Origin of the sequence: Candidatus Chloroploca asiatica (assembly GCF_002532075.1) — a bacterium.
GTDB lineage: Bacteria > Chloroflexota > Chloroflexia > Chloroflexales > Chloroflexaceae > Chloroploca > Chloroploca asiatica.
Window position 1 is genome coordinate 1 of the sequence record NZ_LYXE01000170.1, and the last position, 115343, is coordinate 115343.

A 115343-nucleotide genomic window follows, 5' to 3' on the forward strand; every position below is an offset into this window, starting at 1 on the left:
CCTGGCCGCGTTGCAGCGGTCGTTGGCAGCCGCCATCGACCGCCTCTTGTTCCGGGCCTGACTTTGCATCAGCCCTGCGATGGTGCGGAACACGATGGTGCTGCGCCGGGCCGGGATATGACGCCATGTGTCGCACATGATCGCCTGCTTTCCGCTAGTGTCCAGGCCCACCCCGCCGCATCACCCAACCGCCCACCCCGCTGCGTGGCTCCATCCTCGCGTACCAGGCGTATATGCGCACACATGCGTCAAAAAGCCGTCGTTATGTTCAGTGCCGCCATCGCGGAAGCGGCGTCGCTGCGTTATGTTCAGCCCAACCCTCGGCCAAGTCAGCGTTTCAATGCTCGCCCGGCACGATGGCCGGGCGCGACTCGTTGATCGCATCGACCAGGAACGCCACTTCGGGTTTCAATGCTCGCCCGGCACGATGGCCGGGCGCGACGCCAACACCGAGCGCCAGATCGCTCAATTCTCAATGTTTCAATGCTCGCCCGGCACGATGGCCGGGCGCGACACGGCAACCACCGACGGGCGCGACGATGCCATGTTGTTTCAATGCTCGCCCGGCACGATGGCCGGGCGCGACTGACGGATCAACGCAGTGCCGGGAGTGCCAGGATGGTTTCAATGCTCGCCCGGCACGATGGCCGGGCGCGACGCCAGCGCATCTACGGATCGAGCGCTGATGGCGAGATGTTTCAATGCTCGCCCGGCACGATGGCCGGGCGCGACCCGCAAGCGGTTCACGCGCCAGCCCTCGCTGTACCCGTTTCAATGCTCGCCCGGCACGATGGCCGGGCGCGACTGACAATAGCATACTGACAGAAATTATGCAATAGGGGTTTCAATGCTCGCCCGGCACGATGGCCGGGCGCGACGTCAAGCCACTTCATTTCACCTTCGTAAGTGTGGTTTCAATGCTCGCCCGGCACGATGGCCGGGCGCGACAGTTGCTCCTCAACCTGGCACAGCGCCGCGTGCGCTGTTTCAATGCTCGCCCGGCACGATGGCCGGGCGCGACGTTGATCCGTATCGGATCACAACGAGCGGCAAGCGTTTCAATGCTCGCCCGGCACGATGGCCGGGCGCGACCCCATCGGCCTGCTGCGGGCGGCTGAAGTCTGGGTGTTTCAATGCTCGCCCGGCACGATGGCCGGGCGCGACCGCAAAAGGCACGGTGCTCGCCTCGTGGAAGAGGGTTTCAATGCTCGCCCGGCACGATGGCCGGGCGCGACCCGGGCTGCATTGCCAGCGGGCGGCCACGTCGTCATACGTGTTTCAATGCTCGCCCGGCACGATGGCCGGGCGCGACCCGGCGGCTGTTGCGCAGTCCCGGCGTTTTTACGATGTTTCAATGCTCGCCCGGCACGATGGCCGGGCGCGACAAGGCTATGGCCCTCGCCAGCAGGCAGTACGAACGTTTCAATGCTCGCCCGGCACGATGGCCGGGCGCGACCGTCAACAGATCGCCGAAGCCGCGTGCGACATCCGCGTTTCAATGCTCGCCCGGCACGATGGCCGGGCGCGACTGACTGATCACCTTGACGACCAGGCCGCCGAGTTGTTTCAATGCTCGCCCGGCACGATGGCCGGGCGCGACATCCGCCTCTGGAGCCGAGCGGCAGCGGGACAAGTTTCAATGCTCGCCCGGCACGATGGCCGGGCGCGACGTTCCACGCTGGACGCTGATTGATCGTCGTGAGCACTGTTTCAATGCTCGCCCGGCACGATGGCCGGGCGCGACACGAGAAACGTATAGAAGCTTTACGGAATGAAATGTTTCAATGCTCGCCCGGCACGATGGCCGGGCGCGACGCGGCTGTTGCGCAGCCCCGGCGTTTTTACGATGTTTCAATGCTCGCCCGGCACGATGGCCGGGCGCGACGCTGCGTCGGGCGCTTGTGCATAGAGGCAAGGATGAGGTTTCAATGCTCGCCCGGCACGATGGCCGGGCGCGACAGAACCAACAACTCTTCGGCAAGTCGCTCGAAGAGTTTCAATGCTCGCCCGGCACGATGGCCGGGCGCGACCGGTCGAGGCGCTGAACCCGGGCGAGAGTGCGACGGGTTTCAATGCTCGCCCGGCACGATGGCCGGGCGCGACCATAGCCACTGACAATCTCCGACGCCCCCACTTCGAACACGTTTCAATGCTCGCCCGGCACGATGGCCGGGCGCGACAAGTGCAATCTTGGCACCGCCACCATTGCTCGCCTGTTTCAATGCTCGCCCGGCACGATGGCCGGGCGCGACTTTCGGGATCGCCTGGTGTCGCCCATTGTTGATCTGTTTCAATGCTCGCCCGGCACGATGGCCGGGCGCGACAATCCACGGTGTACCGAAAGAAACGATTGAAAGGATGTTTCAATGCTCGCCCGGCACGATGGCCGGGCGCGACGGCGGTGGTTCGCCCAATCGCCACGAGTGCATAAGGAGTTTCAATGCTCGCCCGGCACGATGGCCGGGCGCGACAATATACCGCCATTCTCGCCTCGGTGTCAGGCGACGTTTCAATGCTCGCCCGGCACGATGGCCGGGCGCGACGCGGGTACTGCCGCGCTCAGAGCCCCACCGGAAAGGTTTCAATGCTCGCCCGGCACGATGGCCGGGCGCGACGCTCGTTGATCGCATCGACCAGGAAGGCCACTTCGGGTTTCAATGCTCGCCCGGCACGATGGCCGGGCGCGACCACCGAGTGGCGGCAAGGACGGCGCGTGGTGTGGAGTGTGTTTCAATGCTCGCCCGGCACGATGGCCGGGCGCGACTCAGCGCCCGCAACGAGTTGATTGAGTGCAACCTGTTTCAATGCTCGCCCGGCACGATGGCCGGGCGCGACTGTTTGATACGGCCCATAGGAGGCCGCATCAAACAGTTTCAATGCTCGCCCGGCACGATGGCCGGGCGCGACGCGGGTACTGCCGCGCTCAGAGCCCCACCGGAAAGGTTTCAATGCTCGCCCGGCACGATGGCCGGGCGCGACGCCGATAGCCGCCTGCGTTCATCGTGTCATTGATGTTTCAATGCTCGCCCGGCACGATGGCCGGGCGCGACCTGGCGTCACGAAGCATATCGGGGCTTGTTGGTCGTTTCAATGCTCGCCCGGCACGATGGCCGGGCGCGACGAACGGCATCACGCAGGCTAACGTCGAAACCGCCGTGTTTCAATGCTCGCCCGGCACGATGGCCGGGCGCGACAACAGACGTTTGGCGCGGCGAACGTGTTGCCGGTGTTTCAATGCTCGCCCGGCACGATGGCCGGGCGCGACGTGTTAGCGGCGCGCCTCATCGAGGGCATCACGTGGTTTCAATGCTCGCCCGGCACGATGGCCGGGCGCGACAGGCGAATGCCGTGCTTGCGGTTGACCCGTTGCTGCGTTTCAATGCTCGCCCGGCACGATGGCCGGGCGCGACCGACTCATATCCGCGTGGTACGCACCCGCTAAGGAGTTTCAATGCTCGCCCGGCACGATGGCCGGGCGCGACGAATGAGGGCCACCTTGCCCGCGTGCGGTATCAGCGTTTCAATGCTCGCCCGGCACGATGGCCGGGCGCGACCGCATGATCGCCGGGGCCATTGATGACTACATTGACGTTTCAATGCTCGCCCGGCACGATGGCCGGGCGCGACGCGCACAACCCGCGCCTGCCCTGCTCTCAACACGAAAGTTTCAATGCTCGCCCGGCACGATGGCCGGGCGCGACGGCAGCGTCTTGCATCAACATACTCTGCGGCACATCGTTTCAATGCTCGCCCGGCACGATGGCCGGGCGCGACCGCCCATCGTCGATCTGAACGTGCGTGCGTTGGTGTTTCAATGCTCGCCCGGCACGATGGCCGGGCGCGACCACTTGCAACAGCACGCTCTTGATCGCGCCGCGCTGGTTTCAATGCTCGCCCGGCACGATGGCCGGGCGCGACGACCGAGATGGCCCCGGCAACAAGCCGCCCCGTGCTGTTTCAATGCTCGCCCGGCACGATGGCCGGGCGCGACCGGTGATGTAGTTTGTTGTGTGAGCCTCTGTCACGGGTTTCAATGCTCGCCCGGCACGATGGCCGGGCGCGACCTTGGCTTTACCTCGCCGCTGGTGTCGCCATCCTTTGTTTCAATGCTCGCCCGGCACGATGGCCGGGCGCGACCACGGGGATGGGCGTCGGATGCAAAGCCTTCTGGGTTTCAATGCTCGCCCGGCACGATGGCCGGGCGCGACGTCGAACTGCGCCGCTACTGTGAGGAACTTGAGAGGTTTCAATGCTCGCCCGGCACGATGGCCGGGCGCGACATCCACCCGGCGTTGATGCCTCGATGATAACCGTTTCAATGCTCGCCCGGCACGATGGCCGGGCGCGACCGTTTCACCGCTTGCATCAAACAGCACCGGCGACGGGTTTCAATGCTCGCCCGGCACGATGGCCGGGCGCGACGGCTTCTTTTCGGTCGCTGGCCTTTTCCGCTTCCGGTTTCAATGCTCGCCCGGCACGATGGCCGGGCGCGACATTGCCGGGGCACCCACGGGCGGCGACTTCTACTACGTTTCAATGCTCGCCCGGCACGATGGCCGGGCGCGACTTGATGAAATCGTAATGGGTGTGCGTCGCGGCGTTGTTTCAATGCTCGCCCGGCACGATGGCCGGGCGCGACAGTTCCCGTGGGCGAACCAGGCCACAGCCGACGTTGTTTCAATGCTCGCCCGGCACGATGGCCGGGCGCGACGCTTGGAAGGCCACGATTGGCACTCCGAGGACTGTGTTTCAATGCTCGCCCGGCACGATGGCCGGGCGCGACCGCTATAACCTGATGTCAAAGATAGCATACCAGTGTAAGTTTCAATGCTCGCCCGGCACGATGGCCGGGCGCGACGTCGAAAAAACAAGGCATTGGCATTGACAGGATACCAGTTTCAATGCTCGCCCGGCACGATGGCCGGGCGCGACATCAATAAACGCATGAATAAGCGCGGCAAACAATAAGTTTCAATGCTCGCCCGGCACGATGGCCGGGCGCGACGCGCTGGCGGGGTTGATGGCGGCAGGGCACGCGACGTTTCAATGCTCGCCCGGCACGATGGCCGGGCGCGACAAGCGGCGCGGGCGCTGTGGAAGGCCCACAACGATCTGTTTCAATGCTCGCCCGGCACGATACTGGCGAAATCACGAAGATCGCCACTGCCCCGACCCCACAACGATCTGTTTCAATGCTCGCCCGGCACGATGGCCGGGCGCGACTGACAATCTCTGCCGCTTTTAACGCGGCGCTCGGTGTTTCAATGCTCGCCCGGCACGATGGCCGGGCGCGACAATAGGCCGGCGCGCTATTTTCTCAACATATCACTAGTTTCAATGCTCGCCCGGCACGATGGCCGGGCGCGACAAGCAAGTTCAAGTGATTGAGCCGCAAGAGCAAGTTTCAATGCTCGCCCGGCACGATGGCCGGGCGCGACGGGGATGTACGCCGTCGCTGCGCTGTGCCTCGAAGTTTCAATGCTCGCCCGGCACGATGGCCGGGCGCGACTCGCCGCCCGTTGGCGCCCCGGCAATCGTCGCCCCGAGTTTCAATGCTCGCCCGGCACGATGGCCGGGCGCGACGCGGCAGTGGCACCACCATCGGCACGCTGAACAACAGTTTCAATGCTCGCCCGGCACGATGGCCGGGCGCGACGGCCTTGGGGCCAGTGGGGTGAGCGTGCCATTGGTGTTTCAATGCTCGCCCGGCACGATGGCCGGGCGCGACCTGGCAGCGCAATGACGGCTATGGCCCTGCCACGGTTTCAATGCTCGCCCGGCACGATGGCCGGGCGCGACCCGAGGTGTGCCTCGACACTCGACACGCTGCCGTCGTGTTTCAATGCTCGCCCGGCACGATGGCCGGGCGCGACGTATCTGTTCAGTCACGGCACGCAGCAGGCAGACGGTTTCAATGCTCGCCCGGCACGATGGCCGGGCGCGACCTTGGCTTTACCTCGCCGCTGGTGTCGCCATCCTTTGTTTCAATGCTCGCCCGGCACGATGGCCGGGCGCGACGCCACTAAATAGCCGTTTTACCTTCGTTTTGGGTTGTTAAGGTGCAAGACGAAGGTTGATTATTGCTTTGCAGAACCTTCATACAACGCTCAGATACCTCTGGTAGCTGTCTTGAAGCTGTGTTATTGTCATGTTGATGCGCGAACCTCCCAGGATTTTGTGAGCATTCTGGGTTCGCGTTGTCACCCCCTATATCTAGTAGGCTTCTGAAGTTAAAAAATAAGCGGCTCGCGCTGGTCATGTTCAAGTGGTTTGCCCAGAACAGTGACATATTTTTTCCGTGGCTCTTGCAGCCGGTAGAGGCGGAGATTGTCTTGTTCTACGTCAATCTCTTGTTCAAGTGCGTCAATGAGTAGAGCCAAATTCACCTGATCAATGACACACTCGAAGACAGAGAGTTGCACTCGTTGACCAAACCGCTCACAAACTTTTGCCACACGTCGAAGTCTCCTCCGGCCTGCTGCTGTCTCTGTGTTGACATCGTATGTTATCAGAAGCTCCAACTGTTGACCTATCGCCCAAGAAAAGGGCTGTATTCTTCCAGGTCGCCACGCAGATGACGTGCAAGTAGACGTGCCTGGATGTAGGGGAGCAGTCCGATAGGCACTTTCTGGTTCAAGATCCGGTGGGTCACCTCCTCTTCTTTGCGTTTTTGATATGCTTCAAGCACCGTGCGACGCCCCTGGTCACTTAAATGCACTGCGCCACCGGGGAGTTCGACAAAATCATCTGCCTGAACCTGTTTTCGGTTGATCAGGGTAAGAGCGAGACGATCAGCAATAATTGGACGAAACTCTTCCATCAGATCAAGCGCCAGGGCAGGTCGCCCAGGGCGTAGGGCATGCAAAAAACCGACCTGTGGGTCAAGACCTACGCTTTCTAATGATGCTGAACACTCAGCTCTGAGAAGAGCGTATAAAAATGAGATGAGAGCATTGGCTCGATCACGTGGTGGCCGTCGGGTTCTTCCATCCATGGTGAAATGTGCTTTGTCACTTCGTATATGATACCCAAAGACGCTAAAATAGGTACGCGCTGCATCACCTTCAGATCCACGTAATTCGTCCATCGTGCGACAATCAGGCAATCGCGTAATTGTTTCAGCAAGGCGTTGGGATGCCTCAGAGAGTGCGGTTTTGGCCTCTGCAAGGCTTGCCTCTCGTGCACTACGAAGCAAAATCTGACGGCTGTTCTGTACTTTGGCTGCCACAATCTGTCGCGCAATGCGTAGGGTACGTTTCTTATCAGAGAGGGCGAGATGCTGGGCACGTCGCAGAAGTACATTGCCTCGAGCTTTGCCTTCAACGCGTGCTTTGAAGCGCCCATTTCGATCGAGCCAGACGAGATTGCGCCCATCTTCTGCACACCGCTGAATGAGAAACGGTGTGACCGTAACACGCCCAAAGACTACAATCCCTGTTAAGCGAAGAAGTGGCAAGCGAAGCTTGGTCTCTTGCTCAACCGTGATACGAATTGCATCGTGATCGAGATGAAGAACTGCGCCCTGAGTTTGTACGTAGAGTGTATTGAGAAGTTCACGCATAGCTTAACTACTCCACTTCACTTATAGCCTGAGGTTTGTAAAGCTCGGCTTGCATGATCCGTAGGCGTCGTTCTTGCCCAACGATCTCAGGGAGACAGGCATTGATCAACGAACAGTTTGGGCAACGAGCATCATGTGCCGCAGGAGGGAGCATATCCTGGTTCATTAGCATCTCCCTGATCGCTGCGACAAACTGCAGTGTCTGCGCCCGTAGTTCTGAATCAAAGATGATTTCGTGGCGTTTGCGGGTAGCTCCATAATAGATTGCCCCACGAGGGACTGAGACGTGAAACATCTCTTCAAGACATATGGCCTGAGCGCATAGTTGAACATCAGCATGTCTGCCATGGCGACGTCCGACTTTGTATTCAACAGGATAAGGCACATCATTGTGCCATTCGACTACGTCGGCTTTACCTTGTAAGCCATACTCTTCCGACCAGAGTGGTAAGCCGCGCTGCGTGATGGTGCCACGATTAGGTGTCTTGTCACCACTATCTACCCGCTCATGAGCCAGGCTGCCACGAATAGTGTACACATTTTCATCATAAGTCTGCTCGATGTGAATCAGGGCGCATTGGCGTGGGCAGTAGCTATAATGCTCAATCGCCGAGAGCAATACGTCGGGATGCATGTCGTCTTCAGTGTATGGCGGCACACCCGAGGGTTTTTGTTGATATGAATTCATATCCCTTATCCATGTACAAGTTTGGTCAGGCTTACCTTCTCAGGCATGTCTTCTTCATTGATCTTGATCTGATAATCATTGAAAGACCGAGGAACTGCCACTTCTGTACGACGTTCAACCGTGATACGTTCCAGCAAGCGATGAGCAGGGGCATCGCCCAGAGCAGAGGTGTGACTAAAGATGTAGAGGCCACGACTGGCCATAAAACCGCGTGAGGCAGAGCGATCAACATCCCACATCAGTTCAAGTGCTTGCCAGAACAGAGTCATGTCCTCTGCTGTCACACCGGTTTGCCGAGCAAAGTGCGGATTAAAGAACCCATGCGCTCGGTAGAGGCCATAAGGAACAAAGGATTTGCGGCCCATAGTGCCGAATTTATCACTTTCGTCACCTTCTGCACGCTTGGACTGGGATGCATTTTGTGCCGGGCCAACAATTGTAATATCCATTGGTGCAATTGGATCGATCGAGCGCGCAAATGTCAACTGAATGGGACCGCGTACCTGCCCTGCATTTGCCTCTTTCATACTCATGACTGCACCAAACATCCGGACATCAAAAAATTCTTCACACATCCAGGTGCGTCCCTCGTTGATGGATCCGCTTTTTCCACCCTCGGAGTGCGATCCAAAGATGCGGTTACGTGTATCCGTCAAATATGCGCCATGTTGAACATAGATCTTCAATCGCTCTTGCTTTCCATAACCCATATCAATCCAGTCACGAACTTTGCGCTTCAAAGCAACATCCGTGACCAGTCCTTGATTCGTTTCCGGATCAGTACGAGGCAAATTTCCGGCATCGGGGTCGCCATTAGGATTACCGTCGGTGACATCAAAAAGCAGGACGAAATCGTGTCGACGTGCAACATCGGTGATGAGTTCCTCGTTAATCATGATGAGCTCCTTCATAGAAGTGATAGGCTTATGATATACGTCACAATCGCCCGAGCCTACCCGATAGGGGCAGGCGAAGTATGTTGTAAGGATTATGCGTCAGAAAACATGCTTTCCTGCGCAGGGTTTTCGGCTTGCTTGCGTTCACGGGCAGCCCGGGCCTGCGCTCGATTGAAGGCACGCTGGTGATAAAAACCAAGCATGAAGAGCCCTTGCTGCTCAAGGGTCAGCACTGTTGGAAAGCCTTGCAGTTGACTGAGAATCTCTTCTAGTCGCCGATCAAGTGCGTAATATGCTCGTTCATTGTCTCGCGCCAGTTTGGTCAAGTGTGGCTGTGCGCCACGGACGAGACGATGAAAAACGAGCTGTGGTGCTGAAGAAGCCGTACCAAAAAAGCGCTCAACAACGGTTGTGGTGCCAATCGCTTCGTCCTGGATGTCAGCCAGAACTGCAAGCAAACGACCACACTGATACCCGGGATCGGGATGCGCGGGATCAAGGGCAACCATAAAAGTGTTCTCCTTCTGCTGGTAATGGGTGACAAGAATCAGTTTGATCAGTGCAGCACGAGACAAGGTGACACGCTGTTCTGCGCGTGCTCTCCCTATCACCTGCGCCAACAATGCAACAGGAACTGGCGTGCCAAGCAGAGCCGACGATAACAATGCTGGTGGTATGGACGCAATTAACCCCTCACGATCTGCTTTGCCATCGCCTTGGATCCGTAAGGTTGCATCAGCTAATCGAGCAATGCCAAGCGGTGCAGCGATCTGTCCGCTTTCATTAACAATCTGTTGACGTGCGAACCATTCGTGTAAATTCTGCTTCACGACACCAACGGTTGCATCAATCCAATCACGGATCACCGCACGTCCACCCCCGGCCGAAAGCACTATCGCATAAAAAGCGGTAGCATCAACCTCTGGTTCTGCCCTACCCAGATAGGCTGAATCACGTAACGCCTTTACGTCATGCGCCTGTGGTTCTGAGAGCATAGAATGCAAGTTCAGGCCAGTGATTGGCCGTTTAGTCCAGTACACAAAGATCGTATTGCCCAGCACAAAGCGGCTTTCCTGATCACCTAAGAGATGATTCAAAGCCTTTGTAAAGCGTTCACCACAATCTGCACAAGTTGGGGCTACGAGTGATGCCTCTAGCCCATAAGACTCAAATGCTTTTTCATTGGCTGAAATCACGGATGTTCCAGCTGTTTGACCTCCTGGAATGCCTTTGATCTTGCCTTGCAGACGGGTAAGTACGGGTCGCTCGCGTCCACAAATCAGGCATTGCATTATGGTCGCGTTGCGACTGGCAGGATTGTGTTCCTGTGCCCAAAATTCTTGCACCCCAGGTAGTTCGGTTGGAAACTCACCATCTACCCGAAAGGTGATCAAGGCACTGGGGTCGAAATCGTCGGGTAACTGAAGTTTGCCTGTCGGATCATTCGTCACAAACGCGAGAATAGCCTGGACAGCAACTTCTTGAGTGTCCGCAGCACACCGGGCAACCAAGTCGCAATACGCCTGGTGGCATGCTCGTACACGTTCTGGTTTCGCCTGCTCGCCTCCAAGTCCCAACGTATAGTCAGCTTTGTCAGCGAAGAGGAGTGGACGAATGACGTTGGCACGTTGCACTTGTGGCACATATCGTTGTGTCCCTCGTTTTGTACGTGCATTAGCAGGATCAGCTGTATCCGTTGGATAAGGACTGAGGAGTTTACCCGTGAAATCAAGCTCAATAATGTAACGTACTGGCATTTCACTGTACAACGTCGGTGGTAGCGCCATACGCTCATCTGCATATTCCTTCAGCCGCTGTAGTAACATATACACCTCCTGGTTTATGGGTGGCTGGGAATAGAGAGAATCCCTCGCTCAAGGCGTGCATTGAAGAAACGAGGTGTACCACGCCCTGAACGATCAGGTGCGTAGTTCAGATCAAAAAGCATTGGCCCAAGTTCGCCTGATAGTTCAATTGGTGTTTCACTGCCGTCAGGTTCCGCAAAACTGGCGGTAAATTCGCGGCATCCCAGATACGGCATCGTAAAGCAACGTCCTTCACGGACTCGCCGTCGTAACTGATCGCGATACTTCACGACATCAGCATCTGCATGCGGACGGAGCATAACCTGCGCCTCGATCACATAATCAACCTGGCGCAACGCAAGCGTATGGCGCTGAGCGCGATCACTCGTCGCGTCATACCCTCCTCCACTCTGTTGCCAGGCTTTGGCGGTACGCTCACTCTGGCGGTTTTTGATTTCATTGCGCAGGATAGAGAAATATCGAATAGGCTTCAGAACGTGAATTGCCACAATCCGCCAGTCAAATTCTGGCTTCCAGAAGATGGCTTCGAGGAACCCTCGTGCCGCCGAGGGGGTCATCACAGGATAACTGACCCGTTCAACCTTCATCTCAGGTCGGGTAAAGCAGGCAAAATCACCCCAGACCCGTACCGCTACTGGTGGATACGCTTCCATATAAGATCTACCTCCTGTTAAAAGATCATCAACGATCGTTCGTCATCGGGAACCAGACCCCGTATATGATCATATTGCCCATGCCAGATACCAATGCCTTCCAGGGGAAGTTCTTCAATGAGACCGGACTTGCGATGCTGCTGTGCCTCACGCAGAGGAATCGAGACAAGATAGGGCTGAAGTCGACGGATGGCAGTACGAGCCTGAGCCGGCTCTTCCCGCAAGAGTGTCAGTGCATCTTGCACATACTGGTGTATGACATCGTTATCTGGTGGATAGGTTGTAACGACAACATGCTCGATTGCCTCATCAATAAGGTGGAACCGTTTGGCAACCTCAGGATAATTCAGTTGCTCACGCAGCACCTGGATTTGCTTGCTATCCAGGTCAATACTTGCAAACAACTCCCGGAAGTAGCGGCGCAGATCATCAGGAGCATCAAGATCCACACCAACTCCGCCAACAAGGGTTCGCGTGACATCGGTGGCAGTTCGATATGCTCCTGAAGGGATGCCACCATCAACTGGCTCAAAAACAACAACACGTCCACGTTCCAGAAGCCCTTCACGATTGCAACGCCCAGCTGCCTGGATCACCCGATCGAGCGGCCCGAACGCACGGAACACGAGGGGAAAATCGAGGTCAACACCGGCCTCAATCACCTGGGTTGAAATCAGGCGGCACGGTAGCCCGTTCTGAAGACGTGCTTTGACTTGTGCAATCACATCACGACGATGAGCACCACAGAGCAGGGTAGAAAGATGGATTGCGGTCGGGTCTTCCATAGCCTCAAGCAGTGCCAACGCATCTTTTTTCGTATTGACGACAACCAGGGCTTGCGGATGTGCGTGGAGCATCTTCGCAATATCTGCCCACGCCAGCGGCTGTTCAATGTGCCACTCATACTCGACTCGTTTGAGCGCCCGAAACCATTGGACTGCATCAGGAATAATCTCGTGTGCTCGTAGGTCGGCAAACGCCTTGATATGCTCAAAGGCTGGTTGCGTAGCTGTCGAGAGGACAACAGTAGAGCCGTAATTGGTACAAAGCTCTTTCAGACCATCGAGGATTGGTGCCAACATTCCTGCTGGTAACGCCTGAGCCTCATCGAGAATAATCACACTTCGGGCAAGACGGTGCAGCTTGCGGCAACGACCAGTTTGATGAGCAAACATGCTCTCAAAGAGTTGCACTGTTGTTGTGACTACGACTGGTGCATCCCAGTTTTCCGCAGCAAGCCGTTGCCAGCGCGCTTCTGGGCTATATTCATGATCGTCACGCCCTGTAACACCACTGTGATGTTCGAGTACAAGTGGCTCGGAGTCATCCTCATGCTCAAAGATCGCACGGTATTCCTCTGCTGTCTGTTCAGTGATGCTGATAAAAGGCACTGCTACAATGATACGACGAAGACCATGATGTACCGCATGTTGCAATCCAAAGACCATGCCTGAGCGTGTCTTGCCGCCACCAGTTGGTATTGCGAGACGAAAGAGCCCGGGCGGTAGTTCGGCTGCAGCAACACATGCCTGGTACATGGCATCGCGTGCTGTGTTGACAAACGTGGTTTGGCGGTTAGCCTCAAGATGTTTCTGATTAACCATAAAGCGTGCCAGCAAGTCTGCCATTGTTACTGAACTACCACGAAGTTTAGCGCGTTGCTGGTTCATGTGAGCTTCAGTATCGAGATAATCTGCATCGACCAATGCTGAAAAGAGCATGCGTAGGAAAAATTCGCTCCCTCGAGAATCCTTCACAAAAGAAGGCCCCTCAAGTGGCTTGGTTGGTTCGATCTCTGGTAGCAATACTTGCACGCGACGAATAGCCTCCTCCACCGAAGAGGTTTTGCCATCGGGTTCAAGGTCTTTTGTCTGACGTTCCTTCAGCCATGTGCGGCACTCAACCAGCGTATTGAGGCCACCATGATGACCTTGGATCAGCAATGCAAGCGCATCCATATGACGTGTGGCAAAGGTTGCTCCTGCCGCTTTATGATCCGGACCACGCTGCTTTCTTGTGGGATTGGCATAACATTGTCGGAGGTATGCCTGAAAAGCCGGGCGACTTTTACCAATATCGTGCCAGAGCCCAAGATAATAACCAAGTGTGCCCGCACCAAAAGGCTCTGCAAATTCACGGGTTAGCTCTGCAACCCTTTTGAGGTGCCCACTCAAGGTGTGCCATGCAGTAGAACCGTGGGCAGGGGTATGTGCAACCAATTCGTCATCAGGGCTAGTCGTGTGCTCTATCCCATACATCCGCATCTGCCGCCGTACTTCGCCAATGATCTGTTCACGCAGGGGCGTTGGCTCGATCACTTCACACGCTGGTCCCCAGCCCCTGATCCAGCCCATCATCTCCTGGGGTTCATCAATCTCGGCTGTCCAGTTCAACTTTGCTTCGTTATCCACTTCGGTATGTTGCGAAGGATGCCAGACGGCCTCAAGTACCCGTCGGATCGTTTGATTGCCACTGAAACGCAGCCGTACGGTTGTTGGCTGATCGTCCAGGTCAAACCAGATGCCCCATGCTCCGGCGAGCAGGGCGTTGGGATCAAAGTCTGGAGGTATGGTGAAGGGTTCGTCGGTGAGTTCGATGCGTTCGATGCGTTCGACTTTGCGGGTGCGCAGTTTGCCCGGTGGCTCGGCGAGGCCAATGGCGTAGGTGCTGTAGCCGATCGCTGATGGTTCGAGCATATATGGCGCAAAGGTGTGTTGAAAGGCGCGTTGCGCCTGCAATGGGCGGTACCACATACGGAGTTTGACGCCCGTGGCCCAGGCTTCGGTGAGCTTTTCCAGGGTACGCTGATAGTCGCCAGGTTGTTTTGGCAAGCGGTTGCGCAAGATGGTCGTCGTGCCGCTGATGTGCTGGCCGAGCACCGGCATCAAGCTCTGCAATGATGTGCCGAGTTTTTCAAGCGTCGCAACCGTGTGTTCGTTCGGTTTGTCGCTATAGCGTGCGAGCAGACGACACGCCAGAAAGACGGCGAGGGCTTCGTGCAGACGGAGATGGATCTGGCTGAGGTAGGCGGTGCGTTCGATGTAGATCAGGCCGTCGTCAGTTAGGCGGACGGGAATGCCGTTGTCGATCATCCCTTGCACCAGGCGTCCAATCGTTGAACGATGCACTTCGCAGCGACGGGCTATTTCCGCCTGCGAAAGCGGCACGCGACTCGTCAATAAAAGCCGCTCTACCTGTCCAATGCGATCTGATTTGGCAAATGCTCGTGTCATGGTTCTCTCCTGCAATTGAGCATATCATATGCCTGCGACCAAAATTGCAACAAGACTGTGGTATGAGGATAAGAAAGAGCAGATGATCTTGTTGCAGTATGAATCACCACCACTGCCGAAAAAGCCGCAGCCGACCAGTCTCGTCTTCTTCCAACTGAATACCCTGATCTTCCAGGTCGGCCAGATCGCGCATGACAGTCGAACGCGGGATACCCAGCCGTGTTGCAAGTTCCGCCTGGGATAAGGGCTCGGTAGCGAGCATCTCCTGGTACCGTGCGAGGCGTTCGCGTTTGCGTTGCTTGCTGCCAAACATTGCAACACCTCCTGTGTGAGCATTACGTCTGCTGTGCTCACCGTACCAGGGTGCTGTTGCAGGTAGTGCAACGCCGCATAGATTGTCTGGACGTAAAATGGCCCTGCGAGAAGCCTGGTTCAACAACCAGGCTTCTCGCAGGGCTGTGTTTCATTCTCCTCCCACCCTACTGCTGGCGCACCGGTGCATTCCAGCTCCCCACCACGGCGGGGCACGGCGCCGCCGTGCCCGTACGGGGGCGGCGGCATCGCCGTGCCCGTACGGGGGCGGCACGGCGGTGGGGCACGGCAGCGCCGTGCCCGTCCGGTGTAGGGGCGCAGCAGCCCACGGGCCACCGTGGGTGGCATCTGCCCCCGTATGCTGCTGCGCCCCCTGGCGTGTTGGTGGTGCCCCTCCGCCCCGGATTGAATCAAGGAGGCGTTTCATGTCCACGGCAGCAGGGCGCAGCAGCGACGAGGGGGGCGGGGTGATGAACGGGGCGGGCGACTGGGCTGCTGCGCCCCTACGGGGTGGTGGTGCTGGTGCCGCGCGCGGCGGGGGCACGGCGGCGCCGTGCCCGCACGGGGGGATGGCGATGGGGCACGGCGCCGCCGTGCCCGTACGGGGGGGGCGATGGGTCGGCGTCGAGGCACGGCGGCGCCGTGCCCGCACGGGGGATGGGCAAAGGGGCGGCGTGTGGGGCGCGTGCTTCGGCCTGACGGCCATGGGATGGCACTCCTTGCCATTGCTGCTGCGCCCACCGGCATTCTCTACAAAAGAAACCTGCACAACATCATCAAAGCTGAGCTATAATCAAGAAGGTACGTCTTATGCAGACAGAATAGTCCAACAGATGCCACGAGGAGTCCATGAAACTCAAAGGACGTGTTGCGATCATTACAGGTGCCTCTAGCGGGGTTGGCTACGCCACGGCTCGTGTCTTCGCCCGCGAAGGGGCCACCGTCATTGTTGCTGCTCGCCGCCGGGATCGTCTCGAGCACCTCGTTGCTGAAATTGCTGGTGAAGGGCAACAGGGTTTTAGTATTCCCACCGATGTGACCGACTCGACCCAGGTACAACGCTTGATTGAGCAGACGGTTGCGCTGCTCGGCCGGATTGATATCCTGGTCAACTGTGCTGGTGGCATGATGAAGATTTCACCCATCGAACAGTTTACCGATAGCGAATGGCGTTCGATCATTGATACCAATCTGACTGGTGTCTTTTATACGTCCAGGGCTGTTATTCCCTATATGAAACGGCAGCGCAGCGGTACGATCATCAACCTCGGCTCACGTGTCGGCAAGATCGGTATCGCCAATATCAGCCCCTTCAGCGCCGCCAAATTTGCGCTCGCTGGGCTCTCGCAATCGCTCGCCCAGGAAGTACGCCCGTACAATATCTTTGTGACCAATATCATCTCAGGGATGATCAACGCCGATCTCGCTCCACTCAATCCCGATGAGACCTTCCGCCGTCGTTTGCTTACGACCGATGATGTTGCCCAGGCGATTCTCTGGACATGTACGTTGCCAGCGAGTCTCCGCGTTGATGAGTTGCCGATTATGCCGCGGCAAGTCGATTTGTGATATGTGGATGGTAGGCGATCAGGAACGGCTTCGCTCGTCCTGATCGCCTACCCAGGGAGCAACTCCCGAGAACAACAATGGTTACGCAAATTATTGGTGACTACGAGATTACCTACGAGCCCAACGCAGAACCAGCCTTGCTGATCTACCATGTTGTCCGTGGCTACGATGCGCTGATGATGAACCAGCCGGCAACGGATCTTTTGCGTGAGTTGCTGGCCGTTCAGCAAAAACGCATTCGTGAGATCGGTGGCTACCGTGCCATTTTTGGCTCGGGCGGCGATGTTGTCTTTTATACCCCCGCCGGTCAACGGGCATGCTACTTTAACGAAGCCCACAGTGTACTGCTAGCACGGATGCTTGGGGTAACAACTCCCTAGCTCGCTGCTGTCTGCCCGCCTTCAATGAACAGCGAAGGAGCCCCCGCTGTGCCAGGCCAGTTTCCTCTTGATGTCGCCCAACTCCAGGCGCTTGTAGCCCGTTACCCAACCCCATTCTATCTCTACGATGCAGCAGGGATGCAACGCTCGGCCCGGGCCTTGCAACAGGCGTTTGCCTGGGCACCCACCTTCCGTGAGTTTTTTGCCGTCAAAGCCACGCCCAATCCCCATATCCTGGCCCTGCTGGCCGCAGCGGGTTGCGGGGCCGATTGCAGTTCATTGGCCGAACTCGTGCTGGCTGAACGGGTGGGTTTAAGCGGTGAATTGATCATGTTCACCTCGAACACGACCCCCGCTGAAGAGTTTATCCAGGCGCGACGGCTCGGGGCGTTGATCAACCTCGATGACCTCAACCACCTCGCGTTTCTGGCCCACCACGCTGGCCTGCCTGCGATCCTCTCGTTTCGCTATAACCCGGGTGCGCAACGCACCGGCAATGTGATCATTGGCCGCCCCGAAGAGGCGAAATTCGGTGTCACCCGCGACCAACTCTTTGCCGGCTATGCCGCCGCCAGGGATCAGGGCATCCGGCGCTTTGGTCTCCATACCATGCTTGCCTCGAACGAACGCGAGCCGAGTTATTTTGTCGAGACCGCCCGCATGCTCTTTGAGCTTGTCGCTGAACTGAGTGCAAGCCTGGCGATTTCATTCGAGTTTGTCAATCTTGGGGGCGGCATCGGCATTCCGTACCGCCCCGAAGAAGCGCCCGTTGATCTGCATGCCCTTGGCGCAGGCATCCGTGCCGTCTACGAGGCCACCTTTGACGGCACAGGGCTGCCACGACCGGCCATCTTCACCGAATGCGGCAGGTTGATCACCGGGCCACACGGCTACCTGATCGCCTCGGTACGCCACATCAAACAGACCTACCGCACCTACGCGGGCCTCGACGCCTCGATGGCCAACCTGATGCGCCCAGGGATGTACGGAGCATACCATCACATCACGGTACCGGCGAAAGCCCACCTGCCCAATGCTACGCTCTACGATATCACCGGATCGCTCTGTGAAAACAACGACAAATTCGCCATCCAGCGCCCCCTACCAACGCTCGCCCCAGGCGACCTGCTCGTCATTCACGATGCCGGTGCGCACGGGCACGCCATGGGTTTCAGCTACAACGGCAAACTCCGCTCCGCCGAGCTCCTGCTCGAAGCAGACGGACAGATCCGCATGATCAGGCGCGCTGAAACGATTGAGGATTATCTACAAACGATCGTTTAGGGCTAACGTAAAGGGTTGCTACGAACGAAGGAGGACTTCTGGAAAAAACTGGCAGTGGTGGGCGATACTGGACTCGAACCAGTGACCTCATCCGTGTGAAGGATGCGCTCTAGCCAACTGAGCTAATCGCCCGCAGTGACGCGAAGTATACCATACGCGCCGGGGACGCGCAAGTAAGGCCGAAGCACGCGCTAGGGCGATTGCATCATACGAAACCGGATACAACGGGGCACCCGCAAGGGGCGCCCGTACCGGGGCGGGGGCCGAATCCGGTGTAGGGGCACCCGCAAGGGGTGCCCCTACAGGCTGGGGGCCGGGCCCGGTGTACGGGCACCCCTTGCGGGTGCCCTGGCGTACAGGCCGGGGGCCGGGCCCGGTGTACGGGCACCCCTTGCGGGTGCCCTGGCGTACAGGCCGGGGGCCGGGCCCGGTGTACGGGCACCCCTTGCGGGTGCCCTGGCGTACAGGCTGGGGGCCGGGCCCGGTGTACGGGCACCCCTTGCGGGTGCCCTGGCGTACAGGCTGGGGGCCGGGCCCGGTGTACGGGCACCCCTTGCGGGTGCCCTGGCGTACAGGCTGGGGGCCGGGCCCGGTGTACGGGCACCCCTTGCGGGTGCCCTGGCGTACAGGCTGGGGGCCGGGCCCGGTGTACGGGCACCCCTTGCGGGTGCCCTGGCGGGGCGCGTCCTTCGGCCCATCTTTCCATGACCATCGTCACCCCGCTGTGATGACGATCGACACTCATCACGCCCCCCTGGCACGCTGTATCATACCAATGACGATAAACGCGTTAGACTCAACCGGAATTGGCATCATATCCATGCCGAGAAGGCTAAAGCTCATTGACAGGAGGTTCACTGATGACGCAGGCACCGGCAATGCCCGACGTTTCGCCAATGCCCCAGGCTTCCGCTCGCCCTGTGGCCGAGACTGAACGCATTGCGACGATTGATATCCTTCGTGGATTCGCGCTCTTTGGCATTCTGACGGTCAATATGTATCTGTTTAGTAATCCGTTTCAGAATTATTTGCTCCCGCTCGACCCGAATATGCCCTGGTATGATCGGGTTGGCCTCTGGTTGGTGCATTTTCTGACCGAAGGCAAGTTTTATACGCTCTTTTCGCTCTTGTTTGGCCTGGGTTTTGCGCTTCAGCTTCAGCGCGCTCGCGCACGCGGCGGCAAGTTCTGGACGGTCTATATGCGTCGGTTGCTGGTGCTGCTGGGGTTTGGCCTTGTTCACGCCTTTTTTATCTGGATCGGCGATATTTTGGTCCTCTATGCGCTGCTCGGGTTTGTGCTTTTGCTCTTTAGCAAGGTCAAACGCCCACGTACCTTGCTAATCTGGGCTGGCATCTTTCTGGCGATCCCGCAAGTGCTTAGTCTGGCGCTCGCTGCCCTGATCGAGTTTGGCCGCACTGTGCCCGAGGCTGCTGTCCAGATCGAGGCGGCGTTTGTCGAGCAAGAAGCGATGTTTGCCCAAGAGGCTGAGCGTGCGCGCGAAGTCTATCAAACGGGCTCGTTTCTGGAAATCACGGCCCAGCGCGCCCGCGATCTTCAGACGATGTGGCTTGGTACCCTCACGATGGCCCCGACGGTCCTGGGGATGTTTCTGATTGGGGCCTATTTTGGCAAACGCGAGATCTTTGCTGATCTCGCGGCCCACGCGACGCTCTTCCGTCGCCTGGTGATCTGGGGCTTTCTGATCGGTATTCCTGCTAATCTCTACTATGCTTTTGCGATCATGCAGGTCTCGCGGACGATCTTTGGCTGGGATCTGGCCTTTGCGAATCTCGCCCTGGCGATCGGTGGCGTGGCTCAGTCGCTCGCGTATCTCGGTAGCATCACGCTGCTCTCGCGCCGTGATCCGTGGCAGCGCCCCCTAAGTGCGCTCGCCCCCGTTGGGCAGATGGGCCTGAGCAACTATCTGTTGCAGTCGATCATTGCGACCCTGATCTTCTACAGCTATGGCCTCGGTTTCTTTGGGCAGGTTGGGGCGGCAGCAGGCTGGCTGATCGCCATTGCCATTTATGCCACCCAGATCCCGCTGAGCCACTGGTGGATGCGGCGCTTCCGCTACGGCCCCGCCGAATGGCTCTGGCGTACGCTGACCTATCTGCGGTTGCAACCAATGCGTCGCTAGGCTACCTCACAACTGTCCCACGTCCCCCCACTGCGCCAGGCGCGCCATATACGCCGGATCATCATAGCGGCGCAGGTCAAAGGCAGGGGCATACGCGGGCAGGCTGGCCCCGACGACGTGAGCCGCGACCAACTCGCTCGCGCCACACGCGGCCATCAGCCCAAATCCACCAAGTGCGCCGATGAGGTAGGCCCCCTCAACCGGTAGGGGGCCTACCAACGGGCGGTTTTCGCGGGTGCGGGTGTAGTACCCACCATCAATATAGCTCTGCGGCAGACGTTCGAGGTAAGCTGCTAGCCCCGGAATGAGCGTCGCCATGCCTCGCAGCACCACTTCGCTCACAACGGGATCGACCGGTAGAGGAAAGATTGGCTCGACCGGGGTTGTGTGGTAATCCCAGAGCAAGAGCAGCGTTGTCGCGCCGGGGCCGCCTTCGGGCCTCCCGTGGGCCCCGGCAGGCAACGGGTCAAGCAGCCAGCGCAACGCGGGATCCTCCGCCAGTGCTTCGCGCTCTTCGGTCGCCCACGGCAACACGACCGGATCGTTCAGGATCAGCAGCGGTGCGTCACGGGGTACAATGCCAAGCTGGTCGTTGAACGAGAGCTTGAGGTGCAATTCGTTGTAGATCGGCAGCTTCAGTCCAAGCATGGCGCCGATCGTCTGCTGGAGCGGGCCGGCCGCGCTGACCAGGGCACGCGTAGCGATCTTCGTCGTGCCGCCATTAGCCAGATCCACCTGCACCCCGCGTACTGCCCCGCCCACCACGTCAACACCAGACAAGTGCCCACGGAGCAATTGCACCCCGGCGGCACGGGCTTGCTCAAGCATCAACATGCCAAGCTGACGTGCGCTAAACCAGCCGGCCCGTCGCACATGCAACGCGGCAACAGCCTGCTCAGTCACATACGGAAAGTTCCTCTGCAACAACGCACGGTCAAGGATCATATCGGCACCATCAGGCTGATCGGCAAACCCATGCGCCGACGCAGGCACATACGGCACGCCCGTTCCACCAGCACCATGCACGCGCAACGGTCCAGCCCCAGCCGCACTGACCTGCTGCGCACTCGCGTGCAACTGCTCGGCCCCCACCGGATCCAGCGTGACATAAAGATAGCCACGCCGGTTGAGCAAAAGCGCATGATCCGACGCCAGCGCCTCCAACCGATCAAGACTCCGGTTCATCAACGCCACCATCGCCTCATCGGGCCACCAGTTCCGATACGCCTCACTCGACTTATCACTCGTCAGCGCCAACGGATCGCCCTGTTCCACCAGCACAACCCCACGCACCCCGTGGGTCACCGCCAACTCATAGGCCGTCGCAATCCCCGCAATCCCCGCCCCACAAATCACCACCTCAGCCGACGCATCATGCATCACCCACCACCTCTGCGCCTCCGCGCCTCTGCGTTCAACCCACCCCGCTATTGTAACGCAGCAACGCCAAGACGCAGGGCGATGGCAATCTTCCGTGTATGCACCCCACCAGGGCACCCGCAAGGGGTGCCCCTACACCGGGCCCGCCCCCACCCCGGTACGGGCACCCCTTGCGGGTGCCCCACCCCGGTACGGGCACCCCTTGCGGGTGCCCCCACCCCGGTACGGGCACCCCTTGCGGTGCGGGCGCCCCACCCCGGTACGGGCACCCCTTGCGGGTGCCCCCACCCCGGTACGGGCACCCCTTGCGGGTGCCCTTGCGGGTGCTTGACAGCCCCCGCACTCTCACGCATAATTAAAAACACAGCCAAACATCACCTACACCAGCGTTCGCAGACGAGTAAGCACGTGATCGTGCATTGCTGTGTGTTGACATGGAAAAAACTACAAAAAGGAGCCAATGATGGATCCGAAAACGACTGCGGTGGTCTTGATCGAGTTTCAGAACGACTTTACGTCGGAGGGTGGAACGCTTCACGATGCGGTGAAAGGGGTCATGGCCCAGAACAACATGCTCGCCAACGCGGTTGAACTGGCAACCCAGGCCCGCGAGCTTGGCGCAATCGTCATTCACGCGCCCATCAGTTTCGCCGAAGGCTATCCCGAGCTGCCCACCGAGCCCTATGGCATTCTCAAGGGCGTCGTTGATAGCAATTCGTTTCGCAAGGGCACCTGGGGGGCGCAGATCATTGACATTATGACACCCCACGCCGGCGATCTCGTCGTCGAGGGCAAGCGCGGGCTCTGCGGCTTCGCCAGTACCAACCTCGATTTCATCCTGCGTCAGCGCGGCATCAAGACCGTCGCCTTGGCTGGTTTTTTGACCAACTGCTGCGTCGAGTCAACGATGCGCACCGCCTACGAGCTTGGGTATAACGTGATTACGCTGACCAACTGCACTGCAACCCTCAGCCCCGAAGAACAAGCAATGGCAACAACCAAAGACTTCCCCATGTTCTCGCGGCCAATGACGCACGACGAATTCCTTGCGGTCCTTGGTGGCGGCGAGGTAGTCGCTGCCGCAGGGCGCGGCTACGAGGCGTAAGATCATGCCAAGAGGAAGCGGCCAGCTACAGCTGGCCGCTTCCTCTTGGCATGATCAAGGCGAGAACCCTCACAAAATGCCGAGCAACCAGGTCGCCAGCGAGAAGTAGATCAAGACCCCGGCAATATCCGAGAGCGACGTGATCAAGGGCCCACTGGCCGTCGCGGGATCCATGCCAAAACGACTCAAAATAAAGGGTAGCACCGTTCCGATCAGGCTGCCGACAATAACAATGATGATCATCGTCAGCGAGACCACCAGCGCTACCTCGGATCCAGTGCGGAAGAAAGCGACCAGCCACACAGCCACAGCCATCGAGATGCCAAGCAGCGCAGAAACCAGTACCTCCTTGCGCAACGAACGCGCCCAGTCACTCATCTTGATATCGCCCATCGCCATCGCTCGCACCATCAGGGTCGCCGATTGCGATCCGGCATTGCCGCTACTCGCGATCAGCAATGGCAGAAAGAAGACCAGTGCTACCACTGCCGCAATCGTCTCCTCAAATGCTGCAATAATCGCCCCCGAAAAAATATTCACAAAAACCAACACAATCAGCCACGGCGCACGCTTCATCACCAGTTCGCCAATGCCCGTTTCAGAATAGCTTGCCCGCAGCGGGGCCACCGCCGCGCTCTTGTGGAAGTCCTCGGTTGTCTCTTCGTCAGCGACGTCGATCAGGTCATCGAAGGTGACAATGCCCACCAGCACCCCATCCGAGTCAACGACGGGTAACGAGGCCAGGTCATAGCGACGCAACGCTCGCACCGCCTGCTCACGGTCGTCAAAGGCCGAAAGCACAATATAGGCCCGATCCATAATCTGTTCGACCGTCTGCTCTGGCTCGGCCATAATGAAACGCCGCAGATCAATCGCATCAAGAAAGCGCCAGCGCGTATCAGTGACATAGATCGTATTGATCGTTTCACTGTCGCGCCCCCGCGTCCGAATATGATGCAGCGCCTGCGCAATCGTCCAAGTAGGGCGAACCGCGACATAGTCGGGGGTCATCAAGCGCCCGACACTCTCTTCGGGGTAGCCGAGCAACTGACGCGCTTCACGCAGATCCTCAGGGCCAAGCAGATTGAGTAATTTCTGCGTCGCCTGACCCGGCAACTCCTCAAAGAGTTGCGTCCGGTCATCAGGGCTCAGATTCGCCAGCAAATGCCGGGTCTCTTCGCTGTTCAACTGGGTCAAAAGCTCGTTCTGCTGGTCGGTATCAAGGTGGGTAAAGACTTCACTTGAGATCTGGCGTGGCAGCAAGCGAAAGACGACCATCTGCTCGGTGGGGTTCAATTCCATCAGCAGATCGGCCACTTCAGGCTCGGGCCAGAATGCAAGCATGGCACGCAATTCGGCCAGTTGGCGGTCAGCAACGAGCGTGCGGACATCCTCAACATTGGTGCTCGGAAACGTGGTCATGGTTCCCCCCCGCTATATGCATGCAACATGCACTGTTGTGTGCCGTGTGCAACGTGACAGAAGCATGGCGCGGGGTCGGCACAAAGGCCAGCCAGAAGCAGATCGCCGGTACAACCGACTCCAGAGGGAATAAAAAACCCGGTGGAGCAACGCTCACCAGGTCTGAGGCAACATCAGGGGCATGCAGTCATCAGCACACGCCCACCGTGGAGGCACAGGCAGGGAGAGCGATTCTCAAGGCGGTTGTATGCGCGACACCGCGCCGCCGTGAATGACTACTAACGTCCATATTCCTTCCCGATAAACGAAATGCCCCTCACAAACACATGTGGGGGGCATCAGCACAAGAAAAGCTGATGAACTCCCCCCTGGTTGAGCTTAAGCGTTCCCACAACGTAGCAGTCGTGCTGCAGTCATCTTAACACATCCCTTAAGCCGAGAAGTGCCGTGTACCCCTGAGCGTCTCTCGACGGGCCGGGGCAATGACCTTTGTTTGTGGGAGCGCCGCGCCTAACGAAGGAGCATCGCTGCATATTTCACTCTCTATGGCCAAATTGTATGCCTGCGAGGGTGTTTTGTCAAGCACCTGTGCTGGCGACAACCTCTGTCTATCTCGCCCGCGTGTGGTGCATAATGCCAGCAAAGCTGGCATTATGCACCACACGCCAAAGCATACTCCTGGACGGCGAGGTAGACGGCTCGCGGGGTGCCGTCAGGGGCCACAAAGTTCCAGGCATCCGGGTACGAGCGCGTCGCAAACGGTGTGCTGTGTTGCCACAATGCAACTGCTTCCAGCCACGGGTAGTTGCGCGCCTGCTCGTACATGGCAATCGTCCAGCGTACGCGGTCAGCCGGGCGTACCGCGGCACTCCAGCGCGGATGGTCGTTGTAGCCCCCTTCGGTGATGATGAGGCGTTTGTCTTCGTCACCAAAATGGTCAAGCATCGCTCGTACCAGTTCGATGCGCCGAAAGTTGACCCGCTCAGGCCCCGGCGCTGCATCCGGCGGCTCTTGGCCACCATACGCATGCACGGCCCACATATCAAAGTATGGCCCCGCTTCGGCATCGTACAGTGAGGCTAGGTATTGCATGTCATCCATCCGACTTGCGCCATCTTCCAGCGAGGTTCCCGGCGAGAGTGCCCCGGCAATAATGATTGCCTCTGGGGCAACTGCTTTGACCGCCGGATAGACGACTTTGAGCAAGGCGGCATAGGCGCCAGGATCCGGTGGACGCTCGCCCCATTCAAAGCGGAGGTTCGGTTCGTTCCAGATGATCAGGTGCCGTACGCCCAGCGGTGCGTAGCGCTCGGCAAAGGCGGCGACGTAGGCCGCATAGTCGTCGTAAAACGCGGGATCGAGGTAGCGGTCGGTCGTGTTTGCTGGCCTCGCCCAGCTTGGCACTAGGTCGAGCCGGGCAACTACGGTTAGCCCCTGACGCCGCGCATGCTCGATGACCAGATCCGCGCCGACCCAGTCGTAGCCGTATCGTGAGCGCGGTTGCACATATGCCCACGGAAAAAGCTCGACAATCCACGGCGCTCCCATCTCGCGTACCTGCTCCAACGCACCGCGAATATAGGCCTCGTCACCAATGCCCGTAAGCCGCGTGTGCAGGCCAATGCGATCATTGCACGTAACGACGGTCTGCTGTGGGGGAAGATCGAGCACCCGTGGACCACGGAGATGCAGAAATTGAATGAGTAGCAGTGCTACGAGCAAGACTACCGCAATGCCGCGAACAATGAGCATAAGCATACCTTGCGCCAGATTCTTAACCGTGATATAACGGTAATAGGCGACCGTTTTAGATAAGAGATTAGTATTGAAAGAGCACCTACGATGCGTGTGATTATAGCCGGTGCCGGGCCAGCCGGAATGGTTGCGGCCCGCAATTTGATTGACCGTGGTCACGAAGTTATTGTACTGGAAAAGCGTGATGTCCCGGGTGGCAAAGTTTCTGCCTGGCAGGATGCCGACGGCGACTGGATCGAGTCGGGTCTCCATGTCTTTTTTGGAGCCTATCATCATCTCCTTGGTTTTCTTGATCGTTATGGCCTCGGTGATACCTTTAATTGGAAGCCCGCCGAGATGATCTTTGCCTCTGAACGCCACGGCCTCGCGGGGATTAGTTTTGTGCCCTGGCTGCCGACGCCGCTCAATGGGTTGGCCGGCGTCGCCAAATTCAAGCCACTGACGCTCGGCGACAAGGTGCGCATGGGCCTTGGTTTGATCCGCCCGATCTTCGGCGACCAGTCCTATGTCGATCAGCAAGATAATGAGAGTTATGCCTCGTGGCACCTGCGTCACGGGATGGGCCAGCGCTCGCTCGATGAGGTGATGCATACGATGGCCCTGGCGCTCAACTTTCAACGCGCCGATAAGGTCTCCGCCAAGCTTGCCTTGACGGCGATGCTCCACTTTGCCCACGAGAAGAATGCACCCAAAATGGCCCTCGTCAAAGGCTCGCCCGATATCAATATCTGGCGCCCCTTGATTGCGCAAATCGAGCAGTTGGGCGGTCGCGTTGAGCTTGGGCGCAAGGTGACTAGCATTGACTATGACGCCGAGACGAATCGGGTCATGGGTTTTGTCCTTGATGATGGCAGTACCATCACCGGCGATGTCTATATCTCGGCGATGCCCGTCCATAATCTGCGCAAGATCATTCCTGATCGGTTGCGCGAGTACGATTACTTCGCCAACCTCAAGCACCTCAAGGGTTCACCAGTCATTACGCTGCAACTCTTCTTTGACCGCCGGATCGCTGGGGTCGATAACCTGCTCTTTAGCGCCGGGACGCACCTGAGTGTCTATGCCGATATGGCGATGGTTGCGCCCGAATACCATAATGGCGGCAAGAGCATTATGCAGTTTGTGGTCGCACCAGCCGAAGACTTGATCAAATTGCCCGATGATGAACTGGTGCAGTTTGTGATGGAGGAGTTCCGTCGTTTGCACCCGATTGCCCGTGAGGCCAAGTTGCTCAAGCATACAATCGTCCGTATTCCCAATTCGGTCTACCAGGCGCTACCCGGTGTCGATAAGTATCGCCCCGACCAGGCTACCCCGGTCAGCAATTTCTTCCTGGCAGGCGATTATACCCGCCAGCACTTCCTCGCTTCGATCGAGGGCGCAACAATCAGTGCCGAACAGTGTGTCGAGCGCATCATGACGGCGATAAATAATGGTACACTGAACCCGGAACACGAAGCCATCGCTGCCGATTAGGGCGTCGGTCAACGATATGTTCTCTCATGCTCACGACCTGTGAGGACTGACGGGCGCTCACGCTCTTTCTCTTGGCGCTACTGGCCCGTGGGCCATGTGCTCTTTAGGGTGACAAAACACCCGCCCTGGTGGGAGGTCGGGCTTCTAGCCCGACCTCCCACCAGGGCAAGCATACTTCATTGGCGCTGAGGTAACTGATGCTGGCACCCGAGACGACTCTCCATGACCACTATCGCATCCTGGCGGTGGTGGCTGAGTATGATGATGAGGTCATCTATCGTGCGCTCGATACTCGTCATGCGCTGCGTGTGATGATCGCGCAATTGCCCCAGCCAGATGCCCATGCGTTGACTGATGTGCAAGCGCTGACAACCCAGATCGCCAGTGTCGAGGCTCCGATGTTGTTGCGCCTGCATGACCATTTTGTGCAGGGGGTTAGTTATTTTGTTGTGACCGATGACCCCGTTGGTCAGTCCCTCGATCAGGTTGCCCTCCAGCAAGATGGGCCGTTGCCTGAAGCTACGGTCCTTGCGTATGTTGAGCAACTATTAAACGGGCTCGATCATTTGCACAAGCACAGTCCGCCCCTGCTGGCAGGCGATCTGCGCCCAACTGATCTCTGGTCAGCCCTCGATGGCGGCCTCTTTCTGGCTCCGTTTGCGCTGGTGCGCCACGTCGGTCGCGACCGCTCGCCCTATCGTGCCCCCGAGTTGTACGATCTTCACGCTGAACCAACGATAACGAGCGATGTCTATGCCATCGGTGCCGTGCTCTATCAGTTGCTTACCGGATTGGCACCGCTTCCAGCCCCTGAGCGTCAGGCTGGTACAATGCTCGATGCACCACGGGTGATCCATCCCCGCGTTTCGGTGCTCGCCGAGCAACTGGTGCTGCGCTCGCTTGAACTCAAGCCCGTAAATCGCTATCAATCCGCCCGCGAGATGCGCAGTGCCCTCCATGCCGTACGCTTGATGGCCGGACAAACGCTCGGAGCCGTTGCGTCGGTCGAGTCAGTTCAGCCTCTAGGAGCAGTGCCGGCAAGCGCCCCCGTTCAGATGCTCGCCCCGGCGGTGCCTCCTGAAATCACCGGGCCGTTACCTCCTGCTCCCCCACCTGTGCTGTCCCCGCCGTCGTCTGGCACAACTCCATCCAGGCTCGCCTCTACTCAGTCGGCTGCCGATAGGTCGCATACGCTGCTACTTGCCCTCACAACGGCGCTCGTGATCATCGCTCTCTTTATCTGTGTGCTGGGTCTCTGGCTCGGTTTTCTGGTGTTGCGCGAGCGTACGGCGTTTTCAGGCTCAGACTCCGCAGCTCTTGGCACATCGGGCAGGGCAACCGGGGTGGTGGGTACCCCCGATCCTACCACAATTGCTCTCATACAAGCCGGGGCGAGCTTTACTCAGACCCGCCAGTTACGTGATGAGCGGGTCGGCGTGGTACTCTATTCGCCTGATGGTGCGCTGATCGCAACCGGGCTTGGCCGCACCGTTGAGTTGCGCACTGGTACGAATTTTGCGCCACTAGCTCGCCTCGAAGGGCACGTCGGTGATGTGAGCGCTCTCGCCTTCGCGCCCGATGGCCGTATCCTCGCCTCGGGTGCTCAGGATGATCCTCGAGTCTATCTCTGGGATGTGATGAGCCGTCGCCAGATCAGGCAATTCGAGGGGCATACTGGTTGGATTAGGAGCCTCGCCTTTTCACCTGATGGCAGCTTGCTCGCCTCCGGAAGCACCGATGCAACCGTGATGCTCTGGGAGGTTGCGTCAGGTCGGCTACTCGCAACGTTCAGCGGGCATCGCGACTATCTTGGCAATCTTGCCTTTAGTCCGGATGGCACCACACTCGCCTCGGCCTCGCGTGATGGAACGGTGCGAATGTGGGACGTAGCGGGTGGGCGCGAGCGCACTACCTTCGCTTATACGGGGCCAATCAATCCAACCAGCGGTGAACCCTACTGGCTCACCGGGCTTGCTTTTAGCCCCGATGGACGCCAACTTGCGGTTGGTTCAGTCAATGGCTCAGTCTATGTGCTCGAAGCCGCCACCGGCCAGCTTGTCTACGAATTGCAAGGCCATCAGAGTTGGGTGGGCATGCGTGGCGTAAGTTTCAGCCCCGATGGCACTACACTCGCCAGCGCAAGCCTCGACGGTAGCGTGCGTCTATGGGATGCCCGCAATGGGGCGAGTCGCGGCACCCTCAGCGAGCAGGGGTTGCAACTCTTTAGCCTGAGTTGGCATCCCGATAGCACTAGGCTGATCGCGAGTAGTGATACTGCCGGTGGGCTAACTGTGTGGGATATCCAGCAGGGCTTGGCTCAACAACACATTCTGTTGAGCCAAGGTGCCGTCATTGCACTCGCCTATGCCCCTGACGGCAGCCTCCTCGGTACCGGCGGCATCAACGGTATCGTGAACCTGCACCAGCTTGCCACTGGCCGCCAACAGACCCTCAGCGGAGGATCACCAACCGGCCAGTATCTGGCGCTGCTCAGTCCAACCCGCATGGTTGCGATCAATGAGGATGGCGCCCTCGTTGTCCTCAGCCTCGATGGTGCCAGTCATAACCGTCAACTCGCCGGTCTCGCTGGGCGCGCTGTGACCCTCGATGTGAGCGCCGATCGGCAGCGTATCGCCGTAGGCAATAATCGCGGCGAAGTCGTGATCTGGCACACCGACACCTTGGATGTCCAACAGACTCTCCGCGGCCTCAGTGGCACGGTGCTCGCCGTGGCCTTCAGTGATGACGGGCGCACGCTCGCAGCAGCCTCAAATACTCCCTCTGAACGCCCCGAGATCATGGTGTGGAATGTGGCGAGTGGGGTTCAACAAGGCCTCTTTCGTGGACACAGCGCCCCAATTACCGCCCTACGGATGATCGCCGGTCAGGATCTCGTGGCGAGTACGAGTCGCGACGGTACCCTCAAGCTCTGGCGCGCTTCAGACGGTGCTGAAGTGCGGTCAATCGAGGCCCCACCAGACGATGGCTGGTTCACCAGTGTAACCGTCTCTGCCGATGGCTCCCTGATAGCCACCGGTAGTCTTGCAGGCCGCGTCACCTTCTGGGAGACCGCCACGGGCACACCGTTGAACCAGATCGATCTGGCGAGCAGCGGGCCAATCCTCAATCTGCTCTTGCGTACCGATAGCCGTCAACTTGCCATTGCTACCCGTGATGCGGGCGTGCTCCTCTTTGAACCAGAGTTCTGATCCCACAGCGTTCGTTATTCCGCGTAGCGCTCCTCTTTCCACGGATCAGCATGATTGTTGTACCCGTAGCGCTCCCAGAAACCAAGCTTGTCATGGCTCAGAAACTCAAGCCCACGGAGCCATTTGGCACTCTTCCAGAAATATTTGCCCGGCGTGAGCAAGCGCAAAGGATAGCCATGCTCGGGGGTCAACTCTTCACCCTCGTACGTATAGGCCAGCAGCGCATCAGGGTGCAGCAGAACCTCCAGCGGCACATTGGCGGTAAAGCCGTATTCGCAGTGTGCAATGACATGTGTTGCCGTCGGCAACAGGGCCGGGATCGCCTGCAGAAAATCACTGAACCGAATCCCTCCCCACCGTGTATCAAGCTTGCTCCAACGGGTTACGCAGTGAATGTCGGTCACAATCTCGACCGTCGGCAAAGCCCGGAATTCAGCAAAGCTCAGCCGTGTGGTTGTTTCAAGCTCCCCCCACACACGCAGATCCCAATTCTGCTCCACATCAGGATATGAGGGAACATTGCCATAGTGCAGTACCGGGAATTTGTCAGTCACATACTGTCCCGGAGGCACCCTCCCGGCTTCGGCAGCACTATTCTGGTCATCCTGCTTTTTGTACGCTTTGAACATCGTCCCTCCTTATCATGCAAGCTCACGTGCCGCAGCCGCATCAAGCATCCACGTCACCCGCCCAGCGGGCGGACGCACCAGTTGCGCTGGCAAGCGTTGTGGATCATAAGCACCTTGTAACACCTGACGTACCATCGGGGCTTTGTCGGCCCCGGCCACAAGAAAGATGACCCGACGCGCCCGGTTGAGCGCATGGGCCGTCAAGGTCACACGCGTTGGCGGAGGCTTCGGTGCATCGGTGACGGGCGCAACGAGCGTCTCAGGGCTAGCCTCAAGTTGGGGAAAACCGGGGAAGAGCGACGCCGTGTGTCCATCAGGCCCCATCCCGAGCAACGCAAGATCGATCTGCCCCCCATGGCGCTCAAGCAGCGCTTCGACCTGGTTTTGGTAGACCCGGGCGGCTTCTTCCACCGGATAATAGGTCGCCACCGGAAAGACCTGCTCGGAAGGGATCGGTACATGATCAAGCAGGGTTTGCCGGGTCTGAAAATAGTTGTTTTCGCGATCATGAAAAGGTACGAGCCGCTCGTCGGCCCAGAGGATGCTCAAGGCGTGCCACGGTACTAGGTTGCGCAGGGGAGCCTGACACAACTGGTGGAAGACCCCTGGCGGGGCCGACCCCCCCGACAGCACTACCAGGGCACGGGAACGTTGGGCCAACAGGGCTGCGATCTGACTCGCTGTGGCCGCCTGCGCTTCTTCGACCGTCGGATAGACCAGGATCTCCGGGTTGGTACTCATCATGCCCCCTGTCGGTTCGGCATACCTGCCACGGTTTCAAGCAAACTCCGCGCTTCGTCACGGGCGGCTTCGTGCGGCAAGGCGCGACTGTAGCGATATGAGGCAAGCCAGTAGTTCGCCAGTAACCGTAACCGAGGCAAGCGTATCTGTTCTGCTTCACTTAACGGCATCGTCGCGCAGTAACCGTCGAGCAGACCCTCGCGCCAGGCCGCAGGATAGCTGGCACAGAGGCCCGTCGCTAGGTCAAAAAGACCGTCACCACCAACACACGCCCCCGGTTCGACCAGGGCCTCAAGATGCACATGTGGCCCTGATGTACAGCGGACAGCCCCTGGCCCAAAGTTGCCGTGCATCAAGACGGGATGCTCGCACGTCAGCCGTGGATCATCAAGCAGGCGCGCCACGGCCTCCTGTTCAGCCTCGCTGAAAACTAGGCTATCAGTCGGCGGTGGGGCAAACGTGTGGCCGAGCCGTGCAAGCGTCGCCTGCCAGCGCATCGTTGGCCAGCGCCCATGCTTGTTGGGACGCCACATCCCCGGTGTCGTCACCCGCTGCATCCGCCGCAAGGCGCGCCCCGCCTGACGCCCAACCCCCCGCAAGAGGTGCGGTTCCGTCAGTTCAGCCGCGCTGATCCCGGGGACGTAGGTTTCAAGCGTATACGCAAAGGGCAACAGACTGCGCGAAAGATCCCGCTGGATAATCTGTGGCCCAGGGAGTTGTTGCCCATTCAGGCAGCGCATGAAAAAAATATAGGCGGTCAGATCATCCTCCGGGGCAATCCGCAGGATCAGGTGTTCACTCAAGGTCGAGATCCGTACCAGCAGGTGCGCTTCGGTCTGCCCATAAAAGATAACTTCGCGTGGACGAAGATTCGTCGTGCGGACAACCAGCGTCGTATAGTCACCCAGGTGCGCCAGTGCTTGCCGCCAGGGTTGACTGACCCCTTCGGTCACCGGTGGGACATAATGGTTGAGATAGCTGTAATCGACGCTCCGTGAAATCATGGCATCTGGATTGCTGGTAATACAAAATAGAGCACCCGTCCCGACAGGCGATCAGTCACCCACACTCCTCCGTCGGCATCAACGGCCATCCCACTCGGTCCATTCAGCGAGGCAAGATCAGCCCCTGGCCCACCCCAGCGCAGCAGCGGATCACCCCGCAGGTTGAACGCAAGCACCTGATTCCTAGCCGGTACACTGACAAAAACGGTACTTTCAGCAGTTACGGCAATCGATGGGTCATCATAGGTGTTTTCATTCCACCCGCTGATCCGCCAGGTCACCAGCGGGATGCTGCTCACCCGCCCTGACCCATCCGGCGTAAAGACCTGCACTCGCCCATTCCAGATGTCGGCGACAAAGACATTGCCCCGTGCATCGACGGCCACCCCGGTCGGCTCATTGAACTGGCCGAGCTCACTCCCCGCCCCTCCAAACTGGTAGAGGAAGGTGCCCGTATCATCGGTGACGACAATGCGCCGGTTGCCGGTATCGGCAATATAGACCCTGCCTTCGTTATCAACCGCTATGCCGCGTGGCCCAAAGAAGCCCAGCGGATTGGCCTCGTTGCGTGCCGGGTCGCCATCGGTGATCGTCGCCCGTCGCCCGTCGGCGAGATCGCTCTCACCCGAACCCCAGGTTGTCATAACCTGTCCCTCGGGATTGTATTTGACAACCCGTGCGTTCCAGGTGTCGGCCACGTAGAGGTTGCCCGCGCTGTCTACGGCCACACCACGCGGCTCGTACAACTGGCCCGGTTCGTTGCCAAAACCACCGATGGAGCGGAGCAATTCACCCGTCGCGCTAAAGACGTGGATCTGGTGCCGCCCGGTGTCGGCTACATAGAGGTTGCCATTGGCGTCAACCGCCGCCCCGGTTGGATTGCCACCTTCTAATGGCCCGGCTGCAACCTGCTGTGCAACCAGACGCAACGACGGTGCTGCGCCGGTCGTGCCGCTTCCTATGCCGCTCGCCTCACCAACTCCACCCGCTAGATCCTGCCGCAACCAGAATTCCATCTCGCGTGCGCCTGGCACAAGCGGGTAGGGCAGTTCGCGATAGAGCACATATTTACCCAATGTACCCCAGTTTTCACGCCGGAACGGCCACATCAGCACTTCAAATGGCCCATAGACCTCCGCCGAAATGTCGCGCCCACATCCGCCCCCTTCCGACGTGCCCTCCAGTTCATCCCGTGGTGTCCAGGTACTGTAATAAAAGCGTTTGTACCCCGGACTCTGCGGTGAACACTTGTCCCCTTCGGGGAACCACCAGTTGAAGATGCTCGCCGGACCGTAGGGCTGCACATATGCTTCACTCAATACGTTGCGCACTTCAGTGGTCACATGGGGCTTGTAGAGCATGACCACGGGGGCGAGCACCGTGGTGCCGTCGGGCATCTGCGCCTCGAAGGTGCTCTGCGTCGGATTCGTCTGAAAGTCCTCGCGTTTCGTCCAGGCAACTCGCTGGAAGTCGCGGAAGTACCATTGCAACGGCCACGCCAGCGAACCGTCACCCGACGGCCCGCCACTGTCAACAATGATCGGCATGCTCAAGCCGCCCGTCACATCCTCCGACGTGCGTGAGCCACGGGTCAGATTGATGGCTAGTTCGCGCACATCGGCGACATGCCGCGGCACATCCGGGGCGGTCTGGGTGTAGATCATCGGCTCGATCGGCGTATCTGGATGGGTATAGACCACCAACCAGGTGGCTCGGATTGTATACGCCCCAACCAGTACCACCAGCGTCAACCCCGCGACTGCGGCTACCTGGCGGGCACCAAGGTGATGCGCCAGCGTCAGCAGCCAGTAGATCAGGCCGCCAGCAATCAGTAGGGGCACCAATCCTTGCAAAAAGTTCCGCTGCGCCTCTTGCCCTGCCCCGGTCTCGCCAAGTCGCCACAGCGCAACGCTCACGGCAACCCCGATCAGACTGGTCAGTACCGGGACGAGCCAGATCGTCGCCCACGCGAACGGCCTGCCTTCTCCAGCACCATCCTCGGCAGATGGGGTTGGCCTGGCCGCTTCGATCATCTTCGCAATCACCCATGCCATCAAGAGGTTGCCCGGCAGCGCCATATGCACGACCAGCCACGGCATCTTCTCGCCTGCCCACGAAAAGATGATCAGCGCCGTCCAGAACCAGAAGACGGTCAGCAATGGATAGAGCGGCCACGGTTTGGCCGGTACGACAATGGTCTCCTCAGACGCCGGAACCTGCTCGTCTTCGGCTGAAGCCTCCGGTACCCGCGCTTTGCGGGCGGCAACCAGGCGCTGCGCCACCGCCACAATCATTGCGACCACGGTACCAATGCCAGCCGCGAACGCCAGCGGATCATACAGCGGCAAAAGGATCAGGTAGTAATACCACGGCTGATCACCTCGCGCATACTCTTGCTGGCTGCCCAACCAGTACGCTAAACCCGCATATAACCCATCAAGCGCCCCTCGCATGTAAATAAAGAATGAAGAGTAGAGCACAAGGTAGATCGAAAAAAGGATGCCTAGCGCAATCCAGATCGTCTCACGCCGCTCACGCCACAACTCCTGCAGCCGCGGAATCAAGATGGGCTGTGGCTCCCATAGGCTCTGACAGAGCCAGGCAAGCAGAAAGGCCGTCGCGACCAGAAAGGCTTTTTCACCAAAATAGAGCCCCTGACCAACCGGGATGCGCGGGTTAAAGACCATCAAGACCAGTGCCAGCGCCATGACGCCAAGCAAGAAGAAGTTCAAATAGCGGGCAAAGCGACTCTCGGCTAGCAAGCGCATTAATACAAAGATGCCAAAAATAAAGAAGAGAATGTAGTAGAGTTCATGAGTTGCGACCGCCAGGGCGATTGCCACCGCTGTCAAATAGAGCCACCGGGCCTTGCCGGTGTCAAGCCACCGCAGTGCCCCAATGAACATCCACAGTTCCCAGAGCACCATCAGACCATCGTGGCGTGCAAACCGCGTATAGTAGAGTAAGGCCGGGGTAAACCCGAGCAACAGCGCCGCCACCAGGGCACCCCCACGCCCAACATAGGGCCGGAGCCACCAGGCCGAGGCGACTAGGAAGATGCCAGCTACCGCCATCGGTAGGCGCGCCTGCGCGTCACCATCCCCAAAGAGAAAATAGGCCAGTGCCGTGAAATAGTAGAGTGACGGCCCATGATAGACCGGATCATAACAGTAGGTCGGCGAAATGCGATCAATGCGGGGGCGACCCTCTATCTCCACTCCACTCCAACAATTAAAGCCACCAGCACCCGTATAAAGTCGCCAACTCGACCAGGCATGAATGCTCTCATCGTGGTGCAGCGCCATCCGGTCAAGGCCCCAGAGATGGGCCATCACACTGGCAACGATAATTAGCGTATACGCAACCACTTCCCATCTCACCCGCGCCAAATCAAAAGCACGGGTCAGGGCAAACGGGCGTGGGTTTGGATCAATGGTCTCAACTGCCATGTTCTATCTTGTTCCACCATCAAGCTGTCCACTAAGACCAATTCCGATCTGGTTCGCCAGTTCCGGGCGCACCGCGATGACAAAGTCGCTTGAACCAAGCGCGGCCCCAGGGTCACGGAAGATCAAAAAGCGCCACCAGCGCTCGCCAACCTGGCGATCAAAAGGATTGCGCAACAACTGCCCCACCAGTGAAGCCTGTTCGAGCGGTACGTCCCGCCATCCCGGACCAAGCCGGTAGACCTGATCTTCAGGAAACCACCAGCGCAATGGGTAGCGCTGCACAACAAAACCCTCAAGGAGTGTACGATTCTCTGGGAACCGGTCAAGATTTTCTTGCAATAAGAAGACCGCCATGACCTCGTTGCCCGGTGCCGTGCCCAGTGTTCCCGACACACGTCGCGCATTGCTGAAATTGCGTAGGTACCACGTCCAGACGGTCTCATTATCATAGATCACCGGCATCGCCAGGCCGCGGCCACGGCGTATCGACGCCTCTTCGACCCGCCGAACGACCCGCATGACATCAGGCGATGTTTGGGTATAAACCATCGGCTCGCGGGGCACATCCCCATTGACATAGACCAGACGCACGGTGCTACGCACAGTATACACGCTAAGCGCGAGCACGACGCATGTCACTAGCATCCCGGTTGCCGCCCGACTGCCCCACCGCAAACCGATGCCAACCGTGAGCAACGCAATCAAGACAAGCGTCGCCGCCACGACCATCCACGGATAGAGGCGCGCCTCTTCGCCGTAGGTTACGACCATGGTCATCAGGGTAAAGCCAAGTCCACTAATCGCCGTAAAGAGTGCTCCGTAGATCACCCAGGCCGGGCGCGGGGCCACCGTCGGCAGTGGCGCGTCGGTCGTTGGGCGCGCGTGGCGCCCCCAGACCAGTTGTTGCACCGTCCAGCCCGCCAGCAGGGTAAAGGGCAGCGTGATATGGATCGTCAGCCACGGCATCTTCTCGCCAGCCCAGGTATACATGCCCAGGGACGCCAGTGACCACCAGGCCACCAGCAGTACCGCAAAATTGACCGGCGTTACCGCCTGTGTCTCATCCACCCCGCGCACATGTTGGACCAGCCAGATCCCCACCAGTATCAGCCCAATACCCCCAAAGATCAGCAGCAACGGCTCGTACACACCAAGCAAAAAGAGGTAATAGTGCCCCGGTTGACCCCCGCGCTCAACATTATGCTGGGCCAACCAGTAGAGCAATGAACCAGCCACCCCGCTGATCGCCCCGAGGATATTCGTGAAGAAAGCGGTGAAGCCAACCAGATAAATCGCGACAAAAAGCAGCAATGGAGGCAACCAGCGTCGCTCGCCCCCGAGACTCGCAAAGACCTGCGCCGCCGGAGCCTCCTGCGCATAGGCAAGCTCCCAGGGTGTTTGTCCATCAACCCCAGGCCGCCGCCAGATCAGATAGATCAGCGTACTCAACGTCGCTAAGCCCAACCCCGTTGCCAGCACTACCGCCGGATGGGCAAAAAAGCGTAGCAACTCACCGACATAGATCACCAGATTAGCAAAGAGGCCTCGCCCACCGCTCGCATCATCACGGTTGCGCACCAGCAACGCATATCCATTATCGTCGGTTGGCAGCGGGGGCCACCCAAAAAGACCAGGGCGCTCAATCTGCATCGCCCCGGTCTCTGGATCGCGAATGGCATGATGGCCCCCATCAACCAGTGCCCGCCCCGGCACAACAAAAATCAGGGCCGCCACCACCACCCCAAGCAACGCAACCAGGGCAATTCCGGGCCGATAGACCTGCCACAGAAACACGACGGTAAGCGGGGCTAGCATGATCAGCAAAAAGAGATAACTCGACTCGTGATTGATGAACATTAACCCGAACGCAGCCGCGCCAACCATCAACCAGCGGAACTGTCGCGTACTCACATAACGCACAATCCCTACAAAGACCAGGATCTCGCACAGCACCGAATAAATGTCGTGGCGAAAGAAACGCCCCACATAGAGCGACACTGGCGATACGAGCAGATAGACTGCCGCCAGCAATGCGGCTGGACGCCCAAGTTCACGGCGCAAGAGATATGGCGTCAGTGTCAGTGCTGTCCCAGCCAGAGCCGGCATCAAACGTGCGGTGAAATCATTATCTCCAAAGAGAAAATAGCCGATGGCCCCTAGATAATAGAGCAACGGCCCGTGCAGCAATGGATCGTGAATATACCCCCGTCCAACCAGCAGAAACCACGAATATGACGCATGCAACGTCTCATCGTGATGCAGCGCTCGATCCCCGAGTGCCCACACATGTGCGAACAGAGCGACTACCCCAAGCAGGAGATAGGCCAGATGCTCTCCCGTCAACAACCAGGGGCCAGCACGCTCGGCAGACGCAGCTAGTGACGGGGTGGCAGTTGCGTGTCGTGGCAGATCAACACTGGTCATCGCACCTCAAATCAAGCTCAAATGCAAGACAATAATCTGTGGGCATTGTACACGAGTCAACCTGCCTGGGCAACCAGAATCGCTTCAACCATAGATCATGGTACAATAAGATGTTGAGCTCCCAGGGGGATGGGGCCTGCGCCCCTAAATATAGCTCCCAAAAACTCACGTTGTGCTGGCACGCAGCCAGCGCGGCTGGCTGCGTGCCAGCACAAACATAAACTCAGGAGCCTTATGCGCCGTACCGATATCCGTAACATTGCGATCATTGCCCACGTTGATCATGGCAAAACAACTCTAGTTGATGCTATGCTCAAGCAGAGCCACATTTTCCGTGAGAATCAGACCGTCGAAGCCCGGGTCATGGACTCGAATGCTATTGAGCGTGAACGTGGCATCACGATTCTTTCGAAAACAACCGCCGTCAGCTACCGTGGTACCAAGATTAATATTGTTGACACCCCCGGCCATGCCGATTTCGGCGGCGAGGTCGAGCGGGTGATGAATATGGTTGATGGCGTGCTCTTGCTGGTTGATGCCGTTGATGGCCCGATGCCCCAGACAAAATTTGTCTTGCGTAAGGCGCTGCAGGCTGGTCACCGCGCGATTGTGGTGGTCAATAAGATTGATCGCCCTCAGTCACGCCCCAACTGGGTCGTCAATGCTACCTTTGATCTCTTTGTTGATCTCGGTGCCAGCGATGAGCAGGCCGAGTTTGCGACGATCTTTACCAATGCCCTCCTCGGCCACGCGGCTCGCTCGCCTCTCAAACTCCACGATTCGCTTGAGCCGCTCTTCGAGGCCATCATTGATCGTATCCCTGCCCCCGATGTGGATGCCCACGGCCCTGCCCAGTTCCTCGTGACGACAAGTTCGTATGATGAGTATAAGGGCAAAATCGTTACCGGGCGCCTCTATCGCGGTACGCTGAATCGCGGCCAGCCGTTGGTGCGCATTGACCGCACCGGGGCGCAGTTCCCCGCCAAGATTAGCCAACTCTTTGTCTACAATGGCCTGCAACGCCACGATGCCGAGAGTGTCCAGGCCGGCGATATTATCGCCCTCGCTGGTGTCGGTGATGCCAATATCGGCGATACGATCGCTGATGCCCTCCAACCCGAGCCCCTGCCAACCATCAATGTTGAAGAGCCGACGGTGCGTATGACCTTTGGCGTCAATACCAGTCCCTTCGCTGGGCGCGAAGGTACCTTTGTGACGTCCCGCAAGCTCCGCGAACGCCTCTATCAAGAGACCGAGCGCGATGTGGCCCTCAAGGTCGCCGATACGGGAAGTGCCGATGTCTTTCTCGTCAGTGGCCGCGGCGAGTTGCACCTCGGTATTCTCATCGAAAACATGCGCCGCGAAGGCTATGAGTTCCAGGTCTCGAAGCCCGAAGTTATTTTTCAAGAAGATGAGCACGGGGTCTCCCTTGAACCAATGGAATTGGTCGAGATTGAGGTCGGGAGTGATTATCAGGGGGTTGTCGTCGAGTTGCTCGGGAAACGCCAGGGCGAGATGCGTGATATGCACGTCCGTGACGATGGGAGCGTCCATTATGTCTATGTTGTGCCCACCCGTGGCTTGCTCGGGTTTCGCCAACTCTTCCTCACCGCAACCCGGGGCACCGGCATCCTCAATAGTCTCTTTTATGCCTATGAACCTGTCAGCGGTGAGATCAATGCCCGCGAAAATGGCTCCCTGATTGCCTCAGAGACCGGCAAAGTCTCGACCTATGGCCTTAATCAGGTGCAGGATCGCGGTACCTTTTTCGTCACCCCCGGCCAGGATGTCTACGAAGGTATGGTGGTCGGCCAACATATTCGCGATGTTGACCTCGAAGTCAATGTCTGCAAAGAAAAACATCTTACCAATATCCGCAATAATAAAGGGGCCGAAAATGTTCGCCTCGATGCGGCGCGTACCCTGTCTCTCGATGATGCCGTTGAATACATCGGCGACGATGAACTCGTTGAAGTGACCCCGCAAGGCTGGCGCATCCGTAAAAAATTGCTCAGCTCCGATGACCGCCGCCGCGAAAAGAAAAAACGCGACCTCGCCCTCGCCTAGATGATGTTGCCGATAACCCAGCTACCCGGCTTGGCCGGTTGGCTGGGTTATCTAAAAATACTCATCAATTTCTCATCTTTCCCTAAGCCCTTTCTTACCCCCGTATCCCATAATGGATTCTTGACGTTCCCTCCCAGGGAGGTATGTGCCCTGTCTTGCGCATCCCTCCAGCCGGTTCCTTCGTCTTATTCTATCGGAACCACCGTGTCTTTCTGGTGTCAACCACCGACTCGCAGCGTCGGTGTTTCGACAAAAGAGAGGGGAGACCAATGACAAATTCTGCTTACAACAGCCCTTTGGCGGCTGATTCGATTATTCTGTATCTGAACGAGATTGGCGATGAGCCATTGTTGACCTTTGGGCAAGAGCAAGATCTTGCCCGTTTGATGCAAGAAGGCCACGAGGCACGCCACCGGCTTGACCATCTTGACCATGAGACCCAACCGTTGACCCTGACCGAACGGCAGCAACTCGAGGCGCGGGTGCTTGCCGGTGAACGCGCCCGTGCTCAGTTGATCCATTCGAATTTGCGCCTCGTTGTGAGCATTGCCCGTCGTTATCAGGGCCATGGGCTGAGTCTCCTCGATCTTATTCAAGAGGGTAGCCTTGGCCTCATGCGGGCTGTGGATAAGTTTGATCCGACCCGCGGACTCAAGTTTTCGACCTACGCAACCTACTGGATCCGCCAGAGCGTCGGGCGAGCAATTGCCGATCAGGGGCGAACCGTTCGCCTGCCGGTGCATCTCGGTGAACGGCTGTCGCGCCTCGCCCGCATGCGCCAACAGTTGACCCAGATGCTCGATCGCGATCCGACTTGTGAAGAATTGGCCGAGGCTCTCGGTCTGACGCCTGAACAGGTCACGAAAGCTGAACAGGCCGCGCTTGTTCCCGCTTCGCTTGATGAACCACATACCGATGACGGCACTGGCTCGCTGGCCGAGGTTATCTCTGATCCGCTGCAACCATCTCCGCTCGATCAGATTAGCCATGGGTTGCTTCGCCAGGATCTCAGCGAGGCTCTGGCGCTGCTCACGCCACGCGAACGCAATATTCTGCAGCTGCGCTATGGGCTCAGTGGCGAGCTCGCTATGACGCTGGAGCAGATTGGACGCCGCCTCGGCCTTACCCGCGAACGGGTTCGCCAGCTCGAAAGCGAGGCTCTCCGCAAGCTCCGCGATCCAATGCTGGGCCGCCGCCTCCACGGCTATTTCGAGGAACGCGAGTAATTTGCGTATGTTGCCTAGCTCATGCCCCCAACCGACTTTGCCGGTTGGGGGCATGAGCTAGGCATGGCTTTTCAGTTCATTACTTCTTTATTACGCTTTTGCAGCCTCCCCTGGCGTACAATGCATTTGTACGGACACGGCGATGCCGTGTCCCTAATACGCCACAGGGGAGGTTGCGATGACGTCACTGATCTCAGCCCTCGTTTGTCTTGTCGCGCCGTTCGCTGTCTTGATGCTGAGCCTGGTCTGGTGGAGCAAGCAACGCCGCCAGGCCCGGGCCGAGCAGCCGTTTGATCTTGCGACCTTCAGCCAGTTTGACCGTCTGGTCGCGCGCTGGCAAACACAAGGCCAGATTACCGAGCAAGAGGCTGAGCGTGTGCGTGCGTTGCTTGCTGCTGAAGTCGCCCTCCTTACCCGTCAACCAGAGGTTGCCCCGGCCCAGGGGCAGCAAGGTATGGGGGAGCATGCCGCCCCAGTGGCACCAGATCTCGTTCCGCCCGCCGCCACGGACGATCCATCTGCACTTGCACCAGCGCCGCTGCCCGCAGCGCCACTCCTCGCCGAGGCCTTGCTACAGCCTCCACTCGCCAATGCAGATGTTCCTCCCCCTCCCCTTGCTGCTGTCGCGAACGAGTCGGCGGCTGAAGTCAGCCTTGTCCCTGCGCCAACGCCACCCCTCAGTAGTGCGCCAACGCCGGTCGCTCCACCGGTGCCCCGTACGACACGCCGCTCGGTCCGCGCAGCCCTCCTTGCCCTCGGCACGAGGCGCATGCTGCTCTTCCTCGGCACCTTCTTGCTCTTGATGTCGAGCCTCACCCTCATCATTTTTAACTGGGCCGTCTTGCCGCCGCTGGCCCAGTTGACGATTATCGCAGGTACAACCGGGCTGATCTGGGCCGGTGGGGCCTGGATGACGAGCAAACCCGATCTCGCCACCGCCGGGCAGAATCTACAGCTTGTCGCTGCCCTGCTCCTTCCTGTCGTCGGGTTTGCCCTGAGCCGCCCCGGCCTCCTTGAACTCGCTCCCCGTCAGGCATGGTTGTTCACCGCTGTCATCAGTCTCATCGGCTATCTGGTGGCCGCCCAAAGGACAGGCCGAGCCTTTTATAGCGGGGCTGCCGTTGTTGCTGCAGCCAATCTCTTGCCCGCCTCGCTCGGTCAGTTGGCTCTCGGGTGGCAACTCTTTCCGATCTTGGTGCTGCTGACCGCCGTCTTGCCGCTCGCACACCGCCTCGCTCAATCCAGTGTACCTCGGTTAGGTTTCGGTGCGCGCATCGTCGCCCTTTTCGGCGCACCCCTCTGCCTCGCGCTGATCGCCCTAGTCGATCTTGGCATCTCCGGTGAGCCCTTTGCGCTCGCGGCGTCACTCGCGGCAGGCGCGTTGTTCGCCGGGGTTGCGCATCGCACCGAGCAGCGTGAGCCCTGGCTCTGGGCTGCGGTGTTGCTGCCCATTGCGGCACTGCGCGTCACTTTGATGGCGCTGAACGCTGACCTTGCGATCAATGCATTGAGCTTTGGTCTGGCATCCCTCGTCTATCTCGGGCTCAGTGTGGCTGGGGCGCAACGTTTGCCCCCACTCGCACGGCCAGGGTTCGCTGGTGCTATTGTGCTGGTGCTCCTGACCTTGCCGTTGGCCTTGATCAGCCTTGACGCAACGCGCCTCGCTTTGCCTCCCCTGATTATCTTTGGCCTCGCCTTTGTGATCCTGGTCGAGCGTGGTTCGTTTGCGTGGCTTGGCACGCAGGTATCATTGTTCAGCACCGCGAGCCTGGCAAGTGCCGGGGTGCTGCTCTTTGTCTGGCTTGGGGTGCTGATCAATGATCGCTTGAATGACCTCAACGCTACGTCGCTCTACCTGTTGCCCCTGGCGGCCCTCTTTTTTGCTAGTGCCCGCTGGTGGCCCGGGCGGCTTCGTCAAGCTTACGATTACACCATGCAAGGGTTGGCGCTGCTTGTTACCTTGATAGCCGGTCAACCGACGCTGATGAGCGACGAACATCGCCTGGCTGCCGCCCTGCTGCTCGCCGTGATCTTTATGGGCCAGGCTCTGCTCCGTCCGCACGCTGTTTGGGCGGGCGTCGGGTTGGGCATGGTCAGCCTGGCCGTCGCCACCGCGATCGAACGCCTGGTTCCCGTCGTTGATCAGGGTCCCGTCGTTGCGCTCGTTGCCCTTGCGCTGGCCGCACTCTTGAGTCTGGGTGGCGAACGGTTGCGCCTCACCGCCTTCCGCCCTTGGACATGGCCAGGCCTCGGGTGGGCCACTGGCTGGGCGCTGGTTGCCGCCAGTGCTGCCTGGCTCCAATTCTCGCGCTACCCTGGCCTCACTGTTGGCGTCTGGCTCGCCCTGGCTGCGTTGCTCGGTTTGCACACCTATCTCTGGCGGCAACCACGCATTGGCTACCCGGCGGCGCTGTTGCTCGCGAGTGCCGTACTGCTCGCCGCCAGCGAAGGCTTTTTCCTCGCGTGGCAACCTGCGTTTGAGGATCTCGCCTATAGCATCATTGCGCTCACGGTCGCCCTGGCGCTGCTCGGTCAGTTCCTCCGCCGCTTCCGCCCCGCCTATGCGTGGCCCTACGAACGGGTGGCCTTTGTGATGCTGCTCGGTGCGCCCTTGATGGCATGGTTTGATCCCGCCCATCTGAGCCTCACCTGGATTATGCTGACGATGCTCTATTTTGTCGCCCGCTGGCGCTACCGGCTCCAGTGGATGCTCGCGCTGGCTTTTCTCAGCCTCGATCTGGCCGCGCTCACCACGGCGGCCTGGCAATTCCCCGGAGGCGAGCCTGCCGGCGCGGGACTGATGCTGGCCGTGATCGTCGTTGCTCAGGCTCTCTTCAGTGCTTTCATTCATCACCGCCTGCCCACCTGGGGCGACGCCTGGCGCTGGGGCTATCTCGCTGCTATCCCAGGAGCCGCCGGGGCGCTTCAACTCGCTTCGCCAAGCTCTGCGTATCTCGCCGCTGTCGCGGGCCTCTTCGCCCTGCTCGCCGGGGTGCTGGTCTGGCTCGAACGCCAGCACCTGTTGGCCTGGGCCTCGTTGATGCTGCTCGGGGTTAGCCTTGAGGCGCTGCATCGTTTCGCCGGGCTCAGCACCGACATGAGTCTGCTGCTTGGTAGCCTCGAAGCGCTCGCCATTTTTGGGCTTGGCTGGACCTTGCACCTGCGTGCCGCGCAACGCCCGGTGGCTCGCCTCTGGGATGATGCCCTGACGCTTGGTGCTGGCGGGGCGATGCTCTTGCTGCCAATGACCCTGGCAGGACAGACCTGGAGTACCGATGGCAGGTTCATCGGTGCCGCCATCTTCCTGACCGGGCTTGGGATCGGTCTCTTTGGTGGGCGGCTGCGCCAGACCGTGCTGGCCGGGCCAGCGCTCGCGGTCTGGGTCGTCGCTGTACTCGCCGAAGGCACCGTGCGTGTGCCGCTCTTCTGGGCCGATGCAGGCTCACAGCTGTTGCTTGGCCTGGCCTGGCTGATTGCGGCAGCCGCGCTGGCCCGGCGTCTCGGCAGTGCCCTGCGCACCCGGCAACCGCTCGCCGAGGCGAACCTTTTCCATGGCACGATCTACGGGGCCGCCCTCCTCTCCAGCGTACTGGCGCTGGTGGGCACTATCGGGAACGCCGGAACAACCGCGCTCATTAGCCTGGGGCTCGCGCTGCTCACCGCGTTCATTGCGAGTCTTGAACGGCGCGAAGCCGTCGCCTGGGCAAGCCTTGGCCTGGGTGTGCTCGGCGCATGGCTCTGGTTTGCTGCCTACACCAGCTTTGACGAAATCTGGATCGCCGCGTGGCTGATCCTCGGCATGGTGGGCGTGAGTCTGGCAAGCTGGGGGGTGAGCCGCCTGGGGCTGACGGTGTGGCAACGCCCTGGTACCTTTGGCACGCTCGGGATCGGAACTTTGCTTGCCCTGCTGGTCGGCTTTGTCACGAATGCGACCGGTATCCTGCCCCCGCTCACGCTGGCTCTGGTCAACCTGGGACTCTTGCTCGTCACCCTCGCCGTACGCCAGCGCGAACTTGGCTATGCCTATATCGCCGGGGCAAGTTTTGTCGGGGCGATGCTCTGCCAACTTGCCGAATGGGGGTTCCGCGAAGCGCAGTGGTACGTCATTCCGTCAGGGCTCTACCTGCTCGCCCTCGCCGCCGGCCTCCGGCGTTTTCAGGGCCAGCGACGGGTCTCCCAACTCATCGAAACCGTGGCGACGATCCTGCTGCTTGGCGTCACCTTCATCGAAATGATCCGCAACGACGGCAGCCTCTTCACCAGCATCCTGCTCTTTGGTGAATCACTGGCGCTGGCGGGATACGGCGCGCTCACGCGGCTACGGGTACCCTTTGTCGGGGGCATCGGCTTCTTTGTCATCGGCGTCACCTGGATGACGCTCGAAAACGTCCGCTTTGCCAACCAGTGGGTCTTGCTCGGGATCATCGGCCTCTTGATGGTCGTTGCCTATGTCATCCTCGAACGCCACCAGGAACGCCTCGTGCGAACAGGACGCGCGTGGGTTGCCCAGTTACGGAGTTGGAGTTGAACTACGCACGTTCTTGAATCTGCTTTTTCAACAGATCATCAAGTGTTTTTACCTGAGCCTGGGGCACCGCTGCCTCACTAAAGACAAGCCGCAAGCCATTTTGCAGCGTCAACTCATAGACCCCAAGCGCCTTGCGCCACGCTGTGAAATCCGACCAAGTGAAACTACTATTGCCCTTGGGCGTATTCAAACGCACGCCACTTGTCGTCAACTCATACCGCATCGGCAAAAAGACCGGCAGATCGGGATCATTGCTCCGACGAATAATCGCCGCCCAACCCCCGATGCTATAAGCGAGCAACGGCACAGGTGCAACCACATAGATGGCGATTGGCGCAGTCGGATTGGTGAGGGCATAGACGGTAAGCACCGCAAAAATAAAGGCATAAAAATAGAACAGCGAGCGCCGAAAATGGCGATTCAGTTCATACCGACGAAACTCTTCGGGGGTCAATGTGCTTTGAATAACCATAAGGATGGAGGGTTGACTGGGAAAACGCCAGCTACGCTGGCGTTTTCCCAGTCAACCAAATTGGCTTCAGGTTGATCCAGCGATCCTAATCGTGGGCGCTCGCAGCGCCGGCACCACGGGGGATACGCACCGACTCGACCAATTCCTGGATCTCAGCAGGAGGTGGCGCGGTCATCCGCGAAACGATCAGCGTGACCACAAAGTTGAGGATCATTCCAATAGTGCCGATGCCCTGGGCACTGATGCCCAGAAAGTTGCCCATCAGCGGCTCGGCGGTACCAAAGATCCGCACCGACTGCATCATCAAAATCATCACGGCAGTAAAGATCAGACCCACCAGCATCCCGGCAATGGCACCCTGGCTATTGGCACGCTTGTCGAAAATGCCCAGCAGAATGATCGGGAAGAAACTCGCGGCGGCCAGACCGAAGGCAAACGCCACCACTTCGGCCACAAACCCCGGAGGATTGATCCCGAAATAGCCGGCCACAACTACGGCCCCAAAGATCACGATACGTCCAACGAGGAGGCGTCGCTCTTCAGTTGCTCTCGGGTTGATCAGGCGGTAATAGAGGTCGTGCGCCAGCGAACTCGAAACGACCAAGAGCAGACCAGAGGCCGTCGAGAGGGCCGCAGCCAGACCACCGGCCGCCATCAGCGCAATGATGAACGGAGCAAGCTGAGCAACCTCAGGGGTCGAAAGCACAATGATGTCGTTGTCAAGCTTGGTCAATTCGTTGGCAATGCCATCAGTTGCCTTGGGGCCACGGATCTGCAGAATGCCATCGCCATTCTTGTCCTCGAAGGCAAGCAGACCAGTGCGGCTCCAACTCTGCACCCAACTCAACTCCTGGATTTCGGCAATCGGCTTGTTGTTGAGGCTCTCAAGCAGATTGGTGCGGGCAAAGATCGCGAGGATCGGTGCCGACAGGTAGAGCAGCGAGATAAAGAGCAGGGCCCAACCAGCCGAGTAGCGGGCGGCACGCACGTTTGGCACCGTATAGAAACGGACAATCACGTGGGGCAGACCAGCGGTACCGGCCATAAGCGCAATCGTGATCGCAATCACATCAATCATGCTGCGGTTCGCAAAAGGCTGTGTATACTCATTGAAGCCAAGCTCAACCTGGATCTGGTTCAAGCGGGGAACTAGGTCACTCGTAATCAGTGCCAACTGAGGAATAGGATTGCCCGTCAGCTGGGCCGAAATCGCGATCACAGGAATGAGGAAGGCGATAATCAGCACCGAATACTGGGCGACCTGCGTCCAGGTAATGCCCTTCATACCACCGATCACCGCAAAGAACGCCACAATGATCATGCCGACAACCACACCCACTTCAATCGACATCCCAAGGAAGCGACTGAAGACGACGCCGACACCACGCATCTGACCTGCAACATAGGTGATGGAGATAAAGACCGCCGCCACCGCCGCGATGGTACGGGCAGTTGACGAGTAGTAGCGGTCACCTACAAAGTCAGGCACCGTGTACTTGGCAAACTTGCGCAGATACGGCGCAAGCAAAAGGGCCAGCAGCACATAGCCACCCGTCCAACCAAGCAGGTAAATCGCGCCATCAAAGCCCAGCACCGAAATCAGACCTGCCATCGAAATAAACGAGGCGGCACTCATCCAGTCGGCAGCGGTTGCAGCACCATTCGCCAGCGCAGGCACACCCTGACCAGCAACATAAAAACCCTTCGTATCGCCCACCCGACTGGCGTATCCGATGTAGATGTAAATCCCAAAGGTCAGAAGGACCAGAGACCAGGTCCAGATTTCTACTGCCGACATCCTTGTCTCCTCAATTATTCGTGAACGTTAAAGCGCTGGTCGTAGCGGTCCATCACTACGGCATAGACGAAAATCAATACAACAAAGGTCATGATCGCACCCTGCTGCACAATCCAGAAACTGAGCGGCACCTGACCGAGGGAGATGTTGTTAAAGATCCCGGCCATTAGATAGCCAGCAATAAATGAAACAAAGAACCAGATACCCAGCAGAATACCGATCAGACGAATGTTTGCCTTCCAGTAGGCAACTGCCATCTCTTCGCCGCCTTCGACCACGGCAACTTTGCGCGTTGAGGCCATGTGTGTTCTCCTCTTTGTGCTAACGACAACTCCCGTTATGATCGAACCGTTTCTGATACCCCTGGCTCAGCGAGTGGTAAGCGCCATAAAACCAGTTGCGGCATGCACTCGCTTCGCTTTACCAACCTCCTTTGTGGCTGAAACTTCTCCATTGTGTCCCTGACTCACATCACCGGAATGCATATAACCTGTCCCTCTGCCCTGGCATTGCTCCAAACGCAAAAACCCCGCGCTGCCTGAGAACAAGCTCGATGGAAGCACTCTCGAACGTGGAGAGACGCTGGTCAGCAAGGGTAATGACGCGGTGAAACCGTGACACAAAGGCCAACCAGGGTGGTCTGTTACGCACTATGGATATGAGTTCAGTAACTAGGTGTTCTTAATCTATCAGAGGTTTTTCAGGTTTCGTTAAGGTTTCTGTAAAGTTTCTGTAAAGAAGTCACCAAAAACAGCCAGAGTCGCCGTCTCTCACGCTTGAGCGCAGCAAAAAAGCCAGCGTTGCTGGCTTTTTTGCTGCGCTCAAGCGTGAGGCTTCGTATCCTAGATCAGGATGTTCAACGGGGCTTCGAGCAGGGCTTTGAGTTGCTGCAAAAACTGCGCCGCCACCGCGCCATCCACGACTCGATGATCGGCACTGAGCGTGATGGTCATGACTTGGCCCACGACGATGGCATCGTCACGCACGACTGGGATTTTGCGGACGGCCCCGACCGCCAGCGATGCCGCTTGCGGCGTGGTGATGATCGAGCCAAACTCACTCACTCCAAACATGCCCAGGTTGGTCACCTGAAAGGTTGCCCCTTCAATCTCGCTCTGCTTGATCTTGCCCTCACGCGCATTGTTCGCCAGGGTGCGTATCTCAGCGCTAATTGTGCCGACACTCTTTGTGTCTGCATCTTTGATCACCGGCGCAATCAGGCCGTCATCAAGCGCAACGGCTACACTGACATTGATCGCTGCGTGATGCGCGATCGCCGGTTGTCCATCTTCGCCGACCACAAAGCTTGTATTCACGGCTGGAATCGCTTTGAGGGTCTTGGCGACCGCTTTGACGACCAGATCATTGACCGACAACTTGACGGGCGCGGCACCTGCATCATTCAGTTGCGCCCGCAAGGCCATCACCGCATCCATGTCGATCTCCATCGAGACATAGATGTGCGGGATGCCTGGCTTTGCCTCGGTCATAGCGCGCGCAATCGCTTTGCGCATCCGCGACATCGGGGTCACCGTCGCCGAAGCCGGGGCCTTCGGGGCCGCTACAGGGGCAACCGGGGCCGGTGTCGGCGGTGTGGCTGGCACCGCTGCCGGGGCTACAGGCGCAGGCTTCGTGCCTGACATCGTGGCCGCGTAGGCTTCGACATTCTCTTTCACAATCCGCCCGCCCGGCCCTGTCCCTTCCACAAGGTGCAGGTCAATGCCGAGTTCGCTGGCAATGCGTCGGGCGACCGGCGACGCAAGTACCCGTCCATTCTCGTCGCTGCTACCAGAATTCGCCGCCACCGGGGCGACTGCCGGAGCCGTCTTCGCCGGGGCCGGCGGTGGAGCCGCACTCGCCGGTGGGGCCTTGGCGACCGGGGCGTCTTCCACCGGGCCATCCCCAATGTAGGCGATCACTTCGCCAATCGGTACCGTCTGACCCTCAGGCACCACTATTTTCTGGAACGTTCCCTTCTCAAACGCTTCCAGTTCCATCGTCGCCTTATCGGTCTCGATTTCGGCGATAATCTCACCAACCTCAACCTGATCACCTGGCTTCTTGAGCCAGCGCCCAACCGCACCCTCCGACATCGTATCAGACAGGCGCGGCATTGTTATCTCACCCATAGCTCACTCCATCACCTTGCGAATCGCGTAGATCAAACTGTGCGCACTCGGCTTTGAGGCCGCCGAAAGATCTTTGGCATAGGGCAACGGGGTTTCGATGCCTGCGACACGCTGAACCGGTGCGTCAAGATAGTCAAAAGCCTCTTCCTGGATCGTGGCCGCAATCTCGGCTGTGACGCCATACGAGTACCAGTCTTCGGCGATCACGACGGCACGGTTGGTCTTTTTGACCGACGCGATGATCGTCGGACGATCAAGCGGGCGCAGCGAACGCAGATCAACCACTTCAACACTGATGCCCTCGTTCGCCATGCGCTGCGCAACTTGCATCGCTACGGCCGTCATCCGTGAATACGAAATCACTGTTACATCGGTGCCGGTGCGTTTGACTTCGGCCACCCCGATAGGCACCACAAAATCGTTATCCTCGGGCACATCGCCTTTGGTATCATACAATGCCAGACTCTCGATGAACATCACCGGATCATCGTCGCGGATCGCAGCTCGCAACAGCCCTTTGGCATCATACGGGGTTGCAGGGGCTACGACCTTCAGGCCGGGACAGTAGGCAAACCAGTTCTCGAAACTCTGCGAGTGGGTCGCGCCGAGTTGGCCGGTGCCGCCCGAAGGGGTGCGGATCACCAGGGGTACCCGCACTTGCCCCCCAAACATGTAGTGGATTTTCGAGGCATGATTTACAACCTGATCAATCGCTACCAGGATAAAGTTGATCGTCATGATTTCGACGACCGGGCGCAACCCAAGCATCGCCGCCCCAATCGCTACCCCGACAAAACCCTCTTCGGCAATCGGGGTGTCAACCACCCGTTTGGGGCCATACTCTTGCAGTAAACCCTCGGTGATTCGGTACGAGCCTTGAAAGACACCGATCTCTTCACCCATTAAAAGTACATTGGGATCACGTTTTAATTCTTCGCCAAGTGTATCGTTCAACGCCTGACGATAGGTAATAATCGGCATCTTACACCTCTCCCCGATTGATCTTCACCGCCGCGATTGCATCTTCGGGGCCAGGTGTATTGGCAACTTCAGTGGCATACATAAACTGATAGAGATCCTCGATGTTTGGGTCGGAACTCGCATTGGCAAAATCGATTGCTTCCTGGATCTCGTGTTCAACCTGATCGGCTGTGGCTTTGAGCCAGGCATCATCAATGATTGCGTGTTCATGCAGCAAGGTCGCAAAATTGCGCACCGGATCGTGATCCTGACGGCCTTTGCGCACAAACTCAGGGTTGCGATAACGATCCGAGTCGATCACCGAGTGCCCGCGAAATCTGAAGCTGACTACATCAAGAATCACCGGATCAGCCTCGCGCTCGGCATAATCACGTAGACGGCGGCACGCATCACGCACAGCCAGCACATCAGTCCCATCGATCTGCTCACCATGAATGCGGAACGAAGCCCCCTTCTTCCAGAGATCCGGCTCCGAAGACCCCATCGCCACCGAGGTTCCCATGCCATAGCCATTATTGACGATAAAGAAGAGCACCGGACACTTCCAGAGTTTCGCCAGGTTGAGCGATTCGTAAAAAGCACCGATATTCGTTGTGGCATCGCCCATCTGGGCCACCACGACCCCGGGTTTCTCTTGGTAGCGCAGGGCATAGGCGGCCCCGACCGCGAGGGGCACCTGCCCGCCAACAATCGCATACCCGCCCATGAAATGGCGCTCGGCATCAAATAGGTGCATCGAGCCACCCCGCCCACCACTCACCCCGGTCTCTTTGCCAAATAACTCGGCCATAATTGGCCCGGGCGGGGTTCCGCGTCCCAGCACATAGCCATGATCGCGGTAGTTCGTGAAAATATAATCTTCAGGTTTCAACGCGGCCATCAGGCCAACAATTGTCGCCTCCTCGCCAAGATTTAGGTGGCAATAACCACCAATTTTTGCCTTCACATACATCTCGCCCGTACGCTCCTCGAAGCGTCGCAGCAAGAGCATTTGATAGTAATAGTGACGCAATTCGTCGGCATCTTCGTCGGCCAACGACGTGCGTACCACATCTGCTTCTTTGACCATCTGGTCACTCCTCACCTACATACCAGGCGGCACCACATCATGAATAAACGCCGTAGCGCCCGCGCCGCAACTGGGGCAGTAGTCAGGTGGTTCCAGGCCACGCACACTCTCACCGCAGACGCCGCAGACCCAACGCATCGCAATCTGGCGCACAAGATCCGACCGACTCACAATTCCGATCACTTTGCCGTCTTCGACCACCGGCACGCGCCGAATTCGCTGATTGGTCAAGAGGTGCTGGATCTGTTCAACTTCGGTCTCTGGCCCAATCGTGATGACCCCTCGACTCATAATCTCACTCACGAGACGCCCCTGCCGGGCGATCAGGTCAAGCTCAGTCACCAGACCAATCAGAATGCCCGCCTCATTGACGACCGGCAAGCCACTGATCCGATTGCGCGCCAATAAGCGTGCCGCGTCTTCAACGGTGGCATCATCCAGGATTCTGATCACCTCGGTGGTCATGATCTCGCGAGCCTTCATTGCCCACTTCCTTCTGTGCTGTCGCTTTTTTCACATAATTGTGATAAAAAGCACAAATATCATTCTCAAAAAAAGAGCGTACCCGTTAGTTCAGTATACCAGACATTGCCGAGGAGTTGCGCCCTTAAACGGGATTGGTTATGCTGGAAAGCCGCCAGCGTAGCTGGCGGCTTTCCAGCATAAGCAAGACTCCTGAGGGTCACAGGCCCCCTTTAACGCCCCGTCCCACGGACATAAATATTTGGCCAGGGGCGAAACTCTGTCGCAAAGGTCTGCCGCGATGACTCGCCTCCCCTGGTGATCGTACGATACAACTCGATCTTGATCCCACCGCGCGCCACGTCGCTCTGGCGTACATAGCCCACCGGTTTCGTCGGATCATTCACATAGACCGGCGCCGTAGGCGCAGACGTCTGCGCAACCACACGGTGATCATAGGTTACCGTGCGCCCCGTTGGCGTCCCATAGAGCGCCACCGACAGGCGCTGCCGGCTCAGATCTACATAGCTCTCCATTAAGAGCCAGTGACCAGTATCATTCGTAAAACGAAGATCGTTATACGGGGTAAAAATGGCTGCATCAAACCCTGGGGGTTCCCCAAGTTCTTCATACCAACTGATGCGAAAGGCGTGGGCATGGCGCTCGTTGATCGGCAAGCCACCAAAGAAGGCTGCCCGAAAGACGGTCGTCGAAACCTGACACAGCCCACCTCCCCACTCCTGCTGCGTCCGATTATTGACAATCGCCAAACCCTCGACAAAGCCATTCGCGGCATCAACCGACCCAAGCTGATCATTGAAGGAGAAGCGTGCCCCTGGCGGGATCAGCACCCCATGCATCCGCCGCGCTCCCGCACGAATATTGGTAATCCGATACTGCTCAGAATTCGCAAACGAACTGATGCCCGAGGCCACCTGGTGTGTGATGCCCAGGCTCGCCAGATTACTCGCCGTCACCGGTGGCGGGATCGCCACCATTGGCAGTTCGATCGTTCGCTCTTCGTGCGCCAGCAGCGAACGTATGTCAGCGACTGCCTGATCAACGTCCAAGCCCTGACCATTGGCTCCAGGGGCCGTAATTACGAGGTTGCCGCCATTCCAGGCTACCCTCGGCAAGGTGCCCTCTTCACGTACCGCCGTGGCAAGTGGGCGTAACAGGTTACGGATCTCTGTGGGATCAAGGCTAATCGCATAGGTCGGTTCGCCATCCTCGCCAATGATGCGTCGTACACTCAGCCACGAGGCAAGTTCGTCAATTGACCATTGCCATTGGCAACCCTGCACACATGCCCCCGTTGAGCCGTTGAGCACAATGGGCTCACTGAGTATCAAGCGCAGTTCATCGGCAAAAGGTGCGACCTCTGCATCACGCAAGCGTGGCTCAACCTCTCGTGTGCGCACGATCACCGGGCGACGCACCAATTCCTGGACGGTCGCCGTCATATCGGCAACCGTCTCATCAATCAGCACCTGTTGGCCCCAGTGTTCTGGCTGCTGCACAACCGTGGCCCCCTGGAGCCACAGCGCTGCATCACGCGGCGGATCTTCGATCGTCGCAGCCAGGCCAAGCAGATACTGCTGCATCACCTGCTGATCAATTTCAAGGTGAAGCGGCAGATCAATGCCCTCTTGCCAGACGGTCGCTGCCATGCGCACATTCTCGAGCCGGGTAGCGCCACGCCCATAGGTCAGCGCCTCATCCAGCGCGTCGTCCAGCACTAGGCGCAACCCAAGTTCATCAGCCGCTGGATGCCAAACGTGCTCACGAAACTTTAGTTCGACCGGATTGTAGAGAAAAGCCCCGTATGCGCGTTCGACCTCGGCCCGGGCCTCTTCAAGCGTCATTCCGCTCACATCCACCCCTCGAATATGGATATTCGGGTAGATGCGCTGCTCGTATTGACGCTCAGTAAAGAGCAAGGTCAGCGTAAGGGCTGCTGTCATGCTCGCGACAATCACCAGCACCAGGATCAACCACTCGATCAGATGCCGAAAGAGTGATGCGCGCTGACGCGGTTGTGGCACGTCATCAGCCAGCCGATCGTCGCTTATATGGTCAGGAAACGATGTTGACACAGCAATCTCACGGGGAATGCACCCAACTGCTACGCTACGCTACGCTACGCAACGAGAACTAATATGAGTGTACAACCCTAGCCATGGCTCTGTCAAGAAGCAGAGTGTTGCGAGCGGGGCGATTGCATCTGTGAGGTCTAGACCCAATCCCTTATCAAATAAGCTCACGCGAAGACGCGAAGGCGCGAAGGGTTTGGTTACCTACGCTAAAAACGTTGCGCCTTTGCGCCTTTGCGTCAAAACAAACGCGTTATTTGAAAAGTGAGGAAACCACGAAACATTGCACAAATCCTGGCACAGATCTGCAACGCAAAAGTGTTGTATCATGGCCGCGAACAGGCTGTTCCTCTGGCGATGAGGCCAGAGTCTGATCATAGAGGAGGTTACGTGATGGTTGGACAGTTCACTGGCAAGGTAGCACTGGTAACAGGGGCCGGCTCGGGGATTGGACGGGCAAGTGCGCTCGCTTTTGCCCGCCACGGTGCCAAGGTGGTGGTGGCTGATATTGCCGAGGCCGCAGGCGAAGAGACGGCCGCAATGGCTCGCGCCGAGCAGACTGATGCGCTCTTTGTGCGTACCAATGTTTCGCGCCGCGCCGATATTGAAGCTCTGGTGAATCTGACGGTTGCGACCTATGGCCGCCTCGATTTTGCCCATAATAATGCTGGCATCGAGGGTGCACGCTCGATGATGGACGCTTACCCCGAAGAGGTCTGGGACGAGGTGATTGGCATCAACCTCAAAGGGGTCTGGCTCTCGATGAAGTACGAGTTGCAGCAGATGCTCAAACAGGGCGGTGGCGTCATTGTCAATACCTCGTCCGTCGCTGGTTTGACTGGTTCGCGTGGGGTGTCAGCCTATGTGGCGAGCAAGCATGGCATTATTGGTTTGACCCGCGCCGCTGCCCTCGAATATGCCCGTAGTAACATTCGGATCAATGCGATTTGCCCCGGTACGATCCATACTGCGATGATCGACCGTTTTACTGGCGGCGATGAAGCGATCCTGCAGGAATTTGCCGAAGGTGAACCGGTCGGACGGCTCGGCCAGCCCGATGAAGTTGCCAGTGCGGTCATCTGGCTCTGTTCCGACGGGGCTTCATTTGTCACCGGCGCAACCCTCCCGGTTGATGGCGGCAGATTGGCCTGACATCGGTGAAGAGTTACGAGGCGATTTATGCGGTGGTGCGCCAGATCCCGCCTGGACGAGTCAGCAGCTATGGGCGCATTGCCGTACTGGCTGGTTTTGGTGGTCAGGCGCGGCTGGTGGGCTATGCCCTCCATGCCCTGCGCCTGACCAGTGAAGACGAGGTGCCGTGGTGGCGGGTTGTCAATCACCGCGGCCTTATTACCAATGCCTACGAACCTGCGTTGCAACGCGCCCTGCTCGAAGCTGAAGGGGTTATGGTTGATGCGGGCGACCGGATCGATCTCCGGCACTATCTCTGGGAGGCGAACCTTTAGCCCCAAGATCTTGCCAAGAAGCTTGACCCGAATGGACGCAACGGCACCAAGGCTTGCTCCGCACCTCTAGATGAATCTTTGCGCCTCTGCGCCTTTGCGTCAAACAACCCGTCTTGTTTGCAAGGGCTTGCCTCTAGCTCACGCTTGCGAGATGCCGCAGCAACGCCACCGCCGGAGCCATATCTACGCCCACCGCAAGGCGATACACACCTGCTTCAACCAGGGCTGCGCAGGCTTGTTTTGTGGTCTTTTGCTGCAACTCGTGCTGAGCCAGCGCAGCTTCCAGCCGTTCAAGCTGGCTCGCCTGTCCGGTTCTCTGTTCGACCAGGCATGTGACCACCCGTTCAGCATGGGTTGCCCGGTTGCCTGGCCCCCCACTGGCATGCCCCCAGACGCGTAACCCGTGTGCCAGGCTAAGATAGACCGTCTGCTCGGCTAGCAGCGCCATCGCAGCTTCAATGGATGCCCTGGTAAGCGCACTGACAAGTCCCGCCTCACCACTGAGCAGAACTGCTGTTCCATCAAGCACGAGACCAGCCGCCGCAACAGGCAACCGGTCGTGACGACTTGCGAGCAACAGGCCAAGATACTCAATCACCTGAGGCACAACCACGGCCTCGTTGGCGCTCAACGCTGGGGTCAGAAACGCCACCGCCACACCCTGTGTCAGATCCGCACTGAACAGATTGCTGCCCCGCGCAGCGACGACCGTATCCCCATATCTTCGTACCACAAAACGCGACAGCGCGGTGACATCAGGTTCATCAGCCTCAGGGTCTTGCACGATCAGGTGGAGGCTTGCTGGGGGCGTAGAGGCACGCAGCGCGGCAGGCAACATCAGCCACTGGCGAAAACAACCCATCAGCATCGGCTCAAAGCCTACCGCAGCCTTCACCACCAGCGGCACACCGAGCAGCGGCACCTCAAGCGCCACAACATCAGCAGAGCCCCCGCTATGCGGAGGCTCTGCCCATAATGAACGATCTTCAGGCAACGCAGGGCGCCTTATTGACTAGGTTGCGGGAACTGCGGATAGGCAATCCCGGCCTCGATGCCCCACTGGAACCAGTTATTGACAAAATCGGGCATCGAGAGGAAGACCCCGATGGCACCAGTCACCCCACAGAGCCAGGCAAACCAGAAGGCCCAGAGGTGGATCGAGTAGGCATTCGCATTGAAGCCCATGCACCAGCGCCAGAAGAGCTGCGCCCGCTCGGTACCGGTACCAGGGGCCTGCAACTCGTCCCACTCTTCGTGAGCGGCATACTTCTCAAGCGCCCAGATCGTACCAGCGTGCATAGCCAGCAGCACTGTCGAACCAAGCAGGAAGAAGATCGAGAGCATATGGAACGGGTTGTAGTAGAAGTTCCCGTAGCGCACGCTTACGTTATTCGTCCAGTCAAGCAACGCCTTGAGACCGTGGGAAGGTGCCTCGGACCAATCGGCCATCCACATCGGACGAATGAGATAGATCACCAGGTAGAGAACAATCGCACCGGTGAACCCGTAGGCCAAGTAGGGCTTGATACCAAGCGTCCTTGCACGGGTATAGAGGTGCATATACCAGCAAAAGATCGAAATCGTCAGGAAGAAAGTCGAAATGAGCCACCAGCCACCCTGATTGAGGGGTGGAAAGCTGAGACCATAGAAACTGGCAGGTGGATCGATTTGCAAGACAAAGAAATACTTCGCAAACGCAACGGGGTTCCAGTTGACCTGGATCGCCATCACGGCCAGCCAGATAAAGGTAAAGATACCACCGGTCACATACGCTGCAACATTCCAGAGGCCGAGAAACGTCGGGCCAATCTGGCTATCCAAGCCGAAGTTCTCAAGCACAGGAATTTCAATGGCCTTGCCGATCCGTCCCTGTGGATTGGGCCCCAGATCGAGATCGCCGGGGGTTCTATTCATTGTCGCCATAAGACTGCTCCTCAACTGTGTAGGCAAGCACTGGTCTAAGCAAGGGCAACCCGCCCTGTTCGATCAGTGGCTTACACCCCACTCCACCAGGGAAGGACATTCCAGAAGTTCCAGAAACTCACCCAATCCTGCACGGGCCAACCCGAGAAGAGAATGCAGAGATTCGCTGAGAGCACACCACCACAAGCAAAGAGGAACCCGAGACGATGGATGCCCGACTCACCAACCGAGTAGACAATCGTATCGCGGAAGAAGATATTCTCGATATCTCCGCCTTCGGGCCCACGATACTGTGCTGCACTCAAGATGAGCGAACCGTGACAGGCAAGCAACCACGTTGAACCAAAGAGCCCGGTAATGCCAATCGCGTGGAAGGGGTTGTAGAAGAAGTTGTTGTAGCGGTACCCGAAATTCGAGACCCAATCGAGGTGGGGCATCACACCGAGCACAAAGCCTTCGTGCCACATCCCGAGGGCGATGGGCCGAATAATCTGGAGCGTCACCCAGGATGAGAAGACGACGCCATAGGCAATTGCAATATGGTAGCCCATGTTGAGCTTCATACTGATGTCAACCTGGCGCATCATCCAGCCGAAAAAGGCAAGCGTGGCAAATAGAACCGTCATCTGCCAGACAAACCCGGGTTGCCCGGGGCTGACCAGGGCCAGACCTACTTCGGCGGGCGGAGGATCAAGGCGCCCGGCAAAGAAGTTCTGCGGTAGCGAGAACGGTCCGTTGACCACCGTTGCATTGAGGTAGAAGTAGCTACCGAAAATAATCCCAAGAACAGAAACAAACCCCCAGAAACCCACGTAGAACGGCCCCACCCAGAAATCAAAGGGGTCATTCTTGAAGAGGGCGCTGAAGGTTGTTTTGCCCTTAATCTTATATTCGGGCTCCATCTCTTCGATCGTGCGTCCCCCCGGAACTCGTGTTGAACGCGCTCCTTCTTCCACGGTAAAACCAAAATCGGGGAAACGTGGGTCCTTTGCCTTCGTACCACTCATGGCCGGCTCCCTTTCCAGGACGACTCAGTACAGCGGGGCATAACATCACGCAATAGGGATGCGCCAGTCGGGCATGCCCCCATTTGTGTCACATACTCAGGGGATCTTGCAAGAAAGACAAAATCTTACGCGCTTGGAGGAAGTATAATACGCTTGAATAGGGTTGTCAAGCAAGAGTTGACAACCGAATTTTTCGCATTGCAATGAGAAAAAGACCTGAAGGGGCTCTTTTTTTAACTAATGAGTCGCAACAATTTGTCTTGCATATAGTCAACTAATGCCATCTGAGCCGCTAGCTCAAATGGCATTCTTCACGTCGCGCTCTTGCCTGTGACCTGCCAGATGTGGCGGGGTATGGATTGGTCGGCTCCCATCGCCAGCGAGGCGGCTTGGTTGTCTCGCTACAACTGTTGCGCACGTCGGCTGACGACCACTACTGCGCAGGCCAGGAGAAAGACGATGCTCGTCGAAATGACGACGAGCAGGGCAACCGCCGGGGGGCCAGCGCGACTGAGCACCAGGCCCATCAAGGGGGGAATGATGGCACCGCCACTGTTGCCAATGGCAAGGGCCACCGCAGCCGCTGTGCCTCGGCCCCCCGATGTAAGCGCAACCAGGGCCATCGTGGTGGGGAAGATCGGGCCGAAGGCCAATCCGAGCACCAGGAGCGCACCTATCGAACCAGTTGGGTTGCCAACCATGAAGAAGAGCAGAACCGAGCCAGACAACAAGAGGATGATCGTCATCAACAGTACCTGGAGGGCACTGAAACGCAAGCCAAGCAACGCACCTGCCCCACGTCCAACGGTCAGGGCAAACCAGAAGCCTGCGACGGCAATGGCAGCTTGCGCAGGGGCCATGTCAGCCCCGATCTCCAGGTAGAGGGCGGCCCATCCCCCCAGGGCAATTTCGGTTCCACTGTAGACAAGCAGCAAGCAGCCCAGCAGCAAGACAAGCAACCACGGGACAGAACCGTTGAGTGCACCCTCGGCAGGGACATCAGCTTCCGCAGCCAGCAGCGCCAGGGGAAACAGCCCAAGCAGCAACCCAGCCCCAAGCCAGAGCGCGGGCAAAGGGCTCCCCAATTGGGCAAGGGCGCGACCTGCCACCAGCGGGCCGACAATCGAGCCAACCCCAAAAAAGAGATTGACCAGGTTGAGCGCCGAGGTGCCCCGTACCGGGAAGAGCCGCGGCACCAGCACGCTCCCCGACGAGAGGATCGAGCCAAAACCGAGCCCACCGAGCCCAGCGAACACAAGCAAGAGCGTCAGTTCACGACTCAGGCTTTCGCCAAGGATGCCAAGCCCCATCATCAACAGCCCGAGACTCAGCACGGTACGCTGACCATAGCGGTCGCTAAAGGGGCCGACCACAAACTGCACCACGACAGTCCCAAGCGAAAAAGCGGTAAACTGACTGCCGATCAACGCCACATCACGGTCAACATTTGCGGCCAGCGCACTCAAGTTTGGTCCGATTGATGCCAGGCTAAGCCCTGCGCCAAAATAGACGGCGCAGAGCAACGCAAGGGTTGGCCCCCGGTTGAGACGTGGCAGGGGGGCCACTTATGAAACCTGCGCAACAGGACGGCGGAGGGTGCGGGCATGCTGGCGTTCGCGAACCAGGGTTTCGTAGATGGAACTCATGCGGCGGGCAATGCCCGGCCATCCATATTCAGTGGCCCGTTGGTGGGCACCTGCACGAAGCTGTGCCGCCAGCAATGGCCTGTCGAGCACCCACGCAATCCGTTCAGCCAGCGCGTGGTGATCATTAGGAGGGACGAGCAGGCCACTGCGACCATCTTCGATCGTCAGCGCAAGCCCGCCGGCATTCGAGGCAATCACCGGAACACCAGAGGCCATGGCTTCGAGCGCAACCAGACCAAAAGACTCGTAGTGGGAAGGAACCGCAACCAGATCGGCAGCCGCAAAATACGTTGGCAGCAACTCTTGCGGCTGGGCACCAAGAAAACGCACCTGATCGGCGACCCCCAGGTGAGTACGGAGCGCATCGAGCCGACGCTGCTCGGCATTCCACGCCTGAGGCCGGGTTTCGGGTTCCCCACCGATTAACACCACACGAAGCGCATCAGCATCTGGGCGACCCTGCTCGCGGAGTAACGCCAGCGCCCTGATCAGGGCGTCCATCCCCTTCAACGGCTCCATGCGTCCAGCACAGAGCAACAGGCGTTCATTGGCAGGCAACCCAAGACGCTGACGCGCGGCAGCCTGATCAGAAGGTTGAAAACGCTTCAGATCGACCCCACATGGAGTGACGTTGATCCGGTCGGCCTCGGCCCCATAATTCCAGACCATCTGGGCACGGTCGAGTGAAGTCGCAGCGATAACTGCATCCACCTCATGCATCAAACGGCGCTCGATCGCGATCCGCTGGTTTGTCTCGGTCTCTTCCTTGCTGCGGGCAACGCTATTTTTCAGGGCACCGAGGGTATGGAACATATGCACGATTGGCACCCCCCAACTACGGCGGAGGCGAAGCGCTGCTTCACCTGACAACCAATAGTGACTATGGATCACATCATACGACAGATCTTCGCCATCAGCGAAACAGCGCACGCGACTGACAAACTCGGGCAAGTGAACCTGCACCAGATTCTTATCGTACGGCGCAGCGGGGCCAGCATGCAAATTGATCACCCGCACGCCACACGAGAGGGGTTCAATGGTTGGCGTCGCACGGCTCTGCGTACGGGTAAAAATATCAACCGGAATGCCGCGCCTCCCCAATTCACGGGCAAGCTCGCGGACATAGACATTCATCCCACCAGCCTCTTTACCCCCCAGACGGGCCAGCGGGCTACTATGAACACTCAACATTGCAACACGCACGAACGCTCGCTCCTGATAAAAAGAGACGGAAGGGAGACAGGATCTACCTGCACCACATCCGCCCATCAATGGGTATATCGATGACAAAAGCATAGTGGGCCAGGGCCCACCATGTAGAGTTATACCACTGTTTCGCTCTTCTCACAAGCAGCGCAGGGCTGATGCAACGTCTGCCTCCGGCGGTGGGGTGTAGAGCGGCGAAGTCGCTCCACACCCCACCGCCGGAGGCAGATCACAGCAAAACCAGCACAATCGCCAGCGTCAAAATGCTCACCACATTTGAGAACAAGACCGTTGCCGTCACAAATTCCGGTAACAGTTTATTCTCCATCGCAATGATCGAAACCAGCACAGCCGTAGGCATACTGGCCTGCAAAATCCCAACATTGCGTTCGAGGGCTGGCAGCATAAACCAACCGACCGTCGCAAACGCGAGCACTGGCCCGCTGATAAGCCGGATCGAACTCGAAATCAGCAGATCGGCACTGAGTTTAGGCACCCCGGCATTCGCTAGTTGCACGCCAAGCACAAGCAGCATCGTCGGGATCAGCGCCCCAGAGAGCAGATCAAGCGGGCGACTCACCACGGTCGGCAAGGCAATTCCCGACCAGTTCACGAGCAAGGCCGGAAACAGCGCAAGCAGAGCCGGGGTCTTGAAGACCTGAATGACAATGCGCATGCTAAACCCATGGCTAAAATTGGCTGCCGAGACACAGACAATAAAGGCAAGCACAAGATTAGCAAGGAAGTAGATCGTGGCAATGCCAAGCGCCTCGGGGCCTTCGGCAAATTGAATGATTGGCAGCCCAAAATTGCCAACATTGCCAAACGCTGCGATCATTACATAGGCTGCCGTCATCGCGGCTGAACGGCGTAAGAGACGTGCGGTGACAAAGGCGATGACAATTGAACCCAGGTAGACCAGGGTAATGAACCCAATCATTCGCCCTGCCAGCGCAGCTTCAATGCGGGTCTGGCTGAGCACATTGAAGACAAATGCCGGGGTGAGAATAAAATAGGCCAGACGCGAAAGGGTACGTGCCTCGAATTGAAGCCGCGGCCCGGTGATGTAGCCAAGCAAGACAAGTGCAAAGACGGGCACAAGCACGTTGAGAAAGATTCCGGGCAACTGGGTCATGATGATCTGCTCCTGCGGCAACCGTATCTTCGTGGGGCAACAACCTGTCAATGATACCATCAGTTATTGCCCCACGAATCAACGGCTTTTTTCTTTCTCTCTCTTGCCCGCACTTGCACGGTATGCTACAATTGCTTTTACAAAAGGTATGGTTCGCTTGAGCGATCGAGACTGGCTGTAGAGTTGCCCGCAAAGTAGGAGTTGCGTCATGCCTGATGGCTCTGGCCGCAATCCAGCAATCGTGCTCGTTGAAGATGAGCCCGATATTCTGATCATTTTGCACCGTCTCATGCGTGATATGACCGGTGGCTACGACATTATCACTGTGAATGGCGGTGCCGATGCCCTGGCGCAGATCGCCCTGCGTCCCGTTCCGCTGGTTATTACCGACTACAATATGCCAGGTATGAATGGCTTGCAGTTGGCCTCGGCCATCAAAGAGACATCGCCCGATACTCGTGTGGTGATGATTACGGCTTATGCAACGCCGGAGCTTGAAAAACGCGCTCGCGAGCAGCGCGTTGATTATTATCTGCCCAAACCATTTGCCCTCGATCGCCTTGAGCAGATTGTTCGTGATGTCCTTCGTTAGGCGCTGTTTCAGATAGCACGTATTGCATCGTGTGACTGTGAGCACTCTGTCACGTTGTTCTCATTGATTGCTTCCACTGCACCGAGTAGGATGCCTTCGCATGTTTAGATGCGGAGGTATCGTTATGCAAAGTGTGATCAATCTCTTTCCGCTTATCTTGCTCGGGGTGATGTGTCTGTTGACCTTCATCCTCTTACCTTTAACCCGGGAAGAGACGCCGTATAGGCAAGAGGAACGCCAGCGTACTGATCGTTTGAAGGTACCAGTGCGTGATGAGACTTAGTTGTATTGGCAGGAGAGAAGCTATGTCAGCAGCGTCACTGCCTCCAATTATTCAAGGGGGAATGGGCGTCGCAATTTCGGATTGGCGACTCGCCCGCGCCGTTGCACGCTGCGGTCAACTGGGGGTCGTCTCGGGGACGGGGGTTGATACGGTGTTGATGCGGCGGCTGCAGGATGGCGATCCTGGCGGGCATATGCGTCGTGCTATGGCGCAGTTTCCGATGCCCCATGTCGTCGAGCGGATGCTCGAACGCTATTTTCTGCCGGAAGGCCGCCCCCCTAACACACCTTATGCCCTTTTGCCGATGTTTCGGCAAGAGACACCGCGTGCCCGCCAGGAGATCGCGATGCTCGGGGCTTTCGTTGAGGTGACGTTGGCGCGCGAGGGTCATCAGGGGCCGATTGGCATGAACCTGTTGACCAAGGTGCAATTGCCTAATCTCCCGATGCTCTATGGGTCAATCCTGGCTGGGGTTGATGTGGTTTTGATGGGGGCGGGCATTCCCCGTGATATTCCTGCGGCCCTTGATGCCCTGGCCCTTCATCAGCCTGCGACGATTGCCTTTGATGTCGAGGGGTTGGCGGCGGGGGCCAATGCGTTGCTGCGCCTTGATCCAGGTGAGTACTGGGAAGGCCCCAAGCCGACGTTGCGTCGCCCCGCTTTTTTGGCAATTATTGCGAGTAATTCGCTCGCAACGATGCTGGCGCGTAAGGCGAGTGGCCGCGTTGATGGGTTCGTTGTGGAAGGCCCGACCGCCGGCGGTCACAATGCGCCCCCCCGCGGCGAAATGCAGTTGAACGAGGAGGGTGAGCCAGTCTATGGCCCCCGTGATGCGGTTGACCTCGCGAAGATCCGTGAGCTTGGCTTGCCCTTCTGGGTCGCCGGTGGCGTTGGTACCCCCGAGGGCTTGCGGCAAGCCCAGGCTGCCGGGGCGGTTGGCATTCAAGTGGGCACCCTCTTTGCGTTTTGTGAAGATTCGGGCCTTGCTCCTGAATATCGAGCTTCGATTCTGACCGCTGCGGTGCGTGGTGAAGTGCAGGTACGTACCGATCCGCGTGCGTCACCGACCGGGTATCCCTTTAAGGTGGTGCATTGGTCAGACGATCCGGCGGCTGAAAAACCGCGCGAACGCATCTGCGACCTCGGGTATTTGCGCTCGGCCTATGTAACACCTGAGGGTGAGATTGGGTTCCGCTGCGCCAGTGAGCCGATTGCTGCGTTTGTGCAAAAAGGTGGGGCTGTCGAAGAGACCGAGGGGCGTAAGTGCCTCTGCAATGCGCTGATGGCCAATGTGGGCTTTGCCCAACGGCGCCGCGATGGCAGCATCGAGCCGCCTCTCTTGACGAGTGGCGACGATTTGCAGCATATTGGTGCCTTCCTCGGGGGGCGCACGAGCTACACAGCCGGTGATGTGATTGATTATCTGCTCGGTGAGCGTTGAACGCTCACTGAGCAGATAGGCAAGACCGCGCCCTTACATTAACGACGAACTTCTTCGTCACGGTTGGGTTGGGGCAGGCGACGGCTGATCTGGCTTCCAAGCGCCATGGCACCCTGGATCGTCCATTCGCGTACCTGGGTGCTAGCCTGGTGCCAGACCGATTCTTGCACGCCTTTCGCCGCTTTGGGCAGGCGCTGCAGTTTTTCGTGTGCCTCGGCCTGGGTGCGCTTGAACAGTGCAGGATCGGCGTGTAGACGGGCGGCAAGCGCACGTCGTTGCGCAAAATCCTCCTCGGTTACATACACTTCGAATGACCGCAAGCCGGCCAATTGAAAGTTGTGTTTCTTGAAGAGCCGGTAGATCTCCTTGACCCGCTCGATCGAAATATTGCGCCCGAGCGTATAGTCCTCGAAGCGTCCATCCATAGCAAGCAAGGCGGTTTCGGCAAGACAGGCGTACGCGGTGCCACGGGGCAGGCCAATGTCGTAGCCGATGTCGGTGACGCCCGGAATCAAGACCTCACCGCTCTCGATCACAAGCACATCCGGCCTGAGCGCGGCTTCGGCGGGGCTGATATCAGGTGGGCGCGCCACATCGCAGATCACGGCACCGGGTTTGCAGCGGCTAATATCAATAATGCGCTGCCCAAAAGCCGAGGTTGCCGTCACAATCAGATCACACTGCTCTACCATATCTTCCGTATGGGTCGCAATGACCACCCGCGAGCCGGGGGTTTCTGCTTCGATTGCACGTTTCAGGGCGATCAGCTTTTCGGGCTCGATCGAGACCAGTACTACATCATGAATCGCCTGCGCCAGCAGACGTGCACAGACCGACCCGATCGAACCGGTTGCCCCGATGATCATCGCTCGTCCGTGGGCAAGATCCGTCGCTCCCATCTTGATCACGGCCTGTTTGGCCGCTTCGAGGGTGGCCGCGACCGTCAAACTATTGCCACTGGTGATCGCTATCTCGGCTTCGTGGGCCACCGTAATGCCAGCGTCGCCAACAACACTGGTAAACGCACCGAGGCCCATCAGGCGTGCGCCGAGGCGTTCAGACATCCGGGCGGCGATATTCAACTGGCGATAGGTAAACCGCTCGTGGTGGCGCATCATCTGGCGTGGGGTTGCCCCCAGGCTGATCAAGTGACCTTCGATCCGTTGATCCGTGGTGGGCGAGACTCCGCCCTTGATCTTGCCCAGATAGAGGGGCGGGAAATAGGCCGCCACAGCCTCCACCAGACTATCAGGGAGATAGCGTGTCCAGCGAAACAATTTGTGCTGATGGATGAACTTCACGTTCAGTGGGTGGATGACAAAAGCAAAACGATTGATCCCTGCTTCACTTGCTTGCAACGGATAGACCGAGGGGGTCCAGTTCAATTCGGCCAGCAGATCAAGATACGTATCTTCGCGGAGGGGGGCATCGGGCGAGGGGCGTAGCGCGACGAGGGCGGCCTCGATAGCCGCCGCCGAGCTATGCCGTGGATCAGCCCCTTCAAGCAGTGCATCGAAGAGCGCAACCACCAGCGAAACCCCTCGGTCGCGCAAGTCAGCGCGATCTTCTTTGGTCACAGCGGTTGTCACCACAAGTTTGTGTTTGAGGTCGCGGGGGGCCCAGCGCCGGATCAGATCAACATCACCGGCAAGCACATCGGCCCAGCGGAACTGGGCCGCTGCACGACGACCACCATTCGTGACCGTCGGATGCGCAAGCTGGGCAAAGCTGAGTTCGCGCAGACGGTCAAGGGTTGGCCCAGCCAGGCTATCGAGGGTGATACGACTCCCGATCCCAGGTAGGGCCGGCACCCCAAAATAGAGCACCGGATCGGCATAACGGACGGCCCCGACGCGACGATCAAGCGCATGGCTGAGGCCTTCGTGGTTGAGGCCAGGCACCATCAGCACGCGTTTCTGGCTGAAGATGCCGGGTTGAGCTTTCTCGACCAAGGTCACGGCCCAGCGTTCGAGCATCGCCCGTGCCCCGCTGCCATCCACCGTGGGCGTATGGTGCGCCGCTGTCAGCAGCCGTTGACCAGGTGGATAGGCCCGGCTCGCATTGCCCAGGCGTAAACGGCCAGGCATCCCTTCAAGACCAATGGCATCTACCTGTCCATCGTGCGCGAGAATCAACTCACGGGCCTGATCAAGATCACCGGCACACCCGATGCGGCGCATCGTTATCGCCTGCCCTAACAGTTTGACCGTAAGCTGCTCATCACCTCGACCCGGATGAATAATCACGATCGTTTTCACAGACACCTCATTGTATGTAAGCGGCCGACTCTCCAGCGTCGACCATATAGACGTATACCATCAAGCGTAACTGGTCGTATGTGGCTCAGGTGACGCCTATACCCGCTATATTGTACCCTCATTATCAACTTCTTGCGCAAGCGGGGCTGTTGCTTGCCAGACAAAATATCGCGCCCAGCGCCCGAGTTCCTGGGAACCCTGGCGCTGGGCGCGATGAAACCGACAGGCGTTCTTACTGCTGGATAAAGGGCAAATAGGTGTTGATTTTCAACACACGGTCAGACTCACGACCAACGAGTGCATTACGATACATAAAGAGCAGGCCGGTCTGTGATGGCGACGCTGCAGCCCCCTCGGGGCTTGACGTCCACGCCACGTTGACGCTGCCAGCAGGAGGCACATCAACAAAGCGGTCAGCTTCGGGGATGGCATAACGCGACAACCCAGGCGTGTACTGATACGATCCGCTACAAACGCCATTCACCTTGGGGGCACAATCCCAGAGCCCACCGAAGTAGGCATCAAAGGCGAAGACGCTGAAGCTGAAGGGTTGCCCTGGGGTGATCCCGATCGACGCGGCATCCATCGGCAGAATAAAGTTCTGCGTATTGAACGTCGAGTCGATGAAGTAGGCGGGGAACAGGCTGTTATCAGAGAGGTCAACCACAAAGACCACGTTGCGTCCATCGCTGCCATTGAGCGCGAGATCGGCGTTGAAGATGACATAGTCATCGGTGCCGTCGTTATTCGCATCAATGTAGATGTCGATCTCGACCGGGTACTGACTTGCCCGATACGGCTCATCCCAGAGGGTCACGGCAAACTCGAGGAAATCACTCGGGCTCACCGCCGTCGTTGTACGGACACCGATCTCTTTCAGATCAACGATGGTCGTATTGCACCCGGGTTCAAAGCCAACCGAGGCACAGTCACCGACGGTAAAGCCATAATCATTGGCATCCGCGACGATGAGATCGAAGATGTCAACGGTGCCGGTGATCGCCGCTGCGGCATTGTTGAGCATGGTCGTCTCGGAGAGCCAGTTGGTTGCGCTAAGTGACACGTCAGCCGCAGCCTTGGGCAGCACATGCCAGACGACATGGATCGGAGCCCCGCTGGTCGGCGTGATGGTCACGTGGCCATCGTACTCTTGGAACGTCAGGGCAGCGCCATTCGCCCCAAGCGAACCCTTATTCACCACCCATGGATGCAAGGTGGCGGGATCGATCGTCATCACCACAGGCACATCCACGGTACCATTGGCCGGAATGGTGACCTCTGACTGCCCTGGCGTGACCACCACACCCTGATCGGCATCTTGCGCATAGCGGAAGACCGATGCGAGGGTCACGGTCTGTGCGGCATTCGCCAGGTTCTTGATCGTCAGAGTTCGGGTCAAGGTCTGGTTCGCGGCAACCGGCTGATAGCCAAAGGACATACTGCCCGTCCAGGCCAGCGACGAAGCACTGGTGCTATCCCAGGCCACGAGCGTGCTCGAGTAGGCTGCACTTGCATCAACTTGACCGCCACCAATGCGGGTAATTGGCGCGAGCACCGTACCAGGATCGCCCTGCCAGATCTCCAGGTTGCCCGTATTCATCAGCAGCGCTTTGTACTGCTGCACGATCAGGGTATCCGTGTAGACCTGCTTGAGCAACGCGGCCACACCCGAGACCATCGGCGCGGCCCCAGAGGTACCACCAAACGGCCCGGTTGCGGCCCCGCCAGCAGCGATCGCCGAAATCGAAGCACCAGGCGCACCAATGTCGGGCTTGATCACATTATCGTGATTACGTGGGCCACGCGACGAACTGCCGACGATCGTATTCGCCAGATTGATCGCATCGGCCGGATCGACCCCGGCAACCACGCTATTCGCAATCTGCGCCTTGAGCAGGTTCGAGGCAGCCTGGCTGATAACAAACGATGGAATGGTGATGGGTCGGTCACCGCCATCGCCGAACTCAGAGGGGTCACCAGGGGCGATAAGGCCGATCAACGAGATCGCCGCACCAGCTGCCGATGCATTTACGGCTTTGAGGGTGAAAAAACACCCCCCGCGATCAGCCAGCACCACCGAACCGGTCAGAGGGGTGGTATACGGCGCACATCCGTTGGTATTGGAACCATCCGGGTTGCCATAGACAACGGAACCTTGGATCAAGACATTCGGTGGGGGCACTGACCAGTTCTGGAAGACAGCGGCATTGATCGTGCCACTGACCGTACTGCTCGCATAGAAGAGCGGATAGCGCGTCGCCGAGGGCACGGCGGTCTGCGCCACACTCAGCACCCCATCGCCCATCGAGGGGCTGCCCACGATGAAAGGCTTGTCTGCCGAGTTACCAGCCGACGCGACGACAATAATGCCCATGCCAGCCGCCCGATTCGAGAAGTAGGTGAGATCATCCTCGGGTTGCCCGTAAGGCGAACCGAGCGACATATTGATCACATCAACCGGATCAACGGTGGCGGGATCGCGGTCGAGATCGGCAGCATTGTCAACCGAAGCCAGCAACGCCAGACCGTTACATGCGGAACTGAACGACGCACAGGCCTTGAAGCCATAGATCTCGGCTTCAGGAGCGACACCGACACCCTTGGCGGGGTACGCACCATCTTCATTGGTGCCTGCCGGATAGCCAAGGCCACCGATGATGTCGGCGACGTGGGTGCCGTGGCCTTCAAAGTCAATCGGGTTGCTATCGGTGATAATAGTCGTATTGGTCGAACCATTCCACTGCTCACCGAGCCAGTCAAAGCCACCCTTGATGCGCGGGGCCGCCGGGCCAAAGAGCGCCGGATCGGCGGGTTGCGCATAGGCACAATCAGGATCGTGGGCAGCTGCGCGATCACAATCAGGGCTATCGCCATAGTAGGCGGCTTCCCAGCCAGCCTCGGTTCCTGGGCCACCAAAAGCCAGGTGGCTAAAGTCAATCCCCGAGTCAATGACGGCAACTTTGACCCCAGCACCGGTGACATCTAGGCTTTGCAGCGTGCTGGCCCCGATGAAGGGCACCGTCTCGGTCAGGTCACGCGTGTAATTGCGCACATGCGACAGGCGCTCGACACCAGCGATGCGGCTCACGCGACCGGCAAGATTGGCCGGCATCTGCACGGCAATGCCGCTGCTGAGCGTCGTGAAACGATGGATCACCGTTCCACCAAGGGCCTCAATCTCACTGCCGACCCGTGTCTGCACCTGCGCAATGCGGTTGGCATACGCCGTGCGCTGGGCCGCACTAATGCTCACCTGCTCGACCAAGGCGGGCATATCGAGATAAACCACCACGTCAATCACCTCGTCGCCCAGCGCTTCGAGGGTGGGAATGGTGGTGTCCTCACCACGTTGGGCAGCCGGAATCACTGCACCACGAGGGGCGATCCGATCACGGGCAACCAGGCCAGCGATCAGCGCCGCATCTTCGGGGGACACCCGCTCATACAGGAATGCGTCCAGATCCACTTCTGAGACAGGGACAATCCGTTCTGGCGCGGCGGTGAACGAACCGCTGCCCAGATTGCTTTGCGCAAACGTGAACGCAAAGCCCGACACTAGCATTGTCAAGGCTAGTGTGACCAATAACCAACGACCACGACCCACCATTCGTGCCTCCTTCAATATACCCAACGAGCCAACATTGGCTGATGAGAGCAAGCGATGAAGCCTATCAGGTGGCACAACTCCGCAGTTGTGGCACGTGACCAGCCTGGATGTTCACAACCCAGATGAATGCAGACTGCAAGGCAAGACTAATGAGCAGTACAATTCGACAACGTACTGACATCTGAACGTGTGGAGTATAGAAATGATGATGTGTGAGGAGGGTAGAAACCATATGTTTGATGTGTATGGCAATCTGGTTGCCTATTGTACCATTACTTGGTTCATTTTGGGAGAGCTTTGTTTTTTCTGGGGCCACAGGCCCCCAGGTATTCTGCTTGTGTGTGCCAAAACAGCCAGCTTCGCTGGCTGTTTTGGCGCGCACAAGCAGTCTACATGTTCTGAGTGTCTGCTTCTGAACCCGCCGAGGCAAGCATGGCGCATGCGAGTTCAAGGGCCTGGTCGCGGGTGGTGATTTCGCCCGCCGCTTGCGCTTCGGCGATCGCATGGAGCAGTGTCCCGAGTTGTGGTCCCTGTTTTAGATTGCATGCAGCCATTAATTCATGGCCGTTGAGCAAAGGTTGGCGTTTTGTCATCGGGGGGGCATAGTAGTGTTGCAACAGCAGTTCAACCCAGGCCAGATGGGTCTGCCATCCTGCGAGATCGAGGTTTGGCCCTCGCGTTGCCAGGTGATCGGCGAGTTCATGGAGTAAGAGGTCAGGCCCGGCGTCACCGAGGTCACGGAAGAGGCGGGCAACCGCACGCATGGTAAGTACCTCACTGGTGCGGAGTTGGCCGGGGCGCATGTGTTCGCGGATGATCAGCGTGACGTAGCGGCCATCCCGCCGACTCAGGCGCAAACGCCGCACGGCCAGCGTGGCGCGCTCGGCACCGAGACTCTGGTGTCCATAGAAGGTAACGGTGCCGTCGGGATGGGCGACACGGGTCAGTGGTTTGGCATTGTCGTGCAAGAGCGCGGCCAGTTTGAGGAGCGCGGCGCGGCGGTAGTGCCCTGCACCACAGGGGGTGCCCAGCAACGGGGCCAATGTTTCAGCAAAGGGCAAGTTGCGCGTTATGCCCGGGTGCGTCTGCACCGCAACGGGAAGCCAGGCTGAACCAGGCCTGGCGTCCGTCGCTTCGCCAGCTTGATCATCTGTGTTATCGCCCAGGTCAGTGGTTCGCTCACCAAACAAACCACTGAGCAACCAATCAAGGGCGGCGACGGTTTCCAGGCTATGGGCCAGGACAGGCAGAAAGTGGACAATTGGTTGACTACAGGTACGGGCGGCTTCGAGTTCGGGCAAAATGACAGTGAGCGCACCGCAGGCATCGAGGTAGCGCAACCAGGGGGCAGACACCGGGGCATCGAGCAATTTGAGCAACTCGTCGCTGATGCGTTCAGCGGCCACGTTTACCAGCGCCGGGGCGGTGGCAAGCATGAGTGGAAGCAAAGATGCATGTGGTTGTACCCCGAGGCGCGCACAAAAGCGAGCGGCCCGGACAACACGCAGCGGATCATCAGCAAGACTTGTCGGGCTACACGGACGGAGCAACCCGGCCCGCAGATCGGCGAGCCCCCCGGTTGGATCGAGCCAGGCCGCATCGGGCACGCCATCAGCCAGGGCAGCAGTTGGCTGCTGCCAAAAGTTGAGGGGTAATGCCAATGCGTTGAGCGTAAAATCACGGAGCGCGAGATCTGCTTCGATGGTCGGCGCGCGCAGACCGGCCAGATCGAGCGTGAGCGGTTGTGCCCCAGTGATGACGACCCGACCAGTCGCCCGGGCTTCGTCAAGCCCGACAAACGAGGCCCCCCGCGCATCAGCATAGGCACGGGCAAGCCGATAGCCATCGGTTGCCACAGCAATGTCCAGGTCAGTGGGGACCTCACCACGAGCGAGATCGCGGGCGGCCCCCCCGACGAGCCATGCCTCAACGCCGTGTGCGGCACAGAAATGGGCCAGATCAGCAAGGTTTGTATGGAGATCTTGCATTGTGTTTAGCCAAAATATCGATCAGATCACGCTTTGTATGCATGATACACGATACGTGGCGCATCAACCGGGGCTGGCTCCCAGCGAGGAGTAAGGCGAGTGACGAGGGTAAGCCCAGCGGCAGTGATCGCGGCTTGAACGTCCTCGTCTGACCAGGCGCGCTCGGTATGGGTTTCGCTACCAGGCCACCAGCGCCCGGTATCATCACGGACAAACCAGCCAATGTGGCCTGTCGCAAGGCGACGATCTGGATCATAGTTGAGGCGATTATACACGAGGATGCCCTGGTCATCATAGACGACCTGATCGCTCTCGGTCCAGGTCTTGAATTCGTGCTCGGTATTGAGGTCGAAAAAGAGTGAGCCGCCAGGCTTGAGCAGATGGCTTGCCCTGGTCAAAACCTGAGCAAGTTCGTTATCAGCTGTCAAATAGTTGAGACTATCATAGAGACAGGTGATGAGGTCAAAGCTTGCGGGTTCGAGGGCTGATTGATGCGGTGAAGGGCCTGTTGGTGTACGAGAGGGCAACGCACGCAGATCGGCCTCGATCAGAGTCACCGCGAAACCGGCTGCCCGGGCACGGGCGTGAGCGAAGGCCAGCATCTGGGGCGAGCGATCAACGCCGACGGTTGTGATCCCGGCGGCAGCAAAGACGAAGGTAGCCGCCCCCGTCCCACAGGCAAGATCAAGCGCCCGTCTGGGCATGTGGGGCAACGCTGCCAGGATGCGCTTGGCAAGAGTGGCCGCAAAAGCGGTCTGGCCGATGGCATCATAGATAGATGCGTAGTCATGGTAGATCACGGCTTAGGCGGCGAGTTGCTCCCACTGGGCATATTTGGCGGCAAGTAGCGTCTCAAGCTCGGCGTATTGTGTGCCAAGGTCGGTGATCTGCTTGATATTCTGGGCCACACTGGCGGCTTCTAGCTCGGTTTTGAGCCGCCCAAGCTCTTGTTCGAGCAGGGCAACTTCTTGTTCGAGCAGGGCAAGACGTCGCTTCCGCTGACGTTCTTCGGGATTTTGGCGAATGGGCTCGGGCCGGGCCGCCTGCGACGTCGGCAAAGCTTTGGGTAACTCGGGTTCCCGTGGTTCGGGTTCCCGGGGCACCCGGGCCGCTTCAGCTTCACGGCTGGTAACAAAATCGGTATAACCACCGATATATTCCCGGACACGGCCCTGGTCGACGAACCAGATCTTATCGGCGAGCGCATCAATGAAATAGCGGTCGTGGGACACAAAGAGGATCGAACCGGGATATTCTTTGAGCACCCCCTCAAGCGCTTCACGGGCACCGATATCGAGGTGATTGGTTGGCTCGTCGAGGATCAGCAAATTGCCAGGCAGCAACGTCAGTTGGGCGAGCGCCACCCGCGAGCGCTCACCGCCACTCAGGTCGCCGACCCGCTTGAAGACATCATCGCCACTGAAGAGGAAACGACCAAGCAGATTGCGGGCGGCAGGCTCGCCAAGGTTTGGACGAACCCTGGTCAATTCTTCAATCACGGTCGCATTCCAATCGAGCACATCGTGGCCTTGCGCATAGTAGCCAGGGTGAACCTGGTGGCCGAGCCGCGGATGCCCTTGGAGGGGCTTGAGTTCATTGAGGATTGTGCGCAACAACGTTGTCTTGCCGCTGCCATTGGGTCCAAGGAGCGCGACCCGGTCGCCACGATGCATCGCCACATCATCGGCGCGGAGCAAGACGCGTGGCTCAGAGTCATTGGTGCGATCACCAGGGTACCCAATCACCAGTTTATCGAGGGCAAGTACAAGCTCACCGCTACGCAACTGCGTATCGAGGAAGAGGCGTAATTTGGCCTGATCCTTTGGGCGTTGCACCAGGCTATCACGCTTGAGACGATCGAGGCGTTTCTCACGGCCTTTCGCCTCGCGGGCACGCTGACCGGCCTTGTAGCGTCGAATAAAATCCTCTGTTTTGGCGATGTAATCCTGCTGCGCCTGAAATTCCTTGAGACGCCGCTCCATCCGTTCAGCCTTGAGTTCCAGATATTTATTGTAGGCAGCAGGGTACTCTTCGAGGCGACCGGCATCTATTTCGAGTGTACGTTTTGTCACGCGATCGAGGAAGTAGCGGTCGTGCGAAATAACGATCAGCGTACCGTCCCAATTGCGCAGAAACTGCTCGAGCCACTCGAGCGCCTGCATATCGAGGTGATTGGTCGGCTCATCGAGGAGCAACAGATCGGGGTCTGAAAGCAGCGTTGCCGCTAAGGCTGCACGGGTCTTCTGACCACCAGAAAACTGACTGAGGCGCTGTTGGTGCTGAGCCTCGTGAAAGCCCAGGCCCTGGAGGGTTCGCTTGATGCGCGGCTCGATCTCATAGCCGCCGCCGTGCTCAAAGCGTGCGCTTAACTCACCATACGCTTCCATCGCCTCGGCCCAACCAGGGGCATCGGTCGCGGCAATGACTGGCTCGAGCGCAAGCATCTCGGCCTGCAGATCGGCCAGATTGCTCAGCGCCGCCTCCATCTCTTCCCATAGCGTCCGGTCACCTTGAAAGCGCACCTCTTGGGCCAGATAGGCCACACGCAGGCCACGCGCCGCAGCGACCTGACCACTATCGGCTGCCTCGAGACCACCAATGATTTTGAGCAACGTACTCTTGCCGGCACCATTGACGCCAACAAGGGCCACTTTATCACCACGGGCAACCTGAAAGCTCAGATCCTGAAAGATCTGCTCGGCACCATAATACTTGCCCAGATTGCCAACACTTAACAACGTCATAGCACGCCTGAAAACTTTCTCGTACGGATACAATCACCATCACGTATCATTATACCATTGCCCGTGCCAAACACCGGCCTTTGCCCCATGCCACTCGACCTTCTGCGCTGGTTTGGCGAGCTTTGCTCGCCAAGCCAGCGCAGAATATCTACAAACCCTGTAACCTTTTTGTGCAACGCTGCATCATATCAGCAAAGAAGCGTGCAAAGCGCACAACTGGAAACAAAACGTCTCGATTCTAGGAGGATGGTCTGTATGTTGAATGTTGCACAACGTTGGTTTGGTCTGCGGCGGGATCTTGGTGAGCGCTATTCACCCCTCTATTTTCTGGCCTCGCTGGGGAACGGAGGCATGGCGGTTGCGTTTTTCATTTATCTGAACTTCATGGTACCGCACCCCCAGACGCCGATTGTCACCTTCGATAGCATTGCGGCGTTCTTGAATGGTGCTGGTGTCGTACAGAGCTTCCTGGTCTTCTTGGGCATGGCAGCCATTCTCTTCTTTGCTTTCCGCCATCTGCGCCTGCTCTTCTGGAATTTGCGCGAGTACGCTGCCTTTCGCCGCACGCCGGCCTACGAGCGGATGTTGAACAACAACAGCGCTGTTGCGACGATGGCCCTGCCATTGACGTTGGGCATGACGGTGAACGTGCTCTTTGCAACCGGGGCCGTCTTTGTGCCGGGTCTCTGGAACATTGTCGAGTATCTCTTCCCCTTCTCGTTGACCGCTCTGCTGCTGGTTGGCATTCTGGCCCTGCGGATCTTCATGAACTACTTTGGCCGGATGCTGATGGCAGGCAACTTTGATTACGACAAAAACAACAGCTTTAGCCAGCTGCAGGCGGCGATGGCCTTCTCAATGGTAGCCGTTGGTCTGGCTGCACCTGCCGCAATGAGTGGCAACAAGATCACGATTACGGTCAGCATTCTGGCCTCAATGCTCTTCCTTGGTGCCGCCGTCTTGATTGGCCTGCCCAAGATGATCCTCGGCCTGCGTGGGATGCTGCTGAACGGTCTGAACCTCGAAGCTGGTGCAAGTCTCTGGATCCCCATTCCAATCCTGACGCTGGCGGGGATTGCCCTGCTGCGCATCAGCCACGGTCTGCATCACGGCTTTGGCCTGCACACCACCGAGCCGGGGATGATGTTCTTGCTGACGGGCTCGATCCTGATGTTGCAGCTGAACTTTGCGGTGGGTGGTTTCATTGTCCTGCACAAAGTCGGCTACTTCCGCACCTACCTGATGGGTGAAGGCCGCAGCCCGGCGAGCTATGCGCTGATCTGCCCCGGTGTCGCCCTCTTCGTCTTCGGAATGTTCTTCTTGCACGTTGGTCTGGTACAGAACGGCGTCGTTGACAAGTTCTCGTTTGGCTACTATGCCGTGCTTGCACCGCTGGTTGCCATCCAGATCGTCACAATTGCCTCAATTTTCCAACTGGATAGCAAGCTCATCCGACCTGAGGTCGCGGCTGCCCCGGCGGTTGATCCTGTCGCAGCGCGATAATCTGTGAAGTACTATGGTGCTTCGTGACAGACAAGCAGGCCAGCTTAGCTGGCCTGCTTGTCTGTCACGAAGCACCATGACGCAAAGGTCATGTTACAATAGCGAGAATGCTGGTCGTTGTTGGCTCGACCACGCTAGGTTTCGATCACAACACCTATGGACGCTGTGCTGGTGCTTGAGGATGGACGGGTGTTTCCGGGGCGTTCGTTTGGGGCGACCGGTGAACGCATTGGTGAGGTTGTTTTTCATACGGGGATGACTGGCTATCAGGAGATCCTGACTGATCCGTCGTATAGCGGGCAGTTGGTGACGATGACGGCCCCCCATATTGGCAATACTGGGGTGAATGATTTTGATCCCGAGTCGTTCAAGCCCCAGGTGGCTGGTTTCATTGTTCGTGCGTATAGCGAGGATTATAGTTCGTGGCGCGCCCGCGGCAGCCTGGCGCAGTTGCTGCGCGACCACCAGATTGTGGCGATTGCCGAGATTGATACACGCGCTCTGACCCGCCATATCCGTACGGCAGGGGCCATGCGCGGCATTCTTTCAACCACTGGTGAGGCGGTGGCAACCCTGCTTGCCAAGACCCGCCAGGCCCCTTCTATGGAAGGCCTCGATCTGACGAGGGTGGTGACCTGCGATGAGTCCTATGGTTGGAGTGAAGGGTCGGCCCCGTTTGGGCCAGATTATGGCACGACACTGCTGCCACCCCTGACTCGCCATGTGGTCGCGTATGATTTCGGGCTCAAGCGCACCATTCTGCGCCGCCTGGCCGATCACGGCTGTCGGGTCACGGTTGTTCCGGCGCAGACTCCGGCCAGCGAGGTGCTGGCGATGCAGCCTGATGGGGTCTTCTATTCCAATGGGCCGGGTGATCCTGCAGCGGCAGCCTATGCGGTCGAGACGCTACGCGGGTTGCTCGGCAAGGTGCCCGTCTTTGGCATTTGCCTGGGGCATCAGTTGATGGGGTTGGCACTCGGCGGGCGCACCTACAAACTTCCGTTTGGGCATCACGGGGCCAATCATCCCGTCCGCTATCTGCCCACCGGGCGGGTCGAGATTACGTCGCAAAACCATGGGTTTGCTGTTGATCCCGACAGTTTGCCAGCCGAGGTGGAGATTACCCACATCAATCTGAATGATCAGACGGTCGAAGGGTTGCGCCATCCTGGTCTGCGCTGTTTCAGTGTGCAGTACCATCCCGAAGCCGGGCCCGGCCCGCACGATGCAACGTACCTCTTCCGCGACTTTGTCAGCATCATGGAGGGCAAAGGTTGACTGAGACGCCAGAGGGCGACGTTGATCCGCGGAACCGCCTGAATGAGTTGACGGGGCGCGAGTGGGTCTATGCGTTGCGTTCGGTGATCAGTACGGCGTATCCAACCAGCGGACCCGAGAGCTATGCCCACGATCTGCGGCGGAAGCACCCTTCGCCCAAGCCACCGCAGTTGTTGGCCGAACTGGTGCGTTTTTTTACACGACGTGATGGGCGCGTGCTTGATCCCTTTGCCGGCGTGGGCGGTACCTTGATCGCCTGTTCCCTCGAAGGACGGCAGGCGGTAGGGGTTGACCTGGAACCGCAGTATGGCACGATCTACCAGGCAGTCTGTGAACGCCTCGGTCTCGCTCCACAACCCTACCTGATTGGGGATGCCCGGCGTCTGACGAGCATCCCCGAGGTGCAGGCAAAACCGTTTGACCTGATTCTGACGGATCCGCCGTACGCTGCGATGCAGGCGCGTGCGAAGACCGGGGAGCGCAAAAAACGGGGGCAAGGTGCCGCAACACCCTTTACGCATTCACCCGACGATCTGGGCAACCTCGCGTATAACGCCTTCCTCGACGCCTTGCACGACATCGTGGCAGAGGCCCTCACCCTGCTCAAACCCCGCGGGCACCTCGTCCTCTTCACCAAAGATCTCCAACCAACCGCCGAACACCACAACATGCTGCATGCCGACATCGTTGCAAAGCTGCGCCAGCTCCCAGCGCTAGAATATCGTGGCTATCGCATCTGGCACGACCAGAGCATGAACCTCTACCCGTTTGGGTATCCCTTTGCGTTTGTTGCCAACCAGCACCATCAGTTCATCTTGATCTTTCGCTATCTCCCAGCATAAGGGCAAGGCACCCGCTTCAAAGAGTTTGACGCAGAGGCGCAGAGGTTTGTGGGGTATCGCTCTGCGCAGGATTGCGTTGCGCGATTGTGCCCGGCCCGTACTACGGTGGCGTGATGCGTTCCCAGCGTGATTGCATCGTCGCCTGGCTCGGATGCGTCAGATCGAGCGTGGCTGTCCAGCGATAGGAACGGGGCCATGCGGTGAAATCAGCGGCCATCAAGTAGATCAACTGCACGGTCCATTTTGACTCATTCGGATACCAGCCGCCACTGGGGATTGCTTCGAGCGTGACCGTTGACCCCTGACGCTTCAGCGCATACTCGCCAATCACCTGGCCGACGCTCGGGTCTGCCGCGATGGTAAAGATGCCCGACGTTGAGGCCCCCTCAGCTAGATTGACCAGATTGGGCAACGGGGGTGTAAAAGCAACCGTGACTTCGTGGTCGTTGAAACTGCGACGTAGCTGCGTAATCTCGGGTTGGCCCTGATTATCACCGAGCTCAACGGTGAGCTCACCGAGCCGCGCCTCGGTCGCGCTGAGGTGTTCGAGGGGCGTCATGGGGCCGTCATAGGCCGGGTTGAGCGTGGCGATGACGGGATCAGGGCTATAGCGCATGAAATACATCCGCGTGCCATCAATCGGTACGGGCATTTTATCAGGCGTATGGCTCTTCCCATCGATCAGCAGCGTGACCTCGGTTGCGGCCTGGCGGACAAAATAGAAGTCATGCAGCAACACGAGCGGCAGGGCTGAAGGCGACGTTGCGGCCTGGCCCATTGGTGCAAGCAGGCCAAAGGGACGTCGTGGCGCGGGGTTACGTTCGCTAATCGCCACTTCAATCGAGCGCCCTAACGCATCCTCAAAGGCAAACGCGGCTTCGACCCCGGTTTCCGTGACACGAAAAGAGGCGTCAGCCAGGGGGCGTTCGAGCATCAGATTCAGCCCATCGCCAGCAATCGCGTAAGTCGCAGGATCAAGCCGCACGCCGGGTTGGTGGTAGACGTCCACCTTACCATCAACCCGCCAGGCAATCACAATCAAACCAGTGCCATGGCGTTCATCATCAAAAACTTGTGGTTCAAAGCCCAGATAGATCGCATCCGGATCTTCGCCAAAATTGATCAGCAGCAAGCGCTGCATCGGATCAATCTCAAGCTGAAACGGCGTATAGAGTGGCCCGGTTGCGGTACCAGCATAGATTGACGGAGGGTTTGTTGTCGTCGCAGGTATAGGAACAGGCCGTGTACGCGCACGCAACACATATGTCACAAGCGCACTGATACTCAGCACACCAACAATAACCATGAGCAGCAAGAAGCGATGACGACTACGACGTGGGCTATGGTTAGGCGTAGCTTGAATCATAGCGGTAGATTTCCTTTCGTACTCGGGAGAGGTGGGAACCTACGGTTCCAAATACCCCGCCAGAGAGTCGGCCACAGGCTCGCGCTTAGGCTCAGTATACACGATAAAGTTTGGGTGATGAGCCACCTTAATGGTCTTTCAGGGCATAATCCGGTATGCGCGGCACGGGCTAGACCTCACAGGTCTGTTAGACCTTGTGTGAGAGGCCGCCCTCCCCCGCTGGGCAGGCGCGCCGAAACGAAAGATCTGTGAGGTCTGGTCGAGCGGATTCATTTCTGGAAGACCATTAAGGCGGGCGAGGGACGGTGCTACAATGAGGCGTTGGGTTCATGGCATATTTGATGGGCTGATGAAAGGTCTGTCATGCTGATAGTGCAAGCGCTGCTTTTTAGTGCCGTGCAATGTTGCCTTCTGATCTTCTGCGGTCTTGGCTTGGCGATGCTGGTGTTGCCAGCAACGTTGCGTGACCATGAAATGACCCTGGCGCCTGCGTTCGGGCTGGCGTTTCTGGCGATCATAGGGTTCTATGGGACAATCACTGGTTTTACGCTGCGCATGATCCTGCCGGTCGCGCTGCTAGTTAGTGGCGGTTTACTGGTTAGCGCAATGATGACCCGGAAGCACAAACGGCTTCCAGGAATCTTGCCAGTAGGTGAGCTACTGCCCTTGCTTGGAATCAGCATGGTGTGCTGGCTGCTCTGTGTTGCGCCTGCATTGGCTTTTGGGCGTCTGATGTCGTTTGGCTATGGGCTCGATGTTGAATTTTATATGTCGCTGGCGGCTTATCTCAAAGAGTATAGCTATCCGACGCTGGCCACCGCCCCGGCTGGCCCGCTCCGTTCATTGCTGCTGAATCAGCCCATTCATCTGATCGCGTTTGGCGCAACCTATGCCCAGGGCATAGCCGATCTTGTTGGGGGATGGGAGAGTTGGGATAGCTGGATGCCGTTTCAGGCTACCCTGCGGAGCGTTGGGTTGCTGGCGCTCTATGCGTTGCTGCGAGGTGCCCTCGGTGTGCAACGAGCAGGTGCGTTGCTGGGGGTAGCCTTGACGGCCCTGAGTAGTCTGTTGCTCTGGTTGACCTATAACAACTTTAGCGCGAGTCTCGCTGCGCTGGCTGTATTGCCCGCGGCGCTTGCCGTGACGCTGCTGGCCCTGCAAGAGGGTGGTAAGCGAACAATCTTTGGAGCTGGTTTGTTGATGGGCGGGCTCACCTGTCTCTACTGGCCGATCCTGACGGCTTTTGGGGCGCTGGGGCTAGGATTGGGGCTTGCAGCGCTCATTGCCCGTCGCGATGCGCCTGGAGCAATCGTGATGCGCGGCGTTGCGTTGCTGGCACTTGGCGGGATCATTGGGTTGGTGCCGAATCTGCGTGCGCCCGAGGCTTTCCCTGGGATGTTTGAGGCGGAAGCCCCGTTTATGGGGATCGACTTTCTTGTGCCACCACCGATCCTGGCTGGCTGGCTGCGTTTTACCCATCCCGAGCCAATCGATCCGACGGGTACTGAAGTGGGGCTAGGCTGGCTGGCCCTGGTCGCAGGCGCACTGCTGCTTGGGCACGGTGTCTGGCGTGGTACAACGCAGCGTGGGGCAACGCTTGGACTCGCCCTATGCGCGCTGATCTATCTGCTGGGGTTGCGTTTTGTGGTCGCCTATCCGTATGGCTACTTTCGTGGGGCAAGCTATATGGCCCCACTGCTGCTTGGGTTAGCCGGTGCCGGCATTGGCGCAACTGGTGCCGCAGTCGGTCAGCGCCGCGTGGTTCAGGTCGTCGGTGCGATGTTAGCATTGGTTGTGCTTGTGGCAAGCAGCACGGCTAGCCTCGGGACAACACGAACGTATGCGAGTGGGCCACGGGGCTATAGCCTTGCGACTGATGATCTGCGCCATCTTGCGACCGATCTCGTGCAACCCGGCCCGGTCTTCTTCTCACCAGCCGCAGCTACCGCACTCTGTGGCACGACGCAGGGGGCCTGGGCCTACTGGTTGCGTGATCGTCCGCTGGAGGGGTTCGTGCGGGGGACTTTTGCCTCAAGTGACAATCCACGCGGCGCGGCAATGCCCGCCTACGCGGTTCTGCTGCATGACGAAAACCCGCTCGACCACGGCTTTGCAACCCAGGCCCTCTGGCGCGATGAGTTGGTCGCAGTCTATCCTGCCCCCGCTGAACGCATCGCCTGGCTAAGCGGCCTGAAACCGTATCACGTCGCACCGGCCTGCCCCGCAACCGTGACGAATCGCTTCCGCGCCAGCCACGGGCTGGGAGCGTATATAGCTGCGGCACCTGAAGAGCCCCTGGAGATCTATGCTTCTGCTGAGAGCTTGAGCCTTGCCCCGGTCTCTGATCTCACACCAGCCAAAAATAACTTTGAATTGGCGCTTGTCTCGCTGATCACCCAGACCATCGATCTCACGATAGGCAACGAAACGCAGCGTCTTAACCTCACGCCCGGGCTGAACATTTATCAGACCGGCACCATATCAGTGCCAGTGCGCGTTGTCTTGCAACCAGCCGCTGAACCCGTGCAGATGCACTGGGCCGCTCTCGAAAAGAGCAAGCTCAAAGCCTCTAGCCTCAAACCTGCCCGCAATCGGCTCATCCTTGATGTCACGACCAGCACGAGCCCGCTTGAGACCGAGGCCGAGATTGATCTGCGCATACGTAATCAGAGCACGCAACAGTTACGGCTTGCCATCGAGATCTACGAAGAAGTCACAGGCTACCGTGGAACCCCCGGTCATTATGCCGGCACAACAATGACCCTGCCCGATGATGGCGACTACCAGCTGCGCCTTGATCTCCAGACCCCGGCGGCGGATCTCGATGGCACAGATATCGATCTGCAAGCCATTGACCTGCGCGACGGGCAATACTTCGCCAGTCTCTGGGTGTACCAGGGCGAACAGATACGCCGGTTCATTCCGCTCGTCGCCTTTGCGCGGCGCAATGGCCTGGTCGAAGATATCGAACCACTGAGTGCCAATACGGTAGCGGTAACGATTGACCCACCCGCGCAGACGCTTGAAGCCACCTTTGGCGCGCTTGCCTCGCTGGAAGGCTACGAACTGAGTGAAGAACGGCTGCGTGGTGGCGACAACCTGCGGCTCAGCTTGCTCTGGCGGGCCGAGGCACCGGCAACGCAACCCTACCTCGTCTTTGTACAACTGCTTGACGCCAACGAGCAAAAAATCGCCCAATGGGACGGATTAGCCGGTGGCGACTGGCGGCCCATCAGCGTATGGCAACCGGGCGAACGACTTTGGCAAGACATACCTCTGACAATCGCACCGGATGCACCTCCGGGCCGTTATCGTGTTGTCATCGGATTATATGATCCGGGAACGGGTGAACGGCTTGCGCTTGACAACAACGGCGACATGCTAACCCTGACTGAGGTAGAGGTGAGCGACGTATCTGCTCGGCCACAGTGATCCGTTCATGCTCTGTTGCCAGAATTGTAAAGATGATGTATAGTGTATGCACAGGTATTGCACAATATCTTCACAGATACGTTATCGTGGAAAATAGTGAATAGAGAGAAAGAAGAAACACCCATGCAGATCTATGATTTTGAAGCACCGTTGTTGGACAACACCCCACAGTCGCTTGCCGCCTATCAAGGCAAAGTCGTCCTGATTGTCAATGTTGCCAGCAAATGTGGTTTTGCGCCGCAATACGCTGGGCTCGAGGCGTTGTATGAGCGGTATAAAGATGATGGCCTGGTCATCCTTGGGTTTCCGTGCAACCAGTTTGGCTTTCAAGAGCCAGGCAACGCCGAAGATATCCAACAGTTTTGTTCGATGACCTACGGGGTCAACTTTCCGATTTTTGCCAAAGTTGACGTGAATGGCCCGACGGCCCATCCGCTCTATGACTACCTCAAGCGTGCCCAACCTGGCTTTCTGGGGAGCGAGGCAATCAAATGGAACTTCACCAAATTCCTGATTGACCGTAACGGAACCGTTCGGCGGCGCTATGCCCCGACCGACACCCCCGAAGCGATTGAGCGCGACCTTATCGAACTCTTGAAAGCCAAGGCCCCCGAAGCCGTGCTATAGATGCAAGAGGGTAACGCAAAAAGGCCAGCAACGCTGGCCTTTTTGCGTTGCCCTCGACAAAACTTACCCCTTGACGCGACGCATGATCGCCTCAACATCAAGGCCAGCCTGTTTCGCAAGACGGATCTGCTCAAGCAGACGTGCTTCAGCTTCAGCTTTGCGCGTCTCGGCATCAGTGAGGCGGCGTCGGTCGTCGTCAGCTATCAGCAAGCGATCCTCGCGGGCCTGATCTTCAGTCCACTTCCACACTTGCTCAAAAAAGAGGCCAGTTTCACGAAAGAGTAGCGTAAAGATCCCGGTATTATTCTCACCGACCGGACGATTGCTCATAACACGCTCCTTGAAATCAAGCTCCGCTGCCCCTATTGTATGACGTGGGAGGCAAAAAGTCAACGCAAAGAACGTGACCGGTTGTGAAACTACACCACTCTTTTATATTGCATTTGCGTAGATGTGATGCTATAATCCAGCGAGCAATGGTTTGCATATATGAAATGGGGGCAGCAATGAGGGCATTGCACCAGTTTCGTTCACCGATGGCTCAGACGGCAGCGAGGCGTTATATTGATCTCGGTGGGCAAGCGGTTCATATCTTTCAATTTGCTGCACCTGTCGATCTGGCGTATGAATACTTCTGCGATGTCCCAGCCGTCTTCGAACTCTTGCCCGATGCCCTGAGTTGTTATCCGTATGGGCCAGACCGCTATCGTTTGACCGTCGGGGCAACTGACGGGCATGGACACAATATGGCGGCGGTCTTTGATCTCTATGCACACCACGAGCCTGGCAAGGCTATTCGGATCCATCCAGCCAAGGATGGACCCCCTCTTTCTGCCGACGAGGGCCTGTTCCACGGCTCACTCTCGGCCGATGCGTTCTTTCGGCCAGGGCGTGATTGTACCCTCATTGAGTATGCCGTTGAGATTGACATGTCGATCCCGGTGCCCAATGTGCTGCGGATGATGCCAACGACCCTGCTTCAGTCGATTGGCGAACGCACGATGTCTTTCAAGATGACCCAGATGCTCAATGGTTTTACCCGCGGCATTACCAATGATTTCCATCTCTGGGCCAATGGGGTAGCCTAAAACGAAAGCCTGGCTCCTGCGATGAAGAAGCGGCGCGAGAACCTCGTTCTCGCGCCGCTTCTTGCTTCCCACGCATGCGTTACCAGCGCGAGCCACCACCAACCTGACGCTCAGCAAGGCTTTCAAGCGAAGCTTTGAAGGTCACCGTGCCAAGCGTGATCATGCTTCCTTCTTCGATGCGTTGCTGGGACGTGACTGGTTCGCCATTGACAAAGACGGTAGCCCGAGGATCAAGCGGCACAATAAACCAGCGATCAAGGATCGTCCGCAATTCGGCATGAAGGGGCAAAATGAGGCGATCCAGCAAGATCATGTCACATCCCGGGGTAGAGCCGATAATGGTACTACGACCAGTTACAACGGTTGTTTCGCCAACACGTGAGCCTGAAACACCAAGCAATGCGAGTGCGCGTGCCATGTCACTCTACTTTCTACCAGAGGAAAATTTTTGTTGTGGATCTTTAACTACTATAGTGCCGGCGTGTGTTGATGTCAAGATGGAACGAAGGAATAAACTTTGTTGACGCTTATTGGTGCCCATGGTACAATGTCGTGCGCTGGTCGGGGTAGCTCAGCGGTAGAGCAAACGGCTCATAATCGTTAGGTCGCGGGTTCAAATCCCGCCCCCGACACCACCAAGACGATGGAACGTACCTACGTTCCATCGTTTTCATCTTTAGCTTATGCACGAGCCGCTTCATCATCATGTACGCACGGTGTTGCGTCGGTACCACCTCGACCATCCTGAGGTGCTGCTGCTCGTCGCTGTGTCGGGTGGCCCCGATTCGCTGGTCTTATTGCACGTGCTGACCAGGTTGCGTGCGCAGGGTGGCGCGCAGCTCCATGTTGCCCATCTTGATCACGGGATTCGCCCCGAGGCTGCTGCCGAGGCTCAGTATGTTGCGATGCTTGCCGCAACTTGGGGCGTGCCTGCAACCTTGGCCCGCCGCGATGTGCCAGCCCTCGCGAAGGCCCACGCCGAAGGTTTGCCTGCGGCCGCACGCCGTGCCCGCTATCACTTTCTGGCCTCAACAGCGATGGAGATCGGGGCAGGCGCGGTGCTTGTCGCCCATCACGCCGACGATCAGGCCGAAACGGTCTTGCTCCATCTCCTCCGTGGGGCCGGTCTCGCCGGGCTGCGCGGTATGCGCGAAGCGGTTTCCTGGGATGCATGGGCACCCTCTGAGCGCTCACGTCCCACGCAGGACGGGCCGGCGCTCCTCCGCCCTCTGCTTGCTATTCCTCGTGAACAACTGCTCGCCTACGTGGCCCACCAGGGCCTCGAACCGGTTGATGATCCGAGTAACCGCGCTGAACGCTATGCTCGTACGCGGATCCGTCAGTTGTTGCCGATCCTTGCCAACGAGAATCCCCAACTTGTCGCCGCTCTTGGGCGTACGGCCCAGATCCTGGCCGATGATTATGCCTTTATCCAGAGCCAACTTGATCAGGTCTGGCCTGACCTCGCCACGGTAGGTGAAGGGTTCGTGGCCTTGCAACGCGAGCGCGTGCTTAACCTGCCGCTGGCCTTGCAACGCCAGGCCCTGCGTCGTGCCGCCGAACACCTTGGGGTCACTGATCTGAGCCTGACGCTGATCGAGGCGGTGCGTGAGGCAATGTCCCACGTCGGACGTCAGTTTCAACTTGGGCATGCGCTCGCGCTTGAGGTGGAATATGCTACCCTGCTGCTCTATCAACCGGGCTATCGGCAGACTGCTGATGTTCCCCAATTGAGCAACGATGAAATCCACTTGCCCGTTCCGGGTGTCGTCGAACTGGGCAACGGGTGGCGGTGCGTTGTCCAGGAAGAACCGCCCCCTGAACCAGATGCGTGGTGGGTCGCCCTGGATGCTGACCGGCTCGCTGGATCACTCATCCTGCGCCGTCGACGCGCCGGGGATCGGTTTCGTCCCGTCGGTGGGCCGGGCAGCCGGAAAGTGCAAGATTTTATGGTTGACCGCAAACTGCCGCGCCGCCTGCGGGATAGCTGGCCGCTGCTCGCTACCCCGACAGCAATTGTCTGGCTTGCCGGGTTGCGTGCGGATGAACGCTTTCTTGCCAGCCCAACGACTCAGCGTACAATATGGGTAGGGCTTGTTTCATAACGGATACGCAGGTTTCCCGGCCAGGGAATGCCGGGGTGAGAAGAGGAGTTCAATGCGCGATGACATTGCTAGGGTCTTGATTCCATCCGATCAAATCCAGTCACGGGTTCATGAGTTGGCAAGGCAGATTACTCAGGATTATGCCGAGTGTGACACCCTCTTGCTGGTGGGGGTGCTCAAGGGATGTGCGACCTTTATGGTGGATCTGGCACGTGCCATTGACCTGCCCCTGTCGATAGACTATATTGCCATTGCGAGCTATGGTGCCAGCACCGAGTCGAGTGGCGTTGTCCGGATGCTCAAGGATCTCGAGACGGATATTGCCGGTCGCCATATCTTGATTGTCGAGGATATTATTGATAGCGGTCTGACCCTTGCCTATTTGTGTGCCCAACTTCAGCGGCGGAACCCCGCCAGTCTGCGTATCTGTACCCTGCTCAATAAGCCCGAACGCCGCAAAGCCGAGGTCAAGGTTGATTATCTGGGCTTTGATATCCCCAATGAGTTTGTGGTTGGCTATGGCCTGGATTATGCTGAACGTTACCGCAATCTCCCTTATATCGGCATTCTGCGCCCCGAAATCTATGCCGAGTGATCTAGATTACAAATATGGTGTGATCTGGTTCCCTTGAAGCAGGCGCATCACTCTGTTATACTGCAATATACGTTCACAATGCCTCCGGTTAGGGTGTTGGGGCCTACGGCCCCCAAAAATTGAGTTGTAGTTGGTCAACAACACCAGCTGTGCTGGCATTGTTGACCAACTACAATACGGGTTTGAAAGACTCCCGAGTTGGCACGGAGAGAGCACAGAGCTTTTGGAAGGGTAGAAGTAACATATGGGTGACAATCGCTGGCTGAAAAATAGTTTTGTCTATCTGATCATTCTGGTCGCGGCTCTGGCGCTCTTCTTTCAGTATTTTGGTGGCTCAACAACCCAAAATAATGAAAAAGGTATCGCCGAAGTCATTACTGATATCGAGGCTGGGCGCGTTGCAACAATTCAAGCCCAGGCCGGTGATGAGCAGATCATTGTCCAATATCGTGATGGGAGTGAGTATCGCTCGCGCCTCGAGACTGGTGATAGTGTGATGTCGCTGCTGGCAAGCTATGGTATTCCTTTGAATAGCAATGATGGCGGGCCGGTGAGTGTTCAGGTTGCCCCTGCACCAGCATGGGGTGGTCTGCTGAGCATCTTTACGATCTTGTTGCCAACCTTGCTGCTGATTGGTTTCTTTGTCTTCTTTATGCGCCAGGCGCAGGGTTCGAATAATCAGGCGATGTCGTTTGGCAAGAGCCGCGCACGCATGTTTGCCGGTGATAAGCCAACGGTGACCTTTGCCGATGTCGCCGGACAGGAAGAGGCGAAACAGGATCTGACCGAGATTGTCGAGTTCCTGAAGTTCCCTGATAAGTTTGCCGCCCTCGGTGCCCGTATTCCGCGTGGTGTGCTGATGGTTGGCCCTCCCGGCACAGGCAAGACGCTCCTGTCGCGTGCGGTCGCCGGTGAGGCTGGGGTGCCTTTCTTTAGCATCTCTGGTTCTGAGTTTGTCGAGATGTTTGTTGGTGTTGGTGCGTCGCGTGTGCGTGATCTCTTCGATCAGGCCAAGCGCAATGCGCCGTGTATCGTTTTTATTGATGAGATCGATGCGGTTGGCCGTCAGCGTGGGGCCGGGCTCGGTGGTTCGCACGATGAGCGCGAGCAGACGCTCAACCAGATCCTGGTCGAAATGGATGGCTTCGATACCAATACCAATGTGATTGTGGTCGCCGCCACCAACCGGCCCGATGTGCTCGATCCGGCGTTGATCCGGCCCGGTCGTTTCGACCGTCAGGTTGTGCTTGATGCACCCGATGTCCGTGGCCGCATTGATATCCTCAAGGTGCATACCAAGGGCAAGCCACTGGCTGATGATATCAACATGGAGATCATTGCCCGTCTGACGCCTGGCTTCTCGGGGGCTGATCTGATGAATGCGGTCAATGAGGCCGCCATTCTGGCCGCCCGGCGCTCGAAGAAGAAGATCGGGATGTCTGAACTTCAAGACTCGATCGAGCGTGTTGCGCTCGGTGGCCCCGAGCGCCGCTCACGGGTGATGACTGACCGCAAAAAACTGGTGGTTGCGTACCACGAGTCAGGACACGCGATTACTGGTGCGGCCATGCCCCGCGCCAATCGCCTCCAGAAGGTGACGATTATTCCGCGTGGTCGCGCCGGTGGGTATGCCCTCTTCTTGCCGGATGAGGATAACCTGGGCCTGCAGAGCCTGGCCTACTTCAAAGCTGATATGGTTGTGGCGATGGGTGGCCGTGCCGCCGAAGAGATTATCTTTGGGCCAGAAGAGATTACGACTGGGGCGTCGGCTGACCTGGTCAGTGTGACCCGCACCGCTCGCTCGATGGTCACGCGGTATGGTATGAGTAATAAACTCGGGCCAATCGTCTTTGGCGAAAAGGAAGAGTTGATCTTCCTGGGCCGCGAGATTAGCGAGCAGCGCAACTATGGTGATGAGGTTGCCCGCCAGATCGACTCGGAAGTGCATCGCCTGGCGACCGAAGCCTACGAGACGGCCTATCAGGTTCTGATCAATAACCGTGATGTGCTCGACGATATGGCGAATGCCTTGCTCGAGTTCGAGACGGTCGAAGGTGAACAACTCGCTGAGTTGATGAGCCGGGTCAAGCCGATGGTGATTGATATGACCCGTCAGAATGGCACTCGGCAGCAGAATACACCTTCGCTGCCACCGCCTGCTTCAGGGACGTTGCCCGCGTAACGTCTCGCAGAAACACTAACGCAAAGGGGGCCACAAGGCCCCCTTTGCGTTGCTGCTTTTTACTCTGTAACCTAATTGCTGCTCTGGTGCCGAAGCCAGTGCTCCCTTCGGCACCAGAGCAGCAGACGTACTTCACAAACTACTTGTCTTATACCAATTCCGCCTGAAGGAGCCGCATGGTCATGCTGAGCGCAGCGAAGCATGACCATGCGGCCTCCTCAACGGTAAATGGTCTTTTAGTCGGCGTTGTCAATCTGCGCCCGCTGCAAACTACCACTATAGTCGACATAGACGCTCTTCCACTCGCTAAACACATCAAGCATTGTCGGCCCCGCCTCGCGGTGGCCGTTGCCGGTCGCTTTTACCCCGCCAAAGGGCAGGTGTATTTCGGCGCCGATCGTTGGTGCATTGATGTAGACAATGCCTGCTTCGAGTTCGTGCATTGCCCGGTAGGCTGCATTGATGTCCCGCGTATAGATCGACGAAGAGAGCCCATACGCGACATCGTTGGCGACGGCAAGGGCTTCATCAAGGCTCTCAACTTCGATGACACTCAAGACCGGCCCAAAGATCTCCTCGCGGGCAATGCGCATCGTCGGACGTACCCCTGTAAAGATCGTCGGCTGCACAAACCAACCGTTGGCATACGATCCTTCGGTGAGCCGGTTCCCCCCACAGCGCAGCGTCGCCCCCTCGGATTTGCCCACCTCGATATAGCCAAGCACCCGCTCGAGTTGCGCTTCATTGACCAGTGGCCCCATGTCGGTCGCGGGGTGCAAGCCGTTGCCAACGCGCAACGCCTGCGCACGGCCCACCAGGCGCTCGATCAAGGCCGCGGCGACCTTGCGATGGACAATGACGCGGCTGGTTGCTGTACAGCGCTGCCCTGTCGTGCCAAAGGCCGCCCAGACGACGCCCTGCTCGACCAGATCAAGGTCGGCATCGTCCATCACGATCAGCGGATTCTTGCCACCCATTTCGAGGCTGACCCGCTTGATCTGCCTGGCACCCAACTCGTAGACCAGACGCCCAACTTCGGTGCTGCCGGTAAAAGAGAGCACCGGCACATCGGGATGCTCGACCAGGGGCTGACCGGCACTCGGCCCGTGGCCGGTCACAATATTGACGACCCCCGGCGGCAAGCCTGCTTCAACGAGGCACTCGACCAGGTTAAAGGTACTGATTGATGCATCTTCACCGGGTTTGATCACCACCGTATTGCCACAGACGAGCGCAGGCAACATCTTCCACGACGCAATCGCCATCGGGAAGTTCCACGGCGTAATCATGCCAATCACGCCAATCGGCTGGCGCATACTCATCTGAAACTTGTTGGGCAACTCTGACGGCGTGGTGACCCCGTGCATCCGGCGTCCCTCACTGCCGGCGTATTGTGCCATACCAATAGCTTCGACAATATCGCCGCCCGCCTCAAAGAGCGGCTTGCCCATTTCACGGGTCAAATCGTGGCTATAGCGGTCTTTGCGGGCCAGGAGCAGATCGGCAGCCCTCAGCAAAATCTCGCCGCGGCGAGGTGCCGGCACCTTGCGCCAGGTTGCATAGGCCGCCTTGGCCGCAGTAACGGCGGCCTCAACATCATCGGCATTGCTATCCTGAAAGATGCCGACGACATCAGCGGTATCCGCCGGATTGCGCCGCTCAAACGTCTTGCCACCCAGACTCGGCACAAACTCCCCATTAATAAAATTCATGAACAGACGCGCCTCAGACATCCTTGTCTCCTTCTTCTTCAAACGAGCCTGGGTCTATGGTACCATATGGTCAAAGCTCAAAAATCAACCCTAACATGTGACTGCTGGCGACTATGCCGCGAGCAGTCACATGACCCTTGCCCCATTCTTTAGGCCTGCGATAGCAAGCATGGAACAAACGAGGCTTCCCGATGCGTGTTTCTCCACCTGAACAAGCGTTATTAGATCAATTGCTGCATTCACCACGTTTACCCGTTGTTGCCCAGCAGCTCGAGGCGATGCTTGCTGAGGAACGAGCGAAGCGACAACAGTTCATTGATGCGATTAGTGAAGCTGAAAAAGCCGAGTTTATTAATGGAGAGAAGATCGTGCATTCCCCAGTACGTTTACGTCATAATATTACTGCAAAGCGTCTGCTGATTTTGCTTGACACCTATGTCGGCAAGCACGATCTCGGGTATGTTGGCTATGAAAAGATGATGATCTCGCTGACACGCAATGACTATGAGCCGGATATCTGTTTCTTCAAGGCAGCGACTGCGAGCGGATTTGAGCCTGATCAGATGCGTTTTCCGGCTCCAGATCTGATTATCGAGGTTCTTTCGCCATTAACGGAAGCCAATGACCGAGGCGTGAAGTTTGATGACTATGCGGCTCACGGGGTTGATGAATACTGGCTGCTTGATCCGGTAGCCGAAATCATCGAGCAGTACTGGCTCGTTGATGGGCAGTACGAACTTGCCATCAAAGCACGCTCTGGGGAGATACGCAGCATTGTACTCAGTGCGTTTGTGATTCCCGTGCGGGCGCTTTTTGATGATGCCATCAACCGTGAAACGCTGCGTAGGCTAGTGCAAGGAGAAGGATAAGCCCGAAGCACGCTCTGCGGGCCTCGGGCTTGCTTGCCTTGCGCACAAAAAGCCAGCTACGCTGGCTTTTTGTGCGCAAGGCGGTGTTTGGTATTCTAAAGCGGAATATTGCCATGCTTGCGTGTAGGCATACTCTGGCGTTTGGTACGGGCGATTTTGAGGGCTTTGATCAGGGCGGGGCGTGTTTCGCGTGGTTCAATGACCGCATCAATGTAACCCCGTTCGGCGGCGACATAGGGATTCGCAAAACGGCTCTGGTAATCATTGATGAGTTCCGCCAGGCGTTGCTGCGGATCGCGAGCTTCGGCAAGCTCTTTGCGGAAGATGATGCGGACAGCGGCATCCACGCCCATCACGGCAATCTCGGCAGTCGGCCAGGCAAAGTTGAAGTCGGCGCGGATATGCTTCGAGGCCATCACATCATAGGCCCCGCCATAGGCTTTGCGGGTGATCACGGTCAGCTTAGGCACCGTTGCCTCACAATAGGCATAGAGCAACTTGGCACCGTGGCGAATAATGCCGCCATACTCTTGCTGCGTCCCCGGCATAAAACCCGGCACATCGACAAAGGTCAGCAGGGGAATATTGAAAGCGTCGCAGAAGCGCACAAAACGCGCCCCCTTGACTGAACTATCAATATCGAGGGTACCTGCCATCTGCATCGGCTGGTTGGCCACGACGCCGACGACATTGCCATCGAGGCGGGCAAAGCCGATCACAAGATTGCGTGCCCAGTAGGGCTGCACCTCAAAGAAGAAGCCATCGTCAACCACGGCTTCAATCACGCTGACCATATCGTAGGCTTTGCGCGGATTATCAGGAACAATCGTCTGCAACGCCTCGTCCATGCGCTCGGGATCATCTTCGGGGGCCTGGTAGGGCGGATCTTCCATATTGTTCGAGGGCAAGAACGAGAAGAGCAACCGCATCTGTTCGAAGCTCTCTTCTTCGCTATCGGTGGCAAAATGGGCCACACCACTGCGCGAATTGTGGGTCATCGCGCCGCCAAGCTCCTCAAAGCCGACTTCCTCACCCGTGACCGTCTTGATGACATCGGGGCCAGTAATAAACATCTGGCTAGAGCCTTTGACCATCATAATGAAGTCGGTCATAATCGGCGAATAGACCGCCCCACCGGCACACGGCCCGGCAATAATCGAGAGTTGCGGAATCACCCCGCTACTCAAGACATTGCGGTAGAAGATCTCGGCATAACCCCCAAGACTCACCACACCCTCTTGAATGCGTGCGCCGCCCGAGTCGTTGATGCCAATGCATGGCACACCCATGCGGAGGGCAAGATCCATCACCTTGCAGATCTTCTCGGCAAAAACCTCGCCGAGACTCCCGCCAAAAATCGTAAAATCCTGGGCAAAGACACAGACCGGGCGCCCATCAATGGTGCCATGGCCGGTTACGACGCCATCACCAAGCGGCTTGCGGCGTTCCATACCAAACGCAGCGGTGCGATGCACCGCAAACGCATCAAGTTCAACAAAAGAACCTGGATCAAGCAAGAGATCGATGCGTTCACGGGCCGTCTTTTTGCCACGCTCATGCTGCTTCTCGATGGCCTGGGGATCACCGGTCTGGGCTTTTTCGCGTCGTTGGCGTAGCTCTTCGATCTTTTCTGCGGTCGTCTGTGACATCAGGATACTCCGTGAACATACGAGGGTTCGCACCCTCCAACCTATAAGCAGTAGACATGACACGCCAGCAAAAATAGGGGACGGCATCAATGATACGTCGCCAGCGACGTGGCTGGGAAACAAGACGATAGAGCCATTCTAAACCAAGCTGGCGTACCCATGCGGGCGCAAAAGGCACCCGTCCGGCAAGATAGTCAAAGACACCACCGACCCCCACGGCGACGGGAACCTGGAGGATCGGTTGATTACGGGCAATCCAGAGATCCTGTTTGGGGTGACCATAGGCCACGAGCAAGATATCAGGGCGAGCGGATCGGATCACCTGTTGCAAGAAGGGCTCGTGGTGCGGGGCTGGCGAACCCGCCACACAGCCGACAATCGTGAGGCCAGCATAGGCTGCCTGCAAGACCGCAGCGGCCTCTTCGGCCACCCCGGGTGCTGCGCCAAGCAAAAAGAGCCGATACCCACGTTCAGCGGCGAGTTGGGCGAGGCGATGGGTGAGCCTGACACCGGTCACGCGACCGCGCAGAGGCGTCCCAAGATAACGTGCGGCGAGCAAGACCCCTATGCCGTCGGCGGTACAGAGATCCGCCTGGGCAAGTACCTCGGCAAAGCAAGGATTGCGTGCGGCCTCATTGATGAATTCAGGGTTGACCGTACAGATCTGGTGGGCACCTCCGCTTTCAAGCATCGCGGCAATCCGCGTGACGGCCTCCGCTTCGATCACATCGTCAATCGCTACGCCAAGGATCTGCACTCGTCGTGGATGCGTCAAGACGTTTCTACCTTCATCTTCATCAGTCCGCTAGCGTGTGTCTTAACTGGCGTTTTGACCAATTAGACAAAGTTCGCAGGCACTTGACAGTTTGCTCCCTACGGAGTGCCGACTTCAGGCGGCTGAGGCCGCCTGAAGTCGGCACTCCGACGGTCACGCAAGCATACCCCATTCTGAAACATGCCTTAAGACACGACTCTTGAGGTTCGCAGGCCCCAAGCCCCTCGCCGGAGGGCGAGGCCCGGCTGGCATAATTATAGCGTATCCTTGCCCGTGTTATAATGAGGATTGTTTCGGTAAAAAGAGGAGAGTCTATGTTTCGCTCGCACACCTGCGGCGAGCTGCGCACTGAGCATATCGGCCACGAGGTGACTCTGGCGGGGTGGGTGCATCGCCGCCGCGATCATGGTGAACTGATCTTTCTCGATTTGCGCGACCGCTATGGCATTACCCAGGTGGTTTTCGATAGCATTACGGCAATGGCCCATAAAGTGGCCGAAGAGTCGCGCTCTGAGTATGTCCTGCAGATTCGTGGACGTGTACGTGCCCGTCCGGCTGAGGCTGTGAATCCACATCTTGGGACCGGAACCATCGAAGTTGAGGCCCTCGAAGCCGAGGTTCTCAATCCTTCGCGCACCACCCCGATCTATATTGCGCAAGAGGGTGGCGAAGATGAGATGATTCGCCTCAAGTATCGCTATCTTGATCTGCGCCGCGAACGCATGCAGCGTAACTTGATCTTGCGCCATCGGGTCATCAAATTTATGCGTGATTTCCTTGACCAGGAGGGTTTTCTTGAGATCGAGACGCCGATCTTGATCAAGTCAACGCCCGAAGGTGCCCGTGATTATCTGGTGCCTTCACGGGTGCATCCCGGCAAGTTCTATGCCTTGCCTCAGAGCCCCCAGCAACTCAAGCAGTTGTTGATGGTCGCCGGTTATGATCGCTATTTCCAGGTCGCACGCTGCTTTCGCGATGAAGATCTGCGTGCCGATCGCCAGCCCGAGTTTACGCAGCTTGATATGGAGATGAGTTTTGTTGATCAGGAAGATGTGATCCAACTGATCGAACGCCTCTTTATTGAGCTCTGCCGCGCCGTCGTGCCCCACAAGCACGTGCCGACACCCTTTCCGCGCCTCACGTACGCCGAGGCCCTGGCCCGCTATGGCAGCGACAAACCCGATCTGCGCTATGGGCTTGAACTGATCAACCTGAGTGATCTGCTTACGGCAACACCGTTTCAAGTCTTTCAGCAGGCTCTCGCCAATAGCGGTGAGGTCAAGGGGCTCTGCATTCCCGGCTGTGGGAGCTACTCGCGCAAGCAGATTGATGAGTTGACCGAGTTTGCGAAGATCGGTGGGGCCAGAGGGCTCGCCTGGGCGATTGTCCCTGCTGATGGTGGCGAGGTGCGCTCCTCTTTTGGGAAAAATCTGGGCGAAGGCGAGATGAGTGCCATCGTCGAACGGATGGCTGCCAAACCTGGCGATCTGCTGTTGATCGTCGCTGATCAACCATCCGTCGTGGCCGCAGCGCTCGACCGCCTGCGTCGCGAGTTTGCCCAGCGCCTCAAGCTCGCTGATCCCAATACGCTCAATTTTTCCTGGGTGCTCGACTTCCCGCTCGTCGAATGGAATGAGGACGAAGCACGTTGGGACGCTGTTCACCATCCCTTCACTGCGCCGCAGGATGCCGATATGCATCTGATGGCAACTGATCCCGGCAAGGTACGAGCCAAAGCCTATGACCTGGTGCTCAATGGGTATGAGGCCGGGGGTGGCAGCATCAGAATCCATCGCCGCGATGTGCAACAACAACTCTTTGATCTGCTTGGCATTACCCCCGAATTGGCCCAGGCACAATTTGGGCATATGCTCGAAGCCTTTGAGTATGGCGCCCCTCCTCACGGTGGCATTGCCCCTGGCATCGACCGCATCGTGATGATCCTGGCCGATGAAAGTACGATCCGTGAAGTGATGGCCTTCCCCAAGACCCAGCAGGCCGTAGATCTGATGACCGCAGCCCCATCGCCAGTCGATGAGCGGCAACTCAAAGAGTTGCATATCAACCTGCGGTAGGGGCACGGCGGCACCGTACCCGTACGGTGGGGGCACGGCAACGCCGTGCCCCCACGAAGTAATGGCGTTTCACCCTCAGAGTGCGTTATACTACCAAGACAATACGCGGGCGTTGATCCGTTGTCTGCCAGGACACGTTCGTGATCCTAGGGGTATGCCATATGTTGAAGCGCATTCTGATTGTTGATGACGATTCTAATATTCGCCGGATCGTTGCGATGGCGCTTACTGATGATTCGCCGTATGAGGTTCATGCGGTCTCTTCAGGTGAGGCGGCCCTGCTGGCGATTGCACGTCAGCCAGTCGATCTGCTCTTTACCGATATTCGGATGCCGGGGATGAGTGGGCTCGAACTTGTCCAGCACGTCCGTGAGCTTGACCCCAAAACAGCCGTGATTGTCTTTACGGTAAGTCCCGAAGATCTGACGCCTGAACGAGCCGCTGAACTCCAGATTGATTGCTTGCTCGAAAAGCCGATTTCACCTGAACGGATGCGGCTTGCGGTCGATCTCTTGCTCGATCCAATCAAGCTCTTGCCTCGCCCGTCGCAGCGCCGTGGTGCCGAGGGTACGTCTCCCCCGTCCACTGCACCTACGCGCGCTCCTGCTGCGCCACCTCAACCACCAGCACCAAAAATGCCCCCGCCTTCATCCACCCGACCAGTGTCGCCTCTCCCCGAACGATCAGGCGATCAGGGCGCACCGGTGACGATGCAACTCCCGACCGGGCGCCCGAGTTGGCGGGGGCGTACGTATTCGAGTGCGCAGATCCACGCGATGCGGCTGGCCCTCAAAGAGATCGTGATGGAGCCAGATGTCCAGTGTGTGCTGCTGGCCGATATCAGTGGCATTGTGCTCACGCATTGGAGCCGACGGCGCGATATTAATGTCACGGCTGTTGCGGCACTGGCCGCTGGCAATACGCAGGCGTTTGCCGAGATCGGGCGCAATCTTGGGCAGCGCCAACTGGGACATCTGGTGATTCACGAAGGCCCCGAGCAGAGTATCATTGTGGTGACGGTTGCCAAGCTTTTGTTGTTGATTGCCATTGGTCCGACGGTCTCGCTGGGTTGGGCCCGCCTGGCGACCCTGCGTGCCTGTGACGAAATTCTACACGTTGTCCGTGATGGTTCAGATAAGGAGCATTGAGTATGACCAGTCCCGCTGATGAGCGACGTACCGTTCTGGCTGTTGTCGCCCATCCCGATGATGCCGAATTTAGTTGTGGGGCCACCCTCGCGGCCTGGGCGCAAGAAGGGTGGGAGGTGACCCTGGTGGTCTGTACGGATGGCAGCGGGGGCGGGCCTGATGATGCCATTGATGTGGGTTCAGCAGAGCGTCGTCGGATCAGCAACATACGCAAGGTTGAACAACGCGCCGCAGGCGAGGTGATGGGCCTCAAGGAGGTTGTCTTTCTCGATTACCCCGATGGGATGCTCGAACCTAGTCTTGCGCTGCGCCGCGATATTGTGCGGCAGATCCGTCGTACCAGGGCCTATCGCTTTGTTTGTCAGTCACCTGACCGGGTCTGGACGCCGGGGTATGTGATTGGACGTTACCATCCCGACCATCTGGCTGCTGCCCAGGCGAGCCTGGCAGCGGTCTATCCGGCAGCCCAGAATGGCTGGGATTTCCCCGAGTTACTGGCCGAGGGTTTGCCCCCGAGTCGCGTCAAAGAACTCTTTGTCGTGGGGGCGCCGCACCTCAATTATGCGGTTGATATTTCAACGACTTTCGAGTTGAAACTCGCGGCTCTGCGCTGCCATGTGAGTCAGCTTGGTACCGATCAGGCGGAACTGGCTGAACTGATCCGCCAGTGGGCCATTGAACGCGGCGAGCCGTTCGGTCTGCCGATGGCCGAAACCTTTCACCGCGTCGAGAATTAGCTCGCGTCACGTAGCCGCGTCACGAGCGCATCAGTTTCATCTTCACCAACGGTACGCAGGTCAAAGAAGAGTTGCTCGTCGTTGATGCGCGCAATGACTGCAGGCTCGCCAAGGCGCAAACGTTGCATCAGCACTTCGGCCCCGACTGGCCCTGGCAAGACGGCGACGCCAACGCTTGCCAGGGTCTCGCCGGGCAGCGAGCCTCCGCCGATGGCACTGCGACACGGCGTAACGCTGGCGGCGATGCCCGCCGCTTGCAGTGCTGCGGCGAGCGCCTCGGCACGCGCCTGGAGGCGAGGCAAGGGGGCGCTGATCATCTGCCACACGGGGATCTCGTCGAGCGCCTGTCCACGGACGTAGCTGCGCAAGGTGGCTTCGAGGCCGGCAATCGTCGTCTTGTCGAGGCGTAGCGCACGGGCGAGCGGATGCCGTCGGAGTTGGGCGATCAAGGCTGCGCGGCCTACCAGTAGACCGGCCTGTGGCCCGCCAAGCAATTTATCACCGCTGAAGGTCACGAGATCAGCCCCGGCTGCGATGCTCTCTTGTACCATTGGCTCGGGGGCGAGGCCAAAGGGGGCAGTCGGCAAGAGGGTTCCACTGCCAAGATCGTCAACCAGGGGTACCCCGTGAGCCTGTGCGACGGTCGCTAGTTCAGCGAGGCTTGCCTCGTGAACAAAGCCAACCAGGCGAAAATTGCTACTATGCACACGCAGCAGCATCGCGGTGCGCTCAGTGATGGCTGCGTCATAGTCACGCGCATAGGTGCGATTGGTCGTGCCTACTTCAACGAGCGTTGCCCCACTCTGGCGGAGAACGTCGGGGATGCGAAAGCCGCCCCCGATCTCGACCGCCTGGCCGCGTGAGACAATCACCTCGCGCCCGGCAGCCAGTGCAAGCAGCGCCAGATAGACGGCCGCCGCATTATTATTGACGGCCAGCGCAGCCTCGGCCCCGGTTAACCGGGTCAGTAGGGTTTCGAGGTGAACATTGCGACTGCCCCGCTTGCCGTCAACGAGATCATACTCAAGATTGCTATAACCAGGGGCAACCGCGTGCATGGCAGCGCGGGCCGCCGCACTGAGCGGGGCACGTCCCAGGTTGGTCTGAATAATTACCCCGGTCGCATTGATCACCGGGCGCAGACTGGGGCGAAGTTCGGTGGTAATGCGTGCGATAACCTGTTCAGCCAGGGTACGCAACAAGGCCTCGGGAGGCGCGGCCTCACGTTCTTCCCCAGCCTGCAAGCGCCCACGCAGATCATCGAGTTCGGCGCGTACCGCCTCACGGAGCAACGCGCCAGGCCACGTCGGATCGGCCTCGGCCCGCACCACCTGGAGCAACCGATCCACACTGGGTAGATCACGTCTGGTCAGCATCAACGCCTCACTCTCAGCCTGCAATGGCTTCCTGCTCAGCCTGCGCCAGGGCACGGGGCGAAGCATATTCACGCCGTGAAACAGGGGCCTGGGCGACTGCCCCACGGCTCGCCCGGGTCAACTCAAAGGCTGCCCGCAGCAACGCCTCATAATCGGAGGTCAACGCACGCTTGCGCCGTCCCATCACCGTGCGTGTGACGCCAATCATGCCATCAATGCGATACTCACGCAGCGTATCGCCGCCCCAGGTGAAATGGGGAATATTTTTGGGAATGTTCTGAGATCCAAAAACATTGCTGCCTGTGCCAATCATGGTGCCGCCATTGAGCAACAGACCAATGCCGAGTTTCACATGATCGGCGAGGAACATCCCGAGTTTGATCACCCCACTATCAAACTGCCCAAGATCTTCGAGGCTGACCCGAATATTGCCATAATTATTTTTCAGATCGCTATTGGTGGTCATCGCCCCGATATTGACCCATTCACCGAGCCAGGAATGGCCGAGAAAGCCATCGTGATGTTTATTGCTATAGCCCTGAATAATGCTCGCTTCGACCTCGCCCCCGATACGGCAAACCGGGCCAATCGCCGTTTCGCCACGAATACGAGCGCTGGAAATCAGGCTCCCCCGGCCAATATAGGCTGGCCCCTGCAGAAAACTAAAGGGCTCGATATGGGCCTCGGCCTCGATAAAGATCGGGCCATCGCGAGCATCCAACACCAGGGGTCCATCGAGGCGGGCGCGTGGATCAACATAGATCCGTTCGCCGCGTACCACGACATTGGGCATTTCGGTCGTGAGCAACGGTAACCGTTGTTCGAGGAGTGGCAGATCGCGCACCAGTTGCTCACCCGACTGATTGATCAGATCCCAGGGAAAGCCAAGCAGCAGGGGTGCCTCATCGGGGCCAAGGTCATGCACTTGCGCAAAACGCAGCAACTCATCACGCGCATCGCTCGTGTGCTGTGACTGGACAAAATAGAGCACGGCACTTGCCAGGGCCGGTGAGAGGTAGGCAGCGAGGAGAGTATCGCCGGCGAGGTAGACCGTATTCAACGGCTCGGCCAGCAAGCGGGGCAGCCAGGCCAGATCGAGCGCACGGCCATTGATCAGGATGACCGGCTCACCAGCCTGAAGAAACGCCGTCAACCCTGTGGAGGGACCGAAGCACTTCATCAAATGAGGCCGTGCCATCCCCAGGGCCGCTGTCTCATCGCGCCGCAACGAGCGTACAGTCGCCTCGATCCGCTCACGCACCGTATAGCCACCAATGCGCAATTCAAAGACAGGGCGGGCCTGCACAAGCGTTGCGAAGCGTTGCCACAACTCATCTTCAAAGACAATGAGGCTCATGTGTCACCCCTGGCGTAAGAGCGCAAGAATAGCTCGGCTCAACTTCTGATTATCGTGGCGCAACACACGTACCGCACGTTGTTCGGCGGGATTATTGAGCGAAGCCGTATACTGGATCACCGACGAAGCGAGATCTGCCTCGATCACCAGACTACCCTCAATCATCACCCCACGGAGGCCTGCGGGGCCTCCATTCGTCCCCGTCACAAGAGCCGTCTCTTCATACTCTTCAGGGGACAGCACCACCGGCGACTGCAACGCGGCGGCATAGAGCCGATAGACTTCGGGGTCAATGCGTTGGGCATTGACCAGGACAACATCGGGGGTAAAATTACCAAACGTCTTGATCGTCCGAATATGATCCGCCACACTGAACCCCGTAGTTCGTCCGGGCTCGGTCATCAGATTGCAGACATAAATCTTGCGTGCCTTGCTGCGTACAAGCGCTTCACGCAGATCATCAATCAACAGATTAGGGACAATACTCTCGAAGAGGCTTCCGGGGCCAAGGATAATCGCATCGGCCTCACGGATCGCCTCGAGGGCGAGGCGGGTGACCTGAATCGACTCAGATGTAGGGTTGCGTGTGAGGTGAAGATCCACGACGTGGCGTGGGGCAATCTGCTGATTCAAAGAGAGGTGCCGCACATCAATTGAGGTGCCATCGTCAAGGTGTGCCATCACCTGGATTGGCTCGGGGGTTGGCACCACATAATAGACATTCTGGGTCGCAAAGAGTCCCGAGGCACGATAGTAATATTCAACCGGATCTTGCACCGGAACAATGCAGGTCAACTGGCGCACCTGTTCGCCCATCGCGCTGAGAATCAGCATACCGGGGCCACCCGAGAGGACGACCAACTTGGGGGGGGCATCGCGGCCATACCCGAGCACCACATCATCGCTTCCATCGGTCTCACCCTGGCGGAGCGGGATAATCATCACCCCGCTCAATTGCCAGAGGCCAAAGGCGAGCACACCAACCCCAGCCCCACTCAACAGCACTGCGCGCCAGGGGCGCGGCATAAATTGCAGGGTCAGGATCGAAAAGAAGGTGGGCAGATCCTCGAGGGAACGGTAGAGGTGAATGAACAGATACGCGACACCCAGTGACAGCAGCACGACACCCACAAACGTCAGTGCCAGGGGGGCCGTCAAGTAACCGAGTGAAGCAAACCGACGAATAATATTACGCATAAAAATTGGCCGAAGCAAGCGACCAGGCTTGCCTAGGGTTTGAGCAACTGTTCACGCTGGGCATCAATCAAACTACGCAGATTGCCACCACTGCGCGCAACCATCTCGATACAGACCAGACCGGCCAGAATCGCATCAGCGTACCCTGCATAGCGTCCGATAATAATTTCACCGTCGGACGTAGCCCCAACCACTGGGCGTTGACGAGGAAGGGCAAGCAATTCAACGAGGCGCTCGGCCGGATCACGCAGCCCTTCGACCCGCAGACCAGTCTGTTCTTCCCAAGCCGTGACGCGTGGCAGACCAGCGAGCGGCGAAGGCAGGTCGGGGGGAGGAATGACCACAGCCCCGCGTTGACGATACTGACGAGCCATATAGGTTGCAATCAACAGCGCCGTCTCGGCCGGGTCAAGTTGCTCACCATTCTTATCAACGAGGGCCAGCGCAGTTCCATCAGCTGAAATCGCCAGACCGAGGTGTGAGTCACTTTCACGGACGAGCTTTTTCAACCGATTGAGCCCGGCGGTCACCGGGGCGGGGGTACTGCGCCCGAAGAGCGGATCTGGTTCGCGGTTAATTTCAATCGCCCGGGTCTGCCCACTATCACTCAAGAGGGCGGGCACGACCCCGGCTGCCGTCCCATTCATTGCATCAACAAAAATGGTCAGGGAGGTACGGCGGATCAGGTCAAGATCAATTGCCTCACGGAGCGCCGCAAAATAGGGAAGCCGCAGATCAACGAGTTGATCTGCGGGTAACGGATCAGGTTGAGGAAAGAGCGGTGTCGTCACCTGGGCTGGATCTGGCTCAAGCGAAAGTTGGACCGAACCATCGGTGAGGAGCGCAAGGCCATTGTAGTAATAGGGCCGATTGCATGCCGACACATAGAGCGCACAGTGGGCGAGATGCTCATCGAGCGCGTGATGCAGGGCGGGCAACGGCATATGCGAACTGGCGAGGCTAGCCTCAACGCCGTGTGCTTGCAAGATCTCGAGGCAATCACGGGCAAAGAGCGGTCCCATAAACCGCGTATCATACGCCACGAGGCAACTCAGATTGCGGGCACCCAAGCCACGCGCCAGCGTCATCACTCGCTGACGCACCTGATCAAGGGTAAAATCTGCGCTATAGATAGCCTGCCAGGCCAATGCATACGGACGGTAACGCTGGGTCATAGGCGCCTTCGGAATTCGTCCACGACACCCATCATCAGATCGCGGATGGCCTGCGCTCGTTCCATCGTCTGGGCTTCAAAGCGATTGGTTAGCGCCGGTTCAGTATTCGAAGCACGGAGCAGGCCCCAGCCATCGCCAAAATCAACTCGTACGCCATCAACATCAATCACCGGGTGTGTGGCACGGAAATATTCGTACACATGCTCAATCACGCGAAACTTATCTTCCTCAGCACAAGGGATGCGCCCTTCGTCAATCGAAGGCAAGATCGGATACGGGGCGAGAACCTCGCGCAGGTTTGTCCCAAGTTGATGCAACGCATAGAGCAGATAGGCCCCGGCAAAAGCTCCATCATCAAAGTAGTGACCCTCTTCGGGAATAATCGTATGGCCGCTGAGCTCGCCCCCGAGGACCGCATTCGTTTCACGCATTTTGGCCGAAAGGTTGGTATACCCTGTCTTCCACAACACTGGCGTCCCCCCCAGACTATGAATCGCCTGAGGCAGGGTCGCACTACATTTTACATCAAAAATCACTGACCCTTTGCGGCGACCAAGCAGATACGTGGCGAGCGCAATCAGGTAGCGATCGGCAAAGACGATGGTTCCATCGCCATCAACAACACCGAGGCGATCGCCATCACCATCGAGCCCGACCCCGAGATCAGCCTGATGCTCACGCACTGCCACAATCAATTGTTGCAGATTCTCGGCCTTGAGCGGATCGGGATGATGGTTCGGAAAGGTACCATCTGGTTCAATAAAGAGAGGGATAACGTCAAGGCCAAGTGCCTCATACATTGCCATCGCAATAGGTCCGGCCACCCCATTCCCTGCATCGAGCACAACGCGGGGGCGTTTCCCGGCAAAACCGAGCAAACCGGTCACATTCTGCAGATACGCCTCATCAACCGAAAGGCGGGTCACACTTCCTTTGCCCTGCACCACATCACCCATCAAGGCAAGTTGCCCGACCTCCTGGATCATCTCCGAAGGGGCCGGTTCGCTCCCATACACGGGATGGGCAAGGCGCAACTTCAGGCCATTGAAGGCTGGAGGATTGTGGCTCGCCGTCACAATCGCCCCGCTATCGGCGCGCAAATGCTCGACGGCAAAATACATGACCGGCGTAGGTGCCTGCCCAATATCAAGCACATCACAACCGGTTGAGCACAAACCATCAATCAGCGCGGCGGCAAAACGGGGCGAACTGAGCCGTGCATCACGGGCGACCACGACACGCTGGCCGCCTCGCCGACGGATCAAAGTACCGGTTGCCTGACCAAGTTGGGTATAGACCGCTTCGTCGAGATCCACATCTACAATGCCACGAATGTCGTAAGCGCGAAAAATTGTCTGATTTAGGCCCATGCTACTGCTCCCAACGCAAAAGATGTGCGTTGAGATCCTAACGTAAAGGGGCGGTTCCGTCAAGGTTCTTTACAACTACGCAGACACCCGCTATAATTGGCATATGTAACGGTTGCAAGAAGCCGGTGCTAGGCCGTGCGAGCCGTCAACTCAACTGAGAGTACTGCTCTCAGTTTCTTCATTTTGCATCGCCCGGGAGCAGGGATCGCCCCCAGGCGACCCTTCCATACTGTCGCTCCTATGGGCCAACGTGACAGGACTAAAGGCAGCGAAATTATGACAGACAAGCCGACATATTTGACCCGTGAGGGCCGCGTAAAGCTCGAAGCTGAGCTTGAAGAACTTTCAACAGTTGAGCGCAAGCAGGTTGCCGAGCGTATTGCGGCAGCCAAAGAACTTGGTGACATCTCGGAGAGTGGTGAATACGAGGATGCAAAAAAGTCGCAGGCCCTCCTGGAAGGCCGCATCCGCGAATTGCGTAGCCTTCTTTCACGCGCCGAGACGATTGATGAAGACCAGATCAGCAATGGTGAAGTACGCGTAGGATCTTCGGTGACCGTACGCTTCGAAGAAGACGGTGAAGAAGAGACTTGGACGATTGTGGGTAGTGCCGAGGCAAGCCCGCGTCAAGGTCGTATCTCCAACGAGTCGCCGATCGGGGCTTCGCTCCTTGGGAAGCGCGCCCGCAATAAAGTGACCGTGCAAACACCTTCAGGTGTGATGAAACTCACCATTGTGAAGGTTCGGTAACGAACAAGCTGCTGCGCGTCAGCGTTTGCTGCAGGGTAATCGTGAACTGATGGAATTAAACGATCTTCAGGCTCAGCGTGCGGCTAAACTTGAACGCCTCAAATCCGCCGGTGTCGAGCCTTATCCAACCCGCGCCCACCGTAGCCATACTCTTGCCGAGGTCATGGCTCATTTTGATACGTTGCAGGCTGAGCAGACTGAGCTTACGGTGACCGGACGCATTGTGGGTGCCCGTCGCATTATGGGCAAACTCGCGTTTGCCCATATCGAGGACGGCACGGCAACGCTCCAGCTCTGGCTCAGCCGTGCTGACCTTGGTGATCACTGGTTTGAGCGCTTTCGCGACGATCTTGACACCTTCGATATTGTGCAGGCGACTGGTACGCTGCGCCGGACGAAGACCGGTGAGGCGTCACTCTTTGTGATGAGCCTGACGATGCTTGCCAAGGCCCTCAATCCTCCTCCCGAAAAGTGGGCCGGGCTGGCTGATGTTGAAGAGCGCCATCGTCAGCGTTACCTTGATCTGATCGTCAATGCCGAGGTACGTGACGTCTTTCGGGCACGGGCGGCTGCCGTGACGGCGATGCGCCGGGTGCTTGATGAGCGGGGGTTTCTCGAAGTAGAAACGCCGGTGCTTCAGCCGCTCTATGGGGGGGCCGCTGCACGACCGTTCAAGACCTTCCACAATACCCTTGGCCAGGAACTCTACCTGCGTATCGCAACCGAGCTCTACCTCAAGCGCTTGATCGTAGGCGGGTTTCCCGGGGTCTACGAGATCGGCAAAAACTTCCGCAACGAGGGGGTCGACCGTAGTCACAACCCCGAGTTCACCATGATGGAATGTTATCAGGCCTATGCCGATTATCATGATATGATGGATCTGGTCGAGGCGTTGATGCGTGCGATGGCAATTGCCGTGACCGGAAGCCCGCAGGCTACCTATCAGGGCCAGGTGATTGATTTCGCAGGTACCTGGCCGCGGCTGTCGATGACGGCGGCGCTTGTCGAACAGACCGGGATTGATATCAGTGAGGCTGATGATCTCGCAACGCTTCACCAGGCCATCACTGCCCGCACCCTGAAGGTCGAACGCAAAGAGACCTGGGCGAAACAGGTTGATGAGTTGTTCAGCGTCTATGTGCAACCCTTGCTGATCCAGCCAACCTTTATCATTGATTATCCAGTGGCGCTCTCGCCGCTGGCCAAGCGCAAGCCTGACGAACCAGCCTTCACTGAACGCTTCGAGGCTTTTGCGGTCGGTATGGAACTGGGCAATGCCTTTACCGAATTGAACGACCCCTTTGACCAGGAACAGCGTTTTCTCGATCAGGGGCGCGATTTTGCCGCCGGTGATGACGAAGCCCATCAGATGGATCGTGACTATCTGAACGCTCTGATGTATGGGATGCCGCCAACGGGTGGCCTCGGAATGGGGATTGACCGCATCCTCATGGTGTTAACTGACCGTCCTACTATTCGTGAGGTCATTCTCTTCCCCCATATGCGTCGGCGCGAATCATAAGGGGAGGTGGCGTGAATGCCACGATCGTTTACGATTGAGCGTGAGAATTTGCCGGCCGTTGTGCAAGGCTGGCTTCGTGCCGCAGGGCTTGGTGAAGAGGAACTCGTTGAGTTGATCTTTACCGAGCAAGAAATTTTGCTCCGTCGCCCGATGAGCCCGCAGTTGCGCGATTGGGCAAAAGGTGTGAGTGATAAATACGACCAGGCGTTTCGCCAAATTACTGGCTTGTAATGATCCACTATCTGACCAAAGATGATCTGCTTGATCTGCATGCGTATGCCGTAGAACGCTACGGGGGTCTTCTGGGCATCAAGAGTCAGGATCGTCTCCAGACCGTATTGAGTGCGCCGCAACAAGAGATGTTCGGGGCTGAACTCTATCCTGATTTGTGTAGCAAAGCTGCCGTGCTTGTCTATATGCTGGTCAAGAGCCATCCCTTTGTGGGGGCAAATGATGCAACTGCATTGTTGGTTCTGTTGCGGTTTCTTGAGATCAATGGGGCCGCATTGCAGGCAGCGATCGGGGCGGCAGAACTGGCGTGGATCTTTCGGGCCTTGAATCACTCTGATCTTGATAAAGCGGGCCTCGAGCAGTGGCTGCGCGAAAGCGTCGTACAGCCTGAGGGGGCAGCATGACAAGGGTTTTGATCAATGGGATCGATAGTCACCTGGGGGCACAGGTGGCGCAGCGGCTCAGTGTCTTTCCTGAGGTGAGCATTATTGGGGTAGGACGCAAAACGCCGCCTGCCCCAGTTGGTCGCGCTGACTGGCTTCTTGCCCATTTGAGCGGTTTGCAGATGGTCGAATTGCTTCGCGCCGAGGCGGTTGATGTTGTTGTCCAGCTTGCCTTCGTTGAAAATGGGGCCAGTCGCGAAGAAGCTGTCCAACAGAATGTGCTCGGCTCGATGGAGTTGCTAGGGGCCTGTGCTAAAGCTGACGTGCAGCGCGTGGTGTTGCGTAGCCATACGGCCCTCTATGGGGCGAGTCCGCTGAATCCAACGTATATCACTGAACATCGCCCGCTTGCCAAAATCAATAGCCCGGGTTGGCTCCGCGATGTTTCGGAAGTGGAACACTTTAGCGCAGAGTTTGCCGCCCGCCATCCGCAATTGATGCTTGTGCCGGTGCGCTGTGCCCCACTGATTGGTGAGACCTCCCCCCTGGTTACGTATCTCCGGCAGCCTAACCCATCTATGCTCGCTGGATTCGACCCCTGTTTGCAGTTGCTACATCTGGAAGATGCCGCTGCTGGGTTCGCGCTGGCGGCGTTATCACATGCGCCGGGGCCCTTCAATCTCGCCTCGAGCGATACGATCTGTCTTTCGCAGGCGATCAAACTGGCCGGTGGAAGACCAAACATGGTTCTTGAGCCAGTAGTCGCATTGGCCCTCGCGATGGGGAACCGGGCGATCCTCGGTCGCTGGCCGTTTGAGTTGAGTTTCTTACGCCATAGCTGCATTGTTGATACCTGCCGTGCCCATGGTGACCTCGGGTGGAACCCAGAGCATAGCGCAGTCGATGCGTTGATGGCCTTGCAAGCTGATGAGCCTGATCTGGCACGCCGTGAACTGGCCGCCGAAGCCTTGCGTGCCTTTTTAGAGCGTCGGAGCGAAGGAGTGCATGATGAGTGATGACGTGCGTCAAAACCAGCGGCCTGAAGAGCAGCCTGGTGAGATCGAGGAGGAGATCTCGGTCATGAGTGCGCCCCCACCGCCTGCGCCTCGCAAGCCTGCAGCATCGGGCAAGCGGAATACGCCACCACCTAAACCGCCCGTACTTGCCGAAGAAGAAGAGGAGATCGTCGTGACGACCCCCCCTCCACCCGTGCAACGTGTGCGCACACCGACGCCTCCTCCCTTCTGGAGTGATCGGCAGAATGATCACGCGCCTGATGATGATGTGCCGATTAGTGGGGCGAGTGCCAGCAGTCTCTATGAGAACGAGCTTGAATTGCGCAATCTTGCCGAGCAGACCAATACCAATGTGGATGCAATGGGCAAACTCGCTGCAGGCACCCTCAAGTTGATTGCTGATAATATGCGCCAGATGACTGACCAGCAGATCGAGCGGGTCAACGAGATGCTGCGCGGTATTGATCTGAAGGATTATCTCGATCCGGCCTTCTGGGAGGGCATCGGGATGATTTTGCGGTATCAGGTTGATGAGCAGGTGGCCTTTATCAAACGACGGATGAGTGGTCAGTATGAGACTGATGCGTACGGCATGGATCGCGAAATCATCGATCTTGTCCGCCCGTCACTGATGTTTCTCTACCGTACCTGGTGGCGCGTCTCGGTCGAAGGGCTTGAGCATGTGCCCGCTGAGGGTCGAGCGCTACTGGTGGGCAACCATAGTGGTGTGTTGCCGTGGGATGGTGCGATGATTGCCACGGCGGTCGCCGAAGAGCATCCGGCCCAGAATCAGCGCATTGTGCGTAGTATGCATTTGCACTGGTTTAGCACCCTGCCGTTTGTGGCTCCCGCCCTCGCTGCGCTCGGTCAGGTGCCCGGTCTCCCCGAAAATGCGATCCGGTTGCTCGAACAGGATGAACTGGTCAGTGTCTTTCCCGAGGGCTTGAAGGGGGTAGGCAAGCTCTTCAAAGATCGGTACAAACTGGCGCGCTTTGGGCGCGGTGGCTTTGTCCAGGCGGCGATTCGTGCTCAGGCTCCGATTGTGCCTGTGGCGGTCGTCGGGGCCGAAGAGATCTACCCGATGTTTGCCAATGCCGAGAATCTCGCGAAATTGCTGGGGATGCCCTACTTCCCGTTGACGCCCTTCTTCCCGTGGCTCGGGCCGCTCGGCTTTATTCCTTTGCCAACTCGCTGGAGCATTACTTTCTGCGAGCCGCTACGCACCGATATGTATGACCCTGCGGAAGCTGATGATCCGCTGACCGTGCTTGGCCTCTCAGAGCTCGTGCGGACGACGATTCAAGAGACGATCGATCGTCGCCTCGAAGAACGATCCTCGATCTTTTGAGCCCTCGTTCTCCCAAAACATCCACCAAACGCACCCAAAAAATACCAGTTCATGCTGGTATTTTTTGGGTGCAAAACACGCCTTCAGACAGCGCCTCTTATACCATTTACCGTTGAAGAGGCCACATGGTCACCCTGAGTACCACGTGGCCCACGGGCCAGTGATGCCGTGAGCAACCAGGGTGTTGCACCGGCCCGCCCATGTCACCCCGAACCCTTCGACTGCGCGCAGGGTCCACTCCGTGAGGGGTCTTCCATGACGATCAGGGCAGATTCCTCACGGCGCCTGCGGCTTCGTGAGGAATGACCGCGGAGGCGTTGCGCTCCGACCATGAGGTTGTGTTGCTTGGACAAGGTTCGTAGGCACTTGACAGTTTGCGCCCTACGTAGTGGTAGTGCCGACTGTAGTCGGCTGAGGCCGACTACAGTCGGCACTACGTCTTAGGAGCGCAGTGAAGGGTCGCAGGCTTCTCAACGGCAGCGATGCTTCGCTGCGCTCAGCATGACAAAGCGGTACCTTCAAGCGTCATTGGTATCACTCGAGCAGAGCAATGCGCAACTGCGCCAGATCCTCCTCTTGCAAACCAAGCCCCTCACGGACATAGGCATCAAATGAGCCGTAGATGCGATCAATTGTCGCAAACGCTGTTTGTAAATAGGCGGCTTCAACCCCAAGAAGTTGCCGCACGAGGCTCGCGGCATGCTCGCCACGGGTCAAGCGAATCAACGCTAACTCACGCCGGCGTGCGCTGATGGTATACTCATTCGACCGCAAATAGTCGGCCAGAATCGTCTCGCCAGGGACACCGAGCAAGTGCAAGGTGAGGGCTGCCGCAAAACCCGTGCGGTCTTTGCCCGCAGTACAGTGAAAGAGCAACGGTGCGCCCTCAGTCGTCTGGACTGTCTGAATAAATTGGCGAAATGACGGTGTAAAGCAGGTAATAAACTGTTCGTTGGCTTCGCTGAGCAGCGCAGCGGGATCAATGCCATCAAGGTCTCCGCGCTCAAAACGTTCGCGGAGATCAGCCATCAGGCTGCTCGTCTCTTCGAGAATGGGAATTTCGACGACGTTGATGCCATGTTTGGCTGGCAAACGGTTGGGTTGCCGTACACGCTCGGCCTCGCTGCGCAGATCAATCAGGGTGACCAGGCCCAGTTGCTTCAGCACCTGCTGATCACGACGGCTCAGATGGTGCAGGTGATCGGAACGATAGAGCGACCCCCAGCGAACCCGCTGCCCGTCGTGGGTAGGATACCCACCCAGATCGCGCAAATTAGCGACACCGGCAAGCTTGATGCGTCGGTGAGCCTCGCGACGCTCAGGCGGCATGGCTGCCGGATGCGTAACTAGACGCTTCCTCCCCCGGTTGAACCTGTGCAGGAGCAGCCCCATAACCGCCAACCCCATGCTTAAAACAGTTGTAGAACGGAGCAATGTGTGCATGGTGATGTCCTGATTTGTTGTCTGATGTTGCTTCATTTTACCATTGTACCAGTTTACCGGTAGATAAGGCGCAGGGTAGCGTGGGTGCATGTTTGGTAGCGAAACCGCCAAACATGCATTCAATCTGTGGTATGATTGACACTGTTGTCACTATGATATCTATGCCAATGATGGTGCCTCAATGGAGTGGTTACACCTCGACCGCCATGCTGCCGAACCGATGTATCGGCAGATTGTGGCTCAGGTCAAAGCAGCGTGTGCGCGTGGTCAGTTACGGCCAGGTGATCGTTTGCCAACGATACGCGCCCTTGCCGAACACCTCGGGCTGCATCGCAATACGGTGCTGCTCGCCTATCAAGAACTGAGTAATCAGGGCGTGATTGAAAGCCGCCCTGGGCGCGGGGCCTCTATTGCTGAACCCGTACGCTCACCTGAGGCAGCCGTTCGCCTTCAGGCAACTGTTGAGACCCTGGTGCGCGATGGCTTGGCTGCGGGGATCAGCCTCGAGGCTCTGACCACGCTGGTACGCGAAGAGGGTGAGCGCTGGCGTCCTGCGTCGCTCCCCATGCGGCAAGCGGTGACAGGGAACGAGCGACAGGTACGCTTCGAGGGGAGCCACGACTTCTCGCTTGATCTGCTCGGGCGCGAGTTGCACAAACTCGATCCTGGTCTTGACCTGAAATGGCAGGCGGTGGGGAGCATGGCAGGACTGCGGGCACTCGTGAATGGTGAAGCAGATCTGGCGGGGATGCATCTGCTTGACCCCATCACGGGAACCTACAACCAAGCGGCGATCGCGGCGCTTGCACCTGCTGGCACCATTCAACTGATCACCCTGGCCGAACGCGAGCAGGGCTTGATTGTCCGCCATGGCAACCCCTTCGGACTACGCACTATCGCAGACCTGGCCCAACCAGGGCTGCGTTTTGTCGCA

82 protein-coding genes, 2 tRNA genes, 2 CRISPR repeat arrays and 1 riboswitch (1 of these 87 running past the window's edge) are annotated in these 115343 nt (G+C 58.2%); of the genes, 36 read left to right on the forward strand and 48 right to left on the reverse strand.

What is annotated here, in order from left to right:
* Positions 1-334 precede the first annotated feature (334 nt).
* Positions 335-5078: direct repeats of the CRISPR family, unit length 37 nt; unit sequence GTTTCAATGCTCGCCCGGCACGATGGCCGGGCGCGAC.
* Positions 5079-5186: 108 nt separating this feature from the next.
* Positions 5187-6018: direct repeats of the CRISPR family, unit length 37 nt; unit sequence GTTTCAATGCTCGCCCGGCACGATGGCCGGGCGCGAC.
* A 212-nt stretch (positions 6019-6230) separates the two neighbouring features.
* From cas2 to A9Q02_RS20195, 8 genes are all read right to left on the reverse strand, one after another.
* Complete coding sequence (gene cas2 / locus A9Q02_RS20160) at positions 6231-6521, reverse strand: CRISPR-associated endonuclease Cas2 (protein WP_097654874.1); 291 nt, start codon at positions 6519-6521, stop codon at positions 6231-6233.
* An 8-nt stretch (positions 6522-6529) separates the two neighbouring features.
* On the reverse strand, positions 6530-7561 hold the full coding sequence (cas1c, locus tag A9Q02_RS20165; protein ID WP_097654875.1) for a type I-C CRISPR-associated endonuclease Cas1c: 1032 nt from the start codon (positions 7559-7561) through the stop codon (positions 6530-6532).
* Positions 7562-7568: 7 nt separating this feature from the next.
* Positions 7569-8249 (reverse strand): CRISPR-associated protein Cas4, encoded by a 681-nt coding sequence (gene cas4, locus A9Q02_RS20170; protein ID WP_216361567.1) that lies wholly within the window; start codon positions 8247-8249, stop codon positions 7569-7571.
* Between the two features lie 5 nt (positions 8250-8254).
* Positions 8255-9145, reverse strand: a complete 891-nt coding sequence (gene cas7c, locus A9Q02_RS20175; RefSeq protein WP_097654876.1) for a type I-C CRISPR-associated protein Cas7/Csd2 — start codon at positions 9143-9145, stop codon at positions 8255-8257.
* A gap of 92 nt (positions 9146-9237) precedes the next feature.
* Positions 9238-10971, reverse strand: a complete 1734-nt coding sequence (gene cas8c, locus A9Q02_RS20180; RefSeq protein ID WP_097654877.1) for a type I-C CRISPR-associated protein Cas8c/Csd1 — start codon at positions 10969-10971, stop codon at positions 9238-9240.
* 14 nt (positions 10972-10985) lie between these two features.
* Complete coding sequence (cas5c, locus tag A9Q02_RS20185) at positions 10986-11624, reverse strand: type I-C CRISPR-associated protein Cas5c (protein ID WP_097654878.1); 639 nt, start codon at positions 11622-11624, stop codon at positions 10986-10988.
* A 17-nt stretch (positions 11625-11641) separates the two neighbouring features.
* A complete protein-coding gene (locus tag A9Q02_RS20190) occupies positions 11642-14857 on the reverse strand; it encodes a CRISPR-associated endonuclease Cas3'' (protein ID WP_097654879.1) in 3216 nt (1071 codons plus the stop codon).
* Between the two features lie 103 nt (positions 14858-14960).
* Entirely contained in the window at positions 14961-15170 is a 210-nt protein-coding gene (locus A9Q02_RS20195) for an HTH domain-containing protein (RefSeq protein WP_097654880.1), read from the reverse strand.
* An 848-nt stretch (positions 15171-16018) separates the two neighbouring features.
* On the opposite strand from A9Q02_RS20195, the gene A9Q02_RS20200 reads away from it, so the two are divergent.
* From A9Q02_RS20200 to A9Q02_RS20210, 3 genes are all read left to right on the forward strand, one after another.
* A complete protein-coding gene (locus A9Q02_RS20200) occupies positions 16019-16738 on the forward strand; it encodes an SDR family oxidoreductase (RefSeq protein ID WP_097654881.1) in 720 nt (239 codons plus the stop codon).
* Positions 16739-16815: 77 nt separating this feature from the next.
* Positions 16816-17118 carry a hypothetical protein gene (locus A9Q02_RS20205; protein ID WP_097654882.1) on the forward strand — a complete coding sequence of 101 codons (303 nt, stop codon included), beginning with the start codon at positions 16816-16818 and terminating at the stop codon, positions 17116-17118.
* A 48-nt stretch (positions 17119-17166) separates the two neighbouring features.
* Complete coding sequence (locus A9Q02_RS20210; protein WP_216361568.1) at positions 17167-18402, forward strand: diaminopimelate decarboxylase family protein; 1236 nt, start codon at positions 17167-17169, stop codon at positions 18400-18402.
* A 55-nt stretch (positions 18403-18457) separates the two neighbouring features.
* On the opposite strand, the gene A9Q02_RS20215 is transcribed toward A9Q02_RS20210, so the two are convergent.
* Positions 18458-18534: transfer RNA gene (locus A9Q02_RS20215), tRNA-Val, on the reverse strand.
* Positions 18535-19262: 728 nt separating this feature from the next.
* On the opposite strand from A9Q02_RS20215, the gene A9Q02_RS20220 reads away from it, so the two are divergent.
* Complete coding sequence (locus tag A9Q02_RS20220) at positions 19263-20543, forward strand: DUF418 domain-containing protein (RefSeq protein ID WP_097654884.1); 1281 nt, start codon at positions 19263-19265, stop codon at positions 20541-20543.
* Positions 20544-20549: 6 nt separating this feature from the next.
* Here the strand turns inward: A9Q02_RS20220 and A9Q02_RS20225 are convergent, their stop codons facing one another.
* On the reverse strand, positions 20550-21923 hold the full coding sequence (locus A9Q02_RS20225) for an NAD(P)/FAD-dependent oxidoreductase (RefSeq protein ID WP_097654885.1): 1374 nt from the start codon (positions 21921-21923) through the stop codon (positions 20550-20552).
* A gap of 460 nt (positions 21924-22383) precedes the next feature.
* Between A9Q02_RS20225 and A9Q02_RS20230 the strand changes: the two genes are divergently transcribed.
* Positions 22384-23028, forward strand: coding sequence for a cysteine hydrolase family protein (locus A9Q02_RS20230; protein ID WP_216361569.1), 645 nt, complete (start codon positions 22384-22386; stop codon positions 23026-23028).
* A 69-nt stretch (positions 23029-23097) separates the two neighbouring features.
* On the opposite strand, the gene mgtE is transcribed toward A9Q02_RS20230, so the two are convergent.
* Positions 23098-24450, reverse strand: a complete 1353-nt coding sequence (gene mgtE / locus A9Q02_RS20235; RefSeq protein ID WP_097654887.1) for a magnesium transporter — start codon at positions 24448-24450, stop codon at positions 23098-23100.
* Positions 24451-24808: 358 nt separating this feature from the next.
* A riboswitch (M-box (ykoK) riboswitch) is annotated at positions 24809-24975 on the reverse strand.
* Between the two features lie 126 nt (positions 24976-25101).
* Positions 25102-26202 (reverse strand): glycoside hydrolase 5 family protein, encoded by a 1101-nt coding sequence (locus tag A9Q02_RS20240; RefSeq protein ID WP_245860779.1) that lies wholly within the window; start codon positions 26200-26202, stop codon positions 25102-25104.
* A gap of 90 nt (positions 26203-26292) precedes the next feature.
* On the opposite strand from A9Q02_RS20240, the gene A9Q02_RS20245 reads away from it, so the two are divergent.
* Positions 26293-27681: an FAD-dependent oxidoreductase gene (locus tag A9Q02_RS20245; protein WP_097654889.1), complete on the forward strand. Its 1389-nt coding sequence runs from the start codon at positions 26293-26295 to the stop codon at positions 27679-27681.
* Positions 27682-27878: 197 nt separating this feature from the next.
* Positions 27879-30890: a protein kinase domain-containing protein gene (locus tag A9Q02_RS20250; protein WP_097654890.1), complete on the forward strand. Its 3012-nt coding sequence runs from the start codon at positions 27879-27881 to the stop codon at positions 30888-30890.
* A gap of 14 nt (positions 30891-30904) precedes the next feature.
* On the opposite strand, the gene A9Q02_RS20255 is transcribed toward A9Q02_RS20250, so the two are convergent.
* The 5 genes from A9Q02_RS20255 to A9Q02_RS20275 are packed head-to-tail and all read right to left on the reverse strand — an operon-like array spanning position 30905 to position 39137.
* Complete coding sequence (locus A9Q02_RS20255; protein WP_097654891.1) at positions 30905-31519, reverse strand: sulfite oxidase-like oxidoreductase; 615 nt, start codon at positions 31517-31519, stop codon at positions 30905-30907.
* Between the two features lie 12 nt (positions 31520-31531).
* Positions 31532-32260, reverse strand: coding sequence for a 6-phosphogluconolactonase (gene pgl, locus A9Q02_RS20260; protein WP_245860781.1), 729 nt, complete (start codon positions 32258-32260; stop codon positions 31532-31534).
* Entirely contained in the window at positions 32260-33264 is a 1005-nt protein-coding gene (locus A9Q02_RS20265) for an aminoglycoside phosphotransferase family protein (protein WP_097654893.1), read from the reverse strand. Before A9Q02_RS20265 ends, pgl begins: the two co-directional genes overlap by 1 nt.
* Positions 33261-36713: a flippase activity-associated protein Agl23 gene (locus tag A9Q02_RS20270; RefSeq protein WP_097654894.1), complete on the reverse strand. Its 3453-nt coding sequence runs from the start codon at positions 36711-36713 to the stop codon at positions 33261-33263. Before A9Q02_RS20270 ends, A9Q02_RS20265 begins: the two co-directional genes overlap by 4 nt.
* 3 nt (positions 36714-36716) lie before the next feature.
* Positions 36717-39137, reverse strand: coding sequence for a flippase activity-associated protein Agl23 (locus tag A9Q02_RS20275; protein ID WP_097654895.1), 2421 nt, complete (start codon positions 39135-39137; stop codon positions 36717-36719).
* Between the two features lie 234 nt (positions 39138-39371).
* Between A9Q02_RS20275 and typA the strand changes: the two genes are divergently transcribed.
* The 3 genes from typA to A9Q02_RS20290 all read left to right on the forward strand — a co-directional run bounded on the left by typA (position 39372) and on the right by A9Q02_RS20290 (position 46958).
* Positions 39372-41204: a translational GTPase TypA gene (gene typA, locus A9Q02_RS20280; protein WP_097654896.1), complete on the forward strand. Its 1833-nt coding sequence runs from the start codon at positions 39372-39374 to the stop codon at positions 41202-41204.
* A gap of 269 nt (positions 41205-41473) precedes the next feature.
* Positions 41474-42430, forward strand: coding sequence for a sigma-70 family RNA polymerase sigma factor (locus tag A9Q02_RS20285; RefSeq protein ID WP_097654897.1), 957 nt, complete (start codon positions 41474-41476; stop codon positions 42428-42430).
* Positions 42431-42608: 178 nt separating this feature from the next.
* On the forward strand, positions 42609-46958 hold the full coding sequence (locus A9Q02_RS20290; RefSeq protein ID WP_097654898.1) for a class-II aminoacyl-tRNA synthetase family protein: 4350 nt from the start codon (positions 42609-42611) through the stop codon (positions 46956-46958).
* Position 46959: 1 nt separating this feature from the next.
* Here A9Q02_RS20290 and A9Q02_RS20295 read toward each other — a convergent pair whose 3' ends face one another.
* The 8 genes from A9Q02_RS20295 to A9Q02_RS20330 form a co-directional block, all read right to left on the reverse strand.
* Positions 46960-47430: a hypothetical protein gene (locus A9Q02_RS20295; RefSeq protein ID WP_097654899.1), complete on the reverse strand. Its 471-nt coding sequence runs from the start codon at positions 47428-47430 to the stop codon at positions 46960-46962.
* An 85-nt stretch (positions 47431-47515) separates the two neighbouring features.
* On the reverse strand, positions 47516-49228 hold the full coding sequence (locus tag A9Q02_RS20300) for a sodium:solute symporter family protein (RefSeq protein WP_097654900.1): 1713 nt from the start codon (positions 49226-49228) through the stop codon (positions 47516-47518).
* 14 nt (positions 49229-49242) lie between these two features.
* Complete coding sequence (locus A9Q02_RS20305) at positions 49243-49530, reverse strand: DUF4212 domain-containing protein (RefSeq protein ID WP_172451221.1); 288 nt, start codon at positions 49528-49530, stop codon at positions 49243-49245.
* 540 nt (positions 49531-50070) lie between these two features.
* A complete protein-coding gene (locus A9Q02_RS20310) occupies positions 50071-51357 on the reverse strand; it encodes a dihydrolipoamide acetyltransferase family protein (RefSeq protein ID WP_097654901.1) in 1287 nt (428 codons plus the stop codon).
* 3 nt (positions 51358-51360) lie between these two features.
* Complete coding sequence (locus A9Q02_RS20315; RefSeq protein ID WP_097654902.1) at positions 51361-52338, reverse strand: alpha-ketoacid dehydrogenase subunit beta; 978 nt, start codon at positions 52336-52338, stop codon at positions 51361-51363.
* Between the two features lies 1 nt (position 52339).
* The gene (gene pdhA / locus A9Q02_RS20320; protein ID WP_097654903.1) at positions 52340-53407 is read right to left on the reverse strand and encodes a pyruvate dehydrogenase (acetyl-transferring) E1 component subunit alpha; all 1068 of its coding nucleotides are present in this window, start codon (positions 53405-53407) and stop codon (positions 52340-52342) included.
* Positions 53408-53422: 15 nt separating this feature from the next.
* A complete protein-coding gene (locus tag A9Q02_RS20325) occupies positions 53423-53890 on the reverse strand; it encodes a CBS domain-containing protein (protein ID WP_097654904.1) in 468 nt (155 codons plus the stop codon).
* A gap of 212 nt (positions 53891-54102) precedes the next feature.
* On the reverse strand, positions 54103-55965 hold the full coding sequence (locus A9Q02_RS20330) for a VanW family protein (protein ID WP_245860783.1): 1863 nt from the start codon (positions 55963-55965) through the stop codon (positions 54103-54105).
* Between the two features lie 390 nt (positions 55966-56355).
* Between A9Q02_RS20330 and A9Q02_RS20335 the strand changes: the two genes are divergently transcribed.
* A complete protein-coding gene (locus tag A9Q02_RS20335; protein WP_097654905.1) occupies positions 56356-57114 on the forward strand; it encodes an SDR family oxidoreductase in 759 nt (252 codons plus the stop codon).
* A gap of 5 nt (positions 57115-57119) precedes the next feature.
* Positions 57120-57428, forward strand: coding sequence for an MGMT family protein (locus A9Q02_RS20340; protein ID WP_245860786.1), 309 nt, complete (start codon positions 57120-57122; stop codon positions 57426-57428).
* A gap of 133 nt (positions 57429-57561) precedes the next feature.
* On the opposite strand, the gene A9Q02_RS20345 is transcribed toward A9Q02_RS20340, so the two are convergent.
* The 6 genes from A9Q02_RS20345 to A9Q02_RS20370 all read right to left on the reverse strand — a co-directional run bounded on the left by A9Q02_RS20345 (position 57562) and on the right by A9Q02_RS20370 (position 64345).
* Positions 57562-58422 (reverse strand): hypothetical protein, encoded by an 861-nt coding sequence (locus A9Q02_RS20345; protein WP_097654907.1) that lies wholly within the window; start codon positions 58420-58422, stop codon positions 57562-57564.
* A gap of 11 nt (positions 58423-58433) precedes the next feature.
* Positions 58434-59351 (reverse strand): photosynthetic reaction center subunit M, encoded by a 918-nt coding sequence (gene pufM, locus A9Q02_RS20350; protein ID WP_097654908.1) that lies wholly within the window; start codon positions 59349-59351, stop codon positions 58434-58436.
* A gap of 71 nt (positions 59352-59422) precedes the next feature.
* Entirely contained in the window at positions 59423-60358 is a 936-nt protein-coding gene (locus tag A9Q02_RS20355) for a photosynthetic reaction center family protein (RefSeq protein WP_097654909.1), read from the reverse strand.
* 401 nt (positions 60359-60759) lie between these two features.
* Positions 60760-61923 carry an MFS transporter gene (locus A9Q02_RS20360; protein ID WP_097654910.1) on the reverse strand — a complete coding sequence of 388 codons (1164 nt, stop codon included), beginning with the start codon at positions 61921-61923 and terminating at the stop codon, positions 60760-60762.
* Positions 61924-63207: a glycosyltransferase gene (locus tag A9Q02_RS20365; protein WP_097654911.1), complete on the reverse strand. Its 1284-nt coding sequence runs from the start codon at positions 63205-63207 to the stop codon at positions 61924-61926.
* A 232-nt stretch (positions 63208-63439) separates the two neighbouring features.
* Positions 63440-64345 (reverse strand): AEC family transporter, encoded by a 906-nt coding sequence (locus tag A9Q02_RS20370; protein WP_097654912.1) that lies wholly within the window; start codon positions 64343-64345, stop codon positions 63440-63442.
* Positions 64346-64553: 208 nt separating this feature from the next.
* Here A9Q02_RS20370 and A9Q02_RS20375 point away from each other — a divergent pair, with 208 nt between their 5' ends.
* From A9Q02_RS20375 to A9Q02_RS20380, 3 genes are all read left to right on the forward strand, one after another.
* Positions 64554-64937: a response regulator gene (locus A9Q02_RS20375; protein ID WP_097654913.1), complete on the forward strand. Its 384-nt coding sequence runs from the start codon at positions 64554-64556 to the stop codon at positions 64935-64937.
* Positions 64938-65061: 124 nt separating this feature from the next.
* On the forward strand, positions 65062-65220 hold the full coding sequence (locus A9Q02_RS24460) for a hypothetical protein (RefSeq protein ID WP_167857574.1): 159 nt from the start codon (positions 65062-65064) through the stop codon (positions 65218-65220).
* 22 nt (positions 65221-65242) lie between these two features.
* Positions 65243-66661 carry a nitronate monooxygenase gene (locus A9Q02_RS20380; protein WP_097654914.1) on the forward strand — a complete coding sequence of 473 codons (1419 nt, stop codon included), beginning with the start codon at positions 65243-65245 and terminating at the stop codon, positions 66659-66661.
* Positions 66662-66699: 38 nt separating this feature from the next.
* Here the strand turns inward: A9Q02_RS20380 and A9Q02_RS20385 are convergent, their stop codons facing one another.
* The 5 genes from A9Q02_RS20385 to A9Q02_RS20405 form a co-directional block, all read right to left on the reverse strand.
* Positions 66700-68919: a serine carboxypeptidase gene (locus A9Q02_RS20385; RefSeq protein WP_216361570.1), complete on the reverse strand. Its 2220-nt coding sequence runs from the start codon at positions 68917-68919 to the stop codon at positions 66700-66702.
* Between the two features lie 232 nt (positions 68920-69151).
* Positions 69152-72526 carry a S8 family serine peptidase gene (locus A9Q02_RS20390; RefSeq protein WP_097654915.1) on the reverse strand — a complete coding sequence of 1125 codons (3375 nt, stop codon included), beginning with the start codon at positions 72524-72526 and terminating at the stop codon, positions 69152-69154.
* Between the two features lie 389 nt (positions 72527-72915).
* The gene (locus tag A9Q02_RS20395; RefSeq protein ID WP_097654916.1) at positions 72916-74514 is read right to left on the reverse strand and encodes a tRNA nucleotidyltransferase/poly(A) polymerase-related protein; all 1599 of its coding nucleotides are present in this window, start codon (positions 74512-74514) and stop codon (positions 72916-72918) included.
* Between the two features lie 26 nt (positions 74515-74540).
* Positions 74541-75314 carry a class I SAM-dependent DNA methyltransferase gene (locus A9Q02_RS20400; protein WP_097654917.1) on the reverse strand — a complete coding sequence of 258 codons (774 nt, stop codon included), beginning with the start codon at positions 75312-75314 and terminating at the stop codon, positions 74541-74543.
* Between the two features lie 3 nt (positions 75315-75317).
* The gene (locus A9Q02_RS20405; RefSeq protein ID WP_097654918.1) at positions 75318-77258 is read right to left on the reverse strand and encodes an ABC-F family ATP-binding cassette domain-containing protein; all 1941 of its coding nucleotides are present in this window, start codon (positions 77256-77258) and stop codon (positions 75318-75320) included.
* A gap of 255 nt (positions 77259-77513) precedes the next feature.
* Here A9Q02_RS20405 and A9Q02_RS20410 point away from each other — a divergent pair, with 255 nt between their 5' ends.
* The 3 genes from A9Q02_RS20410 (at position 77514) to A9Q02_RS20420 (ending at position 80881) form a co-directional block, all read left to right on the forward strand.
* A complete protein-coding gene (locus A9Q02_RS20410) occupies positions 77514-78761 on the forward strand; it encodes a TsoY family (seleno)protein (RefSeq protein ID WP_097654919.1) in 1248 nt (415 codons plus the stop codon).
* A 156-nt stretch (positions 78762-78917) separates the two neighbouring features.
* On the forward strand, positions 78918-80039 hold the full coding sequence (carA, locus tag A9Q02_RS20415; RefSeq protein WP_097654920.1) for a glutamine-hydrolyzing carbamoyl-phosphate synthase small subunit: 1122 nt from the start codon (positions 78918-78920) through the stop codon (positions 80037-80039).
* Positions 80036-80881 (forward strand): TRM11 family SAM-dependent methyltransferase, encoded by an 846-nt coding sequence (locus A9Q02_RS20420; protein ID WP_097654921.1) that lies wholly within the window; start codon positions 80036-80038, stop codon positions 80879-80881. Before carA ends, A9Q02_RS20420 begins: the two co-directional genes overlap by 4 nt.
* A gap of 100 nt (positions 80882-80981) precedes the next feature.
* Here A9Q02_RS20420 and A9Q02_RS20425 read toward each other — a convergent pair whose 3' ends face one another.
* On the reverse strand, positions 80982-82247 hold the full coding sequence (locus A9Q02_RS20425; protein ID WP_097654922.1) for a hypothetical protein: 1266 nt from the start codon (positions 82245-82247) through the stop codon (positions 80982-80984).
* 363 nt (positions 82248-82610) lie between these two features.
* Here A9Q02_RS20425 and A9Q02_RS20430 point away from each other — a divergent pair, with 363 nt between their 5' ends.
* Both A9Q02_RS20430 and A9Q02_RS20435 read left to right on the forward strand, forming a co-directional pair.
* On the forward strand, positions 82611-85679 hold the full coding sequence (locus tag A9Q02_RS20430) for a hypothetical protein (RefSeq protein WP_097654923.1): 3069 nt from the start codon (positions 82611-82613) through the stop codon (positions 85677-85679).
* A 123-nt stretch (positions 85680-85802) separates the two neighbouring features.
* The gene (locus tag A9Q02_RS20435) at positions 85803-86306 is read left to right on the forward strand and encodes a glutathione peroxidase (RefSeq protein WP_097654924.1); all 504 of its coding nucleotides are present in this window, start codon (positions 85803-85805) and stop codon (positions 86304-86306) included.
* A 63-nt stretch (positions 86307-86369) separates the two neighbouring features.
* Here A9Q02_RS20435 and A9Q02_RS20440 read toward each other — a convergent pair whose 3' ends face one another.
* The gene (locus A9Q02_RS20440) at positions 86370-86636 is read right to left on the reverse strand and encodes a hypothetical protein (RefSeq protein ID WP_097654925.1); all 267 of its coding nucleotides are present in this window, start codon (positions 86634-86636) and stop codon (positions 86370-86372) included.
* A gap of 176 nt (positions 86637-86812) precedes the next feature.
* Here A9Q02_RS20440 and A9Q02_RS20445 point away from each other — a divergent pair, with 176 nt between their 5' ends.
* Positions 86813-87394, forward strand: coding sequence for a DUF1997 domain-containing protein (locus tag A9Q02_RS20445; protein WP_245860787.1), 582 nt, complete (start codon positions 86813-86815; stop codon positions 87392-87394).
* A 79-nt stretch (positions 87395-87473) separates the two neighbouring features.
* Here A9Q02_RS20445 and A9Q02_RS20450 read toward each other — a convergent pair whose 3' ends face one another.
* The gene (locus A9Q02_RS20450; protein WP_097654926.1) at positions 87474-87812 is read right to left on the reverse strand and encodes an FHA domain-containing protein; all 339 of its coding nucleotides are present in this window, start codon (positions 87810-87812) and stop codon (positions 87474-87476) included.
* A 142-nt stretch (positions 87813-87954) separates the two neighbouring features.
* Between A9Q02_RS20450 and A9Q02_RS20455 the strand changes: the two genes are divergently transcribed.
* From A9Q02_RS20455 to ftsH, 4 genes are all read left to right on the forward strand, one after another.
* Positions 87955-88029, forward strand: a tRNA-Met gene (locus tag A9Q02_RS20455).
* Positions 88030-88077: 48 nt separating this feature from the next.
* The gene (gene tilS / locus A9Q02_RS20460; protein WP_097654927.1) at positions 88078-89499 is read left to right on the forward strand and encodes a tRNA lysidine(34) synthetase TilS; all 1422 of its coding nucleotides are present in this window, start codon (positions 88078-88080) and stop codon (positions 89497-89499) included.
* Between the two features lie 52 nt (positions 89500-89551).
* Complete coding sequence (gene hpt, locus A9Q02_RS20465; protein ID WP_097654928.1) at positions 89552-90094, forward strand: hypoxanthine phosphoribosyltransferase; 543 nt, start codon at positions 89552-89554, stop codon at positions 90092-90094.
* Between the two features lie 244 nt (positions 90095-90338).
* Positions 90339-92276: an ATP-dependent zinc metalloprotease FtsH gene (gene ftsH / locus A9Q02_RS20470; protein WP_097654929.1), complete on the forward strand. Its 1938-nt coding sequence runs from the start codon at positions 90339-90341 to the stop codon at positions 92274-92276.
* A 236-nt stretch (positions 92277-92512) separates the two neighbouring features.
* On the opposite strand, the gene A9Q02_RS20475 is transcribed toward ftsH, so the two are convergent.
* On the reverse strand, positions 92513-94009 hold the full coding sequence (locus A9Q02_RS20475; protein WP_097654930.1) for an aldehyde dehydrogenase family protein: 1497 nt from the start codon (positions 94007-94009) through the stop codon (positions 92513-92515).
* Positions 94010-94179: 170 nt separating this feature from the next.
* Between A9Q02_RS20475 and A9Q02_RS20480 the strand changes: the two genes are divergently transcribed.
* Positions 94180-94857, forward strand: a complete 678-nt coding sequence (locus tag A9Q02_RS20480; protein WP_097654931.1) for a Uma2 family endonuclease — start codon at positions 94180-94182, stop codon at positions 94855-94857.
* Between the two features lie 95 nt (positions 94858-94952).
* Here A9Q02_RS20480 and A9Q02_RS20485 read toward each other — a convergent pair whose 3' ends face one another.
* Entirely contained in the window at positions 94953-96506 is a 1554-nt protein-coding gene (locus A9Q02_RS20485; protein WP_097654932.1) for an acyl-CoA carboxylase subunit beta, read from the reverse strand.
* The gene (locus tag A9Q02_RS20490; protein ID WP_245860788.1) at positions 96439-97281 is read right to left on the reverse strand and encodes a WecB/TagA/CpsF family glycosyltransferase; all 843 of its coding nucleotides are present in this window, start codon (positions 97279-97281) and stop codon (positions 96439-96441) included. Before A9Q02_RS20490 ends, A9Q02_RS20485 begins: the two co-directional genes overlap by 68 nt.
* A gap of 314 nt (positions 97282-97595) precedes the next feature.
* On the opposite strand from A9Q02_RS20490, the gene aspS reads away from it, so the two are divergent.
* The 3 genes from aspS (at position 97596) to A9Q02_RS20505 (ending at position 101241) form a co-directional block, all read left to right on the forward strand.
* Positions 97596-99356, forward strand: coding sequence for an aspartate--tRNA ligase (gene aspS, locus A9Q02_RS20495; protein ID WP_097654933.1), 1761 nt, complete (start codon positions 97596-97598; stop codon positions 99354-99356).
* Between the two features lie 161 nt (positions 99357-99517).
* On the forward strand, positions 99518-100504 hold the full coding sequence (locus tag A9Q02_RS20500) for a roadblock/LC7 domain-containing protein (RefSeq protein ID WP_097654934.1): 987 nt from the start codon (positions 99518-99520) through the stop codon (positions 100502-100504).
* 2 nt (positions 100505-100506) lie between these two features.
* Positions 100507-101241, forward strand: a complete 735-nt coding sequence (locus tag A9Q02_RS20505) for a PIG-L deacetylase family protein (RefSeq protein WP_097654935.1) — start codon at positions 100507-100509, stop codon at positions 101239-101241.
* On the opposite strand, the gene selA is transcribed toward A9Q02_RS20505, so the two are convergent.
* From selA to A9Q02_RS20530, 5 genes are read right to left on the reverse strand one after another with little or no spacing between them, the layout of a single operon-like run.
* Positions 101238-102641 (reverse strand): L-seryl-tRNA(Sec) selenium transferase, encoded by a 1404-nt coding sequence (gene selA / locus A9Q02_RS20510; protein ID WP_245860789.1) that lies wholly within the window; start codon positions 102639-102641, stop codon positions 101238-101240. The two genes, A9Q02_RS20505 and selA, sit on opposite strands and share 4 nt — an antisense overlap.
* On the reverse strand, positions 102631-103974 hold the full coding sequence (locus A9Q02_RS20515) for a putative sugar nucleotidyl transferase (RefSeq protein ID WP_097654936.1): 1344 nt from the start codon (positions 103972-103974) through the stop codon (positions 102631-102633). The genes selA and A9Q02_RS20515 overlap by 11 nt, the downstream gene beginning before the upstream one ends.
* A gap of 3 nt (positions 103975-103977) precedes the next feature.
* Positions 103978-105171, reverse strand: coding sequence for a gluconeogenesis factor YvcK family protein (locus A9Q02_RS20520; RefSeq protein ID WP_097654937.1), 1194 nt, complete (start codon positions 105169-105171; stop codon positions 103978-103980).
* A gap of 32 nt (positions 105172-105203) precedes the next feature.
* Positions 105204-106346: a phosphohexomutase domain-containing protein gene (locus A9Q02_RS20525; RefSeq protein WP_097654938.1), complete on the reverse strand. Its 1143-nt coding sequence runs from the start codon at positions 106344-106346 to the stop codon at positions 105204-105206.
* On the reverse strand, positions 106343-107716 hold the full coding sequence (locus tag A9Q02_RS20530; RefSeq protein WP_097654939.1) for a phosphomannomutase/phosphoglucomutase: 1374 nt from the start codon (positions 107714-107716) through the stop codon (positions 106343-106345). Before A9Q02_RS20530 ends, A9Q02_RS20525 begins: the two co-directional genes overlap by 4 nt.
* A gap of 276 nt (positions 107717-107992) precedes the next feature.
* Here A9Q02_RS20530 and greA point away from each other — a divergent pair, with 276 nt between their 5' ends.
* From greA to A9Q02_RS20560, 6 genes are read left to right on the forward strand one after another with little or no spacing between them, the layout of a single operon-like run.
* The gene (gene greA / locus A9Q02_RS20535; protein ID WP_097654940.1) at positions 107993-108466 is read left to right on the forward strand and encodes a transcription elongation factor GreA; all 474 of its coding nucleotides are present in this window, start codon (positions 107993-107995) and stop codon (positions 108464-108466) included.
* Positions 108467-108515: 49 nt separating this feature from the next.
* On the forward strand, positions 108516-109988 hold the full coding sequence (lysS, locus tag A9Q02_RS20540) for a lysine--tRNA ligase (protein WP_097654962.1): 1473 nt from the start codon (positions 108516-108518) through the stop codon (positions 109986-109988).
* 15 nt (positions 109989-110003) lie between these two features.
* Positions 110004-110219 carry a hypothetical protein gene (locus A9Q02_RS20545; protein WP_097654941.1) on the forward strand — a complete coding sequence of 72 codons (216 nt, stop codon included), beginning with the start codon at positions 110004-110006 and terminating at the stop codon, positions 110217-110219.
* Positions 110219-110623: a type II toxin-antitoxin system death-on-curing family toxin gene (locus A9Q02_RS20550; protein ID WP_097654942.1), complete on the forward strand. Its 405-nt coding sequence runs from the start codon at positions 110219-110221 to the stop codon at positions 110621-110623. Before A9Q02_RS20545 ends, A9Q02_RS20550 begins: the two co-directional genes overlap by 1 nt.
* Positions 110620-111618 (forward strand): NAD-dependent epimerase/dehydratase family protein, encoded by a 999-nt coding sequence (locus A9Q02_RS20555; protein WP_097654943.1) that lies wholly within the window; start codon positions 110620-110622, stop codon positions 111616-111618. The genes A9Q02_RS20550 and A9Q02_RS20555 overlap by 4 nt, the downstream gene beginning before the upstream one ends.
* On the forward strand, positions 111608-112966 hold the full coding sequence (locus tag A9Q02_RS20560) for a lysophospholipid acyltransferase family protein (RefSeq protein ID WP_245860790.1): 1359 nt from the start codon (positions 111608-111610) through the stop codon (positions 112964-112966). Before A9Q02_RS20555 ends, A9Q02_RS20560 begins: the two co-directional genes overlap by 11 nt.
* A 534-nt stretch (positions 112967-113500) precedes the next feature.
* On the opposite strand, the gene A9Q02_RS20565 is transcribed toward A9Q02_RS20560, so the two are convergent.
* A complete protein-coding gene (locus A9Q02_RS20565) occupies positions 113501-114295 on the reverse strand; it encodes a tyrosine-protein phosphatase (RefSeq protein ID WP_172451222.1) in 795 nt (264 codons plus the stop codon).
* Positions 114296-114590: 295 nt separating this feature from the next.
* Here A9Q02_RS20565 and A9Q02_RS20570 point away from each other — a divergent pair, with 295 nt between their 5' ends.
* Positions 114591-115343, forward strand: partial view of a substrate-binding domain-containing protein gene (locus A9Q02_RS20570; protein WP_097654945.1) — the 5' portion only. Its footprint extends 363 nt past the window's final position; 753 of the gene's 1116 nt are visible here — the first part of the coding sequence; its start codon is at positions 114591-114593; its stop codon lies off the right edge, out of view.

What these genes read in the sequence shown, in the direction of transcription:
- A9Q02_RS20530 (WP_097654939.1), bottom strand. Translation starts at nt 107,716, where the DNA reads ATGGGCCTAAATCAGACAATTTTTCGCGCTTACGACATTCGTGGCATT.
- A9Q02_RS20315 (WP_097654902.1), bottom strand. Translation starts at nt 52,338, where the DNA reads ATGCCGATTATTACCTATCGTCAGGCGTTGAACGATACACTTGGCGAA.
- aspS (WP_097654933.1), top strand. Translation starts at nt 97,596, where the DNA reads ATGTTTCGCTCGCACACCTGCGGCGAGCTGCGCACTGAGCATATCGGC.
- A9Q02_RS20505 (WP_097654935.1), top strand. Translation starts at nt 100,507, where the DNA reads ATGACCAGTCCCGCTGATGAGCGACGTACCGTTCTGGCTGTTGTCGCC.
- A9Q02_RS20230 (WP_216361569.1), top strand. Translation starts at nt 22,384, where the DNA reads ATGATGGATCCGAAAACGACTGCGGTGGTCTTGATCGAGTTTCAGAAC.
- pgl (WP_245860781.1), bottom strand. Translation starts at nt 32,260, where the DNA reads ATGAGTACCAACCCGGAGATCCTGGTCTATCCGACGGTCGAAGAAGCG.
- typA (WP_097654896.1), top strand. Translation starts at nt 39,372, where the DNA reads ATGCGCCGTACCGATATCCGTAACATTGCGATCATTGCCCACGTTGAT.
- A9Q02_RS20475 (WP_097654930.1), bottom strand. Translation starts at nt 94,009, where the DNA reads ATGTCTGAGGCGCGTCTGTTCATGAATTTTATTAATGGGGAGTTTGTG.
- cas7c (WP_097654876.1), bottom strand. Translation starts at nt 9,145, where the DNA reads ATGATTAACGAGGAACTCATCACCGATGTTGCACGTCGACACGATTTC.
- A9Q02_RS20515 (WP_097654936.1), bottom strand. Translation starts at nt 103,974, where the DNA reads ATGAGCCTCATTGTCTTTGAAGATGAGTTGTGGCAACGCTTCGCAACG.
- A9Q02_RS20565 (WP_172451222.1), bottom strand. Translation starts at nt 114,295, where the DNA reads ATGCCGCCTGAGCGTCGCGAGGCTCACCGACGCATCAAGCTTGCCGGT.
- A9Q02_RS20555 (WP_097654943.1), top strand. Translation starts at nt 110,620, where the DNA reads ATGACAAGGGTTTTGATCAATGGGATCGATAGTCACCTGGGGGCACAG.
- A9Q02_RS20325 (WP_097654904.1), bottom strand. Translation starts at nt 53,890, where the DNA reads ATGAAGGCTCGCGAGATCATGACCACCGAGGTGATCAGAATCCTGGAT.
- carA (WP_097654920.1), top strand. Translation starts at nt 78,918, where the DNA reads ATGGACGCTGTGCTGGTGCTTGAGGATGGACGGGTGTTTCCGGGGCGT.
- cas4 (WP_216361567.1), bottom strand. Translation starts at nt 8,249, where the DNA reads ATGAATTCATATCAACAAAAACCCTCGGGTGTGCCGCCATACACTGAA.
- ftsH (WP_097654929.1), top strand. Translation starts at nt 90,339, where the DNA reads ATGGGTGACAATCGCTGGCTGAAAAATAGTTTTGTCTATCTGATCATT.
- hpt (WP_097654928.1), top strand. Translation starts at nt 89,552, where the DNA reads ATGCGCGATGACATTGCTAGGGTCTTGATTCCATCCGATCAAATCCAG.
- A9Q02_RS20500 (WP_097654934.1), top strand. Translation starts at nt 99,518, where the DNA reads ATGTTGAAGCGCATTCTGATTGTTGATGACGATTCTAATATTCGCCGG.
- A9Q02_RS20560 (WP_245860790.1), top strand. Translation starts at nt 111,608, where the DNA reads ATGATGAGTGATGACGTGCGTCAAAACCAGCGGCCTGAAGAGCAGCCT.
- A9Q02_RS20395 (WP_097654916.1), bottom strand. Translation starts at nt 74,514, where the DNA reads ATGCAAGATCTCCATACAAACCTTGCTGATCTGGCCCATTTCTGTGCC.
- cas1c (WP_097654875.1), bottom strand. Translation starts at nt 7,561, where the DNA reads ATGCGTGAACTTCTCAATACACTCTACGTACAAACTCAGGGCGCAGTT.
- cas5c (WP_097654878.1), bottom strand. Translation starts at nt 11,624, where the DNA reads ATGGAAGCGTATCCACCAGTAGCGGTACGGGTCTGGGGTGATTTTGCC.
- A9Q02_RS20270 (WP_097654894.1), bottom strand. Translation starts at nt 36,713, where the DNA reads ATGGCAGTTGAGACCATTGATCCAAACCCACGCCCGTTTGCCCTGACC.
- tilS (WP_097654927.1), top strand. Translation starts at nt 88,078, where the DNA reads ATGCACGAGCCGCTTCATCATCATGTACGCACGGTGTTGCGTCGGTAC.
- A9Q02_RS24460 (WP_167857574.1), top strand. Translation starts at nt 65,062, where the DNA reads ATGCAAAGTGTGATCAATCTCTTTCCGCTTATCTTGCTCGGGGTGATG.
- A9Q02_RS20245 (WP_097654889.1), top strand. Translation starts at nt 26,293, where the DNA reads ATGCGTGTGATTATAGCCGGTGCCGGGCCAGCCGGAATGGTTGCGGCC.
- A9Q02_RS20485 (WP_097654932.1), bottom strand. Translation starts at nt 96,506, where the DNA reads ATGTCACAGACGACCGCAGAAAAGATCGAAGAGCTACGCCAACGACGC.
- A9Q02_RS20435 (WP_097654924.1), top strand. Translation starts at nt 85,803, where the DNA reads ATGCAGATCTATGATTTTGAAGCACCGTTGTTGGACAACACCCCACAG.
- A9Q02_RS20355 (WP_097654909.1), bottom strand. Translation starts at nt 60,358, where the DNA reads ATGAGTGGTACGAAGGCAAAGGACCCACGTTTCCCCGATTTTGGTTTT.
- A9Q02_RS20335 (WP_097654905.1), top strand. Translation starts at nt 56,356, where the DNA reads ATGGTTGGACAGTTCACTGGCAAGGTAGCACTGGTAACAGGGGCCGGC.
- A9Q02_RS20305 (WP_172451221.1), bottom strand. Translation starts at nt 49,530, where the DNA reads ATGGCCTCAACGCGCAAAGTTGCCGTGGTCGAAGGCGGCGAAGAGATG.
- A9Q02_RS20190 (WP_097654879.1), bottom strand. Translation starts at nt 14,857, where the DNA reads ATGACACGAGCATTTGCCAAATCAGATCGCATTGGACAGGTAGAGCGG.
- A9Q02_RS20250 (WP_097654890.1), top strand. Translation starts at nt 27,879, where the DNA reads ATGCTGGCACCCGAGACGACTCTCCATGACCACTATCGCATCCTGGCG.
- A9Q02_RS20295 (WP_097654899.1), bottom strand. Translation starts at nt 47,430, where the DNA reads ATGGTTATTCAAAGCACATTGACCCCCGAAGAGTTTCGTCGGTATGAA.
- A9Q02_RS20425 (WP_097654922.1), bottom strand. Translation starts at nt 82,247, where the DNA reads ATGATTCAAGCTACGCCTAACCATAGCCCACGTCGTAGTCGTCATCGC.
- pdhA (WP_097654903.1), bottom strand. Translation starts at nt 53,407, where the DNA reads ATGGTCAAAGAAGCAGATGTGGTACGCACGTCGTTGGCCGACGAAGAT.
- A9Q02_RS20255 (WP_097654891.1), bottom strand. Translation starts at nt 31,519, where the DNA reads ATGTTCAAAGCGTACAAAAAGCAGGATGACCAGAATAGTGCTGCCGAA.
- cas8c (WP_097654877.1), bottom strand. Translation starts at nt 10,971, where the DNA reads ATGTTACTACAGCGGCTGAAGGAATATGCAGATGAGCGTATGGCGCTA.
- A9Q02_RS20300 (WP_097654900.1), bottom strand. Translation starts at nt 49,228, where the DNA reads ATGTCGGCAGTAGAAATCTGGACCTGGTCTCTGGTCCTTCTGACCTTT.
- pufM (WP_097654908.1), bottom strand. Translation starts at nt 59,351, where the DNA reads ATGGCGACAATGAATAGAACCCCCGGCGATCTCGATCTGGGGCCCAAT.
- A9Q02_RS20285 (WP_097654897.1), top strand. Translation starts at nt 41,474, where the DNA reads ATGACAAATTCTGCTTACAACAGCCCTTTGGCGGCTGATTCGATTATT.
- A9Q02_RS20265 (WP_097654893.1), bottom strand. Translation starts at nt 33,264, where the DNA reads ATGATTTCACGGAGCGTCGATTACAGCTATCTCAACCATTATGTCCCA.
- A9Q02_RS20550 (WP_097654942.1), top strand. Translation starts at nt 110,219, where the DNA reads ATGATCCACTATCTGACCAAAGATGATCTGCTTGATCTGCATGCGTAT.
- A9Q02_RS20440 (WP_097654925.1), bottom strand. Translation starts at nt 86,636, where the DNA reads ATGAGCAATCGTCCGGTCGGTGAGAATAATACCGGGATCTTTACGCTA.
- A9Q02_RS20205 (WP_097654882.1), top strand. Translation starts at nt 16,816, where the DNA reads ATGGTTACGCAAATTATTGGTGACTACGAGATTACCTACGAGCCCAAC.
- A9Q02_RS20200 (WP_097654881.1), top strand. Translation starts at nt 16,019, where the DNA reads ATGAAACTCAAAGGACGTGTTGCGATCATTACAGGTGCCTCTAGCGGG.
- A9Q02_RS20405 (WP_097654918.1), bottom strand. Translation starts at nt 77,258, where the DNA reads ATGACGTTGTTAAGTGTTGGCAATCTGGGCAAGTATTATGGTGCCGAG.
- A9Q02_RS20225 (WP_097654885.1), bottom strand. Translation starts at nt 21,923, where the DNA reads ATGCATGATGCGTCGGCTGAGGTGGTGATTTGTGGGGCGGGGATTGCG.
- A9Q02_RS20195 (WP_097654880.1), bottom strand. Translation starts at nt 15,170, where the DNA reads ATGTTTGGCAGCAAGCAACGCAAACGCGAACGCCTCGCACGGTACCAG.
- greA (WP_097654940.1), top strand. Translation starts at nt 107,993, where the DNA reads ATGACAGACAAGCCGACATATTTGACCCGTGAGGGCCGCGTAAAGCTC.
- A9Q02_RS20525 (WP_097654938.1), bottom strand. Translation starts at nt 106,346, where the DNA reads ATGACCCAGCGTTACCGTCCGTATGCATTGGCCTGGCAGGCTATCTAT.
- A9Q02_RS20380 (WP_097654914.1), top strand. Translation starts at nt 65,243, where the DNA reads ATGTCAGCAGCGTCACTGCCTCCAATTATTCAAGGGGGAATGGGCGTC.
- A9Q02_RS20450 (WP_097654926.1), bottom strand. Translation starts at nt 87,812, where the DNA reads ATGGCACGCGCACTCGCATTGCTTGGTGTTTCAGGCTCACGTGTTGGC.
- A9Q02_RS20275 (WP_097654895.1), bottom strand. Translation starts at nt 39,137, where the DNA reads ATGACCAGTGTTGATCTGCCACGACACGCAACTGCCACCCCGTCACTA.
- A9Q02_RS20370 (WP_097654912.1), bottom strand. Translation starts at nt 64,345, where the DNA reads ATGACCCAGTTGCCCGGAATCTTTCTCAACGTGCTTGTGCCCGTCTTT.
- A9Q02_RS20390 (WP_097654915.1), bottom strand. Translation starts at nt 72,526, where the DNA reads ATGGTGGGTCGTGGTCGTTGGTTATTGGTCACACTAGCCTTGACAATG.
- mgtE (WP_097654887.1), bottom strand. Translation starts at nt 24,450, where the DNA reads ATGACCACGTTTCCGAGCACCAATGTTGAGGATGTCCGCACGCTCGTT.
- A9Q02_RS20445 (WP_245860787.1), top strand. Translation starts at nt 86,813, where the DNA reads ATGAGGGCATTGCACCAGTTTCGTTCACCGATGGCTCAGACGGCAGCG.
- A9Q02_RS20480 (WP_097654931.1), top strand. Translation starts at nt 94,180, where the DNA reads ATGCGTGTTTCTCCACCTGAACAAGCGTTATTAGATCAATTGCTGCAT.
- A9Q02_RS20240 (WP_245860779.1), bottom strand. Translation starts at nt 26,202, where the DNA reads ATGCTCATTGTTCGCGGCATTGCGGTAGTCTTGCTCGTAGCACTGCTA.
- A9Q02_RS20290 (WP_097654898.1), top strand. Translation starts at nt 42,609, where the DNA reads ATGACGTCACTGATCTCAGCCCTCGTTTGTCTTGTCGCGCCGTTCGCT.
- A9Q02_RS20375 (WP_097654913.1), top strand. Translation starts at nt 64,554, where the DNA reads ATGCCTGATGGCTCTGGCCGCAATCCAGCAATCGTGCTCGTTGAAGAT.
- A9Q02_RS20430 (WP_097654923.1), top strand. Translation starts at nt 82,611, where the DNA reads ATGCTGATAGTGCAAGCGCTGCTTTTTAGTGCCGTGCAATGTTGCCTT.
- A9Q02_RS20220 (WP_097654884.1), top strand. Translation starts at nt 19,263, where the DNA reads ATGACGCAGGCACCGGCAATGCCCGACGTTTCGCCAATGCCCCAGGCT.
- A9Q02_RS20545 (WP_097654941.1), top strand. Translation starts at nt 110,004, where the DNA reads ATGCCACGATCGTTTACGATTGAGCGTGAGAATTTGCCGGCCGTTGTG.
- A9Q02_RS20310 (WP_097654901.1), bottom strand. Translation starts at nt 51,357, where the DNA reads ATGGGTGAGATAACAATGCCGCGCCTGTCTGATACGATGTCGGAGGGT.
- lysS (WP_097654962.1), top strand. Translation starts at nt 108,516, where the DNA reads ATGGAATTAAACGATCTTCAGGCTCAGCGTGCGGCTAAACTTGAACGC.
- A9Q02_RS20520 (WP_097654937.1), bottom strand. Translation starts at nt 105,171, where the DNA reads ATGCGTAATATTATTCGTCGGTTTGCTTCACTCGGTTACTTGACGGCC.
- A9Q02_RS20410 (WP_097654919.1), top strand. Translation starts at nt 77,514, where the DNA reads ATGTTGAATGTTGCACAACGTTGGTTTGGTCTGCGGCGGGATCTTGGT.